Source organism: Actinobacillus delphinicola (assembly GCF_900638385.1).
In the GTDB taxonomy this organism is placed as follows: domain Bacteria; phylum Pseudomonadota; class Gammaproteobacteria; order Enterobacterales; family Pasteurellaceae; genus Actinobacillus_C; species Actinobacillus_C delphinicola.
In genome coordinates this window covers 1384117-1499459 of record NZ_LR134510.1, presented here as the reverse complement: position 1 = coordinate 1499459, position 115343 = coordinate 1384117, and the positions used below count along the sequence as shown (strand labels likewise).

The following is a 115343-nucleotide window of genomic DNA, read 5'->3' as shown; positions in this document are numbered from 1 at the left end:
GGTATGATCGCCATTTTGTAAAGCAGAAACGCTATTAGACACGATTTCTTGTTTTACATTTTTAGCTTGATCTGGTGTTAATGCAGTTCCTGATGGTTCGCCCTTATCATTTGGATGATACCATTTATCAGCTTGAGTACCGTTAGTACCATTGCCTTTAACAACAACTTTACCATCACCATCTTTCGCTACAATTTTTGTAGTTTTACCGTCAACTCCAACATTAAAGGTAACATTTACTTTACCATTTTCTTGTTCCGTTACTTGGGCGATAGTGCCTGCACCATTTACAAAATTAACACTATCATAAGCTTTGATAAAACCTTTTTGATTACCATTATTTTGTACATTCCACCCTGCATTGAGAACATCACCTACTGTCGCAGCTTGATGTTCTTTTACATCAGCAGGTTTAGTTTGAACCTGTAATGGTTGGTTTGTATTTGGTGCTGTTAAATGATCTTTTAATCCATCAATAGAACCATAAACTTTAGTGCCATCTTTTCCTGGTTTGCTTAAATCAAGGTGTTGATTTAAATCAAAGTGAACAGTGGTATTACCTTGTTTATCCGTTGTTTGGTTAACTACAATATTACCGTTTTTAGCCGGGGTTGTTCCTTGTGCAGGTGTACTATTGCCTGTTAAGTTTACAGTGCTACCCGGTTTCACTAAATTACCGCCAGTACCATTCGCTTGGAGTGTAAAGCCAGAATTATTAATCGCTTTAGCGACGCTTTGTACTGTTGCAACTTTATCTAAGCCTTTGTCTTGATAAGCTTTTTGGGCTGTATCCAATCCGTTTTGAGCATTAGATAACTCTTGTTCAGCTTTGGTTACATCTGCTTTAGCTTGTTTAATAGTTTCTGGATTTTTTCCTTTTTCAGCCGTATCTAACTTAGCTTTTACATCAGCCAATGCTTGACGATTATTCGCTACAGCTTTTTCTGCATTATCCAATGCAGTTTGTAGTTTTTTCGCCTCATCTTCAGTCACACCCGTTGGCAAGCCATCAGCTTTACCCGTGGTGCTATTTACTGTTACATCTCCAGTTTGTACATTGACACGATAAGGATCCGCTTTGGTTCCATTACCTGTAACAATGGTATTGTCCCCATTTTTAAGTTGGGTAGCATTTGCATTAATTTCATCAATTAATTGTTTTACATTTACTGCATCTGTTGGTGCAGTACCTGTCGCAACGCCATGTAATTGAACGTCATGATCGCCAGTGCCTGATTGACCGTTGCTCAATGTAATGCCTTTACCATTATCACCCAAGGTAATTTTGCTACCGTTATTATCACCTTGTAGGCTATTAATACCGTGTAGATCTTTCGCAAGCTTAATTACTAAGCCATGAGCATCGGTAGCTGGATCTTTAACTACGCCAATATTTCCAGTCGTAAATGTTGCTAAATCAGCAGATTTCGCATCACCTTTGATAGTCAAGGTTTGATTTAATTTACGAGTAACCGCTTTGCCATCATCACCTTTGAAAATTAAACCATCATCAAGTGTAGCCACTTCATGTTTTGGTCCAGTACCATTTTGGTATTCAATACGTGTCATACCATTATGACCGTTACCCGCAGTGCGTGTGTCATCACCACTCACGCCATCAACGCCGTTGGTACCATTCGCAACTGTAATTTTCGCTTGTGGTGCAGTTGTCGTGGTTGTACCCGCAGTATTTTTCGCACCATGTAATGTAATGCTGCTGCCGTTATTACCGTCACCCGCTACATCCACGTTACCTTTTAAAGAAACTTGGAGTGCTTTATATTCTGGCGTATTACCTTGTTTATTCACTGTGATAACTTTCGCATCGACACCATCTTTACCGATAACTTCAACCGTTTGATTTAAGCCAGCTGTTGCTGTATTACCAGTGCTATCCCTTAAACCAAAGGTACCATTTGTGGTAAGGACTTGTTTCACATCTTTAGCTTGTACCTCTTTACCTGCTTCAGGTTTACCTTCCGCATTTGCTTGATACCATTTATCTTTTGATGTTCCATTATTACCATCACCTTTCACTACCTTCACATCTTGATGTGTAGTTGGATCTTTATACATCGGTTCGGTGGTTAAGGTTTTACCATCTACATTGATATCCACTTTAACCGTATTAACTTTATGCGCACTATCTGCAGTTACGGTTATTTGTGTACCATTACCATTTGCAAAGTTCACTGTGTCATACGGTTTAACGAAATCGATCGGGGTTGTATTATTTTGTAAATTCCAACCTGCGTTCAATACATCATTAATCGTTGCTGCTTGGTGACCTTTTGTTTCATCAACAGTTGGTGCATTTTCAGACTTAGTAGTATTCGCTGGTGTCGGTAAATGATCCGCTAAACCACCAATAGAACCTTGTTCAGTCTTACCGTTTACAGTTTTACTCAAATCTAAATTTTTATTTAGATCAAAATGAACTGTCGTTTTACCATTTTCTGTTGACTGAGTAATAACGATATTACCCGCATCAGACTTATCAGTTGAACCTACTTTTGTAGTAGGTTTACCTGTTAAGTTCACCGTATGTCCAGGATTAATTAATGCAGTATGCGCCCCCTCTGCCTCAAGATTAAAGCCAGATTGGTTAATCGCATCAACGACATTTTGCACCGTTGCTACTTTACCAAAGCCCGCATTTTGATAATTCTCTTGTGCTTTCGTAAGATTATCTTGAGCAGTTGTTAATGCTTTTTCAGATTCCTGAACTTTTGTTTTTGCAGCACTATCATCTGGTTTAGCTTTTAAAGCCTCTTGTGCAGTTTTCAACTCATTTTCTTGAGTTTGAACCGCTTTTTTCGCTTGATTTAATGCATTCGTTAACTCTTTTTGTTTTTCTGGTGTAGAGCCAGCAGGCAAGTTGCCGACATAAAGTTTACCTTGTGGTTTATTTGCGTCTTTACCGTCATAAACTTTAATATCACCACTTGTCACGTTAATACGATACGGATCAGCAATGGTACCTGTACCGCTTACAGTTGTGCTATCACCCAATTTCACTGAGCCAGAACCATCTTTACCGTCCTTACCATTTTTACCGTCTTTACCCGCAGGACCTTGCGGACCACGTGGTCCAGTTTCACCTTTAGGACCTGCCGGTCCTTGTTCTCCTCTTGGACCTACTGGACCTGCTGGACCACGTTCACCTGCTGGTCCACGTGGACCAGTGTCACCTTTAGGTCCTTTTTCACCTGCTGGGCCTTGTTCTCCGCGGTCACCTTTTGGACCTTGTGGACCTGTTGCACCAGTTTCTCCCTTCGGTCCCATTGGACCTACTGGACCTTGAAGACCTGTTTCACCACGTTCGCCTCTTGGTCCTTGTGCACCGTCTTTTCCTGCTGGACCTTGCTCGCCTTTAGGACCAATCGGACCTTGTGGACCGGTTTCGCCACGCGGACCTACTGGACCGCGTTCGCCTGCTGGTCCTTGCGGTCCAGTTTTACCCTCTGGACCTGCTGGGCCTTGTTCTCCTCTTGGACCTACTGGACCTGCTGGACCACGTTCACCTGCTGGTCCACGCGGACCAGTGTCACCTTTAGGTCCTTTTTCACCTGCTGGGCCTTGTTCCCCACGGTCACCTTTTGGACCGCGTGGTCCTGTGTCGCCTTTTTCACCTTGAGGACCTTCTGGACCTATTTCTCCACGATCACCTTTTGGACCTTGTGGACCTGTAGCACCAGTTTCGCCTTTCGCTCCCATTGGACCTACTGGACCTTGAGGACCTGTTTCACCACGTTCGCCTCTTGGTCCTTGTGCACCGTCTTTTCCTGCTGGACCTTGCGGACCAACTGGACCACGTTCCCCTGGTTTACCTGCTGGACCCTGTGGACCTATTTCTCCACGATCGCCTTTTTGACCTTGTGCACCGGTTTCCCCACGAGGTCCCTGTGGACCAGTAGCACCAGTTTCTCCCTTAGGTCCCATTGGACCTACTGGGCCAACTGGACCTTGAGGACCTGTTTCGCCACGTTCGCCTTTTGGTCCTTGTGCACCATCTTTTCCTGCTGGACCTTGCGGACCAACCGGACCACGATCACCTTTAGGACCAACTGGACCGGTATCACCTTTAGGACCACGTTCACCAGCTGGTCCTCGTTCTCCTGGAGCACCTTTAGGACCAACCGGACCTTGTTTACCTGGTTTGCCCTCTGGGCCCTGTGGACCTATGTCACCCTGTTTACCCTGAGGACCTTCTGGACCAATTGGGCCTTGTTCGCCTTTAGGACCGGTATCACCTTTAGGACCACGTTCACCTTGCGGACCAACTGGACCGCGTTCACCGGCTGGTCCCTGCGGTCCAGTTTTACCCTCTGGACCTGCTGGGCCTTGTAAACCTTGCTCTCCTCGTGGTCCCTGTGGTCCTATTGGACCCACTGGACCTCGTTCTCCAGGTTCACCCTGTTTACCTTGTGGACCCATTTCCCCTTGGTCGCCTTTTGGACCGGTTGCGCCACGAGGCCCTGCTGGCCCCTCTTTGCCTTGTTTACCTGCTGGACCTTGCGGGCCAACTGGACCAGGTATGCCTTGTGGGCCCATTGGACCTGCTGGGCCAGTTTCTCCACGATCACCTTTTGGTCCTTTGAAGCGATCATCTTTCGCTAAAGTATCTTTATCTAGGGTAATTTTGATTTCACGGACACCATCACTATTTGTTTGTCCATCTACGATGATGCCATCACTACCGACGAAGTGGACTTCGTTGGCATTTTTTACAACGTCTTTATAAGTTGAACTACTATCAGTTTTCCCTGCACTTACAATCCAGCCGAGATTCATTAAATCGCCAACGGTAGCAACGCTGTGTTGTACAGTATCACTTGGTGCAGGATTGTTAAATTGTAATAATGGAGCATTCTTATCAGTTACTCCCTCCCCTGTTAAACCTTGTGGGGTAAAGGTAGTGGCTGAGCTAGTTACGCCTGATAATTGTTTGTCACCAAAACTTAATCCTTTTTCGGTTGGAGTTAAGGTTACACTGTTATTTCCGCCTTTATTTCCATTAGTTAACGTAATGGTTTTGAAGGTTGGAGTATCTTTCATGCCAATTTGGATACCATCAGCCGTCGTGTACGTTTCTAAATTGTCACCAGTATAGTGAGCGCCATCTTTTCCAGTCCAATCTTTAGTTGTTTTAACTCCTAATGTTTGTTCTGACGTACGAGTTAAAACTTTATTGTCGCTATCTCCCATATCTCCTTGATAACGGGTTACGCCACCAGTGTGAGCAGCAACAGCTTTAAGTTGAGCGACGTTGACTGCGTCGTCATCTGCGGTACCAGCGGCAACGTGGGTGATTTGACGAGTTGCGGTATCATTACCGACAGAAATTGCACCAAGGTTACCTTTTACTGTACTAATAATAGCTTGACCAAATTGATCATCGGCTTTTGTGCTTACAGGTGCGTAAACTTGATGAGCATTTACAGTTGGTTTTTCATTAATAGTTACTTGAGTACCATTTGAAACTAGGCTCACACGATCCGCATGCGAAGCAGAACCTAGAGCAACGCCACTTAAGCTATTCGCAATAGCACTTGCCCCTAGTGCGATACCTTTTTCACTATTTGAAGTTGCTAAATTACCAATTGCCACACTACCTTTTTGAGAAACATAACTGCCTGTTCCCACAGCAACAGCATTAGCCGCATTAGCATCAACGTAAGTTGCAGTACCGATACCGAGAGAATCATTTCCACCAACATAAGCACTGTTACCAATTACAGTTGATCGATCACCATCCGCTAATACAAGATGACCGATACTTATTGCATGATCTCCAAATTTCGCTGTTTTCTTAACATTTACTGTTTCTTTTCCGTCTTCAGTTTTCATTGTTAAATATGGAGTACCAGTTTCTTTATATTTAAATTCGAAATCTTTTAACGTAGGGCTAATAGTCTCAGAACTATTAATTTTCATAGCGTTATGTTGTGCTTTTACCGCTGCTGTAAAACTAGATTTATTGCTTACTTCTGCATTAGCAGCAGCATTATCTCCCAGTGCTAAAGAACTGTTACCAACTGCATGGGCACCATTCCCAAAAGCGGAAGCATTGGCATTAGTTGACTCTGCTTGATGCCCAACAGCAGTTCCATTTATACCAAAAACATGTGAAGCTTCACCAAAAGCAGTACCCCCAATTGATTTTTTACTCACGAAAGAACGAAAACCAAAAGCAGAAGAATGATCTCCTAATGCAAAAGATAATGTACCAACCGTAGTAGCTACTTCTCCATCAGCAATAGCCCTTGGTCCAATGGCTACTGCCCCAATTCCTCCAGCAAAAGTTGGTGAATAAATAGCATGATTTGTCCATTCAAGTTTACAACTATTGCCAGTGCAATTAGGATCTGCTAACCCAACTGATAAATAATATTTCGATAAAAAGTTACTTAATGACATATTTCCTGCATACTTTAACTTTTCTAAAAATTCTTTATCTGATTGAGAAAGTTTCTCAAATGCACTTCCACTACCTGTACCTAATTCTAAACTTGCACCATTCTTTTTAACTGTTAATTTTTTTACTATTTGTTCAAAGTAATCTTGATCCGATTGCGTTTTAAGCCCCGCTTTGTTAACGAAGTTCTCCATCATGCGTTGTAAAGAAAATTCATCTCTAAAACGAACAGCAACATCATCTGACCCTAATGCAACAGATGAATACCCTCCTGCTACCGTATCATTACCTAATGCAGTGGATTGATTACCACTTGCAATTGTGCGGGAACCAACGGAAACAGCCTGAATATCAGAGGCTACAGTTTGTAAACCAACTGCAACACCACTCTGATCATTTGCCGTGGCTCCCCACCCCACAGCTGTACTACGCTCACCTGCATTAGCATAGATACCAATTTGTACTGCCTGACTACTATTAGGTAAATTAGATAAATTCACAGTCTGAAAGTGGACAGGATCATTAGTCCATTGTTGTAATCCAATATTATTGGCATACACATTTCCATATTTTAATGAATAAGTTTTTTCCACAGAATCAACCCATCCCTTACGCAATTCACATCCTTTAGGAAGTTGTCCTAGTTGAAGTTTATTATTAATTATATTAAGACTCGGAACACATTGATCGGCTGCTGATTTATCTGCCGCAAATACACTCGTTGGTGTCATGAGGGCGGCACCAATTGATAGGGCAAGTAAAGATTTAATAAAGGTGAAAGGACGAATTAAGTTAATTGTCTTATCAGTTGTGCTTGCTTTCGTATGACCTTTTGCTAATTCAGAGGTAACAACGAATCGTTGTAAATTCTTAGAAAATACAACCTTAAAAATTTTGTTCATATATCAATCCTAGTAAAATCCACAAGTAGTTTTTTTGAATTTCGTTATATTTATAACGCTATAATAACTACTTATAAGCATTTGTTTGCAAATGGAAATTTTTCGCTCTATTATTATGTATAAAATAAACTTTTTGGACAAAAAGCTTTCACCTATCATTAGTTTAGCTAATACCTATCATAAATTAAAATAATAACTATAAAGATATATACAGATTAATAAGTCGGATATTTTTTGATAAAAAACAGAATATAAAGACATCAATTTGCTATTTTTTGAAAATTGATCTTTTTGTGAATTTGATGATAAAAATGCCGTTCGCCCCGATTTTTACAAAAATTTTGACGAAAATCGGGGCGTGGTTTTATGAAATGTAAAAATTTATGCTGAAATTTTATTTAAAATGGCAATAGCGTGTTGTTCGCCTTGTTGAGCCGCTTGAGTTAAGTAATTTTTTGCTTTTTCTACAGAGTGTGGGACGCCCATTCCATTGAGGTAAAGGATGCCGAGGCTATATGCACTGCGAGCATTACCCAGTTTTGCTCCTTCACGAAAATAATCCGCTGCTTTTTGGTAAGATTGGGGAACACCTTGTCCATTCGCATATAATGTTCCGAGATTATCATACGCTAAACCATTGTGTTCTTTGGCTGCCTGTAAATAATAATGGCGTGCTTTAGCATAATCTTGTTTTACTCCGTGTCCAAGATGATACATATTGCCAAGATGTAATTGTGCGATCACTAATCCCTTTGCTGCAGCCTTTTGATAATATACGATAGCCTTACTTTCTGATTTTGCGACACCCTGTCCATTTGCATAAAGATAGCCGAGGTTATCTAATGCATCTGCATTGCCCTGATTTGCGACTTTTTGGTATAAAACGAGTGCTTTAGCATAAGACTGACTCACGCCTTCACCTGCGTAATACAGATCAGCTAAGCGATTTTGTGCGACCGCATTATTTTGATCTGCAGCTTTTTGGTAATACATAAAGGCTTTAGCATAAGAGCGCATGCCTGCATGACCTAAATAATACATATTTCCCAAGTGCAATTGCGCTAGAGCATAGCCTTTATCAGCGGCTTGTTGATAGTAATATCGTGCTTTTGCGTAATCTTGTTTAACTCCTTGTCCATGTGCATACATCACGCCGAGATTATCCAAAGCTTCAGCATTGCCTTGTTGAGCAGCTTTTTGAAAATGTGCAAATGCTTTTGCGTAAGATTGATGTACACCAAGACCAAAATAGTGTAAATCGCCAAGACGATTGTGTGCGTCGAGATTACCTTGCCGAGCGGCTTTTTGAAAATGCGTTATTGCGTGATGATAGGATTTGGGAACATGAGAACCATGAAGATAAGATAAACCTTGTTGATATTCTGCATTACCTGAATTTAAATCGGGTAATACAGATGCATATAACGGTGCAATACAACTTGCAATAACGAAACTTGTACATGCCGCTTTTTTAGGATGAAAATGCATAATACGTCCTATATGACTAAAAATTGTGTCATATTCTATACTGAAATTTCAAAAACGTAACGTATTAATTTTAAAATATTTTTTATAAAAAATAACACGTCCAGTTTTGAATATTTTTTCTACAAATCGGGCGTGTTATATTTCTTAATATATTATGCTTCTATTTCATTGTTTGGCGCTGATTCAGTGAGATATTTCGTTGCTTTTGCCCCATTCTCACTCACGCCTAATCCTTGTTGATACATAATACCGAGATTATATTGTGCGTTTTTATTTCCTTGTGCAGCGGCTTTTTGAAAATAATCTTTGGCTTTTATGTAAGATTTTTTTACCCCTACGCCGTTATCATACAAAATACCTAATTTATCAACCGCCCAAGTCACGCCCAACTTGGCTGCCTTTTTGTAATAATCAATGGCCATTTTTTCAGATTTTTTCACGCCATGTCCTTCTGCATACAGATCACCAAGTAACGCATATCCCCACGGATCACCTTGCTTAGCCGCAGCCCGATAATATTTCACTGCTTCGGAATAAGATTGTTTTACACCTTGTCCATTTTCATAGGCAATGCCTAGGTTATCAAGCGCTAATGCAAATTTTTGTTGTGCTGCAAGCTTGAAATATTTAATGGCTTGTGGATAGGATCGATCCACCCCATTCCCATAAAAATAATCACTACCAAGACGATATTGGGCTTTAGCACTACCAGCTTGCGCTTGTGTGATTAAAGTTTGCAAAGCATCATGCGAAGTGAGAGAAGTAGAATAAGCAGGAAGGGATAACGATAAACAGAAAAGACTCGCTAATAGCGTTTTTTGATAAATTTTCATTTACAGCTCCTTTTTTATCTAAAAAGCACGTTTCCATTCTACGCTTATTCTTTTAAAAAAGTAGTTTTTTTATACAGATTTATATTGTTTTTAACAGTGCAAGTGCTCGAGGATTGCCATAAGTCGCTGCCTTTTGAAAATAGTGGGCTCCTCGTTTAAAAGATACTTTCGTCCCCTGTCCAAGCCAATACATTCGCCCAAGATTAAATTGTGCTAAAGCATCCCCTTTGTCGGCGGCTTGTTTAAAATAATGGAATGCCCGTATGTAGTTACGTTTCACTCCTCGTCCCTCATAAAACAATACGCCAAGATCAAAGGCAGCATTTGCATTTCCTTGCATTTGAGATTTCTTTAAATAATGAAATGCGCGTGCATACGATTGCGTAACACCTTGCCCCTGTAAGTACGCTACGCCAAGATTTTCTTGTGCCCATTGATTTCCTTGCAAGGCGGCTTGTTTATAGTATTTTACGGCATTACGATAAGATTGTGGGACGCCTTGCCCTAGCGCATAAGCAACGCCTAGATTATATTCGCCCTCATCAAAGCCTTGCCGAGCCGCTGCTTTGAAATAATTCACCGCAGTAGAATAAGATTGTGGTACACCTAACCCTTTCACATATAAGGCGCCCAGATTAGATTCAGCAGGTGCAAAATGTTGCCGTGCTGATTTTTGATAATATGCAATGGCTTTTGCATAAGATTGTGGCACATTCCAACCACGCTCATAAAGTACCCCTAAGTTATACTGCGCAACGGGATTTCCTTGTGTTGCATGATAAATTAATCCCACCAAACTGACGGGTTTATCTTTCCCCAATACCCATGAAGGCAATAACAGCATTCCTGCTATAATGATGCATTTTTGATAATTAAATTCCATTTTTAATCTATTTATTTTAAAAACATAACTCATTGTAATTATTATCAAGAATAATGATAGCGATTTTTTGAAAAGATTTTCTAAGTGGACGGTTATTCGACAGAATTAAGATTGAACGTTATTTAACTTTATATATAATTAATTTTATTTAACCTTTGGAGCATAGTATGAATAAATCACACATCATTTTAGGGGTCGCCTTAGGGCTGGGAGCTATGACATTTGCTCACGCCGACGAACTTTACCTATACGCAGGTGCAGGATTAAAAAATCCAACACAAAAAATCATTACCCAATATGAAAAAGAAACGGGCAATAAAGTTATCGTAGAGTATGCGGGAATGGGACAATTACTCACCCGTTTTGAAACCACTAAAAAAGGTGATTTATTTCTCTCTGGCTCGGAAAATTATGTCCAAAAACTGCATGATGGTTATATTCAACAAGATATGCCTATTGTTTTACACGTTCCTGTTATGGCCGTTCGCCGTGATAAAGCTAAAAATATCAATTCGCTCAAGGAACTTGCCCATAGCGATTTGCGTATTGGAATTGGTGATAGTAAGGCTATGGCACTTGGTAAAGGTGCAGAAAAAATGATTGATGCATCAGGCTACGCCGATGAGTTAAATAAAAAAATTGTGACTAAAGCCGCAACAGTAAAACAACTCATGCTTTATTTACTCCATGGGCAAGTTGATGCTGCGGTCATCGGACGTGCTGGGGCTTATAGAGAACGTGATAAGCTTAAAATTTTACCAAGCCCTGTCGGTACACCAAAAGAAAAAGTGACGATTGCACTTTTAAAAACCACAACCCATCCACAAGCAGCTGAAAAACTTATGCAAATGTTTACTTCCCCTAACGGTATTGCCACATTTACCCATGAAGGTTTCTTACCGATTAAATAGAAGTATTAGCGTTTGTTTGGCGACATTGCCCTTAATTCTTTTTTTGAGTGTTGTGCTTGGGGCAATTGGGGCGTTGATATTACAAGTTAACCCGCAATTTTTCGCTTTAACACTCCAAAATGCGGAGCTCCATTTTGCTTTGGGGCTGTCACTCATCACGTCGCTTTGCTCACTTTTGCTCGCAAGTTGCATTGCAATTCCAATTGCGTGGCGAATGTCTATTCGCCCCATTTATGGACAAGTTTTGATTGATACGCTTTTTGATTTGCCTATGGTTTTGCCACCATTAGTCACGGGGCTAAGTTTACTGTTGTTACTGAATGGAGATAGTATTGTCAATCAACTTTTCCCACGCTTAGGCGAATCGATGTTTAGCCCGCTCGGTATCATTATTGCGCAAACTTACATCGCAACCGCTATTTTTCTACGAAGCGCGCGTGGTGCCTTTTCTGGGCTAGACATTGGCTATAGGCTAACGGCTTATAACCTAGGATTGTCCCCTTTTAAGACTTTACTAAAAGTAGAATTGCCACTTTGTAAAAAAGCACTCATTTGTGGAGGAATTTTAGCATGGTCACGGGCAATTGGTGAGTTTGGAGCAACCTTAATGCTTGCGGGAGCAACCCGCTTTAAAACGGAAACCCTACCAATGGCGGTTTATTTAAATATTGCCAGTGGCGATTTTGATATTGCTATCGCTGCTGCCTTATGGCTCTTATTTATCGCAGGGTTATTGCTTTTCCTATTGCGTTATTTTAATCGAGAAAAATATGCTAAAAGTGAATAATTTACAGGTCGGAATTTTACAAGATATACATTTTCACGTCGATAAAGGCGAATGTTTTGCCGTTGTCGGTGCCTCAGGAAGTGGTAAAAGTACCTTACTCAATGCCATTGCAGGCTATGTAAATTATCAGGGTGAAATTTGGCTAAACGGACAAAATTTACAAAAATGCCCGCCATGGCAACGAAATTGTCGCTATTTAAACCAATTTCTTTATTTATTTCCCCATAAAACTGTTTTAGGCAATTTGGATTTAGCTGCTCCACATATTTCCCTAAAAGAGAAAATGCAATTACTGGAGAAATTACATATCTCTCCCCTCGCTGAACGTTATCCTACTGCCCTTTCAGGCGGAGAAAAACAACGTGCAGCCTTGGCACGCGCGCTCATTAATCCACCCGATCTTTTACTTTTAGATGAACCTTTTTCCGCACTAGACTGGGATATTCGCCAGCAAATCTGGCTGACTTTACAAGCAATTTTACAAGAATCCCAAATTACCACCCTTTTAGTCAGCCATGAGCCTAAAGAAACCGCATTTTTAGCCCAGCGAACATTATTTTTACAACAAGGGCAACAAGTGAATTTAGAAAAAATTGAGGAGGAAAAATGATTTATTTTTCCGATGCAGAAATTGACGCACTCCTGTTAGAGGATGCTTATCGTGGCGATCTGACTACACACGTCTTAGGTTTATACGGCAAACAAGCGAAGATGATTTTCAAACGTAAAGATGCAGGAGTGGTTGCAGGTATTGACGTTGCCGCTGCTGTTTTGCGTAAACTTCATCTTAATCCACAAGTTTTAGTCGCCGAGGGGCAACAGGCACACGCAGGTGGAGTGATTATGCAAGTTTGTGGCGATGCAGTAGCGTTGCACCAAGGCTGGAAAGTCGCACAATGTATTTTGGAATGGTGTTGTGGTGTCGCTCAATATATGCACGAGATGCGCCAAAACGCCATTGCTGTTAACCCAAGTGCGGTGATCTTATGTACGCGCAAATCCATTCCTTATACCCGAAAATTGGCAACGCAAGCAATTTTAAGTGGTGGCGGTGGTATTCATCGTCAAGGGTTAAGTGAAACGGTTTTAGTTTTTAGCAATCATCGCCGATTGCTTAACGATCCCAATGATTTTAATGCGATCGTTAAACAATTTCGTCAACATGCACCAGAAAATAAAATGACGATCGAAGCGGATAATTGGGCGCAATTTTTACAAATTCTTCCAGCCAAGCCCGATATTATTCAACTGGATAAATTCAGTCTTGACGAAGTAAAACGTGCCTTAATATTACTAAAACAACAAAATTCTCCCTGTACGCTTTCGGTTGCAGGCGGAATTAATAAAGACAATATTGCCGAGTATGCTGCGCTCGGCATTAACCTATTCATTACCTCTGCCCCATACTATGCCCCCCCACAAGATATTAAAGTCGTAATTGAACCTTGCGATTAGCCTTTATCACGCCCCCATTTTCATAAAAATTTTTACGAAAAACGGGGTGTGAGATTTTTATTTATGTTGTTCTTTGATTGAGAAAATCAGGTTTTTCGGCTAGAATGGCGTGTTTTTTATTACCTATCACGAGCTTTAAAATGTCAGAAATTAAATTAATCGTGGGACTTTGCAATCCTGGTGAAAAATATGCTGATACTCGCCACAATGCGGGTGCCTGGTTTATTGAGGAAGTTGCCCGTCGTTATGGTTTTTCTTTAAAAGATGAGCCAAAGTTTTTCGGAAAAACAGCACGTGCAATGATTGATGGTCAAGAAGTTCGCTTTTTGTTACCCACTACTTTTATGAATTTAAGTGGTAAAGCGGTGGGTGCGATGGCAAATTTTTACCGCATCAAACCTGAAGAAATTCTCGTTGCGCACGATGAAATGGATTTACCAGCAGGCGTGGCGAAAATCAAACTAGGCGGTGGTCACGGTGGGCATAATGGCTTGAAAGATATCATTGCAGCCCTTGGCAATAATAAAAATTTCTACCGCTTGCGTATTGGGATTGGTCATCCAGGCGATCGTAATTTGGTCACCAGTTATGTTTTAGGCAAACCTGCACCAGCTGATCAAAAGAAAATTGATGAAGCCCTTGATGAAGCCGTGCGCTGTTTACCTATCCTATTCAAAGATGGGATAACCAAGGCGACAACACGCTTAAATAGTTTTAAAGCAGAATAAACGTATTTATCAAAACAAGGAAAAATTATGGGATTTAAATGTGGTATCGTTGGACTTCCAAACGTTGGGAAATCCACCCTTTTTAATGCATTAACCAAAGCGGGTATTGAAGCCGCTAACTATCCATTCTGTACAATCGAACCTAATACGGGTGTGGTTCCAATGCCAGATCCACGTTTAGATGCTCTCGCAGAAATCGTGAAACCAGAACGTGTTTTACCAACTACTATGGAATTTGTTGATATTGCAGGTTTAGTTGCTGGTGCGAGTAAAGGTGAAGGTCTTGGTAACAAATTCTTAGCCAATATCCGTGAAACTGATGCAATCGGTCACGTTGTACGTTGCTTTGAAAATGACGATATCGTACACGTTGCAGGTCAAATCAATCCATTAGATGATATCGAAACCATCAATACTGAATTAGCACTTGCGGACTTAGATAGCTGTGAACGTGCCATTCAACGTTTACAAAAACGTGCTAAAGGTGGCGATAAAGATGCGAAATTTGAATTATCTGTTATGGAAAAAATCTTACCTGTCCTTGAAGAAGCAGGCATGATTCGTTCTGTGGAGTTAGACGAAGACGAATTAAAAGCGATCAAAGGCTATAACTTCTTAACTCTTAAACCAACCATGTACATCGCAAACGTAAACGAAGATGGTTTTGAAAATAACCCATACTTAGACAAAGTACGTGAAATTGCGGAAAAAGAAGGTGCAGTGGTTGTGCCAGTTTGTGCGGCTATCGAAGCAGAAATCGCAGAATTAGACGATGAAGAACGTGATGAATTTTTAGCAGATCTTGGTATCGAAGAACCAGGTTTAAACCGTGTGATTCGTGCAGGCTATAAACTTCTTAATCTTCAAACTTACTTCACTGCTGGGGTAAAAGAAGTACGTGCTTGGACAGTTTCTGTAGGGGCAACTGCGCCAAAAGCAGCGGCAGTTATCCACACTGACTTTGAAAAAGGCTTTATCCGTGCGGAAGTTATCGCTTACCAAGACTTCATCGATTGTAAAGGTGAAGCTGGCGCGAAAGATGCGGGTAAATGGCGCTTAGAAGGAAAAGATTATATCGTTCAAGATGGCGATATCATGCATTTCCGTTTCAACGTTTAAGGTTATTTTATGCAAAAAATGACAGATGAGGCATTACTCGATCTCGCTTACGAGATTTTTCTTGAAATGGCAGGCGAAAATTTATCTGCCCAAGAAATTGCCTTATTTAATGAAAAATTTGCCGAATGTGGTGAAATCGCATTATTTGATACGGCAGAAAATTGGGAAGAAGAAATCGGTGTGCTGATTGATCCTGAACAATTCGCTGAAGTATGGATTGGTTTAACCGATGCGGAAGGACAAATGCGTCACGTTTTCGCAAAATGTTTGATCAATTACGATCAATCCGAACCTGATTTTCACATGATTTGGTAACGATTACGCCCCAATTTTCATAAAATTTTTTGAAAATTAGGGCGTGTTTTATATTATTTTTGTGGTGCCGCTGCGCAATCGTGTTGAATCGTGCCGAGGTATTTATCCACAAAGAAGTCTGCTTCGCCTGCATCGCCAAGAATGGCAAATTTATCTAAAATTGTGCTAAACAATTTTTCTTCTTCGTGTTGTTCCGCAACGTACCATTGCAAGAAATTAAACGCAGAATAATCTTTTTCAGCTAATGTTGTCCCCACCAACTCATTAATTGAACGAGTAATTAACTGTTCATGTTCATAAGTTAATTCCATCACTTGTTTTAAAGAGTCGAATTGATGTGGCGGTTCAGCAATTTTACCAATTACGGCAAGTGCACCCGTTTCTGTTAGATAAGTAAAAAGTTTATGCATGTGAAGCATTTCTTCTGCGGCGTGTTCTGATAAAAATTTTGCCGCACCTTCAAAGCCTTGTTGTTCACACCATGCACTCATTTGTAAATATAAATTTGATGAGTACATTTCTAAATTCATCTGTGCATTTAATAAGTTAATCACGTTTTGAGTTAACATAATCTTACCTCTTATAGTGTCGCTAAATCTTTATCAATAAAATATAGTGCTTGTCCGCTTTCACCGAGGAGATTAAATTTATCCAAAATCATATTGAATAATTTTAATTCTTCATGTTGTTCTGCGACATACCATTGTAAGAATTGGAATGTAGCGTGATCTTTTTGAATAGTCAGATCGACCAATTCATTAATTTTACGTGTTACCAATTTTTCATGCTCTAATGTCATTTCAAACACTTCTCTTAGAGTCGAAAAATCTGCTTTAGGTGCAGCAATTTCACCAAGCAATGGCATGCCACCTGTTTCGCTGATGTAACCAAATAATTTTTGCATATGCATCATTTCTTCATTAGCATGACGAAGTAAAAAGGCTGCTGCCCCTTCAAAGCCTTTTTGTGCACACCATGCACTCATTTGTAAATAAACATTGGATGAATAATACTCTAAATTAATTTGCTCATTTAATTTAGCCGTGACCGCTTGATCTAACATAATCTGTTCCTCTTTCTTCATTAAACGCCTTTATTTTAATCAGTATTTATTTTTTTGCAACTTAATAAATAAAATAACTCTTTAATTTTAAAGGAATTTTTAATAAAAACTGTTTTTATTTACGAATTGGATATAGGAATGATTTTTATCTTTTTTCTTTTTCCATCCGCATTTCTTTGCTTTCTCCTTTCGTAACACATTGCTTTTTTGCTATAATCGCTCCCCTTTAATATTTTAAGTAAAAAATAAGGAAAAATTATGCAAGATATGCCAAATTGCCCAAAATGCCATGGCGAATACGTTTACCACGATAGCATCCAATTTGTATGTCCAGATTGTGCTTATGAATGGAGTGGTGAAGAAGTTGCTGAACAAGACAGCAATGAATTCGTTGTAAAAGACAGTAATGGTAACATCTTACAAGATGGTGATTCCGTTATCCTTATTAAAGATTTAAAAGTGAAAGGTTCTTCAATCGTATTGAAAAAAGGAACTAAAGCAAAAAATATCCGTTTAATGGATGCCGATCATGATGTAGATTGTAAAATCGATGGTCAAAGCTTCTCGCTTAAATCTGAATTTTTGAAAAAAGCATAGGTCTAATCTCTTGAAAATACCGCCAATAGTGCGGTATTTTTCTATGAGATTTAATAAAATAAGCCAAATGACCGTATCGTGTTACATCACGATGTTTAGTATAATTAACACCCTATTTTATAAATGGAATATCGTATGCCGATAAATTTTACTGTAATCTTTCGTGATAGTTTAAATTTTGTGCGCAATAAGCCGAAATTTTTACTTAATTTTAGTCTTATTTTTTCTGTTGAAATTTTAGTTTTAAATTTCCTGTTTGGACAAATAAATCCAGCTTTTGCTTCGGGTATTAATATTCAACCAGGTGAATTTGTTTTTACACGTTCAATTTTAGGACTCGCTATTATTAGCTTGCTACTTAATGTTATTTTGTATGCTTTCACTATCTTACGTGTGCATCAAATTAGCTACCAAAAAACTACGAATTGGCAAGCCATTTTTTATATTTTTTCAAAAAAGATTTTAACCCTAATTCTTACTATGATAATCGTCACGTTACCAATACTTATGGGGGCGGTTAATCTTATTATTGCGAGTTTACAAGGCAGTGCTTCTGTTGCTTCTTTACTTATCAGTATTGTAGGTTTATTTATTTTTATCCGTTTAAACTTAACCTTTGTAGATTGTTTAATTACGGCGGATAGCTTTGTAAATAGCTTTAAACGTGTATGGCTTATTGGCGCACGTCAAAATAAAAATTTAATTGTTTTCTTTTTAATTAACTATTTAGTTTTCCCATTTATTTCTAATAATATTGCACATATTTTTGCAGATAATACCGTACTAGCTCCTATTTTTATTTGGTTAAGCTCGGTAGTTTATGTCTTTTCATTAGTCTTTACTTACCGTTTTTATACCTGTTTTATGCAAGTTAATTCTGTGTCTTCTGTTGAAAATAAATAAGAGGAAATAATGAAACAAATTCTGGATTTTATTCCACTACTTTTATTCTTCATCGTCTATAAGACAGTGGGACTTCGTGATGCGGCAATTACATTAGTTATCGCTACGGCCATTCAATTACTCTTGCTTAAATTAATTTACAAGAAAATTGATAAGCAAGCGCTTATTCTTGGTATTTCTGTGGTTGTCTTTGCATCTCTGACTGCATATTTTGATGAACTTAATTTCTTAAAATGGAAAGTAACGCTTATTTATGCATTATTCGCACTAGTTCTTCTTATCAGTCAATTGGGCTTTAAGAAAAATCTAATGCGAGAAATGCTTGGGAAAGAAATTGTTTTACCTGAAAGTGTTTGGAAGAAAATTAATATTGGCTGGGCAATTTTCTTTATTTTCTGTATGTTGCTTAATCTCTATATTAGCCAATATTTTTCCGATAATATTTGGGTCGATTTTAAAACCTTTGGTATTGCAGGATTAACATTTATTGCAACCATTGTAACCAGTATTTATATTTATCGTTATCTCCCTAAAGATAATTCTCAAGAAAACATCTCTAAAGGAAAGAAAAATGAGCCTATCTCAAAACAATAATCCTACGTTCTCGCATCCGTCTATGCCATTATTGCGTACGGTAGCAATGCCTGCTGATACTAATGCAAATGGTGACATTTTCGGGGGTTGGATTATGTCACAAATGGATCTCGGCGGTGCCATTTTGGCAAAAGAAATTGCTCACGGTCGTGTTGTTACCGTTTCCGTTGAAAATATTACTTTTTTACATCCTGTTGCAGTCGGCGACGTTATTTGTTGCTATGGGAAATGTTTACACGTTGGGCGTTCTTCTATTAAATTGCAACTTGATGTATGGGCGAAAAAAGTATCTGTCGAACCTATTGGTGAACGTTTTCATGTAACAACCGCTATTTTCACTTTTGTGGCGGTCGATAAAGAAGGTAAACCTCGTGAGGTGCCTCGTGAAAATAACCCTGAATTAGAACATGCACTAGCCCCTTAAATGGAGAATATTATGTATTATGTAATTTTTGCTGAAGATCACCCAAATAGTTTAGAAAAACGTTTAGCCGTACGCACGCAACATCTTGCTCGTTTACAAGCGCTAGATTCTGAAGGTCGTCTGCTAACTGCAGGACCTAATCCTGCGATTGACGATGAAAAACCTGGCGAGGCGGGATTCACAGGCTCAACAGTGATTGCTCAATTTGATAGCCTTGATGCGGCAAAAGCGTGGGCTGCTGCTGATCCTTATTTCGATGCAGGTGTTTACAAACAAGTTATTGTAAAACCTTTCCTAAAAGTATTTTAAATAAAAAAGGCGTAGTTTTACTACGCCACTTTTTTCATCAAAATTTATGCATTATGCACGCTCAATGTCAAATGCCATTACTTCACCAATGGTGGATGCGCCCAATGCAAGCATTAATAAACGATCTACCCCAAGTGCAACACCTGAACAATTTGGCATACCCGCTTTCAAGGCAGCTAAGAAACGCACATCAATTTCTTGCTCTGGCAGTCCTAGACGTGCACGCTCACGATTATCCTCCTCAAAACGATGACGTTGTTCACGATAATCTGTCAGTTCTGTAAAACCGTTGGCTAATTCTAAGCCCTTATAATAAAACTCAAAGCGTTCTGCAACACGTAAATCTTCTGAACTAAGCTGTGCCAATGCTGCTTGAGATGCAGGGAAATGATAAACAGCAATTGGCTGATTTTGTCCAATTTGTGGCTCTACTACTGTGCTAAATAAAAATTCTAACAAGGTATCTCGATCAGAACCCTCAGCATCCATAAAATTATGTTCTTTTGCTTTCGCCACAAGTTCCTCATCAGAACAAGAAAGCGGATCTAATCCAACACATTCTTGGAAAATAAATTGATAACTCACCATTTCAGCTGGTTCACAATCCAGCACTTCTTGCAATAAGTCATCCACTTCATTGATTAAACGATACATATCAAAAAATGGGCGATACCATTCAAGCATCGTGAATTCTGGATTATGCTTTTTCCCTGCTTCTTCATTACGAAATACTCGGCAAAGCTGAAAAATAGGGCCGCTTCCCGCCGTTAAAAGACGTTTCATATGATATTCGGGACTCGTCATCAAATACAGGGTTTCCGATTTTGATTGATAAGGAGAAAGATATTCCGTTTCAAACGTTACAAGATGAACATCAGTTACCCCATAGCCGCTTAAAACAGGCGTAGATACCTCCAACAATCCACGTGCACGAAAGAAAGTTCGGATTTGTTCAATAATTTTCGCTCGAGCAATTAAATTTTTAATAGGTGCGCTCGGTTTCCAAGTATTTTCTGCTTGTTTTAATTTTTCATCTAAAGAAATATCTTGAGTGTCTTTTCCTTCACTTACTAATGCATGATTATTATCTATCATAAGAATTTTACTCACCTTATCCGTTTCAAATTTACGCTATTTTAGCATTATTTATATATGCTATAAATTAAAATATCCAAAAACAAGAGGTTGATAATTATTATCAATATCCGACTAAATTCTCGTCTTTTTTCCGTCTAAAAATTTTGAAGTAGATCACATTTTTAGAATATTGCAGTTATCAGAAATTTATAAAAGTGGCAAAATATCCCTGCTTAAAAAAGGGATTTAAGCACTCTTTATTTTTTATTTTTTTATAATAATTTCTATATTTATTTCTGGGAGGAATACTGTGCAAATCGAAGAAACCATCAATGTCGATGTTGCGATTGTGGGTGCTGGCGGCGGCGGTTTACGTACTGCGATTGCTGCTGCAGAGGAAAATCCAAATCTAAAAATCGCACTGATTTCCAAAGTTTATCCAATGCGTAGTCACACTGTTGCCGCTGAAGGTGGCGCAGCTGCGGTAATAAAACCTGAAGACAGTTATGAAAAACACTTCCATGATACCGTAGCTGGGGGGGACTGGCTATGTGAACAAGATCTTGTTGAGTATTTTGTAAAACATTCTCCAGTAGAAATGACCCAACTTGAACGTTGGGGATGTCCTTGGAGTCGTAAACAAAATGGGGATGTAAACGTTCGCCGTTTTGGTGGAATGAAAATTGAACGTACTTGGTTCGCCGCTGATAAAACGGGTTTCCACCTTCTTCATACCCTTTTCCAAACTTCAATGCAATACCCTCAAATTCACCGTTTTGATGAGCATTTCGTCCTTGATATTCTCGTCGATGATGGTCGTGTACGCGGTGTCGTTGCCATTGATATGATGGAAGGCAAACTTATCCAAATTAATGCTAAATCTGTTGTTATTGCTACAGGTGGCGGTTGTCGTTCATTCCGCTTTAATACCAACGGCGGTATCGTAACTGGTGACGGTCTTTCTATGGCCTACCGTCACGGTGTACCACTTCGTGATATGGAATTTGTCCAATATCACCCTACTGGTTTACCAAATACAGGTATCCTCATTACCGAAGGATGTCGTGGTGAAGGTGGTATCTTAGTGAATAAAGATGGATACCGCTATTTACAAGATTACGGTCTTGGACCAGAAACACCTATCGGCAAACCAGAAAACAAATACATGGAGTTAGGTCCTCGTGACAAACTCTCCCAAGCTTTCTGGCAAGAATGGAAAAAAGGTAATACTTTAAAAACATCAAAAGGTGTTGATATCGTTCATCTTGACTTACGTCATTTAGGCGAAAAATATTTACACGAACGTTTGCCGTTTATCTGCGAACTTGCTCAAGCCTATGAAGGGGTTAATCCAGTTAATGCACCAATTCCAGTACGTCCTGTGGTTCACTATACAATGGGTGGTATTGAAGTTGATTTAAACTGTGAAACCCGTATTAAGGGGCTATACGCTGTCGGTGAATGTGCATCTTCTGGTCTTCATGGTGCAAACCGTTTAGGTTCAAATTCTCTAGCAGAACTTGTTGTTCTTGGTCGTGTTGCTGGTGAACAAGCCGCTCAAAATGCGATGGAAGCACCACTTGCTAACCAAACTGCTGTAGATAAACAAGCCAATGATGTTATTGCTCGTCTTGAAGCCCTCTACAAACAAGAAGGTAATGAAAATTGGTCAAGTATCCGTGATGAGATGGGTCAAGCCATGGAAGAAGGTTGTGGTATTTATCGTACTCAAGAAAGTATGCAACAAGCCGTGGATAAAATTGCGGAATTAAAAGAACGCTACAAAAAAGTCAAAATTGAAGATCACTCTCAAATCTTCAATACCAATGCACTTTATGCCATTGAATTAGGCTATATCCTTGACGTTGCCCAAGCTATTTCAAGTTCGGCTATTGAACGTAAAGAATCTCGTGGTGCCCATCAACGTTTAGACTATACCGAACGTGATGATGAAAACTACTTAAAACATACGCTTGCGTTCTATTCTCCAGATGGTACGCCACGCATTGATTATAGTAATGTAACTATTACTACATCAAAACCTGCGAAACGTGTTTACGGGGCAGAAGCTGAAAAAATCGAAGCTGCAGAAAAAGCAGCAGCGACTGAAAAAGCGTTAAATGCGCAAGCTAAGGAGAAAAATAATGGCTAATGATGCAATGATGAAAGTTGATATTCTCCGCTACGATCCAGAAGTGGATGAAAAACCTTATATTAAATCTTATCAAGTGCCTTATGATAATCAAACTTCTCTGCTTGATGCGTTAGGCTACATTAAAGATAAACTTGATCCTACTCTCTCTTACCGTTGGTCTTGCCGTATGGCAATTTGTGGTTCTTGCGGGATGATGGTCAATAATATTCCTAAATTAGCATGTAAAACTTTCCTACGTGATTACAGTGGTTATATGCGCATTGAACCACTTGGTAATTTCCCGATTGAACGTGATTTGATTGTGGACATGACCCACTTTATTGAAAGTTTAGAAAGCATTAAGCCGTACATCATTGGCAATGAAGCACCACCACTTGATGGTAAACCTCATCCTTCTGATGTATTGGCAAAAAGTCGCACCAAACAAACACCTGCGCAGTTAGAAAAATATCGTCAATTTTCGATGTGTATCAACTGTGGTTTATGTTATGCCGCTTGTCCACAATTTGGTTTAAACCCCGAATTTTTAGGACCAGCAGCAATCACACTTGCACGTCGTTATAATTTAGATAACCGTGATCATGGTCAAGCAGAACGTATGAAACTGCTTAATACCGATAATGGTGTTTGGAGTTGTACTTTCGTTGGTTATTGTTCTGAAGTGTGTCCAAAACATGTGGATCCTGCTGCCGCAATCAACCAAGGTAAAGTAGAAAGTGCAAAAGACTTTATCATTGCAATGCTAAAACCTGGAAAATAGGAGTGTTCTATGCCTACTACAAGCAAACGTAAAGAATATATTCGTCCAATGAATGCTGACTGGTGGAAAAAGAATAGTTTCTACAAACATTATATGTTACGTGAAGCCACTGCGATTTTTTCACTCTGGTTTAGCATTGTTCTACTCTATGGCACTATTTGCTTAGTGCGTGAAGGATTTGATTTTTTACAAGGCTATTATAGCTTTGTACATTTTTTACAAAATCCTCTCGTGGTTATCATTAATATCGTGGCATTAGGTGCGGCTATGTTAAATACCGTTACTTATTTCAATATGACACCAAAAGTGACTAATATTATTGTTGATAATCAAAAACTTAATCCAAAAATTATTACAGGAATCATGTGGGCGATTACCGCTATCGTGACATTCCTAGTATTATTTTTTCTTGTGATCTAAAACGGGGGAGGTAAAAATGCAAGATCCAAAACGTTCTAAAGAACCTTTAGTTTGGTTAATGTTCGGTGCTGGTACTACTGTTAGTGCGATTGTTTTCCCTGTATTAATCTTAGCAGTTGGTTTTCTTATCCCGTTTGGGCTAATCAGCGAACAAGGTCTTACTAATATTTATAACTTCATGCATTCATGGTGGGGTGAATTAATTATGCTTATCATATTAATTTTCCCTGTGTGGGGTGCGTTACACCGTATCCATCATGGTTTACACGATCTTAAAGTACACCTTCACGGTAGTGCAGCTATTTTCTACGGCTTAGCCGCGCTCTTTAGCATCATTGCAATTTTTGCAGTGCTATAAAACCATATCTAATAAAAAACCGAGTCACTAAGACTCGGTTTTCTTTTATTAATAAAATTTAATTATTCAGCATCCATTAAACGCTGTTCATTTAACGATGTAGCGTCGTTATCAATATCTTGAATCACAATATTTGTTTCTGGATTATCTTCCCAAATTTTAGGATCAACACCACGTTTAATAAGTTTTGGATGTTCATGGATATTAAATACTGGTTCACGAATGCCCGCACGTAATTGACCGCTATAATCTTTCAATAGATCCCATACTACTGGTGCTAATAATACAATTGCAATTAAGTTAATTAATGCCATAACAGCCATTACTGTATCCGCAAAGTTCCAAACGATATTTGCTGCATTTACCGCACCAAAATATACGAAGAACAATACGATTAAACGGAATGCGATTACAACAGAACGTTTATTTTTAATAAAACGAATATTGCTTTCTGCATAAGCGTAGTTACCAATGATTGATGAAAATGCGAATAACAATAAGATAAATGCTAAGAAATGCACACCAAATTCACCAACATGATATTTCAATGCTGCTTGTGTTAATGAAATATTTGTTAATCCTGAACCATAAGCATTTGATAATAAAATAATAAATGCAGTACAAGAACATACAACGATAGTATCCACAAATACACCTAGCATTTGGATTAAACCTTGGCTTGCTGGATGTTTTACAGAAGCGGATGCGGCTGCATTTGGTGCAGATCCCATACCTGCTTCATTTGAGAATAATCCACGTTTAATCCCCCAAAGCATTGCTTTTGAGAAGATTGCGCCGAACATACCACCTGCCATTGCATGGAAATCAAATGCACTTTCAACAATTTGTGCAATTAATCCAGGAATACGATCGATGTGCATAATCATAATGACCGCAGCCATAACTAAATACAATAATGCCATCAGCGGAACAAGACCAGCAGACACCTGACCGATACGTTTAACCCCACCAAAGATGATTAAACCAGATAATACTACCAATGAAATACCAACATATTGCGGATTCCAATGCCATGCATTGCGAGTTGCTTCAACAATCGCATTAGACTGCACTGCATTGAACGCAAAACCGAAGGTAAAAATAAGTGCAATCGCAAAAGCAATCGCCATCCAATGAGCTTTAAGCCCTTTAGTAATATAGTAAGCTGGACCACCACGGTAACTACCGTCTGGATTTCTTACTTTATAAAGCTGTGCCAATGAAGATTCTGCAAATGCACTAGACATTCCCACTAAGGCTGTTACCCACATCCAGAACACGGCCCCTTCACCACCAGTCGCAATTGCAATTGCAACACCACCGATGTTACCTACACCAACACGGCTTGCAAGACCAGTCGTAAAAGCTTGGAATGGTGTTAAGGCATCGCTATCAACAGAACGTCCGAACCACATTTCACGTAAGCTCTCAGGGAAAAGTCTAATCTGAACCAATCCTGTACTAATTGTGAAAAATAGCCCTACTCCAAGAAGTACAACAATCGTAATATCCCACAAGGGCGAACCTACATTGGCAACGATCCATGCAAGAATCCCTTGCATATGATTAATAATATCAGACAAAATTCACTCTCCCTTTTCAATTAAAATGCTAATGCAAAAAATAAAAGCCGACATTCTAGCGACTTTCTTTTTATTTTTAAATATAAAATAATTTTTTTTAATATTTTTTTCAAAAAAATAAAAAAAACCTTTCCAATATATAATAATCTTATTTTTTGAAAAGGTTTTTTAAAAAATTTCTAATTTTATTTCATCCAGAGAGCGGCAGCACCACGAGCACCGCCCGCATCTCCGAATTCAGCTTTTTGCAATCGAGGTATTTTTGCAGTCTGTAATAAATATGCAGACAATTTTTTAGGTATAGCTTGGTAAAGATAGTCAAAGTTTGAAAGTCCACCACCAAGTACAATGACTTTTGGATCAAGGGTAGTGATGATACTTGCAAATGACATCGCACAAAGTTCAATAAAGCAATCAACAAAAGCTACAGCCTTTACATCTCCTGCATAAAATTGCTCAATAATTGATTGTGCGGTTGCTACTTGCCCATACATATCTTGGTACAACCTCGCGAAACCACGTCCAGATAAGTAACTATCTAAGCAAGCTTTTTTGCCACATCCACATTGATAAATCGGCGCTTTATCCCAGCCAAGTAGCTGAATCGCAGGATAGCTTAAAGGCGTATGCCCAATTTCTCCTGCCATTCCATTTTCGCCAGCATAAAGTTTGCCATTAAAAACAAACCCTGCACCGAATCCTGTTCCTAAAATTAATCCTAAAACGCTTTTTTTCCCTTCAGGATCAATGGCCAATGCTTCTGATAAGGCAAAGCAATTTGCATCATTTTCACCTCGCACTTCTCTACCAAGTGCTTGCGTTAAATCACGTAAAATTGGACGATTATTTGCCACTGGAATATTACTGATTTCGGCAATACCCGTATTTTTACTAATAAATCCTGGTATCCCTACGCCTACCTGCCCTTTCGTACAAAAAATATCATCCATTCTCTGTACAAGCTCAACAATAGTTTGAATCCAATTTTCATAACTATCATGCGGTGTTGGTACACGTTCAGCATATAATTTTTCTAAGTTTTCACTAAATACAGCAATTTCTATTTTAGTGCCACCAATATCTATTCCATATAACATAAAAGCAATCGTCCCTACTACGTCATAACGCTTTAATATATTTTAAATTATTGTTGGATCCATTTTTTCTTTTGTACAAAGAAGAAAACAATAAGCATCCAAATCCATGTCATTACGATAGCACCCATTTCGTCCCATGGATAATGCATACCAAGTTGTACACGGCTAACTAAAACTAAAATAGCCCATACAGTCAAGAAGTTAGCAAAATAACGTAATGCCTTGCTATTACCAAGTAATAGGGAGAAACCAACTGCTAATAACACCCAACCAGTTACAAAAGTACTATGTCCTGATGGGAAAGAGAAACTGGTTTCATGGCTACGATGATTTACTAACCATTGAGGTACATTCGGTGCATATTGTTTGTAATATTCTTTTACTTCAACTGCACGCACAGATTTTTTCAATGAATAGAAAGTTTCTGGATTCGGCACACCTTTTAACACTTGGCTCATAAATGGACGAGTTTCTTGTACTGCTTTTTTCGCCTCAATTTTCATACCAAGTGCAACAATAAGGCTAATAGCCATAATCACGATGACTTTAATTGCTGTTTTTTTATCTTTAATTGCAAAAAAATAAAAGGCTGCAAATAAAATGGACGTAATAATAAAATAAGGCTTACTTGCTGTTTCCGTCACCCAATACAACAAGTGAGAGATCATTCCATAATCCTGTGTTTCATGCCAATGCCAGCCACTTACTAAAACTATTAACGGTACTAGAAAAAGTAAAGCTGCATACATTGATAATCTTTTTAACATATAAATTTCCTTTATTTTGGTTTATAATTGCAAAAAGCGGTGTATTCTAGCACCCCTCTAAAAAAAAACATAGGAACTTATAATTAATGTCAGATATTCAACTTATTAGCGAAGCAAAACTCCCTACTGAGTTTGGTATTTTTCGCATTGTAGGATTTGAAAGTCCAAGCACTAAAAAAGAACACGTCGCACTCGTTATGGGCGATATTAGCAATGGTGAACCTGTTCTGGCACGTATCCATTCTGAATGCCTTACAGGGGATGCCTTACATAGTTTAAAATGTGATTGTGGTTTCCAATTACAAACGGCATTGAAGCAGATTAATCAAGAAGGGCGTGGGGTGCTTATCTATCATCGTGAAGAAGGTCGTGGCATCGGCTTAATCAACAAGATTCGCGCATATGCCCTTCAAGATCAGGGAATGGATACGATTGAAGCGAATCTGGCATTAGGTTTTGCTGCAGATGAACGTGATTTTACCGTATGCGCAGATATTTTTAATCTCCTCGGTGTAAAAGAAGTGCGTTTGTTAACGAATAATCCACAAAAAATCGAAACCATGAAAGACGCAGGCATTAATGTAGTTGAGCGTGTTCCGCTTAATGTTGGAGAAAATCGCTACAATACCAAATACTTAGACACCAAAGCGAAAAAAATGGGGCACTTTATCGTACACAATGGTGAACAACACCAATTAGAATGTCCTTATTGTGCTGAAGAAGTCCCAACATCTAAAAATGCATAATTTAAATAAATCACGCCTCAATTTTCATAAATTTTTATGATTTTTAGGGCGTGATTTTTCTTCTTTCTCTCATTTTTCCACAACATTTTTCTACAAATGCCTACTTTAATCTAGGCGTTCATACCCTTCACGATATTTTATGATTTTTGTAAGTATGATTTTTATACAAAAAAATGCGCCCAAAACTCACATTTTTAAATAAAAATCATTCTTTTTTCTGTACTATTTTTTATTTATTTTAACATTTTATTAACAATAAGATTAATTTTTACTCTTGTTATTACTATTTTTTATCTAATTTATTACTATTTTTTCGCTATATACAAAATTACAATTTTTATGATTAAATTATTCACTTTTTAAATAAATCTGCCTCAAGAAAGTTACTGATAAAATCAGTGATTTTTATAAAAAATATTAAATTTCATACAATTACAAATACTTAATCATGATTAAATGATGTTTTTTTATATAGCTTAGTTGGGGTATTTTAATGGATTTTAATAATTATTATTAGGTATTTTATTTTATAGCCTATTGTCTATTAATAATGAGATCGCTATTCTACGCCTCCATTACAATTATTGGTATATTTATTAACCAATATGTAACAAAATATTAATAATTCTAAAATTTATAATTAACTCTTTTATGGAGATTTTATGTTTAATATCTTACGCAAAGCGATCCGTGCATTTAAAAAAGACCAATCTGGTGTAACGGCAATTGAATACGGTCTTATTGCGATCATCATGGCAGCTTTCATTATTTTTGCATTCTACAAAAATATCGTTCCGACAATGGAAGGTAAAATCGAATCATTGAACACTACCATCCAAAGTGTCAAGTTCGATCAAAAATTAGGTGATGCGACAAATACTGCTCAGGACGCACAAGGTAGTAAGACAGTTACCCATTAACCCCATATAATTTAATAATTTGAGATATATCAACTTAAAGCTCATCACTTGATGGGCTTTTTACATCAAATAATAGGATGAAGATAAATTCTTTTCTAAGCAATCGCCAAGGAGTGACGAGTATTGAATATGCAATGCTTGCGATTGTATTTACCATTTTTATTGCAATTTACCTTATCAATAAAGATGGACTTTCTGGGCTTATGCTTAGAAAAGGAAACGATGTTACTGATGTGGCAATCACACAGTTAGGTGGCAATGCGAACCAAGGGAAAAGCTACCAACCTATTGCAGAAAAAGAAATTTGTATAAAACACGTACCCGATGGATTTTCTGCAGATGATTTTCCTTGTATGACTAAAAACCCTTTTTTTGATAGCACAATCATCAAGCAAGAAGCAGAAAAAATTGAACATTTAAAAAAGGTAAAAAAACTTATTAACAATAAACAAGTAAAAGATTTATTGCTTCAATGTTGGAATAAACCCTCATTTCAAGAATTTTGGTCATGTGTGACAAGTCACATAAAAAAACAAATAAAAGATTTTAATGAGCGAACCAAAAATAAAATAAAAGATGCAGCTGATAAAGTTAAAGATTGGTTTCAAAATATTTTTATTATTCGCCCCAAATATGATTTACCGCATAAACCATAAATTTTTCCGAGAATCGGGGCGTGATTGTTTTGTTTAAAAAAATAAACACAACGTATAAACATTCGCAAAGTATAAAGAAAGCCTCTGATAGTAAGCTTTACTTCGTTAAGGAAAACAGTCGCTTTGTTCATAAGGTAATAATTTAAAGTAAATTTGTATATGTTAGATTTTGGCGTTTTTTTAGGTATTTGTGTGATTTTATTTCGCCTTTCTTGGACGGATCTTAAATATCGCATTATCAGTAATAAGCATGTGTTGTATTTATTACCCTGCACCCTGCTTTTTAGCTTTTCGCTTTGGCATCATATTTTCTGGTTTGGAGCATTAATCACGCTTCTAGCTGGATTTTGTTTATTCCATCTTGGAGTTATTGGTGCAGGTGATGTGAAATTATTATCCGTCTTGATGTTAGCGATTCCTCCAATTGGCATTATTAACTTCTTATTTTTTATCAGTTTATTTGGGTTGGGATTGGTCATCGTAGGGTGGATATTCTTCCGTCGGGCAATTAAAGAACAAGGTCTTCCGTACGGAATTGCAATTAGTTTAGGTTTTATCAGCTTTTTTTATCTGATTTTTCGTTCCTTTATGTAAACACTACATAATTGTATGAGGATATTATGAATTATCGTGTTTTATTCGTTTTTTCTATTTTAATCTTTGGGGTCGGTATCGCAGGATTAATTATGATGCCTCATGAAGAGGAAAGAGTCCAACCCGTTCAACAACCGCAATCTACGCTACCAAAGATTCCATTAGAACATATTGTGGTTCAAGTAGCACGCGCTAATAGAAATTTAGCTGCGGGGCATCTTATTAACCAAATGGATTATGATGTCGTAACAAAATATTATGATGTACCTGCTAATGAGGCTAATCCTCAAGATTTTCCTATCTTAAATTTTGATTTAACGCCTTTGTTAAGTCAGCATAAAGATATTACAGGCTGGTTTCTCCAACATAATATTTCAAAAGGTAGTTTAATCAACCCAAACGATTTGATTAATCCCAATAATGAAAATTTTATTCGCTATAACATTAATCCTGTAACACAAGTCGCTTTTAGTGTACCTGTTATGTTACGCGATAAATATTTGCTTTCTAACTTACGTGCGGGTGATTACGTCAATATTTACGCAGAATTAAATGGTGATCACTACGAAGCGTTAGCTGGTCATATTGTAAAATTAATTGATCATGCCTTGATATTAAAAATCAATCCTTATTTAAGTAACCGCCAAATTGATGGCGACCATAATCCAGATGATAACTATATGGACATTGCGGAAGTATTAGTGCGCTTGCAAAAATCACAATTAGAGCGAATTTATACTTCACCGCATGGTACAAGACTTTTAATCCTCCCATCTACTAAACCTGAGGGCGTAGATTCGCGAGGCATTATGATTCGTGAATTACAAGGTTAATTTAACAATGCGTAAACTGATTTATTTAATAGGTTTCATTATGGCTGGGCATGCAAGTGCGCATACGCTATATTTAAAACCTGGTAAAAGCACAACAATTACGACCAAACAAGATATTGATACTATTTTCTTATCGGATCCTGCTGTAGCAAGCTATCAAGTGATTTCGGATAGAAGCTTTATTGTTACAGGTAAAAGCAATGGCAATGCAACCCTAAACGTTTTAGCTAAAAACGATAAGCTTTTAGTGGACGACACTATTTTTGTTAATGGTGCCTATAACGATTTAATTCATACAAATAATCAAATCAAAATGCAATTCCCTAATACTGATTTACGCCTTGTTCATGTAGGGCAAACTTATGTATTAGAGGGTAAAGCAAAATCGGATAGCGAAGTAGAAGCTATTACACGTCTTGCTGGTGAGGCAATGGGTATGCCCGTACAGGTTCATACCACCACCGTAGGCGATATTCAAAACCTACAATTTTTAAATCATTACGATTATCCCAATATTATTAATGATGCAAAAGTTGAGCAGACGACACAAATTAACGTGAAGCTTACTGTTGTTGAAGTTGACAAGAGTTTGACCCAAAGCCTTGGTATTAACTGGTCACAAGCTGGCACAAATTTACTCAAAGGTTTTAATGGTTTTCATGTTAGCAATACGGCTTTTGATGCAACGGGTACATCAACTATCGGTTTTATCAGCGCTGAAGGGTTAAGTGGTTTTATCCATGCGATTGATAACGAAAATGAAGGCAAAGTACTCGCAGAACCGAACATTTCTATGCTAAATGGTGGTACCGCTAAAATTAATCTTGGTGGCGAAATTGCAATTCCGACGCGAGGAACGGATAATACACCGAATGTTTCATATAAAAACTACGGTATTCGTTTAACTGTCGGTGCACGCATACAACCTAACCATCGTATTCGCATTGCATTAGATCAGGAAGTTTCTGATATCGTTCCAGGAGGGGGCGATTATCCGTTAATTTCAACGAAAAGTACCGATTCTGTCTTCGAGGTAGCTAATGGAGAAAGCTTTATTATCGGAGGTCTCTATCAATCTCGCAAATCACAAGGCGTAGATAAAGTACCTTTCTTAGGTGATCTACCAATCATCGGTAGTTTTTTCCGTCAAGCAACCCACAAACAAGAAGATAAAGAGCTTATTGTTGTTGCAACGGTGAACCTTGTTCACCCTGTGGCAACCGATAAAGTTGTCTATCCCGCGTTTGAAGATAAAAACATTATGGAACTGTTTTTTAACACCAATGCTTTAAATAGCGCAATGGAGCGCAAACAGGCAAGTGATTTTTTACAGCAGGGAGGCTACATTCAATGACCAAACAAATCGTTTTTAATTTGCTTCTTTTAACCTATCCATGGACAGGTAATGCGATGCTTTCAACAACGCAACCTAATGAGAGAAGTTATACTCCAAGTACAGCAATCGTCATTCAACATCAAGATTTTGCGCTACGAGATAAATCTACATTAGCGATGGCAAACCTCATTGCCCAATTACGTTTAGCCATTGGCAGTGTGGTCAATCAAAACTTTCTTATTAGCTACATTGCAGGTTATCAAAAATCTGCAAATAAAGTTCGCAATACATTGCTAGAACTGGGAGTAGATGAAAAACATATCATACTTCGCAAGGTAAAAGTCGGCGTTTACCCATTATTCGTTGAGTCACAATCAACGAGCAATTCAACACCACAGTGCACGGATATCCCTTACACGTTCCCTTGTGCAACCGAAATTAACTATAGCCGTCAAACAACAATTTAAAATATTTAAACGGCGCATTTATTAATACTTAATAAATTTAAAAAGGATAATGGATTCATGTTATTGCTAGATGATGAACAATCCCCTATTGAAAGTGCTAATCACGTAGTCATTATTTCTAGAGATAAAAAATTACAAACACAACTTACAGAATTATTACGTGTAAATAGCTTTGAAAACACTGAGGTTATTGATGCTGATTGTAAGCATTGCGATATTGCGTTAGATAATAAATACACCACGGGTGTAATCATTGATATCGCAGACAAAACAGATATAGATAAAATCGTAGAACAAATTAAAGCTATTGTCCCTCAAAATATCTGGTGCTGTGTTGTGGGAACAAGTGACTCTATTACTCTAGCACAACGCTTAGCAGAAGTTGATATTCTCTATTTCAATAGCCATTCACAATTAAATGTGATGATGGAACGTATTTTGGCGGGAACAATTACTATCCCGTGTAACCGCAATACGATCCGCCTTAATGTTTATTCTTGTAAAGGAGGTATTGGCGCAAGCTTTATTAGCGCCATGCTTGCATATAACATTAGCCAATATAAACGTGTCCCTACTCTACTTGCGCAGAGTCAAGAAGGATCTCACGATCTGGATTTAATGTTTGATAGAAAACTACAAGGGGAAGTCCTCGAATTTTTACCTAATTTAGACCTTTATGCAGGTCATTTTGGCGAATTATCAGAGGCTCAGCGTGCTAAATATAATTATATTGTGAATGATCGCCCTATTTTCCATATGGATTATGTGAGATATCAGGATTTTATTCATCAATGCCGTACCTTTATTTTAATCGTAGAGCGCCATGTTAGTTCATTGCGTAATGCAAAACGCTTTTTAAATTATTGCGAACAAATTCATCGTGCACACGGTAAGCCATTGCGTACATTTATTGTGGTATCAGATATTCATCCTGCTCATGCAAGATCTATGTCAAATATGGATGTTGCCACTCTTTTAGGGCATGAAATTGATGCCGTTATTCCCTATATTCCGAATAACAATGCAAAATCAGTACTTGCCATCAAGTTAACAACACGTCAGAAAACAATTTTCCGTCAGTTAGCGATGAAAATTATTGGGGTTACTTCACGTCAAGTAAAACCTAAAAATAACCTTTCTTTCAGCAGTATTATTAGTAAGGTACTTGGTCGATAATGTTAACCCAAGAACAACAGATCCTTTTACGTCAACGTGTATTAAGTAATTTAAAAATTGAAAACACCCTCAAGCTCAAAGATGACCGTGATAAATTAATTGAATTATTACTTCCTGTTATCTATGAGTGCCTGCAAGGATTACGCATAGCAACTACGCCAAGTGACTCTACTTTTATGGCGGAGTTATTAGCAGATGAATTAATGGGGTACGGTCCATTGCGTGAGTTAATGGAAGATGAAACCATTAATGATATTCTCGTAAACGGACCTGAAAATATCTGGGTGGAGCGTCAAGGTATTTTGGAAAAAACAGATAAACATTTTTTATCTGAAAACCAATTAAACGATATCGCTCGTCGCCTTGTTTCCAAAATGGGACGACGCATTGATGATAGCTCACCATTAGTTGATAGCCGTTTACCTGATGGTAGTCGCTTAAATGTGGTAATTCCTCCTATTGCTTTAGATGGGACAACAATTTCTATCCGTAAATTCAGTAAGACCAAAAAAACGTTACAAGAACTACGCCGTCTTGGCACGCTGTCTTTAGAAATGGCTAATTTCCTCATTATTGCAGCTCGTGCACAAGTCAATATTATCGTTGCTGGCGGTACAGGCTCAGGTAAAACAACCTTATTAAATGCTTTATCACAATATATTGCCCCAACAGAACGTGTAATCACACTTGAAGATACGGCAGAATTAAAGCTTAATCAGCCTCATGTTGTACGCTTAGAAACTCGCCCACCCAGTGTTGAACATACAGGTGAAGTGAGTATGCAAGATCTCGTTATCAATGCCTTACGAATGCGTCCTGAACGGATTATTATCGGAGAATGTCGTGGTGCTGAAGCGTTCCAAATGCTCCAAGCTATGAATACAGGGCATGATGGTTCAATGTCAACACTGCATGCCAATAGTCCTCGTGATGCACTATCTCGCCTTGAAAGTATGGTGATGATGTCTAACGCAAAACTCCCTTTAGAGGCGATTCGCCGCCATGTGAGTTCTGCGGTGCATATTCTTGTTCAAGCCTCACGCCTCAATGATGGCTCACGTAAAATTACTAACATTACCGAAGTTATGGGAATGGAATCTGGCAATATCGTTTTGCAAGATATCTTTAGCTATGAAATTGCAAGTCACCGTGACAGTAACGGTAAAATTGTGGGAACTTTTAAGAATCACGGATTGTTATCATCTTCAACTGTTGCGAAACAGGCACGTATTTTTAATCTCCTACCTGAGCTTAATAGTATCTTCGGGGGCAATTTACAATGATTTGGATCTTTTACTATGCCCTTTTATTTTTCGGTTCTATTTTATTCTTATTCACCTTTAAGGAATTTAACTATAAGAAAAATAGAATCGATCCTAATCAATATGAAGAAACAAAATTTAATGCGCAATTTATCAAATTGCGTTTAAAGGAAATGTGGCAACAATGGAAATTCTATTTTACCGATAGAAATCCTAAAAACATGCGCAAAAACATTTTCTATGTCGTTTTCATTTTTGCACTATCCCTTATAGTCAACCATCTTTACTTAAACATTGACGAAAGTTTTTTCATTCCTTTATTTTTTTTCGTCACTGTGTTTGGAGTTTGGCAATGGGGTGAGCGTCGGACTCGGAAAATTTTTGAGGCAAGTTTTCCTGAAATCATTCAAGTACTTAACAGTGCGACTTCTGCTGGTGCTGGTTTATTACAAGCACTAGAGCGCTGTAGCTTGGATGTACAAGGTCCACTCGGTGATGAATTTAAAATTATTCATCGCCGCCTCGCTTTTGGTGAAAATGTTACAACCGTTTTTCAAGAGAGTTATGACAGTTGGCCATTCCGTGAGTTTTACTATTTTGCCACTATCATTCGTTTGAATATGGAAAAAGGCGGACAAATGCGCGATATCATCACACGCTTAGGTCGCATTATCACCGATAGTCAAAAAATGGAGCAAAAAAAGCAAACAATGACCGCTGAAGCACGAGTGTCTTCTATCATTGTGGCAAGTTTCCCTCTAGTTTTCTTTATTTTTATGAAATTCGTCTTACCAGAAAATTTTGAATTTATCACGCACAATCCAACGGGTTTGTGGGTTCTCTACTATGTGATCGCTTCGGAAACATTCGGTATGGGTATTATTTACTGGTTAATGAAAAAATAGGCATTTTATGGTTCAAATTTATTGGTATCTACTCTGTTTATTGCTTTTTACTACGGCAACTGCACTCCTTATCATGGGATTGGTGCAACGTAGTAAAATTATTCATACTGAACTCGCTATCAATGGTATGCCCTTTCCTAAAGAGAAGAAAGCACGTAATAAAAAATCGAAAAAAACGAAAGAGCAAATGGAACTTGAATTATTGCTCATTCGTCATAGCCCTACGCTCGTATTCTTAGCAAAATTAGATAAGAATATTCGTATAAAACTTGCATTAACCGTTGCCATTTTCTTAATGATTTTTATTGTGCTACCGCCATTAGATTTTTATTTCACAAGTCTAACGTTTTTTATCGTCTATATGGCCGTGGTGATTTTGCCAAATATCCTCATTTCGCAAATTCTTAATAAAAAAATTAAATTACTTTTAGAAGAGTTACCAGGTTTTATTGATCTAGTCGCTGTGTGTGTCCAAACAGGGATGACGATTAACCAATCATTAGTCCGTGTAGGTGAAGATTTCAAAGGGCTTAATTCAGATTTAAGCTTTATTATGCTGCGTGTGATGCAACGAGCAGAAATCACTAGTTTAACCCAAGCCCTATCCGAGTTATCACTCGCTCTGCCATCTAAAGAGATCCGATTGTTTTGTACAGTTTTACAGCAAAGTTTACATTTCGGTTCTTCTGTTTATGAACAACTTATTCATCTCTCTGCAGATATCCGAGAAATGCAACTTCTTCGCTTAGAAGAAAAAATGGGAATGTTATCAGCAAAAATGTCATTGCCACTCATTGTTTTTATTATGTTCCCAATTGTTATCCTTATTCTCGCACCAGGCGCAATGCGCATTTTGCCTGAATTTATGTAGCCCCACTGATTTCGATAGGTTATTTCCATGTTAAATAAAAAACATCTTAAACCGTTATTCCTTGCAGGCCTTATCACACTTGTAAGTGCATGCTCCAGTCATTCTAGCTATAATGATGCAACCCAAAGTAATTTAAATATTAATAACCCTACGGTTTTCGCTGATCGAGAAAAATTCTACCAATCCACGAAAAATTACCAAGCGCTAATAGAGCTTTATCGTGCCCGTTTATCAGAAGAAGATCAACGTGATGAAACCAATCCTGCGTTAACGTATAGACTTGCGCAAACCTATTTTGCAGCAAAAGACTACAACTCAGCACTCACTTACCTTGCTCCACTTCTAAACAATAAAAATTATATGGAACAGGCACTACTTTTAGAAACAAAGGCATTGATTAAATTACAACGCCCTGCACAGGCATTAACAGTCGCAAGTCAGTTAATTAATCTCTATCCTAAAAATGCAGATGCCTATAATAATCGTGCTATCGCTTATAGCCAATTAGGTAAACCTGCGAAAGCATATATTGATTTTATTAGTGCGCGTGGGCATTACCTTAACGATCTTGTCGCCATTAATAATTTAGGAATGCTAAGCCTTGTACAAGGGGATTATCAAAATGCGGTACGTTTGCTCATGCCAGAATATCTCAATGGTGTGCGTGATAAAGTGCTTATGCATAATCTTGTTTTTGCATTAGTTAAGGCAGGAAAAATTGAAGATGCGAAAAATATCATTCAAAACAATCAACTTAGCTCATTCCCAGACTCGCTTATTTCAGCTTTAAAAGCCACGCCCCGATTTTCGGTAAAAAATATGCGTTCTGCTCAAAATTAAGCAAATTAGAATAAGGGACTGGGAACATGAATAAATTCAAGCAATTCCTTAACCAACAACGAGGAATTTCTTCTATTGAATTTACCCTCACGATTGGCTTTTTTATTGGCGTGCTTTTTCTCATCTTTGAAGTCGGGCGCATTACGCTTGCGTCCGCTTATTGGGATCTTGCAGTCGCTGAGTCTATCCGTGAAACCAAGAATGACTTCACCATTCAATCTACACAATCACCATATAGTTATCAGCATAGTTTACAATTACGTTTACAACAACGCTATGAAAGCATTGCTCATCAAGGCTGGCTCTCTTTTATCCCTATCCATATCACGCCGAATGATATTTTAGTAAATATTTATTTTATTCATTCTTATCAACAACTTGCCAAAGATGTTACCACCAACTTCAATCATATTGGCAATGAAACTTGCAATGCGACAAATAGCAAAACACCATGCTATAAAAATGCGGCGATCGCTTATTATGAAGTAAGCTTACATTTTTCTTATTTAAATGCACAAATGCCTTTTGCATCTTATATTAATCGCTTTTTAAAACAGATTTTTCAGCGTCAATTTTTCGTTGTACAAGAACATGAACGTAGCCAATTTCAAGAGAGTCCAAACCTATGATTTCATCTTCTCGTTTTGTTAAAAATCAACAAGGTTCGGTGACCATTGAATTTGTCTTTGCCATCATTGTTATGTGCCTATTATTAATTTTTATGTTTGACCTCAGTATGTTCCGCTTACAGATGGGGAAATTGGATAATGTTTCCTATTCACTCGTCAACATTCTGCGTGAGCGCCGTCAATTATTTAATACCGCCGATGGCAAAGAATATTCATCTGCCATTCAAGCGAGTTCAGAAAATATGTGCGAGGCACCTAATTCCAGTATCACTAGCCATGATTGTGCCAGCCTCATTCAAACATTTGAAGGTCTAGCAAATAAAATGTTTTATGGTACTACAATGCCCAAAGGAAATCGCCGCATTTATATCCGCCTCGATGATCTTGAATTTAAACCCTTAGAAAAAGGGTCATTTGCCATTGAGAATCATTGGGTCGTCACCAATTTCAAAGATAATGAATTGATGAATAGAGATTGTGTTCCCACCACAAATATCCTGACATTACGCAAACTCGCGCCTATCTCTGAAATTAACAATCATCGAAAACTTCCGTTGTATCAAGTCACACTTTGTATTCCAAGCTACAGCCTTTTTGCTGCAATTACGCACTCAGGGGGTGATAGAAAAATTCTCAGATCAAGTTCAATCGCAGTGGGTCGATGATATTTTTGAGGAAAAATTAAAATGGACTTACTTTTAGGGTTAAAGAAAAAACTAAACACTTTTATAACACAAGAGAATGGTGCTTATGCCATAATGATGGTACTACTCACTTTTTTTCTAATTGGTTTTATTGCCATTATTGTTGATGGCACAGGTTGGTTACAAGATAAAGTCCGTTTTACCGAAGGGCTTGAACAGGCTGGGCTTTTTATTACCGCAGAAGATGATCAATTCCGCAAAGATAAGAACCATACTGAATTGAATGCGCAAAATTACAATGAACAATACAAAATTGCTGAACGTAACCAAGCACTATTAAGAGGCATCACTCGAACATATTATTTACCTGAAAATGCACAGCGCATTGCCAATAAAGATATCTTTTCTCCGACACTTAAAACCCATGATGGCAAGGTACTAGATCGTTACCATTATGATTGCAAATATTCGGTCGAGCAAAGTGGAATAAATTGTAAGATCGGTGGCTATTTTGAGCGCACTTCATGGCTCTACTACGGTAAAGATTATCAACGTCACATAGGTTTAACCTTTAATACAACAGAACCTGTTGGTAATGAATTAGATTTTGCAAAACCGATAGAGAATGAGGAAATAAAACCACAACCTAAAAAAATGGATTTAGACGTTGTTGTGGTTGTGGATGGCTCTGCAAGTATGTATGAACCATTAAATGGAGATTATCATTCGCCACGATGTTTTGAATATTTTAAGAGTAGAATTGCTTTTTATAAGTCAACTTCATTAAATCCTAGTATTTGTACATCTGATGATAATGAACAACGTTATTTACTCGGACGTAATATGTTTTGCACTAACTGTAAAGTAGATCTATTAGATAGAGCGCTTTATCAACTCAGTCAAGTCCTTTTAAAAGATAACACCAATAACAGGCTAGGTATTACCGTATTTCAGAATGGCGCATTTGAACGAGGTACATCAAAGTTAGTTATTCCCTTTATTATTCAACAAAAGTATTTTGAATTAATTCAAAAACGAATTGATGATACTTATAAATCAGATCCAGAAGATTGGTATAAAATTGATCCACTAAATTACCCTTTAGGTATAGATGCGGCTCATTACTTAGACGTCGAGCAAACTAAAGATTTAATTCATCGCCTTGATGGTTCACTAATTACTAATATATGTAAAACTTGTGATAGTTATACACAACAGTTACCTTATCCCTCAAACAATCCAGCAACCTTGTATAATAAATTTTGGTTTAATTCCAATGCTACCGATCGAGATTTACTTATAAAGTATATTAATTTCCAATATCCAGGATACAGTACTATGAGTTCAGCGGGTATTATGGTTGGTGCTAACCAAATGCTCTATAATTTTAAACATCGATCGAATAAAAAGAATGTCCAGCGGATTATGATTATCATGTCAGATGGCACAGATACTGGGCTTGGGGTGAATATTACGGCTCAACTTTTTGACAATGGCTTTTGTAAGGAAATCCGTAAGCGTTTAGATCGTGGTATGAATACAAAAACTAAAATGTATTTTATCCAATTTGGTAATTATCAATATACACAAAATAAAACACTTTGGAAAAAGTGCATAGGCGATAACTTTATCACGGCACTAAAAGCCCAAGATCTTATTAATGCATTTGAAACAGCAAGCCAAGTTTCCCCTCGCAAAGGTAGCCCAACGCAAGAAGTCGGCTACAGCAAAAATCTAAATTAATTCATCACGCCCCCATTTTCACAAAAAATTATGGGGGTAACTCAACACGATTAAAAATAAAACAAATCTTAATATATATCAAAAGAGGTATGATATCTCTATAATTGAGCAATATTTATTAACCAATACTACTCAAAATAGGTTATCATACTCCGATATTCAATATCGCTGCTCTGTATGGAAAATATTATGATAGATAAAAGGGAAAATTTTAGCATTCGAAGTCTTATAATCACTTGGTTTGATTTTGCAACCAGTCCTCGTGGCGCGTATGGTATCATTACGACTTTGCTAATTGTTTTTCTACTTAGTTCTATCGTCATGTTTCTTGACACTTGTGCACTTGCCCATGGTGGATGTCATCTCAAAAATCCTATTGAAAACAAAACACTTATTCTGCTTGAAAAAAATCCTAATCCTCACGCCAATATTCTTATCCCATCGCTAAATACTCCATTAATCATCCGTAAAAATTACCTCTCACACTCCCTTAACCCTTTTCCTTTATGGTAAAAACAAAATTTTCACTCATTAAGGTTAATTAATTATTGTTAAAAGTAAGTTATAGTACGCGGCTTTTTAATTACGCCTCAATTTTCTCAAAATTTTATGCAAAAATACTCAAGTTATTTTTATCTGCTTAGTCGTGCTATCACTCGTTTTAGACGTAATACTCAAGGTGTGTACGGTATTTTAATGGTTTTATTAACCGTCATTATTATTGGCTTTATTGCAATTATTGTGGATGGCAGTGGAATAATGGAAGATAAAACACGTTTCACTCAAGGCTTAGAAGAGGCGGGGCTCTTTGTGATGGCTGAAAATAATAGCTATCGCAAAGACAAAGACCATGCTGATCTCAATTCTCATCTCAATCAGGCAGAGCGAATCAAGCAACGTAACCAAGCGATGTTAAGCCAAATTACACGCAGCTATTATTTACCTGATACCGCAGAGATTAATCATAGAATTACCGATCATTATCAATATCATTGTCATGAAACTACAAATGATAAAGCGACAAAATGCCAGATAAAAGGATATTTTGATCGTAATTCATGGCTCTACTACGGGAAAGGTTATCAAAAAAATATTGGACTTTCCTTTAATCAAACTGAACCTGTTGGTGGCACAATTACTGTTGAAAAAACAAAATCAACTTCAACGACCACAACAACTAAACAATCACCGCTTGCCGTGGATATGATCTTGGTTCTAGATTTATCGACTTCAATGACAAATCCACCAGCAGGTGAAAGCTATCAAGATCCTAAGTGGGAATGCTACTACCCTTACGATCCTATTAGCAAAACATTTAGTGCAGACCAAAGTTGTGGTTGGAGTGATTCTGTTTCCTCAAAAATTTATGATGTAAAACAAATTATTCGCCAATTATCCAAACAGTTTTTTGCCAACCCTAATGCCCAACATCGCCTCGCATTGGTAGGATTCAGCGGTGCTACTAAACAAATCGGGGATGATAATTACATCTTCCCATACGTTTACAATTCACCTTATTATGGTTCTGATTACGATTACATGGATACACCGCATGTAAATTTTGGTAAGACTTTTTCAATGATCGAGCATTTTACTGGAGATCCGCTCACAGGTATCCCAAGCGAACCCGAAACCAGTAATGCTTTTTTTAAATTACCTAATTATCCAAATTTCTGGTACACGGCAAAAGATATAAAAATTCTCGATGCGAACTTACATCAAGTTCAAGCTGGCGGAAATACGCTTGCATCTTCAGGATTAATTATTGCGACTAACGAGATGTTTTACCATCCGCAAAAGAACAAAAATGTAAAACGCATTATTGCAATTTTATCGGACGGTGTGGACGCACAGTCTTCTCTCACGGCAGATTTAAATAATGCGGGACTTTGTGATCATATTCGTAAGCGTCTGGATGAAGGAACTACGCAAAAAGCGGATATTTATTTTATCGCCTTTAGTTATACCGATGATCCACAACTTGTCGAACGAGATAGGAATGGCTGGTATAAATGCGTTGGTAAAAAGAATTACTTTATGGCGAGTAATGCGAGTAAAATTTTACAAGATTTACAAAATATCGTGACTAAATCTAGCTCCACTCAGCAAAATGTGGAAGAAGTGGGAGATAGTATTAATAACGACTAATAAAAAATGGGTGAATTGTCACCCATTTTCTTTTTTATTACTCACCTTACGCAGTTTCAAGAGGTGCAAAGTTTTTCACGAGATCATCTATCGCTTTCATTTGTGCAATGAAAGGTTCGAGTTTATCAAGTGCTAATGCGGATGGACCATCGCAACGTGCATTGTTTGGATCTGGATGCGCTTCTAAGAATAACCCTGCAATTCCGACTGCCATACCTGCACGAGCTAATTCAGCCACTTGCGCACGACGACCACTTGATGCTGCCCCAAATGGGTCACGGCATTGTAGTGAATGCGTTACATCAAAGATAATTGGGCAACCGTTAGATACATTGCGCATAACATTAAAGCCTAGCATATCTACTACAAGGTTATCGTATCCAAAGTTCGTACCACGATCACAAAGCATGACTTTGTTATTACCGCATTCTTCAAATTTTTCAACGATATTTCCCATTTGACCTGGGCTTAAAAATTGTGGTTTTTTTACGTTGATAACAGCGCCAGTTTCTGCCATTGCTTTCACTAAGTCTGTTTGGCGTGCAAGGAATGCAGGTAATTGTAAAACATCTACCACTTCTGCTACAGGTTGGCATTGGTAAACTTCATGAACATCGGTAATGATTTTTACGCCAAATTGATCTTTAAGTTCTTGGAAGATTTTTAAGCCTTCTTCCATACCCGGTCCACGATAAGAATGGACAGATGAACGGTTTGCTTTATCAAAAGATGCTTTAAAAACGTAAGGTACGCCTAATTTTTGCGTGACTTCTACGTATTTTTCACAAACTTTCATTGCCATATCACGGCTTTCCAACACATTCATCCCACCAAATAACACAAATGGTTTTTGGTTATTGATTTCAATGTCAGCTAAAAAAATACTTTTATCTTTCATCTCAATATCCTTGTTTTATCAAATAATCTGGGCCAATGTTACACGATCCAAACCTGCATAATCACGGATCGTTTCGATCTGTTGCCATGATCGTTGTGCAAAATATTCTTGTACTTTGCGTGCCTGTTCAAAGCCATGCTCCATCAATAACCACCCTTCCGCTTTTAAAAATTTCGGGGAATGATCAATTAAATGGAATAAATCTGCATAACCTTCATTCGCTGCGACTAATGCCGTTTTGGGTTCAAAGCGTACATCACCTTGGGTTAAATGCGGATCTCGTTCATCAATATAAGGTGGATTGCTGACAATAATATCAAACTGCCCCTCCACTGCTTTAAACCAATCACTTCGCTTAAATTCTACATAATCCGCTAAGCCATTTCGCTCGGCATTCCCTTTTGCCAGATCAACCGCATCTGCTTGAAAATCTACACCCATTACCGAAAGGTGGATGCCTTTTTTCTGGCATTGCGGATAAAGCTCTTTCGCTAAAGCTAGGGCAATCGCACCCGTGCCTGTTCCAAGATCTAAAATTGCTAGGCTTAATTGCCCTTGTGCTATTTTTTGCTCGGCAAGCGCTAATGCTTTTTCAACCAACACTTCTGTATCGGCTCGAGGAATAAGGGTTGACGGAGCAACTGCTAAATCAAGCGACCAAAAGGCACGTTCTCCTAAAATATAAGCTAATGGCTCACCTGTTAAGCGGCGTGCTAACAAGTTATCTAATTGCGTGACTTCTAAGTCAGTTAATTCTCTTTCACCAAACGCAACAAGACTGGCACGATTTTTACCTGTCACAAAAGAAAGTAGGCAAAAAGCATCAATTTTTGCCTCACTATCTCCACTTTGGCTCAATGCAGCGATTGCCGTATCAAGCCAAGTTTGATATGTATTTTTCGTCATCCGTTATGCCATTTCTGACAAAGCAGCTAATTGATCCGCTTGATATTCAGTAATAATCGGTTGGATCAATTCATCAATTTTACCATTCATAATTTCATCTAAACGGTAAAGGGTTAAGTTGATACGGTGATCGGTAACACGACCTTGCGGATAGTTATAAGTACGGATTTTATCACTACGGTCACCTGATCCGAGTAAGTTACGGCGAGTATCCGCTTGTTCTTGCGCTTGTTTTTCTTGTTCTGCTTGGACGATACGAGAAGCTAACACAGACATCGCTTTCGCTTTGTTTTTGTGTTGTGAACGTTCGTCTTGACACTCTACCACGATACCCGTTGGAATATGGGTAATACGTACTGCAGAATCAGTGGTATTAACGTGCTGACCACCCGCACCTGAAGAACGATAAGTATCAATACGTAAATCAGACGGATTAATTTCTGGTAATTCGCTTTCTGGTAACTCTGGCATCACCGCAACGGTACACGCAGAAGTGTGAATACGTCCTTGAGATTCAGTTTTTGGTACACGTTGTACACGGTGACCACCTGATTCGAATTTAAGCTGTCCGTAAACGTTTTCACCGCTAATTTTTACGATAACTTCTTTAAATCCGCCTTGTTCACTTTCATTTGCGCTAAGCATTTCTACGCGCCAACGTTTACTTTCTGCATAACGGCTGTACATACGGAAGAGGTCACCTGCGAAGATACCCGCTTCATCACCACCCGTTCCTGCACGGATTTCTAAATATGCATTGTATTCATCATTCGGATCTTTTGGTAAAAGTAGGATTTGTAATTGTTGTTCGATTTCAACTAATTCTTCTTCACATGCGGTAATTTCTTCTTCCGCCATTTCTTTCATTGATGGATCTTCAAGCAACATTTTTGCGCCTTCAAGATCATCTTGTAATTGTGTCCAGCGCCCAAAACATTTCACAACGTCTTCAAGCTGTGCGTATTCTTTAGAGTATGCACGGAATTTATCTTGATCACTGATAATAGACGCATCACCAAGCAGCGCTTCAAGCTCTTCATGACGCTCTTTTAAACTCTCTAATTTGCTAATAATGGAAGGTTTCATCGTTATCCTTTTGAATTTAACGTTTATAACTGCAAAATTGCACTACTTTAACAGAATTTGATTTTAAGGCATAGCTAACGCCCGCATTTTCGGAAAAAATTATGTTAATTATTCAACATTGCAAGTATGTTTTCCTAAAATAACAAACGCCAATCAGATGGCGTTTGTTGTGAGTGATTAAGGTAATTTGGCAATCACGGCATTACTGGTTTGATTTGCTCGTAGCGTATAAGCACTATCGGTACAAATAAATACTGACTGTCCTTGCGATAAACAGTAGTTTTCGGTTTCTCCTTGGATTTCCAGTTCACCAGTCATGACTAATAGGATTTCGGCACTCTCACTGATACATTTTATATGTTCATTCTGGACTAAATTCACTTCAGTAAGCGTAAAATCATCCACAAAATTTTCAAAAGTATGATATTGAGTCTGTGCTATCGGCAAAATATTTGGCGTAATTTCCTGCGTATCGACAATTTCTAAAAGTGCAGGAATATTGACATACTTAGGCGTTAAGCCACCTCGAATAACATTATCTGAGGTTGCCATCAGCTCAATATTTTGTCCACGCAAATACGCATGCGGAATACCAGCAGCCTGGAAAATCCCTTCACCTTTTTGCAAATGCACTAAATTAAAAATATAAAAACACAATAAGCCTGCATCTAATTTATCTTCTGCGATATCCATCGCTTGCATTGTATAAAGCACCCAATAATCTGGGTTTTCTAATGAAAGTTTACCCTCAATGAAAGCTTGTTTCTGTCCATGGATAATCGGTAATAGCCAGTCTGCAAGTTGCGCTTGATCGGCTTGCATGATATCAGCATAAAAATCATGTAAATTTTGTGTTTCTAATTTTTCTGCCAGTCCTCGTAATGAGGTGTGTCGTTTTAATTCAGCAATAATATCGGCTTTATGACGAAAACCATGTAACAGCCAAAAATCAGAAAGCGCCACCATCATTTCAGGTTTATGGTTGGCATCTTTATAAGTACGATTACTTGCTTTTGGATCGATGCCTTGCTGATTTTCTAAAATAAAACCTTGCTCTGCTTGAGTTTTCGTTGGATGAAGTTGAATGGAAAGCGGTTTTGCTACGTCAAGTATTTTTAGTAAAAAAGGCAATTCATCGCCGAATTTCGCACGGCTTTTTTTGCCTAAAACCTGCGGGTTTTCTGCAATAAATTCGGCTAAAGGTTGTGCTTTACCATTCACCATAACAGTGGATGGCAAAGCAGAATGCGTCCCCAACCACCATTCTGCATAGGTCATATCGGGTTGTGAAACTTGCTTTAAGAGTGCAGGTAGATACTCCGCTCCGCCCCACGCGTAATGTTGCATGCCACCTTGTAGTAAATAAATTTTTTGCATATTTTCGTTTTCCATCGGTTTTATCCTTTTCTAAGCTTTTCCACCCAATAATTGGAAAATTTTATTTTTATCTTCTGGATCATTAAGCGGTGCTAAAAATTGTTTGCCATTCGTTAAATCAATGACCACAATATTATTTTCGCTTAAATTCACTTGTTTGATTTTCTTATAATCTATAAAAATATTATCTAAATAGCATCCTGTTTTTTTGAAAAGTAACTGTGGATAGCGTAAAAAAGCAACATAGAAACTCAATAACACCATGAATAAGAGTAAGAATATGGTGGTAGTTGAAATTTGAAGACGTTGTTGATAAAGAATGACACCAATAATAATAACGAAAATAATGCTATCTAGTCGGGTGCGACGTTTAAGACGTACGCTTAAAACCGTTTTTCCTTTTAACTTATTGGTACCGAATTGATCATAAATCGCGTAAAGAAAGAAAATACTAATCCCGAGTATTAACAAAAAATTTACCATATAACCCCTTTTCTAAAATAAATGAGCCCCCAATCCAGGGGGCTTTTCTTGTTATTTATAATTATGCGAGTGTGCCTGTCGCCGCACCGATAATACCGATAACAAAGATACCGATAATAATCCAAAGTGCATTGACACGGTGGCGTAATAACCACATACATGCAAAAGTACAAACTAATGCTAAAAGACCTGGCATTAAGCTATCTAGTACGTTTTGCACTGTTGTTACTTGTACGGTACCGTCTTGGCGGGTGATGGTGGATACTACCACTGGAACATTAATTGAGGTCCATTTTTGAACTAATGCCCCCATGATAAATAACCCCAAGATAGATGCCCCTTCAGTTAATTTTTGTAATAAACCGCCTGACATATCTTGTACAACGTTTAACCCTTTGTGATAACCGTAAGTTACACCATAATAACGAGTTGCTAAACGCAATGCGTTAAATAAGATGAAGAAAAGAAGTGGTCCAAGAATACTACCCGTGATCGCAAGCCCTGCGCCAAGCGCTGCAAATACTGGACGTGCTGTCCCCCAGAAAATCGGGTCACCCACACCAGCTAATGGCCCCATAAGACCGACTTTGATACCATTAATTGCTGCATCATCGATTTCTTTACCGTTAGCACGTTCTTCTTCCATCGCAATGGTTACACCAAGTACTGGTGCTGCCATAAATGGTTGAGTATTAAAAAATTCTAAGTGACGTTTAATCGCATCCTTACGTTCTTGTGAATTTGGATCTGGATACAAACGTTTAATTACAGGAACCATTGAGAATGCCCAACCTAACGCTTGCATACGTTCAAAGTTCCAAGAACCTTGGAAAAGGTTTGAGCGAATTACCACTTTATTAAGGTCACTTTGTGTTACTTTTTTCATTTCAGTAGTCATAGCTTATATCCTTTAATCTAATCGGTTATCAAGATCGTTAGTTGGTGAAACAACTTGAACGGTTTGTTGAGATTTGTTGTATTTTGGGCTGAGTTGGATATAAAGATATGCCATTACCGCACCAAGTACACCAAGTGCTACAAGGTTGAAGTTTGTGAATGCTGCAATCACAAAGCCAGCATAGAAGAATGGCATTAAGTGACCTGCACGCATCATGTTGATAACCATTGCATAACCTACTACCGCAATGATACCACCACCGATTTTAAGACCATTTGTCACAACTGGTGGGATAGCTGCAAGCATTTGGTGAACAGTATCTGTTCCTGCTGTCATTGCGACTAAAAGTGCTGGGATTGCGATACGCATTGCTTGTAGTAATAATGCGGTACAGTGAACCCAGCTTAACCAAGATAAATTACCATCACGGATTGAACGGTCAGCTGCGTGTTGGAAACCAACGGTAATTGCACGAACAACATAAGTTAATACTTGACCTGCTGCAGCTAGTGGAATCGCCAACGCGATACCTGTTGCGATATCTTGTTTACCTACGATAACAAGGATTGTTGAGATAACAGATGCTAACGCTGCGTCTGGTGCAAGCGCTGCCCCGATATTCATCCAACCGAGAGCGAGAAGTTCTAATGACCCCCCAACGATAATCCCGGTTTTCATATCACCAAGAACAAGACCAATTAAGGTACATGCGATTAATGGACGGTGAAACTGCCATTCATCTAAGATAGATCCCATACCTGCTAAACAGGAAACTAGGAATACCAGTATGATTTGTAGAGTTGAAATTTCCATAGTTTATTCCTTCAGTAGTTATGCAATAAGATTATTTTTCTTAAGAAGATCCATCATATATTGACGACTATCATTTGATACTTTCCGAACATCAAGTTCTACGCCCATATCATTAATGGCTTCGAAAGCCGCAATATCTTTATCATCAACAGATACTGCACTTGTAATCATCTTCTTACCTTCACGGTACGCCATACCACCAATGTTAATAGATGGCATTTTTACTCCCGCTTCTAATAAAGTTAGTACATCAGTTGGGTTTGTGAATAACAACATCATACGTTCACCCGCATACTCTGGATTGTTCCAAACACGGATCATCTTTTCAACGCCCACGACATGAGCGGTTACACCTGGAGGCGCTACACTTTTTAACATGGTAGAACGCACTTGATCTTTTGCAACATCATCATTTACAACAACGATACGTTTAACTTGGCTTTCTTTTGTCCAACGTGTTGCAACCTGACCATGAATTAAGCGATCATCAATACGCGCTAAACCGACAACAAGATGACCCTCTTTATTTGTTGGCACTGCATTTACTTGAACAGGTTCAACTGGTTTCGCTGCTGGTTGTACTTCTTCTTTTTCAGCTTCTACTTCAACATGCTTCAATGCTCGTACGCCCATTCGACCCGTTTCTAGTGCAACTTCAACTAATTCATCTAAACTTGGACCATCATCACGAGCCATAAAAGTTTCAACTAGCATTGGCACATTTACGCCAGTCACGACATCCATATTATCTTTGCCTTCTGCAACACGATTTGCTGCATTAAATGGACTGCCGCCCCAGGTATCAACGAGGAAAAGAAAATGATCACAATGCGATAAATCGCCTTGAATTTTTTCTTGATATTTCGTCATGATGGTTTCAGCATTCTCACCAGGCACGAAATCAATTGTTGCCACATCATCTTGCTCCCCGATTAGCATTTCGGTAGTTTTCAATAATTGTTCTGCGGCTCTACCATGAGTGGCAATTAAAATACCTATACTCATTTCGTCTCCTTACATATTTAATCAATCGAAAGCGACGTCTTATAAAATCTACACCCTAAAAGTACGTGCTATAAAAGTAGGTAAATGACTCTTTTGAACTGAACTTTCTACAAAACATATTCAAAAAAGTGGCTACATTATATGAAAAAGTGTGTAAAGCATGTAATTTTCAGGCGTGATGAAGATCACAGAATAGAAAAATTTTTTATAGACAAAGCTCTGAGTGAGTATTTTTTAATCTTTTTAAACTGTTTTGATTAGTTTTATTCTATTTTTTGGAGTAATACTCGAATAAAATATAAAAAATATTACGTTTAGATATAAAAAAAACGCACTTTCGTGCGCTTTTCGTTTTATGTAATGATTATTCTGCAAGAATTGTTTGCTCATGCCCCATAAGCTCTTGCCCAACATCATTTAAAAGATTTAAATAACGATCGTACTGTTTCAAAATATCGGCAATAATTTCTTTACGTGTCATATACTGCACATCATACCCTGTACGCCCATCTGAAAAATAAGTCATTGGCAAATATGTCAACGTATGTTGGATATATGGGAGATGTTCATCATTGATCAATTGTTCAGATACTTCATGACTAATTGATTTAATTCCGTAAGTAAAATCACGAACAGACTCTTTTTTGATCGTAATTTCAACGTAGTTATCTTCATCATCTTCATAATTAATGTGTTGTGCAATCTCCACATTTAAATTATGGACATCCACCAATTCCTTACTTAATTCGCGCATGGCAGGTAAAGCAACATATTTCAAGAATTTTAAGATATCTTTTTCTTGGGTTTGGTTAAGCATTTGATCTAAACGTTCGCGCCAGTTATCACCTGTCCAGAATGCGGTAGTTGGGGTTAATTTTGTACTAAAATATTTTTGATCAACCGCAATTGCTTTCCATAAACTAAAACACATAATTAGCATGATAACCGCAAATGGTAATGCCATAATTAAGGTCATTGTTTGTAATGCACTTAACCCACCAGCTCCAAGTAATGTAATGGAAATAATACAAATAATAATTCCCCACATTACCGCTTGCCATGCTGGTGAATTTAACGATTTATCACGAGCAGCAATATTGTTTAACACATAAATTCCTGAATCAGCAGAAGTGATGAAGAATAAGCAAATGACAACTAATGCAATACATCCTGTTACCATTGGTAATGGTAAATAGTGGAAAAATTTAAACAATAATTGTTCTGGCACATTTACAATTTGCTGTAATGCACCATGTGCGCTGTGTAAGTCAACATAAATCGCACTATTCCCAAAGACAGTAAACCATAAAATACAGAATAAACTTGGAATAGCAAGTACACCAAAAATAAATTCACGGATAGTACGCCCTTTAGAAATACGTGCAATAAATAATCCTACAAATGGCGCCCATGAACACCACCATGCCCAATAAAGCACGGTCCAGCTCGTAAACCATGAAGTATTTTCAGTTTCATAAACAAAGGTTTTAAAACTTAAGCTCACAACATGACTTAAATACGTGCCTAAATTATCGCTGAAAGAAGAAAGTAAATAGAGTGTTGGTCCAGTTACAAGTACAAACAATAATAGGCTAAAAGCTAGCATCAGGTTCATTTCGCTTAGGATTTTTACGCCTTTACCAATACCTGACGTAGCAGATAAAATTGCGACTACCATCACCGCAAGAATAATGACTACCTGAACACCATAGCTATTTTCAGATAAAAAACCTAATGTTTTCAACCCTGCGCCTAATTGTGCTGCGCCAAGCCCTAAAGTAGTGATAATCCCAAATAATGTCGTAGTTAAAGCAACAATATCAATTATATCCCCCATTTTCCCATTTATTTTCTCTTTTAATAATGGGTAAAAACAAGAACGTAGAGATAACGGAAGTTTATAACGGAAACCAAAATACGCTAACGCTAATGCAATCACTGCGTATACACCCCAAGCGTGGATACCCCAGTGGAAAATAGTATAAAGTAACGCCTCTTGTTCTTTGTTTTCTGTTGATCCCGTTGTAATTGATGATGCAAAATGGGAAAGCGGTTCAGCAACACCATAAAACATCAAGCCAACCCCCATGCCAGCAGCAAATAGCATTGCCATCCATGAAAGAAAGCTAAATTCAGGTTCTTCTTCATCGGTACCAAGTTTGATATTTCCCACACTACTCATGGATAAAATAAGTAGGAAAGCGATAAAAATCGAAAAAGCTAAAATGTAAAACCAACTAAAGTCAGCGAAAATGCCCTGTTTAATTTGATTTAATAATGATTAAATTTGTGTTGGAAAAAGTAATGTCGTTGCAATTAATGCGATCAGCAACAATAAAGTAATACTGATAACGAAAGGATTGAACGACGAGCGCTTATAAATAAAGCTCGTAAAGTTTGTCAATTTTTTCTCCTCAAATATACTCGTTGTATAAGTAACATTAGAATGCCACTTTATAAGAATCAATAAAAGGAATATTGAATAAGAGATGCAAAAATAAGGGTGAATGTATGTTCGTGAGAGGATTATAGCAAAAAAATCAATTTTCTTCAAAAGAAGTAGCATAATCCTTTTTAAATCATAATGTTACCAACAAATTATGCTACTTTTATAAATATAAAATACGCTTTTAATGGCCTGCAATAAAATGCCCAGATTTACCACCCGTCTTTTCTAAAAGACGAACATTACTGATTACCATATCTTTTTGGACAGCTTTACACATATCGTAAATTGTAAGTGCTGCAACACTTGCTGCAGTTAATGCTTCCATTTCAACCCCTGTTTTACCCGTTAATTTACAAAGGCTCTCAATACGGACTTGATTTGTTTCTGGAAGTGCTTCTAAATTCACTTCAACTTTAGAAAGTAAAAGTGGATGACAAAGTGGGATAAGTTCCCAAGTTCTCTTAGCTGCTTGGATGCCTGCAATACGTGCTGTCGCAAATACATCACCTTTATGATGTTGCCCTGAAATAATCATTTCTAGTGTTTGTGCTGACATCGTTACATAAGCTTCTGCACGTGCTTCACGTACGGTTTCTTGTTTACCAGAAACATCAACCATATTGGCTTCGCCATTGGCATTGATATGAGTAAATTGTGTCATAATGCTATCTTCCATTTTTAAGACGTTTTTAAAACACGCCCCAATTTTCATAAAAATTTATGCGTTTAACCACCGATACTCGCTAAATTCGCACGAATACCACTATCGCCTTGATGTAAAAAATGGTGTTCACGTTTACATTGTAATGCTTCCGTAATGCGTGCTTTTAACGCTTCTTCTTGATTATCCGCCTGTAAAAGATCACGTAAATCAATACCCGCCTCACCAAATAAGCAAAGATGTAATTGCCCTTTCGCCGATACACGTAAGCGGTTACAACTGTTACAGAAATTTTTCTCATATGGCATAATTAAACCAATTTCACCTTTGTAATCAGGATGAGAGAAAATCTTGGCTGGTCCATCTAAATGAGAGCGACTTTGTAATGTCCACCCCTCTCTTATTAATTTATCAGCAAGTAATTGACCTGGTAGATGATGTTGCGCAAAGAAATGATCCATTTCTCCCGTCTGCATCAATTCAATAAAACGCATTTGAATCGGATTATCTTTAACCCATGCTAAAAATGCATCAAACTCATGGCTATTAAGATCTTTCATTAGCACAGAATTGACTTTAATCTTGTCATATCCCACATCAAATGCACGGTAAATGCCACGCATCACATCATCAAATTTATCTACGCCAGTAATACGATGGAACATTCTCGGATCAAGGCTATCCACACTCACATTAATAGAAGTAATTCCTGCCTCACGCCATTTAGCCACATCTTTTTCCATGCGATAACCATTGGTTGTCAGCGCAAGTTGCTTAATTCCTTGTACATCACGAATACTTTGAGCAATTTCAATAAAATCTTTACGCAATGTCGGTTCTCCGCCCGTCAAGCGAATTTTTTCCGCTCCAAGGTGCGCAAAACCTTTTACAAGGCGCTGAATTTCATTTAGCGTTAAGAATTGTGGTCTTTCAGGCTCTGGTTGATAGCCGTTAGGCAGACAATAGGTGCAACGGAAATTACAGACATCCGTGATCGAAAGTCGTAAGTAATAGTATTGACGATGAAAACGATCGACCAAACCGTTTACATCTTTTATAGGAATAGTTTGCATTGAACACCTTTTTAAATAACGAAAGGAAAAGTCGTTTCCAACTGTTCCCTGAGTAACCTCAGTTACTGGCTTGCCACCATATTTATCTATGCGAAATCAAAACTTAGGTTAACAAGCTCGGCGTAGTTAAGCGTAGTAATTAATCGTAATAATAATTCGTTATTGTAAAAGATTTATTGACATTTTTCTAGGAAAAACTCTTTTCTTTAGTTATCTGTTTAAAAATTAAAAAATTTGTGTTTTATTTATCATTTTTTGCGACAATAACACTGACTTTCTTATTTTTTATAAAGGATTTACATTATGTCACGACCGCTTTCCCCTCCCCATTCAGAACTTAATCGGCTCACACATATTGTCGCATTAGGTGGCGGGCACGGTTTAGGTCGTGTCATGTCAGCCCTTAATTTCTTAGGGTCACGCTTAACTGGCATCGTTACTACAACTGATAATGGAGGCTCAACTGGGCGCATCCGTTCGCAACAAGGTGGTATTGCGTGGGGTGATTTGCGTAATTGCCTAAATCAAATCATCACTCAACCCAGCACGGCTTCTGCACTCTTTGAATATCGTTTTGAAGGAGAAGGTGAATTAGCGGGACATAATTTAGGAAATCTTATGCTTAAAGCATTGGAGAATATGCAAATTCGCCCAACGGATGCAGTAAACTTGATTCGTGAGCTTTTAAAAGTAGAATCCTTCATTATTCCAATGTCAGAAAAACCCGTTCATTTAGCAGCCTATCTCGCGTCAGGGAAAAGTCTAGTCGGCGAAGTTAGCATTGATGAGCTAACTGAAGTGCCACAAATGATGTTTGTATTACCACTTGTTCCCGCTACACCTGAAGCCATTAAAGCTATTCAAAAAGCAGATCTTATTCTTATCGGTCCAGGTAGCTTTCTAACCAGTATTCTTCCACCATTTTTATTGCCTGAAATTAGTCGTGCCATTGCCGACAGCTCAGCATTAAAAATTTTTATCGATAATCTTGGCGTTGAGCAAGGTCCCGCCGCTCAATTATCTCTAAAAGATAGAATCAATTATTTACATCATCATATTGGTAGTAAAGTCATTGATGCAGTTATCACGGAATCACAATTTGATTTAGAAGATAGCCTCATTTTTACAAAAAAATTAAAAGCTGATGATGTTAGTTACCGTCATGACAGACAACTGCTATGTGCCGCAATTGATGACGTTTTAAAAACACTCTCACGCCCCGATTTTCTAGAAATTTTATAATAAAAAACGCCATCTTCTTAGATGGCGTTTTTAAATTCGTGAATTTATAGGATACCAAAGTTTTTCAATGCGGTAACAATCATTTCAATACCGAGTGAAAGCAAGATAAGCCCCATAATTCGAGTAACAACGTTTGCTCCCGTTTTTCCTAGTCTCATCATCACTGGTTTAGAATAACGTAGTAAGAAGTAACAGCAGATACAAAAAGCAATAATCGTTACAGATGACATACCATATTCAACGAGCGTATGAGAATTTACCCCAAATACGATCGCCGCACTAATAGAACCTGGTCCCGCCATAAGTGGAATAGCTAATGGAACGATTGCAAGGTTTGTATAGTTGGATATATCGTCACCTTTTTCTTCTTTATTCATTTTATTTTCACCGATTTTACCGTTGATCATGGTCATCGCAATACTGCCTAACACAATCCCGCCAGCAATTCGGAATGAATCAATCGAAATATTAAACGCATGTAAAATGGCGTTTCCAAAGAAAAAACTAATTAATAGCATAATCGTTAATGTCAAACAGGTAATAAAGATCATGCGCTCTTGTTCTTCTTTTGGAAAATCTGACGTCATTGAGTAAAAAATTGGAATAACGCCGATCGGATTTACCAATGCAATTAAACTTACAAAGAATTGTAAACAAGTTCCGATATCCATCACATTAAGCCCTATAAATTGGAAAAATCATACTCTCATTATATGGAGGTTATTTTTATTCGCAATAAAAATGTGCGACTGTTTTCACAATCGCACACTAATTTATTTTAATTAAAAATAATTATTTAAGTGTAAGGGGGAAATTACATCATTCCGCCCATACCACCCATGCCGCCCATCGCAGCGCTCATGTCTGGCGCATCGGCTTTTGGTAATTCAGTTACCATACATTCAGTAGTAATCATTAAACCAGCGATAGATGCAGCAAATTGTAATGCACTACGGGTTACTTTAGTTGGATCTAAGATACCCATTTCGATCATGTCGCCATATTGGTCAGTTGAGGCATTGTAACCGTAGCTACCTTTACCTGATTTAACCGCATTCGCAACCACAGAAGCTTCTGCACCCGCATTAGCAACGATTTGACGAAGTGGAGCTTCCATTGCACGTAGTGCAAGTTTGATACCAACATTTTGATCTTCGTTATCACCAGTTAAACCTGCTACTTTGCTTGCTGCACGAACTAATGCAACACCACCACCTGCAACGATACCTTCTTCAACCGCTGCACGGGTTGCGTGTAATGCGTCTTCTACGCGGTCTTTTTTCTCTTTCATTTCAACTTCAGTCGCTGCACCTACTTTTAATACAGCTACACCGCCAGCAAGTTTCGCTACACGTTCTTGCATTTTTTCTTTATCGTATTCAGACGTTGTATCTTCTAATTGTTTACGAATTTGTGCAACACGTGCTTTGATTTGTGCTTCATCGCCAAGACCATCAATGATTGTGGTGTTATCTTTTGATACTACAACGCGTTTTGCTTGACCAAGATCTTCTAAGGTTGCTTTTTCAAGCTCCATGCCTACTTCAGTAGAAATCACAGTACCGCCAGTTAAGATTGCGATATCTTGTAACATTGCTTTACGGCGATCACCAAAGCCTGGTGCTTTCACAGCTGCAACTTTTACAATACCACGCATAGTGTTCACAACTAAGGTTGCAAGTGCTTCACCTTCCACATCTTCAGCAATGATAAGTAATGGTTTACCCGCTTTTGCTACGCCTTCTAATACTGGTAATAATTCGCGGATATTGCTAATTTTTTTATCAACAAGAAGAATGTACGGTTGATCAAATTCAACGGTTGCATTTTCTGGTTTATTGATGAAATATGGAGATAAATAACCACGGTCGAATTGCATACCTTCAACTACGTCAAGTTCATCTTCTAAACCTGTACCATCTTCAACGGTAATTACCCCTTCTTTACCTACTTTTTCCATTGCTTGCGCAATTAATTTACCCACAACTTCATCAGAGTTAGCAGAAATTGTACCAACTTGTTCAATTTCTTTTGAAGTTTCACAAGGTTTAGAAAGTGCTTTTAATTCAGTAACAACTGCTGCTACCGCTTTATCGATACCACGTTTTAAATCCATTGGATTCATTCCAGCAGCTACTGCTTTCACGCCTTCGTTAACGATCGCTTGTGCTAATACAGTTGCTGTAGTTGTACCGTCACCAGCTACATCATTTGCCTTAGACGCAACTTCTTTTACCATTTGTGCGCCCATGTTTTCGAATTTATCTTCTAATTCAATTTCACGTGCTACAGACACACCGTCTTTAGTAATGGTTGGCGCACCATACGCTTTATCTAAAACAACGTTACGACCTTTTGGACCTAAAGTTACTTTCACTGCGTCTGCAAGTACGTTTACACCCGCTAACATTTTTGAGCGAGCGTCGTTACCAAATTTCACATCTTTTACTGTCATTTTAAAATTCCTTGTTTGCTTCTTATCTATTTAGATTTAACTGATTGCTATAAATTACTCTTCTACAATAGCAAGAATGTCATGTTCGGCAATAATTAATACTTCTTCGCCATCAATTTTTTCAACTTTTGTACCGTAGCCTTCATTGAAAATCACGGTATCGCCAACATTCACATCTAACGGACGTACTTTTCCATCTTCAAGTAAACGACCTGCACCTACAGCTAATACAGTTGCACGAGAAGATTTTTCTGCAGCTGCGCCCGGTAACACGATACCTGCTGGAGTTTTGGTTTCTACTTCTTTACGTTTAATAATTACGCGATCATGTAATGGACGAATTTTCATCTTAATTTCCTTATAGTTAAACTAACTCGTTGCGTACTAATGTGAGGGTTATTCCTTAATTTTCAAGCCAAAAAATAAAATATTTTTATTTCTTAAAATAAGAAATTTTGCATAAAAAAAACTTATAAATAAAATTAATTAATTCCTTATAAGACAAGGTTAAAAAGGTGATCATGATCACGTTTTTTGGCCCTCTTATTTTCTATAATGGCAATCAAACTTAAGGGCTAAAAAATAACCCGATACACAATTACAATTTTACTTTTAGGGTATATCGACATTTAACAATGTCAACATTATAGGAGATACTGACAATGAGTATGCGTATTGAAGAAGACCTACTTGGTAAACGCGAAGTTCCTGCTGAGGCTTACTGGGGTATTCACACTTTAAGAGCAAAAGAAAATTTTAATATTTCTCATAATAAAATTTCTGATATCCCAGCTTTTGTACGTGGAATGGTAATGGAAAAAAAAGCTGCTGCTTTGGCTAATGGCGAGCTTGGCGCAATTCCACAAAACGTTGCTGATGCAATTGTAAAAGCATGCGATATCATGCTCAAAACAGGTAAATGTTTTGACCAATTCCCAAGTGATGTATATCAAGGTGGGGCGGGTACTTCTGTGAATATGAATACCAATGAAGTTATTGCAAATCTTGCATTAGAAATTCTTGGCCATCAAAAAGGAGAATATCAATACGTTAATCCTTGCGATCATGTGAATGCAAGCCAATCTACTAATGATGCTTACCCTACTGGTTTCCATTTAGGTTTATATATTAGTGTTCAAGAACTTCTTGAAAAAATTAAATATTTGCAAAAAGGCTTTGAGGCAAAAGCACAACAATTCGCTAAAGTATTAAAAATGGGACGTACCCAATTACAAGATGCTGTTCCAATGACACTTGGTCAAGAATTTAAAGGCTTTGCAGTTCTCCTTGAAGATGAAGCTCATAATATTGCTGAAGTGGCTAAACAATTACTTGAAGTAAATCTTGGCGCTACCGCAATTGGTACTGGTGTAAATACACCTAAAGGTTACTCAGAACTTGCAGTGAAATATCTAAGTGAAGTGACTGGTTTTGAATGCTCTTTAGCTCGTGATTTAATTGCAGCAACATCAGATTGTGGTGCTTATGTTGCCGTTCAAAGTGCATTAAAACGCATGGCGATTAAACTTTCTAAAGTATGTAACGACCTACGTTTACTTTCTTCTGGTCCACGTGCTGGTTTAAATGAAATTAACCTTCCTGAACTTCAAGCGGGTTCTTCTATTATGCCAGCTAAAGTAAATCCTGTTATTCCAGAAGTAGTTAACCAAGTTTGTTTCAAAGTTATCGGTAATGACACTACTGTAACCATGGCTGCTGAAGCAGGTCAATTACAATTAAATGTAATGGAACCTGTTATTGCACAAGCAATGTTTGAAAGCATCAGCTTACTAACCAATGCCTGCGTTAATCTTCGTGAAAAATGCATTGATGGTATCACTGCTAATGAAGACGTTTGTAAAAACTACGTACTTAACTCAATCGGTATCGTAACCTACTTAAATCCATTTATTGGTCACCATAATGGCGACATCATTGGTAAAACTTGTGCGAAAACCGGTAAAAGCGTACGTGAAGTGGTATTAGAAATGGGGCTTTTATCAGAAAAAGAATTAGATGACATTCTTTCTGTTGAAAACTTAATGAATCCTACTTATAAAGCAAAATTAAATAAATAATTTCTTTTTTGGAATATCGATTAATATTTTACGGAAATGCCTTATGCATTTCCGTTTTTTTATGCTTACCTTTCTATACTGCGCTAAATATCGACAATCACAGACTCCAGACTTTCTATTCATTTTATATTTTTCATATATTACCTTATCCATAAGGTTATACTTCATAAAATTTGTCGAATAATCAGGCGTAATCTTTCTAAAAAATAGAAGTTATCCTTGTTATGATTAAAAAATATACTTACATTTTAAATTCAACCTAAGTTATTCACAATGTTTTTTTAAAACAAGATAACAAATTGATTTTAAACATATTTTTATAAATATATTCTGAGTAAATATAAAATAATTAACTTATTCATCAGTTATAATAAAATCTATCACAATTTTATCCACAGAAAACTTGGATAACTTATTTGTAATAAAAAATAGCTATAAAAAAGTACTAAATAAATTAAGCCACCTTCTATTTCATTTAAAATGCTTATTAAAAAAACATTTTAGGCATAAAAGCAAATATAAAAAATAACACTTATCCACAACCTTATTAACAACTAGGTGTTTTGTAATGTGTCGTGAATTATCTCCGCTAAAGCACGAGATATCCCTGGTACTGCAGCAATATCCTCCAGGCTTGCATTTTTTATCCCCTGCATTCCGCCTAAATATTTCAACAATGCTTGTCGGCGTTTTGGTCCAACACCCGCTATGCCTTCTAATCCACTTTGTGTAAAAGCTTTTTGACGTTTTTTACGATGCCCTGTAATTGCGTGGTTATGACTTTCATCACGGATATATTGAATCAGGTGCAAAGCGAGATCATCGCTAGGTAGATGAATTTCCTCGCCAGAATCCCCCATAATTAAAGTTTCTAAACCCGCCTTACGATCAACCCCTTTGGCGACCCCAACTAATTTCACTTTCTTTTTATCCCAAGGCACATCTAAACTTTCAAAAACGCTTAACGCACGATTAAGCTGTCCTTTTCCCCCATCAATAAATAAAATATCTGGGATTTTTTCTTCTTCTAAAGGTCGATCGTAGCGCTTACGTAATGCCTGTTCCATTGCGGCGTAATCATCACCGCCAGTGATACCTGAAATATTAAAACGTCGATAATCCGCTTTAAATGGTCCATTTTCATTAAAAACTACACAAGATGCGATTGTCTGTTCGCCCATCGTATGGCTAATATCGAAACATTCCATACGCTTAATTTTTGGTACGTTGAGTAATTTTTCTAATTCTTGGTAACGTTCGCTAATTAATTGACTTTGTTTCAATTTATTTTTCAATGCTGCTTGTGCATTCATTTCTGCAAGTTGTAAATAACGCATTTTCTCCCCTTTAATATGGGATTGAATTTGCACTTTACGCCCCGCTTTCTCACTTAAAATCGTTGCCAATTCCTGGGCATTTTCTAAGTGTCTATTGACAATAATTCCATGCGGCAAGCTTCGCCCTTCGTGTGCCTCTAAATAGAATTGCCCTAAAAATGTTTCAATGATCTCATCTAAATCAGTGTTACTCGGCACTTTTGGGAAGTAACAACGATTCCCTAATACCTTCCCTTGGCGAATAAATAGTACTTGTACACAAGCGATACCTTGTTGATAGGCAATAGCGATAATATCTAAATCATCTTGTCGTTCTTTACTAATAAATTGTTTTTCAATCACTGATCGTACTGCTTGAATCTGATCACGATAACGCGCAGCATCCTCAAAATTCAATGCCATACTCGCTTCTTCCATTTTCTTAATTAGATGTTCACGAACCTGTTCATCTTTTCCTTGTAAAAATAAACGCACAAGGTTGACTTGATTATTATATTCTTCATCCGTAACATGCCCTGGCACACAAGGTGCAGAACACCGTCCAATCTGATATTGCAAACAAGGTCGTGAGCGACTTCGATACATTGCATTTTCGCATTGACGTACAGGAAAAAGTTTTTGAATAAGATAAAGCGTTTCACGAACACTACTCGCTTGTGGATAGGGACCGAAATATTCGCCCGCAATTTTTTTCGGTCCTCGATGTGAGGTTAATCTCGGATGCCTTTCTTTGGTGAGAAGAATATAGGGATAAGCCTTATCATCACGCAGTAAAACGTTATAACGTGGCTGAAACGTTTTAATATAGTTATGCTCAAGCAGTAATGCTTCGGTTTCGCTACGGGTAATCGTGGTTTCAATATGATCGATTTGTTTAACCAACGCCTCTGTTTTACGATTATCTAATCGACTTCGAAAATAACTACTTAGGCGTTTTTTTAAATCTTTTGCTTTGCCTACATAAATAACCACATTATGCTCATCAAACATCCGATAAACACCTGGCAAATGCGGTACAGTCGCTAGAAATTTTTTCGCATCAAAGTTAGCTGTTGGCATAAAAAATACCTCTTAAAATCAATCAAGGTTACAGCATAATTTTCTCTATCTTTAATGTCAAAATGAAGTTATTTTTTATGAATTTATAAAAATGCCACCATCTATATTTTCTAAATGGTGGCATAACATCTTATTGATTAGTTAGTGGTGGTAAGGCTTGTAAAATTCGGTCTGCTTGTTGTTTATCTAATGGGTAGTCAAAAAATCGTTGATAAAATTGTCGAGTAATTTGATTAATATCCTCATTTGCAAAAAGCGTAGGATGGAGTATTTTTGCCGCCCATTGAATTTGTAACGCACTCTCTGGTCCATAACGATCCCATAAGAACACGCCAAATGGATTACGATATACCTGTCCTTTCTGCACAGCTGTTAGTTGTGAAAGTACTGCATAATTAGGGCTATCGGCTAACTTACCTGCATTTCCTTGTAAAATGATAACATCGGGCTGCCATGCTAGAATTTGCTCCGCAGTAACAGGTTGCATATTGCCCTTCACAGTCGCTGCATTACGTCCGCCCGCAATATGGATCCAGTCATCTATTAACGAGTTTGTTCCATCAACTTTAAGTGGATTTAAGGAAGAAATATGTAAAACTTTAGGGGGTTGAAAATGGCCTAAAGTTGCTAATTTAGTTTGAATACGAGCAATTTGTATATCAAGATATTGATTATAATCCTTTGCTCGTTGGAGTGCGGATGAAGTCCCCATTGCTTTTGCCGTAATGAGCATTGTTTTTTTCATGCCTTCTAAGGTATGGAAAAAAACTTCAACCGTTGGAATCCCCTCCGCTTGCATTGCAGCAATTTGCGGATCCCCTTTCGGTACAAAAGCAAGCTGCACTTTTCGATTCAGTAATGATTCTATGTTAAAAAGTTTCCCCTGGCCTAATAATGCATGATTTAAGGAAGGTTGAACTTTAAACATCCAAGGACGACTTTCAGGATGGTTGAGAGTAGCGACAATTTTATTGCCTTCGCCCAGCACTATTAATTCTGCCGTATGCGCAAACCACGCATCCGCAACTCGCTCTATTGGTTGGTCGGGTAACACTACTTGATTCCCCGAAACATCTGTAATTTCTTGAGCGTGTGCTTGGATTGGTAACGCAACACAACCTAATAATAAATAAATCATAGACTTAAATTTAAACATCATGTTTCCTCATATTCTCATATCAAAGTCATGCTAAAGAACGGAACGTAAAAAAACGTCCCTCGGGTAAATCCAGTTGGCGAGTCGATAAATGAAATAATTTTGCGATAAGATCAGCGGTAATAACATGGCTTGGATAAGCATCTGCCAGAATTTTACCGTCGTGCAAAACAATAACCCGATCACAAAACATCAAAGCATGTTCGGGATTGTGGGTAATGGTTAGGACCGCTCGTCCCGTTTTACTAATGTCTTTAAGTAAAGCGAGCAATCGTATTTGGCTACCATAATCCAGGCCATTAGTAGGCTCATCCAATAAAATTAATGGTGTTTGTTGGACTAACGCACGTGCTAACAACACTCGCTGACGTTCACCACCTGAAAGGGTCGTATAGGCTCGCTGGCGCAGATGCAAAATATCCATTTGTTGCAATGCCAACTCAATACTCTGTTGCTGACTATCAGTAGGCTTTTGAAAAAAATGTAGATAAGGCAACATGCCTTGTGCCACCACTTCTTCAACCTTATAAGGAAAGTGTGGCGTGTGTTGTTGAGGGACATAGGCAATTTCTTGCGCTAATGCTTTTCGCGACCACTGTGCTAACGATTTCTTTTGAATAAAAATATCACCTTGTGTCTTTTTTAAAATGCCTAAAAGTAACTTCAATAATGTGCTTTTCCCCGCTCCATTCGTACCAAGTAAAGCAATATTTTCACCCTGTTTTATATCAAAAGAAATATCATTTAAAATCAATTTATTGTCAGTTTGATAACATAAATTTTGGCAAGATAATAACATCAAACACCTCGCCAATTACGCAATAATAAAAAGAAAAATAACATTGCGCCTAATAATTCCGTCACTACTCCCAATGGAATTTCACTGACGCTTAATAAGCGGGCTAAATCATCAGAAAGAATTAAAAAAATCGCCCCCAAAATGGCACTCAATGGCAAAACAAAACGGTGACTTGCTCCCCAAATAAGGCGTGTTAAATGTGGAATTAACAAGCCAACCCAACCAACTACACCTGCAATACACACGGTAATTGCTGAGATAATCGTTGCCAACAAAATAATAAAATACCGCATTTTCACAACAGGAATACCAAGGCTTAATGCTTCTTCATCACCTAAAGACATCGCATCTAATTGGCGTCCCAAGCAGAGTAAAATAAACATAGCGAGAAATAAGATAGGACATAAAATCGCGACTAGCGGTAAAGATATACTGCTTAAACTTCCTAATAGCCAGTAAACAATACTTGGTAACTGATCTTCTGGATCGGCAATGTACTTCACTAACGACAGTAATCCAGCAAAAAATGCATTGCTGATAATCCCGCCTAAGATGAGTAATAAGATCGAATCTCCTCCGATACGTTTCGCAATAAGCACACCGACTAACACGGCAATACAACCAAATAGACAGGCTAATAAAGGTACGAGGAAATGACCTCCATTTAAAATAAGTCCCAACGCAGCCCCAAATGCACAACCATTTAAAACTCCAAGAAGCGCAGGAGAGACCAATGGATTTCGGAAAACAGCTTGAAATGCCGTACCCGCTAATGCTAATCCTGCTCCAATAATAATTGCTGTTAAAATTCGTGGGAAACGCCCATGCCAAATTACTGCATTAATAAGGTGCTCCTGTGAAATGGGTAAGAAGTGTGAAACACCTATTTTATCAGCCAAAGCCTCCATAAAGTGGAGAACTGAAATAGGATAACGCCCTAACAAAAGTGATATTGCTGCCACGCAGAATAAAATAAGGCACATGATTAAAATCGAACAACCCAGTCGTGAAAACAGAGATGTGGGATGAGAATGAGAGGGTGATAACATAAATAATTGTAAATAATAGATGATATAAAACATTATATAATGTTTTTTATTTTTACTATATGTTTTTTAAAAATTTTTCCGAAAATTGGGGCGTGATAAAAATTGAAAAGCGCTCCGAAGAGCGCTTTTAGCTTAATCCTTATGCAAGAATTTGTCTGACTTTCTCTAAATCTTCTGCCGTATCAACACCCACGGCAGGCACTTCTTTGGCTAAAGCAATATGGATTTTTTCACCATGCCAAAGTACACGCAACTGCTCAAGGCTTTCAATTTGCTCTAAAGGACTCGCATCCCATGCTACATATTGCTTAATAAAACCTGCACGATACGCATATAATCCAATATGGCGTAAATATTGTGCTTGCCATTTAGGATCAAGAACCTTAGGCTCTTGCGCAAAATTATCACGTTGCCAAGGAATCGGCGCACGAGAAAAGTATAAGGCATTGCCATTTTTATCTTTTACCGCCTTCACCACATTGGGATTAAATAACTCATCTAATTCATCAATTTGAACGCCAAGTGTCGCCATTCTCGCAGATTGTGTAGCGAGATTTTCAGCAACTTGGTGAATAATTACAGGTGGAATAAGCGGTTCATCGCCTTGGACATTGACCACGATTTCGTCATCAGCTAACCCCAATTTTTCAACCACTTCCATCAAACGTTCCGTGCCTGAAGAATGCGTTGTTTTTGTCATACAAACTTCGCCACCGAATGCGGTAACAGCATCCGCAATACGCACATCATCAGTTGCCACAATTACACGACTTGCGCCCGCTTGTTGGGCTTGTTTCCAAGTGTGATAAATCATTGGTTTCCCAGCAATATCTAAAAGCGGTTTACCTGGTAAACGGCTTGATGCATAGCGTGCAGGGATTACGACAGTAAAAGAAAGCGACTGCATAGTATCTCCTTACTTTTTATTTTTTTGTTTTTGAGACCACGCCTCAATTTTCGATAAAATATTTCCTGTAATTTGCGCATCAACAGGGACATACCACCAATTTGATTTCGCAAAAGTGTGGCATTTTACGGCATCTTTTTCTGTCATAAAAACTGGTATATCGTCTGGTAAATTGACTAATAAACTTTGATCAAAGGCTTGATGATCCGCAAATGCAAAGGTGTCTTGCAAAATGATATCCATATCCATCAACATATCGAAGAAACGTTGTGGATTACCAATTCCCGCCAAAGCGATAGCATTTTGATGTTGAAAATCATCTAGCGATTTACGCTCTCCTGTTTGTACATTAATTGCGCAAGACGGAACAAGTTGCATAATATTTTGAGAATATGGCGTTAATCCACCATTATTAATAATAAAATCAACGGATTGTAATCGTTTTTCAGATTCACGCAATGGACCTGCTGGCATCAATAAACCATTCCCTAACCCACGTTTTGCCTCAATCACAACGATTTCGAGATCCCGAGCCAAGGCATAATGTTGCAAGCCATCATCACTTAAAATCACATCTAATGGATAATGTTGTTGCAAAAGCTCAATCGCTTGCTGACGATTTGCCCCGATACACACAGGTACTCCACTTCGCTTAGCTAGCAATAAAGGTTCATCGCCTACTTCAACGGCGGGCTCATCAATTTTCACAATGCGTGGATAATAAGGAGATTTACTGCCATAACCTCGTGAGATAATGCCGACCTTTAAGCCATTTTTCTGTAATAGTTCGGCAAGCCATAACGTGACAGGGGTTTTTCCATTCCCACCAACAGAAAGATTACCAATGATAATCACAGGAACCGTCGGACGATATGACTTAAGAATATGCGCACGATAAAGCGTCTTACGGATCCATGCAATAAAACCAAATAACCAAGCTAATGGCAGCAAAACTGCTGCCATTAAACGTGCTTTAAATGACTTTTGATACCAGAAATCCATCGTGTACCCTACTACGCACTGAATTGCATTTCATGCAATTGTTTGTAACGACCGTTCATTTTAAGCAATGCGGCATGCGTACCACGTTCAACAATTCGACCGTGTTCAAGAACGAGAATTTCATCCGCATTTTCAATGGTAGATAGACGGTGTGCAATAACAAGTACAGTACGATCTTTTTGGATTTCTTCAAGCGCTGATTGAATAGCACGTTCTGATTGAGTATCCAACGCAGAGGTTGCTTCATCCAAAATAAGCACTGGTGAATCACGCAATAATGCTCGAGCAATCGCCAAACGTTGACGTTGACCGCCAGAAAGGCTCATGCCGTTTTCACCAATCATCGTATCTAATCCATTTTCAAGATTATCGATAAATTCCATCGCATGTGCAGCTTTAGCAGCTGCAATAATTTGTTCACGAGAGTATTTATCCGCTGCAGCGTAAGCAATATTATTTGCGATAGTATCATCAAATAAATGGACTTGTTGGGATACCATTGCACAGTTTTGACGCAGATTATGCAGACGATAATCCATAATATCCACACCGTCTAAAGTAATTTGACCTTGTTCTAAATCGTAAAAACGTGTCACCAAGTTTGCAATAGTTGATTTACCTGAGCCTGAATGCCCAACCAATGCCACTGTTTTACCATGTGGTACTGAGAAACAAATATCATGTAATGCAGGTAATTCTTTACCATCATAGGTAAAAGTCACATGTTTAAATTCAAGATCACCTTTCGCACGCTCTACTTCATATTTACCATCATCACGTTCTGTATCAAGATCCATTAATGCAAATAAAGTTTGACAAGCTGCCATACCACGTTGGAAAGACGCATTTACATTAGTGAGTGATTTGAGCGGACGCATCATTGCAAGCATAGATGAGAATACAACCGTAAAATCCCCTGCTGTAAGGTGAGTTGACATAATTTGTGGAATTGTTGCTAAATACAACACAGCAGCTAACGCAAAAGATGCAATGATTTGAACCACAGGATCTGAGATTGCTTCAGCGGTCATCACTTTCATTCCTTTACGGCGCATATCATTACTTACATGGTTAAAGCGTTTCTCTTCCACTTCTTGACCGCCAAAAGATAACACCACACGGTGACCTTTTAACATCTGTTCGGCCGTCGCTGTAAGTTGTCCCATTGAGTTTTGCATATTTTTACCTAAACGACGGAACGTTTTAGATACTACGCTAATTACAACCGCAATGACTGGAGCAATCAAAATAAGCACTAATGAAAGATGCCAACTTGTATAGAACATTACCGTAAGTAATGACCCAACATACACTGTTTCACGCACAATCGTGGTGAGTGCGCCAGACGCAGAATGTGCAACTTGTTCGCTATCATAGGTAATACGAGATAACAATTTACCTGTCGAATTTTGATCGAAAAAGCGTACTGGTAGATACATTAAATGGCGGAAGAGATTACGGCGCATTTGCATCACTACTTTTCCAGATACCCAAGCTAAGCAATAGGTAGAAACAAAGTTAGAACACCCACGGAAAAAGATAAGAATAACGACAACAAGTGCCATCATGCGTAAAAAATGTGAATCCGCTTTACCAAAACCATCATCAAGCAATGGTTTTAACATTTGAATTAAACTTGCATCAGCCAATGCATTAATAATTAACGCAATACCCGCTGCAACTAAACCCCATTTATACGGCTCAATTGTTGGCCAAAGTCTTTTAAAAGTACGGAATGTTGAGAGATCTTTATCTTGCATAAAATATATTCATATAATTAAAAAAAACGTGCTATTGTACCTTGATTTACTCATTGACGCCAATAAATGCCTGATACCAAGGCTGCCATGCATAACGTGCTGTTTGTAATTCTATGTTTTCTTTAGAAAAAATGACACGTATAGCACCATCTTCAGCGGTGCTAAAGATGGCTATTCTATCGTTTTTAAGCCGATTTAACACTTTTTTATTGGGGAGATGCCATGGATTCCACCGACCTACTGAAATAAGCGCCACTTTAGGCTGAGTTTTTGCAAGCAATGTCATCGTTGTAGATGTTTTGCTACCGTGATGTCCAACTTGAATGACATCAACTGGGAGCAGCTGCATTGCTATAGTACGCTCTATACTTGCAGGTGCATCCCCCATAAGCAACAATCGTGGTTTTGAGTCGCTAATCAAAATCACACACGATTGTGCATTTTTTGCTTGTGCTAACCGATAGGAAGGAGAAAGCACACTAAACGTTAAACCTTGCCACTGCCACTTTTCTCCTGCCACACATTGTTGACTATGTTTTATCGCTGCAGAACGCCAAACTGGAATATGCGGGTATCGTGTTAAAATCGCATTCAATCCTCCCGTATGATCACGATCATCATGACTTATAATAATACCATCGAGTTTTCCCCCTGTTCGTTGTAAATAAGGCAGAATCTCCAGCTTTGCCATACTAATCTCTGTGGCACCGTGTCCCCACGCATTACCAGTATCATACAAGATGACATGCCCATGCCTTTCAATCGCCACGGATAAACCTTGCCCAACATCTAACATCGTGGCTTGCCAATCGGACTTATGCATATACTTATAAACCAAATCTATTGTTAATTTACCTCCCGTCATTAATACAACAATCCCCAACAAAAAATACAGCCACAGAAACGATGCTGATGCAGGTAAAACAGTAACATTCATGTTTAATGGGAAATGCCATTTCCTCCTATATTGCATAAATTCTTGCGATTTTTGAGGCGTGTTTTTTAAAAATTGGCGTTGCAAGAAATAAATAAACATCAAAAATAGGGATGAAAGACAGAACGTAACAAACAAACTTGTCGAAATTGTAACCGAACACCAGTTATGTGCCTCTTCACTGAGATGTGAGTAAACAAAATCAGCAATTCGATTAGCTAACTGCCATAGAAAAGGCGTTTGAAATAATGTGGCAAGAAAAATAATTGGAATCAGGACAAAACTAAAAAGTGGGACTACCCATAAATTTGCCCAGAAACTGCTCAATGAAATTCCATTAAAAAAGAAAAGTTGCCAAGGGGTTAAAAGCCATAACAAACCTATTTGCAAATGGATTAGACCAATAAACCATTTTAATTTTGTTTGTGTAAGCGGTTTCCCTCGCCATTCCCATAAAAAAAGCGGTATAAACTGATACCAAATCAATAAGCTCAGCACAGCAGCGAATGATAACCAAAAACTTTCAGATAAAACCGTTTTAGGATCGCAGCAGAGTAATATTACCACCACCAACCAAAAATATTGCCATTTGGTCAAGCATAGCCTTTGCGAACGAATAAAAATGACGGCAAAAAGTGCAAGCAATGCTCTCAATGTTGGAATAGAAAAACCTGCTAAATAGGCATAAATTATGGCGAAAAATAAACCTATCCAGTCCGCTAATCCGATTCTTAGAATGACAGGGAAGACATACTGAACAAGCCGAGTTAAGTAAAATCCTAATAAAAAAACAAGACCGACATGCAGACCAGAAATTGCTATGAGATGTGCCGTATTAGTTTGTTGATAAACTTGAGTAACTTGAGAGCTCAACCATGCTCGCTCACCAAATGCTAGGGCAAGCAAAAGTCCCTGTTGTGCCATTTCCTGTGTATGTTGCCATGTTTTTGCCAGCCATTGTGTACGTAATGTAGGATGTGCCCCCAATTTCTTTAATTTTGTTACATAGCCATAAGCCGTTATCCCTTGTGAGAAAAACCATTTTTGTTTATCAAAGCTCCGAAAATTTAAACGGCTAGTCAAAGGGTGCAAATGCAATTCGCCTTGCCAAACATCATCAAGCTGAGGAATGCTACTTCCTTTCCATACAAGATAAATCCGCTGTTTACTCGGATTTGTCGGTAATCTAAGGGAAGCAATAATAGAGCAATATTCTCCTTGTTTTAGTAACCTGTTGATTTGAAAGGATGTCGTAATTTTAGTAGGTAAATATTGATTGGCAGTAGCTAATTGTTGATAGTGCAGAAAATTGAGCTGAAAATACCCCACTATCGCAATAATACTTATAACGATAAGAGAACTTTTAAAAGAAAATTTGAATAATTTTAGTACGAGAATCAAAAAGCATAGAACAAAAATCGTCCCTTGCCAAATTTTTAAAAAATTTAGCGGTAAAAGTAAAAATAATGTCGCAATTATAAAAATAATTTTTCCAATAAGAATTAAAAAATAATTTTGAATTTTCATCACAGAACTCCATCTAATACTATTGGGTTATTTAATGAAATCTGCTTTTTATTATTTTTCTTCTTTCGATCAAGTTCACAAATATTCAATTTGTTACGAAAAAACAGTTATTTTTATTTGCTTATTTAAAAAACTTCTGTTATTTATATCGACCCTTAGATTCCCCCATTAAGTTTATTTTTGGAATAATTATTTTTTTGTTAGGAGTAGAGATGATGAAGAAATCATCCTTAAGTTTGCTTTCTTTAGCTGGAGTCGAACCTTACAGCATGAAAAAAGGCGAAGAATACATGAGTGAAGAACAGCTTCAACACTTTAAAAAAATTCTACAAGCGTGGCATACACAGATTTGTACCGAAAGCAATCGTACTATGGACCGTATGCAGGATGACGCCGCAAACTTTGCTGATCCATCAGATCGTGCAACTCAGGAAGAAGAATTCAGCCTAGAGTTACGTACTCGTGATCGTGAACGCAAGTTACTGAAAAAAATTGAACGCACGCTACAAAAATTAGATCGTGATGAAGATTTCGGTTACTGCGATTCATGCGGGGAAGAAATTGGCTTACGCCGTTTAGAAGCACGCCCGACAGCTGATCTATGCATTGATTGCAAAACATTAGCTGAAATCCGTGAAAAACAAATGATGGCATAATCACCCAGTAAAGATGAAAAAGTGGGACGTGAAAAACGTCCCTTTTGTTATTTTTAGCGAGTAGTTGGGAGCAAATTATTTTCACTTTTATAAAAAAATTCTGGACTAAAAAATCAGATGCGACTCACGCCCAAAAAGATGAGGTAAATATCTCTGTTTCACCAAATGAAATGGAACAAAAACCTCGCCATAATCAGCGTTCTAAATCTGCACATATCCATGATGCAAGACAGTACGGCATCTATCCAGATAAGATTCATAAACATGCCTTACAAATTGTCGATAAACTTCAAGCAAATGGCTTTGAAGCTTACATCGTTGGGGGATGTTTACGTGATATTTTACAAAATAAAAAACCAAAAGATTTTGATGTTGCAACAAACGCACGTCCAGAACAAATTCGTCATATTTTCCAACGTCAATGTCGTCTCGTCGGAAAACGTTTCCGCTTAGCACACATTATGTTTGGACGTGATTTCATTGAAGTCGCAACCTTCCGTGCCGATCACCAGCCAAAACATAATGATAACCAGTCACGCCAAAGCGCCTCTGGTATGCTTCTACGTGATAATGTTTACGGTAACATGTCACAAGATGCTGCACGTCGAGATTTTACGGTTAATTCTTTCTATTACGATCCGAATAAACACAAACTTTACGATTTTTTCAATGGCTTAGAAGATTTACGTAATGGTAAATTACGCCTTATCGGTAATCCAGAAATTCGCTACCAAGAAGATCCTGTACGTATGCTACGGGCAATTCGTTTTATGGCAAAATTGGACATGTTCCTTGATTCACCTAGTGAAACACCAATAAGACGACTTGCCCATCTATTGCAAGATATCCCCCCTGCCCGTCTTTATGATGAAAGTCTTAAACTTTTACAATCTGGACATGGCGTAAAATCTTATCGTCTTATGCGAAAATATGGATTATTTGAGCAACTTTTCCCGTCGCTCATGCCTTTTTTCACAGAACGTGGGGATAATGATACACAACATATGATAGAGCGTGCCTTATCATCTACGGATGAGCGTATCGCTGATAATTTAGCAATCAATCCTGCTTTCCTGTTTGCTACTTTTTTCTGGTATCCATTACGTGAAAAAGTAGAAATACTTAAAAATGAAGGTGGATTAAATAATCATGATGCCTATAACCTTGCGAGTAATGATATTTTAGATACATTTTGTAAGCGTCTTGCTGCGCCACGTCGCCATACTTCAGTAATTCGTGATATTTGGATCTTGCAATTACAACTTATGAAGCGCCAAGGAAAAGCACCGACACGAACTTTTGAACATCCAAAATTCCGAGCCGCTTATGACTTATTAGCAATGCGTGCTGAAATTGAAGGTGGCGAAAGCATTGAGTTAGCAACGTGGTGGTATGAGTATCAACAAAGTAATGAGTCTCAACGCACTCAACTTTTACAACGCCAACAACGAAGCAAAGGAAAAGCGCATTCTGGTGAGAAAAAACCGTTCCGTCGTCGTCGCCATTCTCAACGTAGAAAATCGGCTACCAATAAACCGAATAAGCAGGTAAATTAATGCATCAAGTTTATATTGCACTTGGTAGTAATTTACAATCACCTGTTGCGCAACTCGAAAAAGCACTCTCTACGCTTGCCGAGTTGCCACAGGTTACAGTAAAAAAAACCAGCCCATTTTATCAAAGCTCGCCACTCGGACCACAAGATCAGCCTGACTTCATCAATGCCGTTGCATTGTTAGAAACTCCCTTATCGGCTGTAGAGCTTTTAGATATATTACAATCTATCGAAAATCAACAAGGGCGTATCCGTCTTCGTCATTGGGGAGAACGTACATTAGACCTAGACATCCTACTTTTTGATAACGATATCATAAAAACACCACGCCTTACTGTTCCACACTATGCAATGTGTGAGCGTGAGTTCGTGATTATTCCCCTTTTTGATATTGCCCCTGCACTTGTATTACCTACAGGTGAAAGCGTGGGCGAATTACGAAAAAAGTTTATAAACCATACGATGAAGGCTATCCAATAGAATAAAGTCGTCTTTGACCATTAGATTCAATGAGAAGATTGCCCGTTTATAAATATTTTGTGCTAAAATGTAATCCTTTTTATATTATTTGTTTTGTCGTCGGAGGAAAAGATGACCAGTGCTGCTAACAAAAGATCAGTGATGACCTTATTTTCAAACAATGATGACATTTATTGTCACCAAGTTCGTTTTGTACTCGCCGAAAAAGGTGCAGCTTACGAAATTGAAACGATTGTACCTGGTACAATCAATGAGCATTTAATGGAAGTCAATTCAAAAGGGACCGTTCCTACATTAATGGATCGTAACCTTGTTATCCGTACACCACACATTATTTTAGAATATTTAGACGAACGTTTTCCACACCCACCACTTATGCCGGTATTCCCTGTGGAACGTGCGCAAAAACGCCAACTTATGCATGATATCCAAGAAAGTTGGTATCAATATATTAAAGTTGCAGAATTTGGAAAAACTGAAACCGAACGTGCCCGTGCATTAAAATTCTTAAAAGAACAATTCCTTGCGATTTCAGCTCATTTCACTCCTTATTTCATGAGTGAAGAATTTAGCCTAGTAGATTGCTACATTGCTCCATTATTGTGGAAAATGCAAAATCTTGGCGTAGAATTTACGGGCGCTGGAAGTAAAGCCGTAAAAGCCTATATGGATCGTGTATTCAGTCGTGAATCATTCCAAGAATCCATTAATTGCGTTACGCCTAAAAACTTTATGGAAGAAAAATAGGTTTCCCTATGAGTAAAAAATTATCTGCAAAACGCTCTTATCTATTAAGAGCTTATTATGATTGGATTTCGGATAATGATCTTACCCCATACCTTGTGGTTGATGCGAATTATTACGGTACAGAAGTCCCTGAAGAATACGTTCAAGATGGGCAAATTATCCTAAATATTTCTATGCAAGCAACGGGAGATCTCCTAATTAACGATGATGCGGTTTCCTTTAATGCTCGCTTCCAAGGGGTAACTCGCCACGTCCATGTCCCAATGGGGGCAGCCGTTGCGATTTATGCTCGTGAAAATGGTGAAGGTGTGATGTTCGAACCCGAAGATATTTACGCTGAACTCAATCGTGAACCAGAAAATCAACCACAATCTTTTGAAGAAGCCGTAGATAAGCCAAAAGCGAAAAAAGCTAAAGATAATAGTTTCTTACGTATCGTGAAATAAGCTCACAATACGCTCTAATCTATATTTTCACGCCTCAATTCTCATAAATTTTTATGATTATTGGGGCGTGATTTTTATTAAAAGATAGAAAAAATTTAACATTAACTGCCTAATTTATAACATTATTTTTAAATAATGTGTCTTGACTTTATTTTTTGACTTGCCTAGAATGTCGCTCATCCGTCGGGGTGCCTTAATTGGCTGAGAGAGTCCCGTGAACCTGAAACAGTTAGTACTGGCGTAGGAAACGAGAATGCAAACATTTAATCTATCTTTTTCTAATCTTACTCCATTGTATTTTCCATTAAATACAACGGGGTGTACATGTCTTTAATTCAAATCCAAAATTTGGCGATTGCTTTTAAAGAGCAATACCTTTTCCAAAATCTCAATTTAACTTTAGAATCTGGTAAGAATACCGTCTTACTTGGGCGATCTGGCGTAGGTAAATCCTCATTGTTACGTGCTATTGCGGGCTTTCGCACGAATGAACGTATCACGGGTGAAATTTCCTATCCATCACACCTTCGTTTTGCTTATTTACCGCAAAATTATTCCCTCTATCCGTGGTTATCCGTCCTTGATAATGTTCAATTAGCGGCACATTTACGTCACCAAAAAACATATCAAACCACACAAAAAGCCAAGCAACTTTTAAATTCTGTTGGTCTTGAGGAACATATTCATAAAAAAGTTTTTCGTTTATCTGGAGGGCAACGTCAACGTGTCGCCCTAGCACGTATTCTTATGCAAGATGCCGATGTTGTTCTAATGGATGAGCCTTTTTCTGCCCTTGATGAAGTGACTAAGATTCAACTTTTACAATTGAGCCAATCTCTCTTAATAAATAAAACCGTTTTGATGATTACCCACAGCCCGAGTGAGGCACTTTCTTTCGCCGATCAAATTTATATTTTGCGTAGTGGAAAGCAACCGCTTGAACATTTCCCTCATAAGGACAATACCGAAAATCCCTATGCCTCTTTAATTAAAAAACTTGCCGAGTAATTATGCATAAAATTTTACATAGCTTATTTTTAATCCTGATTTTAGGTTTAATCTGGGAAAGTACAATTTTGCTATTTGACTTACCGCCTTACATTTTCCCTAGCCCTAAACAAGTCATTAATGCGCTTATTCAATACCATAGCGTATTGTTTGAACACGGAACACAAACGCTTTTAGAAATTTTAGCAGGGCTCTTTGTCGGCACAATACTTGGAATCGTAACGGCAATCTTCCTTTTCTACAACAAAGTGCTTTCTCGCCTTTTGCTACCAATTTTATTGATTAGCCAAGCGATTCCGATCTTTGCGATTGCCCCGATTTTAGTGCTTTGGTTCGGTTTTGGTTTTTTCTCTAAACTGGTGATGACCACGATCATCATTTTCTTCCCGATCACCAGTAATGTATTTGATGCACTCAAAAACACGCCTCAAGAAATGATCTTTATCGCAAAAAGTTGTGGTGCCACACCGCTGCAAATTTTAACTCGTGTGCGCCTCCCCGCTGCGCTACCTGCCGTAGGATCAGGTATCCGTATTGCCGCCACCATTGCGCCTATTGGTGCCGTGGTTGGCGAATGGGTCGGCGCTTCGCACGGTTTGGGATATCTCATGCTAATAAGCAATGCCCGCATGCAATCCGATATGCTTTTTGCTGCCCTATCGGTTTTAATTTTTATGACTTTAACCCTTTATTTCATGATTGATAAATCTTTAAAAAAATTCATTTTTTGGAATGGTAACTAATTGGAGAAAACAATGAAAAAAAGACTATTCATCTTGCTTATTGCCTGCCTTGCTAAAACCGCTTTTGCCAACGGAGCAGACAGAATCAATTTAGTGCTAGATTGGTTTATTAATCCAGATCATGCCGCCATTATCGTTGCGCAGCAACAAGGCTTTTTCAAAAAATATCATCTCGATGTGCATATTATTGAACCGACCGATCCATCGCTACCACCGAAATTGATAGCCACTCATCAAGCTGATATTGCGATAGATTATTTAACTCAATTACAAATGGCGGTCGCACAGGGATTACCATTAGTACGCATTGCCTCGCTATTCAATCAGCCATTGAGTAGCCTAGTCGTCCTAGACGATGGTCATATCAAAACACTTGCCGATCTCAAAGGTAAAAAAATTGGACATGCTATCTCGGGATTTGAAAGTGTCGTACTCAAAACTATGCTTAATCATGCGGGCTTAACCCTTAATGACGTAAAAATGGTGAATGTCAATTATGAGCTCTCGCCTGCACTTTTAAGTAAGCGTGTAGATGCCATTAATGGTGCGTTTCGTAATTTTGAAGTCAACCAACTTAAACTTGCGGGTGTAAAAGCCAAAGCCTTTTTCCCTGAACAAAATGGTGTGCCAAATTATGAAGAACTTGTCGTAATTTGCCATAAAGACCAAGTCAATGCTCCTAAATTTCAGCGCTTCGTAGCAGCGCTCAATGATGCAACCGATTATATCAAAGCCCACCCACAAAAAGCGTGGCAAGCCTTTATCAGTTACAATCCCGCACTTTTAAATACCCCATTAAACCAACTCGCTTGGCAAGATACTATTCCTTATATCAGTCCCAAACCGAGCAAACTTAACCGTGCGGATTATCAAAATTTTTCCGTTTTCCTCTATAAAAATCATGTGATTTCACACGATTTAAACCTTTCTAACTACACCAAAGACTATGCGCTTTAAGGAGAATTATGAACATTACGTACCTCATTCAAAACTGCCCATACTGGCAAGATTATACTGAGCATAAATTTGTCCGAGAATTGGGGCGTGGCACTTTACCGCTTGCCTCTTTTAAACATTATCTCATTCAAGATTATCTGTTTTTATTGCAATTCGCCCGTGCCTGGGGACTTGCCGTTTACAAAGCAGAAAATGTAGAACTAATGAAATATGCTCAACAAGGTATTCAAGCGATTTTGGAAGTGGAACAATCCATGCACTTAGATTTTTGCGAAAGTTGGGGGCTTTCTGCACAGGAAATACAAAAACATCCAGAAAGCCCCAATAATATAGGTTACACCCGCTATGTGCTTGATATTGGAATGAAATATGGGCTGGCTGAATTATTTGTCGCGATGGCCCCCTGCGCTTTGGGTTATAGTCAAATTGCAGAAAAACTGGCGAAAAACCATACCCCAAACAATCCTTACCAAAAATGGATCGATATGTATGATAGCGATACTTCACAAGAAAGCGTCCAGCGCTTCATGCGCCAAGCTGATCAATTAATTCAACACAGTGGCATTCAAGATCCTGAGCATTGGCAACGTATTTTTAATACTGCAACTCGTATGGAAATTGGCTTTTGGCAAATGGGTTTAGATTTAAGTTAAAGGGGGCGTTATGCTTGATATCACCTTAATCAATCAACTCCGTACACATAACCCGCTTATCCATTGTATCACCAATATCGTGGCGGCAAACTTTGTAGCTAATGGACTACTCGCTATTGGCGCTTCGCCACTGATGTCCGATTGTGCAGAAGAAATGGCAGATCTTGCCACGCTCACGCAAGGACTTTCTGTCAATATCGGTACACTCTGCGAGGATAAATGGCAAGCAGTTTGCCTCGCCTGCTCTCATTATAATCAGCACCAAAAACCTATTCTGCTCGACCCTGTGGGCGTGGGAGCAACACAATTTCGTCAACAAAAAATTAATTATCTTTTAGAACACTACCACTTTACTGCCATCCGAGGGAATGCAGCGGAGCTTGCTTATCTTGCAGGGATAAATTGGCAGCCGAAAGGCGTAGATGTTGGAGAAGGGCAACAAGATCCTATTCTAATTGCACAAAAGGTTGCAACTAAATACCACACCACTGTTTTATTAAGCGGAGCAACGGATATCATCACCGATGGTAGTCAAACTATTACCGTTACAGGTGGCAGTCCTTTTTTACCTAAAATTACTGCAACGGGTTGCTTACAAGGTGCCGTACTCACGGCTTTTTTAGCTTGTTGCAATCACCCTCTCCGCGCACTTACTACTGCAAGTGCCTTCTACAAAATCGCCGCCGAAAAAGCCGAGCAACGTACTTTACTTCAAGCTGGAAGTAACGGAACTTTTTTAATGGCTTTTCTAGATGCGTTAGCACAACCCCATTTAGATTACATAAAAAATCACGTTCAAATTAAGGAGATAAAATGAGCCATTTTCCACAAGCACTGACTATTGCTGGGTCTGATAGCGGTGGCGGTGCGGGTATTCAAACCGATTTAAAAACATTTCAAATGCGAGGCGTATTCGGCACCTCTGTATTAACTGCGGTGACTGCACAAAATACATTGGGCGTGCATCATATTCATCGCCTCCCTTTAGAAAACATTTCAGCGCAATTAACGGCTGTTTGCGATGATTTTTCAATTGATGCGGTTAAAATCGGCATGTTAGGCGATGCGGAAATCATTCAACTTGTAGCACAGAAATTACAGCAATATGCTTTAAAAAATATTGTGCTTGATCCCGTCATGATTGCCAAGGGTGGTGCAAAACTCTTACAAGATTCGGCTATTTTACAGTTAAAAGAAAATCTTATTCCCCTTTGTACACTCATTACCCCGAATCTTCCTGAGTGCGAAGTCCTTACGGGTATTTCGGTTTATGACGATCACTCTGCCCTAAAAGCCGCCCAATATTTACAAGCGTTAGGCGCTAAAAACGTGATGATTAAAGGTGGGCATACAGCAGATTTTACAGGCGAAACCTCTAATGATTGGATTCTGCTCGGTAATACATTTTTCACTCTCCCTGCCAAACGTTTCCATACTCCACACACGCACGGCACAGGTTGCACGTTATCTTCTTGCATTACTGCAGAATTAGCAAAAGGTGAATCGGTAAAAAATGCCATTATCCGTGCCAAAAGGTTTATCACTGACGCAATTACACATCCGCTGAATATCGGTCATGGGCATGGTCCTGTCAATTTATGGGCAGGAAATGAGGCATTAAATGGAGAAATAAACGATGCATAAACTTCCTTTTCTAAAACGCTATTTCGTGGCGGGTTCTCAAGATTGTCAACATTTAAATGGCAATAATGCAAATAATTTATTACACATTCTTGAAAATGCTTTAAATGCGGGCATTACTTGCTTTCAATTTCGTGAAAAAGGCAAAAACTCGCTCAGAGATCCAGACACGATCAGCGCCTTAGCTCAAGATTGCCAAAAACTTTGTGCGAAAGCGAAAGTACCCTTTATTATTAATAATGATGTCGCTCTCGCATTAAAGCTTAATGCCGATGGGATCCATGTGGGACAATCCGATACGCCTGTTGTGGATATCATCCCCCTGTTTAAAAATAAAATTATTGGATTGTCTTGCCAAACATTGGCACAAGCTCAATTAGCAGATAGATACCCTGAGATTAGTTATCTAGGTGTTGGTCCAATTTTTTCAACAAATTCTAAAGAAGATGCAGGTAATGCTTTACACCCTGATATTATTCGGCAATTAAAATCAGCGCATATCCGTAAACCACTAGTCGCCATTGGTGGGATTTCATTGCAAAATATTCATGCGCTTAAAGCAACTAATCCTGATGGTATTGCCGTCATTTCTATGATAACCAAAGCCCATGATTTATCGCGAATTATCCCCTATTGGTAATCTTTAGCTTAAAGGATAAGGCATTATCCGATGCCTTATTTGCACAACATTTTCTTATAAAAAAACTACGGTTATCTATAAACCCCATAAATTTTCTCGAAAATCTTGGCGTGATTTTTATCAAAAACTAAAATCACGCCCCAAAATCCATAAAATTTTATGAAATTCAAGCCGTGATTTAATCCAAAAATAAAAAACTCAAAAGCTGCGCCAACGGTCCCCTTATAAATCGCCTGAGCGACTGAAATTTTTAGTTTTTTGTCCTGTTTGAGCTAAGCGAGTTACAAAAAAAAACGTTAAGAAAATTTCCACAAACTGAGAAAAAGCGATTTATCAGGGTGTGTTCTTTGATTACTTTTACTCGCCTCGCCCGCCTTTCGGGTCGTTGCTTCGCAACGTTCAAACCTACGGTTTGTCTTGCAAAAGCAAAGAAATGAAAATGAACGAAGTTCATATACGCAAAAAAGCGACAATTACATAAATTAAAAAACAAAAAACTACGCCCCAAAAATCATAATTTTTTACGAATTTTAAACCGTGATTTAATTAAAAAAATAAAAACTCAAAAACTGCGCCAACGGTCCCCTTATAAATCGCCTGAGCGACTGGAAATTTCTAGTTTTTTGTCCTGTTTGAGCGAAACGAGTTACAAAAAAACCGTTAAGAAAATTTCCACAAACTGAGAAAAAGCGATTTATCAGGGGTGTGTTCTTTGGTTACTTGTACTCGCTTCGCTCGCCTACAGGTCGTTACTTCGCAACATTCAAGCCTACGGTTTGTCTTGCACAAGCAAGTAAAGTAACATCACTCCCCATAACAAAAAAGGGAGCCGAAGCTCCCTTTTTTTAAGCGTAAATCGCTAATTATTTGATGATGTTTGCAACAACACCAGCACCAACGGTACGGCCACCTTCACGGATAGCGAAACGTAAACCTTGGTCCATTGCGATTGGGTGAATTAGGCTAACAGTCATTTTGATGTTGTCGCCTGGCATTACCATTTCTACGCCTTCTGGTAATTCGATTGTACCAGTTACGTCAGTTGTACGGAAGTAGAACTGTGGACGGTAACCTTTGAAGAATGGAGTATGACGACCACCTTCATCTTTTGAAAGTACGTATACTTCAGCTTCGAAGTCTGTGTGTGGAGTGATTGAACCTGGTTTCGCTAATACTTGACCACGTTCGATTTCTTCACGTTTTGTACCACGTAATAATGCACCGATGTTTTCACCTGCACGACCTTCGTCAAGTAATTTACGGAACATTTCAACACCAGTTACAGTTGTTTTCGCAGTTGGTTTGATACCTACGATTTCAACTTCGTCACCAGTACGGATGATACCACGTTCTACACGACCAGTTACTACTGTACCACGACCAGAGATTGAGAACACATCTTCGATTGGAAGAAGGAATGGTTGGTCGATTGCACGTTCTGGTTCTGGGATGTAGCTGTCTAGTGCTTCAGCTAATTCAAGGATTTTACCTTCCCATTCTGCGTCGCCTTCTAATGCTTTTAATGCAGAACCACGGATGATAGGAATATCATCACCTGGGAAGTCGTATTGAGATAGAAGTTCACGAACTTCCATTTCTACTAATTCTAATAATTCTTCATCATCCACCATATCGCATTTGTTTAAGAATACGATGATGTAAGGTACACCTACTTGGCGACCTAAAAGGATGTGTTCACGAGTTTGTGGCATTGGACCATCAGTCGCTGCTACTACTAAGATAGCACCGTCCATTTGCGCAGCACCAGTGATCATGTTTTTAACATAGTCAGCGTGTCCCGGGCAGTCAACGTGTGCGTAGTGGCGAGTTGGAGTATCGTATTCAACGTGTGAAGTGTTGATGGTGATACCACGTGCTTTTTCTTCTGGTGCGTTATCGATTTGATCGAATGCGCGAGCAGCACCGCCGTAGTGTTTAGCTAATACGTTAGTGATAGCTGCAGTTAAAGTTGTTTTACCATGGTCAACGTGGCCGATTGTACCCACGTTAACGTGCGGTTTTGTACGTTCAAATTTTTCTTTAGACATTCTAATGTTTCCTTAATGATTAAGACTGTGGCATATACTATGCCACAGTTTTTAAAAACAAGTAATTATTTTTTACGTGCTTCGATAACTGCTTCAGCAACATTTTTCGGAGCTTCAGCGTATTTAAACGGTTCCATAGAGTAAGAAGCACGACCTTGAGTTTGTGAACGAAGGTCAGTTGCGTAACCAAACATTTCTGAAAGTGGAACTTCAGCATCGATTTTAACGATGTGTTCGTTAGCTTCTTGTCCATTTACCATAGCACGACGACGGCTTAAGTCACCAATTACGTCACCAACATATTCTGGTGGAGTTTCAACTTCAACTTTCATAATTGGTTCTAATAATACTGGGTTAGCTTTTGCGAATGCTGCTTTAAATGCTAAAGATGCAGCAAGTTTAAACGCTAATTCAGATGAGTCCACATCGTGGTATGAACCGAAGTGTAAGCGTACACCAACATCAACTACTGGGTAACCTGCTAAAGGACCAGATTTAAGTTGTTCTTGGATACCTTTGTCAACTGCAGGGATGTATTCAGTTGGAATTACACCACCTTTGATTTCGTTAACAAATTCGTAGCCTTTTTCGCTTTCTGGATCTAATGGGTACAAGTCAAGAACAACGTGACCGTATTGACCGCGACCACCAGATTGTTTTGCGTGTTTACCTTCAACGTCGTTAACACGTGTGCGGATAGTTTCACGGTAAGATACTTGTGGTTTACCGATGTTAGCTTCCACTTTGAATTCACGTTTCATACGGTCAACGATGATGTCTAAGTGTAATTCACCCATACCAGAGATAATGGTTTCGCCAGATTCTTCATCAGTGTGAACACGGAATGAAGGGTCTTCTTGTGCTAAACGACCTAATGCAAGACCCATTTTTTCTTGGTCAGCTTTAGTTTTAGGTTCAACAGCAACAGAAATTACTGGTTCTGGGAATTCCATACGTTCTAGGATGATTGGTGCATCTTGTGCACATAAAGTATCACCAGTTGCTACGTCTTTAAGACCGATAGCTGCTGCGATATCACCCGCACGAACTTCTTTAATTTCTTCACGTTTGTTTGAGTGCATTTGTACGATACGACCAAAACGTTCACGTTTTTGTTTAACAGAGTTAAGTACTGTATCGCCTGAGTTAATAACACCAGAGTATACACGGAAGAATGTTAAGTTACCCACAAATGGGTCAGTTGCGATTTTGAATGCAAGAGATGAGAATGGTTCATCATCAGTTGCGTGACGTTCGTCTGGTTCGTCAGTTAAAGTTACACCTTGGATTGGTGGAACGTCTGTAGGTGCTGGTAAGTAATCGATTACCGCATCAAGCATTGCTTGAACACCTTTGTTTTTGAACGCAGAACCGCAAGTTACAAGGATGATTTCAGTGTCTAATACACGTTTACGTAAACCACCTTTGATTTCTTCTTCAGTTAATTCATCACCGTTTAGGTATTTTTCCATTAATTCTTCAGAAGATTCAGCTGCTGCTTCAACAAGGTTTTGATGCCATTCTTCACATGCTTCAACCATATCTGCTGGGATGTCTTCGTAAGTGAAAGTCATACCTTGGTCAGCTTCATTCCAGTTGATTGCTTGCATTTTAACAAGGTCAACAACACCTTTAAAGTTGTCTTCAGCACCGATTGGTAATTGAAGAGGAACTGCGATACCGCCTAAACGAGATTTGATTTGTTCAACTACGCGTAGGAAGTTTGCACCAGTACGGTCCATTTTGTTAACGAACGCGATACGTGGAACATGATATTTGTTAGCTTGACGCCATACAGTTTCTGATTGAGGTTGTACACCACCTACCGCACAGTAAACCATTACCGCACCATCAAGTACACGCATAGAACGTTCTACTTCAACTGTGAAGTCAACGTGTCCCGGAGTATCGATGATGTTGATACGGTGTTGTGGGTATTGTTGTGACATACCGCTCCAGAAAGCAGTTGTTGCCGCAGAAGTGATAGTGATACCACGTTCTTGTTCTTGTTCCATCCAGTCCATAGTCGCTGCACCGTCGTGAACTTCACCGATTTTGTGACTTACACCAGTATAGAATAAGATACGTTCTGAAGTGGTTGTTTTACCTGCGTCGATATGAGCACTGATACCGATGTTACGGTAACGCTCAATAGGGGTTTTACGAGCCATTCGTTCTTCCTTTCTTTGGGATTTAGTCTTATAAAATAAAACTAAAATTTTATATATGGATAAGGCTTCATCACAGATGCTGAGATGAAGCCTAAAAGCTTAATCGCTAACTGATTACCAACGGTAATGAGCAAATGCTTTGTTAGCTTCTGCCATGCGGTGAACGTCTTCACGTTTTTTAACCGCTGCACCTTTGTTTTCAGACGCATCTGATAATTCGTTAGCTAAACGTAAAGCCATTGATTTATCACCACGTTTGCGTGCTGCATCCACAATCCAACGCATACCTAGTGCGTTACGACGTACTGGACGTACTTCTACTGGCACTTGGTAGGTAGAACCACCAACACGGCGGGATTTAACTTCTACTGTTGGGCGAACATTTTCTAATGCGATTTCAAAAGCTTCTAAAGGTTCTTTACCTGTACGTTGAGCTAATGTATCTAGCGCATTGTAAACGATTTTTTCAGCGATAGATTTTTTACCATCTACCATTAAAACATTGATAAATTTAGCAAGTAATTCTGAACCGAATTTCGGATCTGGAAGGATCTTGCGTTGTCCAATAACACGACGACGTGGCATTGTAAATTCTCCGTATTTATATTTCAGGATTGTCCAAAACTCAATATGAGAAATTTCTCAAAACTGGAGTTTAGGGTTTATATAGTTAATAAGCGTTTGGCCTTACTTAACGGAGAACCATTAAGCTTTAGGACGTTTAACGCCGTATTTAGAACGTGCTTGTTTACGATCTTTAACGCCTGCACAGTCAAGTGCACCACGTACAGTGTGATAACGCACACCCGGTAAATCTTTAACACGACCACCACGGATAAGCACAACACTGTGCTCTTGAAGGTTGTGACCTTCACCGCCGATATATGAAGTTACTTCGTAACCGTTAGTTAAACGAACACGACATACTTTACGTAACGCTGAGTTCGGTTTTTTAGGTGTAGTAGTGTATACACGAGTACACACGCCACGTTTCTGTGGACAAGCTTCCAAAGCAGGAACGAGGTTTTTTGCAACCTTTTTAACACGCGGGTTGCGTACTAGCTGGTTGATAGTTGCCATTAAAAAGCTCCAGTTTAATTGTTATTCATAAAAGAATGTATATTTATTAAGCCTATCTAAAAAAGATAGACGGGGAATTCTATTATTCTCATTTTGTAATGTCAAGAAATATACCAAATTTCTATGACCAGACAGCCCTAAATTAGTGGACGGTGCCTTTCATTTTGGTTAATTTTTCTTTATCAAAAGTGTAATGTTTACCACAACATTCACACTGCATATCGATTGCACCATTACGTTCAGCTAAGATTTTATCAATTTCATCATCACCTAACATAAGAAGTGCATTGCCAGAACGTTCTTCCGAGCAACCGCAGAAGAAAGTCACTTCTTCAGCTGGGTAGATTTCTACAGTTTCTTCGTGGAACAATCGATAAAGTAATTCTTCAGCCGTTAGGGTAAAGAATTCTTCTTTTGTTGCCGTAGCAGCAAGGGTACTTAAATGTTCAAAATCATTTTCTGTTCCCGTACCGTCTGGCATCACCTGTAGCAATAAGCCTGCTGCAGTCGGTTTTCCATTTTCTTCACCTGTAACAATCACAAGCTGAGTTTCCAGCTGTTCAGAACGTTTAAAGTACTCTTCTAAACATCCAGTTAACGTTGGGCGACTTAATTCAACAATACCTTGATAACGCTCCCCTTCTTGTGGTGCGATAGTAATAACTAATACACCTTTGCCAATCATTTCAGCTAAAGACACATCATTTTTAATATCGCCTTGTAAGCGAGCAACCGCACGCAGTTGTTGCTGGTCATTACCATTTACTACTGCTAGGCTTAATGGACCATCACCTTGTAATTGTAAAGTGATATTTCCTTTAAATTTCAAAGTTGCTGTTAATAAAGCCGTTGCAACCATCATTTCACCCAATAAATCTTGGACAGGTTGTGGATATTGATGAGTATTTAATGTTTCATCAAATGTTTTATTTAAGCGAACCCATTCCCCACGAACGCCACGGTCTTTAAATAGGTAACGGTATAATTTGTCGTTATCTTTCATATAATCTGTCATAATTATTTTCTCTCACATCTAATAAAGGTTACTGATGAGACTTAAACTCAATAAGTTCTCGTCTTTCTTTTTTGGTTGGGCGACGCTCTGGATTAGGCATACTCAATGCCCCATATTTCCGAGCCTCGGCAATTTGTTCTCGTTTGGCAATACTGGTTTCTGTTTCCTGATATAACTTTTGTGCCTCGGGTGCAGGTCCTCGTTTTTCAGTTATTCCCAGTATAATGATCTCTTTTTGGATATTGCCTTGTGATAATCGAATACAATCTCCAATTTTAACCTCTTTATTCGGTTTTACCCTTTGTTGATTATAATGGACTTTCCCACCATCTATCATTGTCTTCGCAATACTACGTGTTTTATAAAAACGCACAGCCCATAGCCATTTATCTAAACGGACTGATCCTTGCACGCCGTTATTTTCAAATTTTTTTTCACTTTTCTGCATATTTCCCATAATAATTTATTCACCAAACTATACTAAATCGTAATTTTTCTAATTTATTTCCAAATTTTTTATTAAATTTAGATTTATTTTAATTTTAATTTAAAAAAATAGGCAATATATTTGACATTATCTTAATTTCATTATAATACTTTCCTAATAGCGATAAATAAAACTTAGGAGTTTTCCGTGCAAACCGCAACACAAGCAACACTACAAGCCCCCAGTACCAGGGAACTGACCCTGCGTGGTATCATTCTTGGGGCACTGATTACGGTAATTTTTACCGCTTCGAATGTTTACCTTGGACTAAAAGTGGGGTTAACTTTTGCATCTTCAATCCCTGCTGCTGTAATTTCTATGGCAGTATTAAAAATGTTTAATGATTCCAGTATCTTAGAAAATAATATGGTACAAACTCAGGCCTCATCAGCTGGTACCCTTTCTTCCGTTATTTTCGTGCTACCTGGTTTACTTATGATGGGATATTGGCAAGGTTTTCCATTCTTACAAACCTTACTAATTTGTACCGCTGGCGGGATTTTAGGGGTAATTTTTACTGTTCCATTACGACATGTTATGGTGGTTAAATCAGACTTACCTTATCCTGAAGGTGTAGCTGCAGCTGAAATTTTACGTGCAGGTAATCCAAAAGAAGGTGAAGGTGACAGTGGTATTAAAGAAATTGTTGCGGGTGGTTTATTAGCGGCGATAGTTAGCTTTTGTACAAATGGCTTACGCCTTATTTCTGACAGTGCGGGCTACTGGTTTAAAAGCGGAAATGCCGTATTCCAAGTTCCAATGGGATTCTCTCTTGCCTTATTAGGGGCAGGCTATCTCGTGGGTATTGTCGGCGGTTTAGCGATTTTATTCGGTATCTTTCTAACTTGGGGAGTTGCAGTTCCTTATTTTACTTCTCTACATGGTATTCCTGAAGGATTAAGCTATATTGATTTTGCACATGATTTGTGGAAAAACAAAGTTCGCTTTATTGGTGTAGGGACCATTGGTATCGCAGCAATTTGGACATTGCTTGTTCTTATGAAACCAATGATTCAAGGTATGATTCAATCTTTCCGTGCATTAAAACATAGCGATGTAAAATCAACAGATGAAACAGAAAAAGATTTATCACCTAAATCAATGGTTGGCATTATTTTAGCTGCCATTGTACTGATTGTTTTAGCGCTATTCGATTTCATTCGCCAAGCACCAATTCCAGTTGAAGAATCCATTATCCTCATCGTTGCATGTACTGCACTTGCTGTATTGATCGGGTTCTTCGTTGCCGCTGCATGTGGTTACATGGCAGGTCTTGTAGGTTCATCTTCTTCTCCAATTTCAGGGATTGGGATTATCTCGGTTGTTATCATCGCATTAACCTTAATGCTTATTGGTGAATTTACTGGTTTAATGGGAAATCCTGCAGGGGAAAAATTCCTCACCGCATTAACTATTTTTACAGGCTCAGTAGTCGTAAGTACGGCGGCAATTTCTAACGATAACCTTCAAGATTTAAAAACAGGTTTACTCGTTAAAGCAACACCGTGGAAACAACAAGTTGCGCTAATCATTGGTTGTATCGTTGGGGCTTTAGTTATCGCTCCCGTATTGAGTATCCTCTACCATGCTTATGGTTTTACAGGTGCGTTACCACGTATTGACATGGATCCAGCGGAAGCGCTTTCTGCACCGCAAGCAACCTTAATGACCATTATTGCTAAAGGGATTTTCTCAAGTAATCTTGAATGGACTTATATCTATCTTGGTATTGGTTTAGGTGTCATTCTCATTATTGTTGATTCATTAATGAAACGTGTCTCTAAAAACCGCTTTGCATTACCTGCATTGGCGGTAGGTATGGGTATTTACCTTTCTCCAGATGTAAACATGCCAATCGTTATTGGGGCAATTCTTGCATGGTTTATCAATCGCCACTTAACGGCTCATGCGAAACGTAAACAAATTGATGCAGGAAAATTACACTCAAAAGCAGAACGTTTAGGTACCCTCTTTGCAGCAGGTCTTATCGTTGGCGAAAGCTTAGTAGGAGTATTGATGGCATTTGTCATCGCCGCTTCTGTAAGTGCAGGTGGCTCTGAATCACCATTAGCGCTTGAGCTTTCCGACTGGCAAACAACAGGTGAATTACTCGGATTAGGCGTCTTTATTATTGGCGTACTCATCTTTGCACAACGCATCTTACGTGCGAAAAAAATGATTCGCTAAATCAATAATATCAAGTAAAACACCGCATTTATTAAGTGCGGTGTTTTTTTATAACTTTTATGAAAAATTAGGAATATGGTATAATCTACGCCAGATTAATTAATCATGATCACAAGTCAGGGAGTAATTTGTGCAGCTTACACAAAATTTAATATCAGACATTATTGATATCACAGAAAAAGCCGGTCAGTTACTTTTAACGTTTTATTCTAAATCGTTACATATTCAAAAAAAGCAAGATCATACTCCTGTTACGGATGCCGATCTTTGTGTGAATCAATTTTTAACTGCTCAAATTGCAGCATTAACACCTAATATTCCCATTCTTTCTGAAGAATCTTGTGATATTCCCCTCAATGTACGCCAACATTGGTCACATTATTGGCTTATCGATCCCCTTGATGGTACCCAACAATTTATCGATCACACAGGGCATTTTGGTATTTTGATTGCATTGCTAGAAAAAACAGAACAAGGATTTCGTCCAATTTTAGGCGTAATTCACGCCCCACTTTTCGGCAAATTTTATTATGCAATGAAAGGGCAAGGTGCTTTTAAGAAAACTGCCCAAGGTATTGAACGACTTAAACCTAAAACACTAAATCCCAATGCTGTCATAAAAATTACAGCTGGCTCAATTTCGACCTGGAAAAAACTCCTCCCTCATCTTAGCCCAGATTTTCGTTATGAATTTATTCCATACGGATCAAGTGGCTTAAAAGCAACTTTGGTGGCAGACAATGTCGCCGATTGTTATGTAAGAATTGGACAAACGGGCGAATGGGATACTGCTGCTGCCGATATTATTCTCCAAGAAAAAGGGGGCGTGATATTAGATTTTCATAAAAATACGCCCCTTACCTACAATCAACGTAATAGCTTGATTAATCCTGATTTCATCATGTTAAACAGTCAAGATGAAGTATGGAAACAAATATTTAACATTTCTATAAAAGACTCTTAAATCAATATATATTAACTATTATCATTTTTTTGCAAACCAACATATTATACAGGGACTAATACCTAAGAAAGGAATAAACAGGATGAAAACAGAACCTACTTGTATCGTTATCTTCGGTGCTTCTGGAGATTTAACGCATCGCAAATTAATTCCAGCACTTTTTAACCTTTATCGTCTAGGACGTTTAGACGAACACTTTTCGGTACTTGGTGTCGCTAGAACCAAATTAGAACACGAAAGTTTTCGAGCTAAAATGCGTGATGTGCTAATCACCACAGAACAAGCAGATGGGGCAATTTTAGAGAATTTCTGTCAACATCTTTACTATCAGGCCATCGACACTGCTGACAGTCAGGATTATGCAAAATTAGTTCCCGTATTAGACGAACTCCATAAAAAATATGAAACTAAAGGAAATACCCTTTATTACCTCTCTACACCACCAAGTCTATACGGCATTATTCCAGAATGTCTGGCTGCTCATAATCTAAATTCTGAAGCTCATGGCTGGAAACGCATCATCGTAGAAAAACCTTTCGGCTACGATATGGAAAGTGCTAAAGCACTGGATATCCAAATCCACCGTTTCTTTGAAGAACATCAAATCTACCGTATCGATCATTATCTCGGTAAAGAAACAGTGCAAAACCTTTTAGTTTTACGTTTCTCAAATGGATTATTTGAACCACTTTGGAACCGTAACTTTATTGACTATGTAGAAATTACTGGTGCTGAAACTCTCGGTGTGGAAGAACGTGGCGGATATTATGACGGTTCAGGTGCTGTGCGTGATATGTTCCAAAACCATTTACTCCAAGTACTCGCTTTAGTGGCGATGGAACCGCCTGCAATCATTAATGCCGATTCAATGCGTGATGAAGTCGCAAAAGTTTTACACTGCCTCCACCCGCTTAATGAAGACGATTTACAAGATAACATGGCGCTAGGTCAATATACTGAAGGCAAAATTGATGGACATGAAGTCAAAGGTTACTTACAAGAAAAAGGCGTACCAGCTGATTCAACCACAGAAACCTACATGGCGCTACAAGTCCAAATCGATAACTGGCGTTGGTCTGGTGTGCCTTTCTATGTGCGCACAGGTAAACGTCTTCCTGCCCGTGTTACAGAAGTGGTTATTCACTTTAAGAAAACTCCTCACCCTGTCTTTAGCCAAAATGCACCTGAAAATAAACTCATCATTCGCATCCAACCAGATGAAGGCATTTCTATGCATTTCGGTTTGAAAAAACCTGGTGCTGGCTTTGATGCCAAAGAGGTTTCTATGGATTTCCGTTATGCGGATTTAGCCCAACCAAGCTTATTAACCTCTTACGATCGTTTATTGCTTGATGCAATTCGTGGTGATGCAACCCTCTTTGCACGTACTGATGCTGTACATGCTTGTTGGAAATACGTTCAACCTATTTTAAATTATAAAGCTAAAGGTGGTCGTATTTATGACTACGAAGCAGGCACATGGGGTCCAGAAGCAGCAGATAAACTTATGGCTCGTTCTGGTCGAGTTTGGGGACGCCCAAGTGGCAGAATGCTTAAAAAATACTAAGGAATAAACTATGCTCGAAAATGTCGTTATTTTTCCTACCGCACAAGATGCAGTAGAAACAATTGCGAACGATCTCTTGACTTATAGTTTACAAAATCGCCCGATCCATATTTCGCTATCGGGCGGTAGCACACCAAAATTGCTATTTAAAACGTTAGCCGCAGCGCCGTTTAATACAACCATTAATTGGAAAAATTTACATTTTTGGTGGGGCGATGAACGAATGGTCAATCCGAATGATCCTGAAAGTAACTATGGCGAAGTTCAACATTTACTTTTTGATCATATTGAGATCCCTGCACAAAATATTCACCGTATCCGAGGTGAGGCTGATCTTCATCAAGAACGTGATCGTTTTGAAAAAGAAATCCATGATACAGTGCCGAATTGTCGCTTTGATTGGATTATTTTAGGCATGGGCGATGATGGACATACTGCTTCTCTTTTCCCTCATCAAACGAATTTTGAAGATAATGCCCTTGCTTGCCTCGCACAACATCCTCAAACAGGACAATGGCGTATTTCTAAAACAGCAAAATTATTGGCATTAGCAAAACGAATTACGTTCTTAGTCACGGGCGAGAAGAAAAGCAAAATTCTAACAGAAATTGCGGCAAATAATCCTCATGCCAACGACTATCCAGCTGCCCAAATTCGTAGTATTGAAGGTAAAACAGAATGGTATCTGGATAAATCCGCTGCTATGGGATTAGAAAGTTATCTAGCTCAAGACGAATAAATATTATACGCATTATTAATCAATTATCTTGTCACACTTAACGAGATAAAAGGACATACTAAAGAAAATTTAGTCATCAATCTAGGAGAACATCATGAACACAAAAAAAGGTGATATCGGCGTTATCGGTCTTGCGGTAATGGGTCAAAACCTTATTTTAAATATGGCAGATCACGGTTTTACCGTCGTTGCTTATAACCGTACCACCAGTAAAGTGGACGAATTTTTAGAAGGTCCAGCAAAAGGCAATGATCACATCATCGGTGCCTACTCTTTAGAAGACCTTGTAAATAAACTTAGTGCGCCACGTAAAATTATGTTAATGGTGCGTGCAGGTGAAGTCGTTGATAAATTTATCGATGCCCTTGTTCCACTTTTAGATAAAGGTGACATTATCATTGATGGTGGTAACTCAAACTATCCTGACACAAACCGTCGTGTAAAAGAATTAGCTGAAAAAGGTATCCGTTTTGTGGGTGCAGGTGTTTCTGGCGGTGAAGAAGGTGCACGCCGTGGTCCATCAATTATGCCTGGTGGTAACCCTGAAGCATGGCAATATGTAAAACCTATTCTTCAAGGCATTTCTGCAAAAACTGAAGCTGGTGAACCTTGCTGTGATTGGGTGGGTAACGAAGGTGCTGGTCATTTCGTTAAAATGGTACACAATGGTATCGAATACGGCGATATGCAACTTATCTGTGAAGCTTACCAATTCATGAAAGAAGGTCTTGGTTTAAGCCACGAAGAAATGCAAGCCATTTTCCAAGATTGGAAAAAAACTGAATTAGACAGTTATCTCATTGATATTACTGCTGATATTCTCGGTCATAAAGATGAAGATGGTGCGCCACTTGTAGAAAAAATTCTTGATACTGCAGGTCAAAAAGGGACTGGTAAATGGACAGGTATCAATGCATTAGACTTCGGTGTTCCACTTACTCTTATCACTGAAGCAGTATTTGCTCGTTGCGTATCTGCGTTAAAAGATCAACGTGTAGCAATGTCAAAACTCTTTGATAAACAAATTACCCCAGTTGAAGGCGATAAAGCACAATGGATTGAAGCATTACGTAAAGCATTACTTGCTTCAAAAATTATCTCTTATGCTCAAGGTTTTATGCTTATCCGTGAAGCGTCTGAAACATTCGGTTGGAACATCAACTATGGTGCAACTGCCCTATTATGGCGCGAAGGTTGTATCATCCGTTCTGCATTCTTAGGTAATATCCGTGATGCGTATGCCCTTGATCCCGAATTGATTTTCTTAGGTGCTGATCCATATTTCCGTGCTATTTTAGAAAATGCCATGAAAGATTGGCGTAAAGTGGTCGCAAAATCTATTGAAACTGGTTTACCGATGCCTTGCATGGCATCTGCGCTTACTTTCTTAGATGGCTACACCAGCGCACAACTTCCTGCAAATCTACTTCAAGCACAACGTGACTACTTTGGTGCGCATACTTATGAACGTACTGATAAAGCACGTGGCGAATTTTTCCACACTAACTGGACTGGTCGTGGTGGCAATACCGCATCTACGAAGTATGATGTATAGGGATATCACTTTTCTTGCTTGAGCAAATAAAGTCCCCAAAAATGCACTCTGAGCAATCATTAACCTTCGATTGCTCAGAGGACCAAAGGTAGTTATTTTAACTTTGGGATAAAAAACTAAAATCACGCCTTAATTTTCATAAAATTTTATGATTTTTGAGGCGTGATTTTTATTTTTGGGATTTCCTTTGCTAAGAAACAAAGAAAAGAAAGGGTTTAATTGGGTTCTTTTTTAAAAAGACTTAAGATAAATAACACAGCCGCGCCAATAACGACTGATGGACCTGCTGGGGTGTCGTAGAAAGCGGAAAGCAGTAAACCTAAACAAACGGCAAGCATGCTAAAAATCACGCCGATAAAAACCATTTGTTCTGGAGTACGGGCAAAACGGCGAGCGCAGGCAGCTGGGATGATCAATAATGATGTAATGATCAAAGCACCGACAAATTTCATACTTAATGCAATCGTGAATGCCGTTAATAACATTAAGATTAATTTCATTTTTTGGACTTTTACGCCTTCCACTTGTGCAAGTTCTGGGCTAACCGTCATAGAAAGCATCGGTTTCCAAAAATAGATTAAGGTTGCCAAAACAATCGCTACCCCACCACCAACAAGGTAAACATCTTGGTAATCCATTGCCAATAAATCACCAAAGAGATAAGCCATCAAATCAACTCGAACATTATGCAACAATGCAACAGTTACCACGCCGAGCGATAAACAACTATGTGCAATAATCCCCAATAACGTGTCAACGGAGAAAGTGGTTTTATGTTCTAACCACACCATAACTACCGCCAAGACAAGTGTCAAAATTAAGATTGCGAGATAAGGATTAACATTGAAAAAGATCCCCAATGCTACGCCAAAAATTGCTGAATGGGATAAAGTATCACCAAAGTAGGCCATTTTCCGCCAAACCACAAAGGCACCTAAGGGGGCAGTAATAAGTGATAATAAAAGCCCTGTTAACAGAGCGGGTAATAGAATTTGTAACATCTTTTATCCTATTCTTGTACATCTACTTATCATGGTCAGTATGGTCATGATGAGTGCTACAACAAGTATCTTTTTGATTTGGCATTCCTTTTTCATCACGACAAATATCACCATGCATATTATGATGATGATTATGATGGTGCGTATAGAGTGCAACATTACGTGCAAATGAATCACCAAAGAAGTGTTTGAATTTAGGATCGCTTGATACGGCTTCAGGTGTACCTTGACAGCATATGTGTTGGTTGACACATAATACTTCGTTTGTGTCAGCCATAACGATATGTAAATCGTGAGAAACCATTAATACTGCACAATTTAATTTACGTTGCATTGTATTTATTAGTTGATAAAGTTCCACTTGTCCGCTAATATCCACGCCTTGCGTTGGTTCATCTAATACAAGCAAATTAGGCTTGTTTAGAATGGCACGTGCGATTAAAACACGTTGCATTTCTCCGCCAGAAAGTTTCTGTAAGCTGTTGTGTTTAAGGTGAGAGATGGAAAGCAACTCTACAACTTCGCAAATATCTTTTTTAGTTGCTTGGCGACTTAACGCTAAAAATCTTGCAACGGTTAAAGGTAGGGTGTGATCAAGATAGATTTTTTGAGGCACATATCCAATACGAAGATCTTTACTGTAAATAACTTCTCCCGATGTTGGCGGAAGCAATTTAAGTAAAACTTTAAGCAAAGTTGATTTACCGCCACCATTCGGACCGACGATCGTAATAATTGATTGCGGATAAAGGCAAAAATTGATATTTTGTAACGCCTTCTTATGAGCAAAAGTAACATTCACATTCTTTAGCTCAACTAAAGGCTTTTGCTTTGTTTTATCAGACATTTTTTTATTTGTATAACTCTTTTAGAATGGCAGTCAAAATAGCTTATTTTGTTAGATTTAGCAAGTTAGAAACAAAGTTCAAAACGAATTTCCTAGCCTTTATAAGAAGTTAGTGATATTTTTATTATTTTACTTAGGTTTGACATTATGGGTTCTCCCTCAAAAAAAACACAACGCATAGTCTGGAGCTCTATTGCCGTTATCGTTTCATTGGTAGCGGGAACAGCACTTCATAATACTTACGGTACGCATACAACCGCAAGTAGCATGCCCCCACATACGCTTTCAGCAAAAAACAGTATGCTCACCCCAATTTCAGAAAACGATCAGAAAGATGCGACGGCTGCTAAATCAGATCAGAATACGGCTGATGATAATACTCCGGATAGTGACGATCTTTCTGTCGATGATATTAACGGTAAGGATGATGAAGTTGAACAGGTAGAAGACGTTAGTGATGTTGCTGATGAAGCTTCTTTACCTGAAAATGCTAAAACAGCAATTGATAACTTATTAGATGCCACCGAACAAGCACGCCAGATTACTGAACAATTTACTCACACTGTTCAAAAAGGCGATACCCTTTCAAAAATTTTAAGCGATTCAGGATTAGAAGATCATATCGGTCATCAATTAGTAAAACAATTCCCTGAATTTGAAACTCAATTACGTCCAGGTCAAAAAATCTATTGGACCTTAAATAATGATGGTAAATTAATGTACTTAAACTGGTTACCATCTAATCGCGAAGAACGTATTTATATTCGTACGCCACAAAATACCTTTACATCAAAAATTATCAAACAACAAAGTGAATGGAAAACCCAAATCCTTCACGGCAATATCGATCATTCTTTTGTAAAAAGTTTCCAAGATCTCGGTTTAAATAGTATTGCTGCAAACCAAGCATCAAGTGCATTGCAATGGCAAACAAACATGCGTCATTTACAAAAAGGCGATAAATTTACCATTGAGGTTTCACGAGAATTTATCAATAACAAACCGACTGGTCGTGCGGATGTTAAAGCCATTCATTTACGCACAGGTAAAACAGATTTCTATGCAATCCAAGCGGCAAATGGTCGTTTCTATGATGAGTATGGTAATTCAACAGGTAAAGGTTTCAACCGTTATCCATTTAATTTTGTACCTCGTATTTCATCACCATTTAATTTACATCGTCGCCACCCTATCACTGGCGTTATCCGTCCACATAAAGGGGTTGACTTTGCTGTTCCAATGGGAACAAGAGTATTGGCAACCGCCGATGGTGTAATTCAAAAAGTGGCATTCCAAGCACATGGTGCAGGACGTTATATCGTTATTCGTCATAGCCGTAAATATCAAACGGTTTATATGCACTTGCATCGTATTTTGGTCCGTGCTGGTCAAAAAGTAAAACGTGGTCAAGAAATTGCGCTTTCTGGTAACTCAGGTTTGTCAACAGGTCCACACTTGCACTATGAATTCCGTATCAATGGTCAGCCATGGAATCCAATGAGTGTGAAATTACCAAATGTAGTCAACCTCATGACAGATAAACAACGTGCGCAATTCCTCGCTTTAGCGAAGAAAGTCAAGAAAGAATTGACAATCAGCACTAACACTACTAAATAAAATAGACATTATTTTTATTTAATATAAAGGGCGAGTTATTCGCCCTTTTTTCATGTTTATTTCTAGGCAATGAACACCTAAATATGAATTGCTGATGCAGTCAATTTCAACCTTGATAGCACACTATACTAATCAAATAAAAATTAGATGATTAACGATGCTCTAAATAAAAAATGCGACATTTCTGTCGCATTTTCTTTTACATTTTACTTACCATTGATAACCAAGGCTTGCCCCGTAATTGAGTGCCGAGCGAGTATTCACACTTGCACCAACTTTGAAGGTTAATTTATTGTTATCTGAGGTTCTAGCATAACCAATTGCAATAGCTTGTTGATTTTTATAACCCCCAATTGCTGCAGAAACTCGACTTGCACCACCTTGGTTTGGTTGTTGTAAGAAACCAATCGCTGTTGCGCCTGCAATACCAGCACGAAGATCTTTGTTGTAATGTTCAACTTTATCATTCAACTGATTTACACGGTTATTAACATTATTAATGCCTGCAGCTGCCCCACGAAGTTGGTCATGGAGATAACCCACATTTACAACGGCTTTTGGATTATTACCGTCAACATTATCCACACTGATACCACCATTTTGAATGGTCACTGTTGGAACGTTGCCTTTTGCATCCGCTTTACCTTTCACAACGACTTTACCGCCCGTTACTTGGGTTGAGCCTGCATTATTTTGGGTATTTACACCGTTGCGATCAACCGTGGTTGTGCCATTACCATCACCTTTATCAAAGGTGGCTTTTTCCATGTGATCCAGTTTTTGATTCACATTCACTTTAACAACCCCATTTGGTGCAACTTCAGCTGTAGTATTATCGCCATTTGTGAAGTCTAATCCCTCTGACAATTTTACAGGTTTTACACCAGCTGGAACTTTACCATTTGCTTTGTAAGTAATGGTTTGATGGCTTAATGCGTTATCAATATCTTTGTGAATGTTTGCATTATGATTATCAAGCTGATTATCTACATACTGTTTTACCGCTTTTGCCTGAACTAGTTTTGAACTGTCAGCGTTCGCACCAGACATATTATCGATACCCACATTTTTACCAAAGGTTGATTTATCACTGACATTATCACCATTCGTATTAAGTTTCTTATCTAAGGCTTTTTGAACATCAGCGCCTGTTACAGCTTTATCCGTGTTGTTTTCACTTACCTTACCAAAATGAACCTTAATATCATAAGTTGTTTGCCCATCCTTCGTCGTTGGCGTTACTTCAATGCTACCATCTTTATTTTCGACAACAGAATGCTTACCAGCTAAGGCTTCGACTTCTTTTAACTGTCCAACATTAACAGCATCATGATCGTCTTTCCCTGCTGCAACATTGCCGAGTTTAATCGGTTTATTATCTGGACTTACTAAACCAATTTTAGATGGTTTAACAGCATCAGCAGGTTTACCATTGTTGTACACTTTACCGTTAGAATCGACAACCGATCCTGCTGGGTAATATTTACCGTCATGTTCAACTAACGGCTGACCTTTAGCATCCACATAATGCATTAAGCTATTAATTTGGATAGTACTGGTTTTTCCATTTGTGGTAGTCACAACAGTCGTGCCTGTACCGTTTATAAAATTGACTGTGTCATACGGTTTAACAAAATCAACCGCTTTGCCGTTACCTTGTAAATTCCAACCTGCATTTAAAACATCGCTAACAGTTGCAGCTTGATGGGCCACTTTTGCTGGTTCAAAACCTTCTGGCAATGCGCCACTCGTTGCTGGTTTAGCCGTTGGATTGCCATCATTTGCTACCAAATGATTACTCAAACCATCAACAGAGCCATAAGTTGGTTTTCCATCTTTTTGACCTGATAAATCAAGGTGTTTATTTAAATCAAAGTGAACTATGGTATTTCCCTTATCATCAGTGGTTTGTGTCACGGTAATGTTACCGTCTTTTGCTACTTTACCCTCTGCTGCTGGTTCTTTGCCTGTTAATTTCACTTTGTCGCCTGGATGAACCACGGTTGTTCCCGTATCCGAAGATAAGCCGAATCCAGATTGATTAATCGCTTTCGCTACCCCTTGTACCGTCGCCACTTTATCAAGACCTTTATCATGATAAGCTTGCTGTGCGTTATCCAATGCATTTTGTGCTTTCGCTAATGCATCTTTCGCTGCATTGACTGCTGCTACTTTGGCTGGTTTATCCTGTTCCGTTGCGTTAGCTAATGCTTTTTCAGCATCTGACAATGCTGCTTGTTTCGCTTTCACATCATTTACTGCATTTGACAATTTATCCGCTAAGTCTTTCGCTTCAGCTTGCGGTACAACTTCTGCTTTACCTGTCGCTTGATCAACCGTGACATCACCTGTTACTACATTTACACGGTATGGATTATCTTGAGTTCCCGTGCCTGTCACTGTCGTACTATGACCATCTTTAAGTACAGTTGCATTAGCTTTGATCGTTTCATTCAACTGTTTCACATTTACTGCATCATGAGGATCTTTACCCTCCGCAATATTGCCAAGTTTTACTGGATCATGCGAACCATTAGGGCTTGCAATCGTCGCTTTTGCAGGAGCTACAGGTTGTAACGGTTGTGTATTTTTATCTGTTGGAACACCATCTTTTAGCGGAGTATCTTTCGGATAAACCTTACCATCTTTACCTACAACAGAACCCGCTGGATAATATTTACCATCATGTTCTACTAACGGTTGACCTTTATCATCCACATAATGCACTAAGCTATTAATTTGGATCGTGCTAGTTGTACCATTTGTAGTAGTCACAACAGTTGTACCTGTACCATTTACAAAGTTGACCGTATCGTATGGTTTAACAAAATCAACTGCTTTGCCGTTACCTTGTAAATTCCAACCTGCGTTTAGCACATCGCCAACAGTTGCAGCTTGATGAGAATCCGTCACTTTCGGCAATTGGTGTGCAGACGTTTGATTATTTACCTCAGGTAAATGATTTGCCAAGCCACCAAGAGAACCATCATTAGCTACGCTACCATCTTTATTAACCGTACCAAGAACAAGATCTTTATTTAATGTAAAGGTTACCGTACCGTTATTATTAGTTACTGTAATATTACGTTGTTCCTTACCATTAACAGTTGAAGTTTTACCTTGTAAATTAACAGTTGAACCAGGTTTAACTAATGAATCGTTTGCGCCATCACCTTGTAATGTAAAACCAGATTTATTAATTGCATCTGCTACATTTTGTACCGTTGCAACTTTATTTAAACCTGCTCCATCTGCTGCTTTTTCAGCATCTGCTAAGGCTTTTTCAGCTTTCGCAATCGCATCTTTATCTGCTGGGTTTGCTTGCTTAATTTTATCTAAAGCTTTTTGGGCATTCTCAATGTTATCTTTAAGCATTTTTGCTTGTTCAGGCGAAACTTCCCCTGTCACTGCCCCCTTATCATTCACATTAATATCGCCTGTCACCACATTTACACGATACGGATTATCTTGAGTTCCCGTGCCTGTTACTGTCGTGCTATGACCGTCTTTAAGTACGGTTGCATTGGCTTTAATAGTTTCTCCAAGTTGTTTTACATTTACTGCATCTGTCGGTGCTGTACCTGTAGCAATACCATGTAATTGAACATTATGATCACCCGTTGCATCTGTTTTACCATTGCTAAAGGTAATGCCGTTCTTACTGTCGCCTAACGTAATCTTGCTACCGTTATTGCTACCTTGAAGACTATCAATGTCGTGTAAATTTTTCGCTAACTTAATCACTAAACCGTGTGCATTTTGTGCTGGATCTTTAATCACGCCAATATTTCCAGTCGTAAATTTGTTAAGATCTGCAGTAGTCGCATCACCTTTGATAGTCAAGGTTTGATTTAATTTACGCACAACAGGTTGATTATCATCACCTTTGAAAATTAAACCATCACCAAGCGTCGCAACTTCATGTTTTGTGCCGTTACCATCTTGATATTCAATACGGGTCATACCATTTTGTCCCGCTTTACCTTGACAACCATCTTCGCCATTAACACCATTTACCCCATTGGTACCATTCACTACAGTAATTTTCGCTTGAGGTCCTGTCGTGCCAGCTGGAGTATTTGGTTCTTTCGCACCATGAACTGTAATGCTACTACCTTTTCCACCTTTATCAGCTACATCTACATTGCCATTAAGTGAAACTTGTAATGCTTTATGTTCTGGTTTATCACCTTGTTTTGGAACAGTAACAACCTGAGCATCTACGCCATCTTTACCGATAACTTCTACGGTTTGGTTTAATCCTGCTGTGACTGTCTCACCTTTATTGTCACTTAAACCAAAAGTGCCATTAGTAGTGAGAACTTGTTTCACATCTTTCGCAGGAACTTCCTTCGCTTTATCTGGCGTACCGTTAGCATTTGGTTGATACCATTTATCTGGTGAAGTACCATCTTTGCCATCACCTTTCACAACCTTCACATCTTTACCCGTATTAGGATCATGATAAATTGGTTGTGTAGTTAAGGTTTTACCGTCCGTATTAATATCTACATTGATTGTATTTACTTTCTGATCGTCATCCGATTTAACAGTGACTTGTGTGCCATTACCATTAACGAAATTAACGGTGTCATACGGTTTAACAAAATCAACCGCATTACCATTGCCTTGTAGATACCATCCTGCATTCAAGACATCACCAACCGTCGCTGCTTGGTGACTCTGTTTCGCCTGTGCTGGATCAAAATCTTTTGGTAATTCACTTGCAGATGATTTATCGCCTACCGCAGGTAAATGATTTGCCAAACCATCAATAGATCCATCATTGGTTGCTTTACCGTTAGTCGTTGTACCAAGGGTTAAATCTTTCGCCAAATCAAAGGTGACTGTACCGTTATCATTGGTGACCGTAATATTACGTTGTGTTTTACCACCAACAATCGTCTCTTTACCTTGCAAATTAACTGTCGTTCCAGGTTTAACTAATGAACCATTTTGTCCATCACCCTGTAAAGTAAAGCCTGCATTATTAATGGCTTTCGCTACATTTCCAACTGTCGCAATTTGATGATCCGCATTTTGTAATGCATGTTCTGCATCAGTGACTTTTGCCTGAGCATTTTGTATAGCTTGCGTATCTTGTGGGGTTTGTGCTTTTACGTTTTCTAACGCTTTTTTCGCTTTATCTAACGCATTTTGTAAAGCGGTTTTATCCACAATCACTTTACCAGGTTTGCTTGAAACCGTAGTTGATGTCGCATTGCCAAGCGTACCTGTAACCACATTAACTTTGTATGGCGTATCGGCTGTACCATTGCCTGTTACTGTAGTATGTTCACCATCTTTGAGAATGGTTGCATTTGATTTAATAATGTTATCAAGTTGCTCAACATTTACCGCATCATGTGGTTCTGTTCCTTTAGCCACACCATGAATTTGGATTGGTGCATTATCCGCTCCACCATTACTTAAGGTAATGCCTTTATCACCTAGTGTAATTTTCGCACCGTTGCCTGCTACAGAATTAATCCCTGTTAATGCAGATTTAATGTCATAAGTAACATCACCATTTTCACCTACAGTCGCTGTAGTATTTGTACCATCTTTAAAGTTAAGTCCAGTACTAAGTTTTACGGTATGTTGTGCTTTTGCATCCGCTTTTTTGTTCGCAGAATAACCCAAAGTTTGAGCCGATAACGCATCTGTTACTGATTTACCACTTACCGCTTTCGTTGTGTTGCTTTCATCTACATTGCCGAGTGCTACACTCACTTTGTAGTCCACGCCACCACTAGAATTACGAGTCGTATTATCTACTGTTACGCTATCATTGCCCGCTGTTACTGAGCTATGTTTACCCGCTTCCGCTTTAGTATCATTAATGGTTTTCACTATCGCTGGAGCCAAACTTACTTGATAGTTATGACCTTGTGCATTACCGTTATCTTTTACGATCACTTGATCTGGAGTGCCAGTAACTTTTGTCAATTGTCCTACATTCGCTGCATCCGTCTTATCGTGACCATTTGCTACGCCATGTAGTTGAACATTATCACCTGCTTGATCGTTACTTAAAGTAATTCCGTTATCGCCTAAGGTAATTTTCGCACCATTACCTGCAATAGACTTCATGCCTGTTAATACAGATTTGATGTCATAAGTCACCACGCCATCTTTAGCAACAGTTGCAGTAGTATTAGTACCATTAGTAAAGTTCAAACCTTGGCTTAATTTAACGGTTTGTTGCGGTTGATTTTGATCTGCAGCTTTATTCGCAGAATAACCTATTGTTTGATTATCCAATGCCTTTTTCACCGTTCCACCTGTCACGATGCCTTTATTATCATTTGCCACTTGACCGTTAGTTACAACATTGACCGCATAAGTCTTGACATTTCCATCAGTACCAACTGTTACTGTCGTGTTTTCACCATTAATAACTTTTACTGACTGTTGAGCAACATCTCGTACTACGCTTTTATCTAACGATACTTTAACTTGATCACCGCTAGCAGTTGTAGTCACCCCATTTTCACCAACAATATTGAATTTCAATCCACCTTCTTTAGAAAGGGTTTGTTTATTCGTACTAGTATTGCCGTCAGCACCTAGCTGAATTGTATTATTCTGCAAGCTACTAATGGTTTGTTTATTGGACTCTGCCTGTGTTTTTATTGGGTTCACAATACGATTTACGTCATTGATATTGGCACCATTCGTGCCTGTATCACCACCACTTTTTACATTGGTAATTTGTTTATCGCCCGCATCGATACCTTTATCACTAATAACCACTGGTTTATCGGCTGGATTTTTATCCGTTTTGCCACCAACAGTCACTTTGTCAAAGTTTGGCGTTTTGCTTGTTGCGAAAGTAAATGTAGTACCATTACGAGTCACATTCATGTTATCGCCAGCTTTGAAAGTAATTTCACCACCTGAGTGGATCATTTGACCATCGTCATTAGTCTTTGTCGCATTCTCAACTTTTGCTTTAAAGCCCATACTACTTAAGGTAGTCGTTAATGACTGTGCATCAACAAATTTATTTGCGTCAGTTGATTGAGTAATCACACCTGTATCATTATTAACAGAGATAGTTGTTTTATTAACATTGACTTGCCATTTACCTTTGTTTTCGCCGTCAGTCACTTGATTTACAGTTGTCGTATCACTTGCGGTTAATTGCGTATGTTTTTGTCCTTCAGCAATCGCATTTTTCGTTGCTTGCGTTAAACCGATTGTTAAAGCACCATTTTGCGTTGCGGTTTCAATACCAATACCCGCCTGACCATTTTCAGTGGTATGTACGCCTGTAACTTTAATTGCTCCATCCAATTTATGGGAAACAGTTTTTCCATCATCTGCGGTTAAGCCAAAGGTTCTATCATTTAAATAACCTTTATTTACAGCATCACCATCTGCGGTTGGCGCGCCCACATTTTTAATCGGTTTATTACCTGCATCGATACCTTTATCACTAATAACCACTGGTTTATCGGCTGGATTTTTATCCGTTTTGCCACCAACAGTCACTTTGTCAAAGTTTGGCGTTTTGCTCGTTGCGAAAGTAAATGTAGAACCATCACGAGTCACATTCATGTTATCGCCAGCTTTGAAGGTGATTTCACCACCTGAGTGAATCATTTGACCTTCGTCATTAGGCGTTGTCGTGTTTTTAACTTTTGCTTTAAAGCCCATACGGTTTAAGGCAGTCGTTAATGACTGTGCATCAACAAATTTATTTGTGTCATTTGATTGAGTAATCGCACCTGTATCATTATTAACAGAGATAGTTGCTTTATTAACTTCAACTTTCCATTTGCCTTTATTTTCTCCATCAGCGGTAATCTGAGTGGCTGTTGTAGTATCGCCATTCGTTAATTGCGTATGTTTTTGTCCTTCAGCAATCGCATTTTTTACCTTTTGACTAAGATCGATCGTTAAAGCTTTTGAATTACCTGGTTCAGTTGTAACTTTTGTGATGATATCGCCATCTTTAGCACCTTTTACCGCAATCGTTGTACCAAGTTTTTGACTTAGTGTAGTACCGTCATTATCAGATAGTCCAAACTCTTTACTATCAATTGTTTGATCAACGTAAGTTTTATTCGCTGCATCACTACCATTTGTTGGAGCACCAACATTGGTAATTTTGTGATCGCCCGCATCAATACCATTTTTGTTAATAGTGATAGGTTTTTGCCCCTGATCACCATTCACTGTTACGCCCCCATTATTGATAGTCGTGTTTCCTGCTTGAACAGAGTCTAATCCAGTTAAATTCTTCGCAAGTTGGATATGAATCTTACCGCCTTCAACATTAACACCGATATTGTTATCGGTAAGGTTACCTGTAGCGCCACCTACAAACTCAAGCATCTGTCCAAGATTTTTATGAACTTTGGTTTGTTCATTTTGGGCATTATAGTTATCACCCGCAAAGTTTAAACCTTTAGCAGTAACTTCATTATTTACGTTGGTAATCGAAGTATGTAAGGTATCGCCATTTACTAAACCTTTATTACCCGCCGTGTTTGTGCCGTCGCCTAAGCCATCTTGAAGTTCTTTCTTAGCCTCTGGTGTAGTAACAAGATTTTTCGCAACAGTTTTGCTATTTAATGTAATAGTCACATCACCTTTTTTCAGCTCTGTATTACCATTAATTTCCAATCCGCCATTGCCTGCGACTTTAACCGTTCCGATTTTATCTAACGCTTCTTTATTTTGGGTAATATTGCCTTTATTGGTATTAATATCACCCGCATTTTTCTCAGTACTTGCTTTATTCTTCGCAATATCGCCTTTATTTTGGGTAATATTTTCTGTATTTCCTGCTACCTTGTCTTGGATAGGTTTAATAGCCTTTTTCACATCACCAATATTTGCACCATTGGTTTCTGTATCACCACCACTTTTAACATTTGTGATTTGTTTACCGCCCGCATTAATTCCATCACTACCAATAGAAACAGATGCAGTGTTATCGCCTGGTTTTTGTGGTTCACCAAAGGTGATTTTAGTCATGCCATTAAGTGTTTTAGCTACTTCAAAACGAATAGAGCCATCTGAATTGCCGATGGTTTTAATGCTGTTCTCTACGCCCTCAGTTGCACCGCCTGTTAACGATAAGACTTGATTTGGCGTACGAGTAATCGTTTCATTATTATCGCCTTTATATTGTGATTGAGGAGCAACAACATTGATACGATATGGATCTTTTTCAGTCCCTTGCCCATCAACTGTTGTATTTTCACCATTACCTAATTTAATAGTATTCTTCGCCGATGAAATCACAACATCAAAATTACCCTTACCGTTAGTAGCTTGTTTAACTTCAACAGTTGTGCCGTCTTTACCAATAAAATTCACTTGATGTTTCGTTGTAACAGTGCCGACTTTCGCTTCAGATTCACCCTGTCCAATATCCCAACTACCATTATTAAGGCTAATAACTTGTTTTAACTGGGCAACGTTTACCGCATCCGTATCATCTACCCCTGCTGCGAGGTGTTTAATACGACGGGTATATTCTGGATGCGCAGGAATCGTATAAGGAACATCATGTTGCAAGCCATCTGGACCTAATTCTGGTCGAGTTCCATGTACTTCCGCTTGCGCAGGCGAACCCAATGACAATTCACCCAATGTAGGTTGCCATACTGCCGAAGTATTTGTGCTTGAAGTTTTAGTTGCTGGATCATATCCACTTTTACCAATTAAACCTGTCGCAACCGCATGTGAACCCAATGCAATTGGTCCATTCAATTTTTCACTATCAGGACTGTTACTTCCCGCTAATGCGTGAGTACCAATCGCAATGGCGTCTTTCGTTGTAAAGGCTTGACTTGCCTCACTACCGATTACAATCCCATTCGGTGCGCCCATAACTTGCACATTATCACCAATCGCAATGGCACTTTTTGAAATACCAAAACCTGGACGAGGATATTGTCTGCCGTCAGAAGTTGTCGTTAAAGACTCAACATGTGCTTTATGCCCAATCGCAATGGCACCTATTGCTGAATTTGAGTAAACATTTGCCTGTGAACCAATTGCTAAACTATCGTTTGCATAGCTTGCAGTGCCAGTCCCCATCGCAATAGAATTTTTATGGCTGGCAACGGTATCACGTCCAATTGCGATAGCATTGGATAAATCGCCACCCTCTTTATCTGTCGGTGAATCACCCGTAATTTGTCCACCACCCGCAGAAGTTTTGCCACTACCAATAGCGATACTATTATTTGATTGAGAACCTTCTCCCTGATCAAGGAATAAGCCTAATGAAATCGTATCGTTTCCTTTGGTATGCGCAAAATGTCCAATTGCAATTGATTGTTTATTTTCAGTCGTTGCATTATGCCCAATCGCAATTGAATTGCCTTCTTCACCATTCGTAGTCGGCATAGTATGAGTATTTACCCCAACGGCAATATCAAATGCACTTTGCGCCCCTGCACTCGCATTACTTGAACCAAGGTTGGTATTTAAATTACCTTTAGGTTGATTTGAATCGCCACTATTTACGTGTAAATAATTAGTTGTCCCTGTTGCCTCTAATTGCCCCGCAGAATTTACCTTAATCGTTGAACCATCAACTTTGGCATTATATTTAACCGCAACTGTACCATTATCTTCTTTCGTTACAGAGGCAGTCGTTCCGTTGCCATCAGTGAAACTTACCGTACTGTACGGCTTAACCATGCCAATGGTGGTTGTGCCTTGTGCAATATTCCAGCCTGAGTGGAGAATATCACCCACGGTCGCTGCATTGTGTGTATCAAGGCTGGTTGGTAGTGGATGCGTAGCATCTTGTACATTACCTTCTGGTAAATTATCTTTAAGCCCTGTAATAGAACCATTATTATTAGCAAAGCTAATTTTCTTCATGCTATTAAGCGTATCAGACACTTGGAATTGTACTTCGCCATTTGCATTACTTGTGGTTTTAATACTATTTGCTACGCCATTTGTCGCCCCACCCGCTAATGTTAGAACATCACTCGGTTTACGACTTACTACCGTATCATTATCGCCCTTATATTGTGTTTGTACTTTTTTAAGCTGAGCAACGTTGACGGCATCAGTATCTTGTGTCCCTGCAGCAACACCTGTGATTTGGCGAGTGACTACTGTCCCTTCAGTATTATCACCAATTGACACTGCCGCATGCGTAGCTTTCCAAGTAGGAGATGTATCTGTTGAAATACCTTTATCATTTACTTGGGAGATATCATAACCAGACAGCCCCTTATCGCGATTCGCAAAACTTCCTGAACCAAGCGCAATACCGTCTTTAGTTCTTACTTCAGTATTTGTCCCTATCGCAATGCTATCTATATTTTTTGCTTTCGCAAATGCCCCGATTGCCAATGCACCATCTTGTGATGTAAATGCTTTTGTACCAATAGCAGTAGAACTTTGACCAGTTGCAACAGTACCTGGACCCATTGCGATACCCCAGTTATCGGTGGTTTTTGCATGGCTACCAATAGCAATAGATTGCACACCGTTCACATCTTGCCCATTTTTATTTTGTAGGGGAAGACTTTGTCCTGTTGTCGCACCTGTACCAATCGCAATACTATCAGCAACATTGGCATGTGCCGTATCGCCAATTGCTAAAGCCTGTCCATTTAAAGTCGGATTATTTACATCATGAGTACCGTCTTTATCATACGTTGGACCTGTATAAAGATCGCCAGCGGCAATCGCATTACTACCAATTGAAATAGATTTATTACCTAATGCTTGTACATCATGACCAATAGAAATTGCACTATTTTTCTGATTGTTTGATGTTACATTACCTGTAATGGCATTAACCCCAATCGCAACATCATAAGAATTTTTTGCCCCTGCTTTTGCATTTCCCACACCGTAGTTAGTAGTAGAATTACCCGCAGGCTGATTAGTTGAATTATCATTCACATGCACGTAGGTTGGTAAAAGATCTAATACCCCTCGTAACTGTGCAACGTTCACGGCATCACTATCTTCAGAACCTGCTGCAACATTAGTGATTTGACGAGTAAAAGTAGCTTTTGCACCATGAGGAGTACCAAACCATTGTGGTGCAGCCCCATTCATTTGTTCTGTGGTATGTGCTTCACCTTCACCACCGACAGAAACAGCGCCACGAGTATATTCAGCCGTTTTTGCAATCGCATCTAAACTTGCTTGAGAACCAGCACCGAAAACTTGCCCTTGGGTTGGATCAATATTTTTTGAATGTTCTACCTGAACCGCACTCACTTGTGCCATGCCTTTTATATTACCATTATTAACAGGTAATGCTGATCGATCGGCTGTTGAGAAAGAACCTAAAGCTACCCCGCCAATAGGATCCACACGAGTCCCCGCCCCTAACGCCATACCAAAACTTGCTGTTTTATTAGCAAAAGCACCTGTCCCCAAAGCGATAGATGATAGATGCCCCACAGAAAATGCGTATGAACCAATAGCAATACTATCTACACCATAAATATAGTTATAGCCATTACCGCCGTTGACAACACCAATGCTATTCCCTAAAAACCCTGTCTGTGCTTTCGTCCCTAGTGCAATCCCACGGGTACCATTTGCCATTGCCTCATGTCCGATCGCCGTTCTATTACCATAGTCCACAACATAGGTAGTTTCTTGTTTTAAATCTTGCCCTAAATTATTCATTGTCCAATGTTGGAAAGTATAGGATGCAGGATTAGAATTTCCTGGATGGAATGGCGTTTGCGCTTCAGAACCTAATGTAATATCCCAACGATTACCAGAATTTGCTGCATTACCAATTGCTACACTATGCCAGCCGTTATTGACATAGCCATTAGGTGGCATATCAGTAAAAGGAGGTGTCGTAGCTAAAGGTACTAAGTTATTCGGTTGAGCAATATTAGATAAATAGGTGTACGGATATTGTTTACTTACCTGTGTAGGACCATAATTTGCGTAACCTGGTGATTGCTGACCATTCCCTGTCTGTGCATTTTGTCCAATCGCCACAGATCCATCTCCATAAGCATTTGCAGTACCAGGTTGAGCAACAGTCACTGGCGTACAATATCTGTTGCCATTATTGTAATAACAGTTTGTATTAATTGAAGAATTACTGCCAACTGCTACGCCATTCGCTAAGGCACTATGCACATTAAGTGCAATTAGGCTTAATGCAAAAGTTTGTAGAATAGATGAAACAGATGAGTGAGATGCGTTTTTGGATTTATCTTGCGATTTGTTCTTGCCTAATTCCGAAACAACAACAAATCGTTGAGTAGTTTTATTAAAAATCACTTTAAAAATTCGGTTCATAGTCATTTCCTAATTGATGTAGATTAAGTTAAATAGATTCTTTTTATGTATTTATTTATACAAGTTTGCTTATATAGTTTTATTAATATTTGTTTAAATTAAGAACTTGTTTAATACATTTACTCACATAAATTAGAAAAAAAACCATAATACAATACCTATCAAATCAATTGATAAAAACTATATATAAAATTAATTTATTGATATAAATAGTTTTTTTTAAAAAAATTTATAAATCTAATTCTTAAAAATACATCTTATTAGTTATTAACTAAATAGTATTATAATTTTACATATATACCTCATAATAATTATACTATGTTTTAATTTTGTAAAAAATATATTAAAAATAATCAGTTTTTGTAATTTTTTAGAAAAAAATTCTCTCTCATTTCGTAAATTTTTTTACATAATTTATGAATAGATAGCTAACAAAAATAAAAAAAGCACATTTCTGTGCTTTTTTTTATAAAATTTTTAAGATAACTGTACAAAAAATAATATTTATTTGTATATAAGTTATTTCTTATGAAGAATACCTAAAACTTCATAGTGAGAAGTATGGGGGAACATGTCGAAAAGTTGGACTTTTTTGAGTTGGTAGCTACCAAGATGGGCAAAATCTTTTGCCATACTTTGTGCATTACAGCTGGAATACAAAATGACTTTAGGTTGTAATTTTTCTAAAAATGTTGCGACTTTCTCCCCAATTCCACGGCGTGGTGGGTTGACGATAACCACATCGGGAATCGGATGATTTTCAAAATCAAAATGATCGACATCTAACGCCTGAAAATGCACATCCGTTAGCCCTAACTGTTCCGCACTGCGTTTTGCACATTCAATTGCAGATGCAGAAATTTCGATTCCTGTCAGTTTCACGGCATTTTTTGCCTGTAACGCTTTCGCAACATGCAATCCAAAACCACCTGAACCGCAGAATAAATCCCACACTTCTTGGCAAGCGTGCGTTTCTGCCCAATCGCTTAGCCATGCCGCTGCTGTGGCATAAAGCTCACTGGCAACTTGCGGATTCGTTTGAAAAAAGCCTTGTGGACGGATGAATAACGGCACCTGATTAAAATCTTCCGCTAAAAAATGCGTTGGGGTCAGGAAAATCTCCTGCTCGCCTTCTAAGATCGCCGCATTTTTCGGTTGAATATTTAAACTTACCACTTCCAATTGCGGTAACCGTTGCAATAATCCTGGTAATTCACGCTCTATCAAGGCACGCTTTGCCTCGGAACGTAACACAAAACGCAACATCAATTTATGCGTTTTTTGCGATTCAGTAAGCAAAATATATTTCAATTCGCCTTTATTTTTTGCCACGTTATATGGCACCAAGCCCGCACGAGCGATAAAATCTTTTAACTCACTAAAAATCGCTTGAAATTCAGTAGGATATAAAGGGCAATCGCATAAATCGACCGCACTTTGTGGCTCAAAAGGTTTAGGCAAAATGCCGAGAATTGGACGCTCAACACTGCCACTTACCACCATTTTGGCTTTATTCCGAAAATGTGCGAGTGCGGAAACGCAAGGCGCTTGCCAATCGCATTCTCCTAAAAAAGGATCAAGTAACGCACGCAATGCCTGTTCTTTTTGCGCGACTTGCTGAGCGTAAGGAAGGGTTAATTCCGTGCAAGAACGACAGCTTCCGTCCTGGTAATGCTTGCATGGGATAACAAGAGAAGTCATTATAATTTTTCCGTTGGGTCGATTAACGTTTTGGCTTTTTGTTGTTGCCAACGTCGTTGAAGTTCGCCTAAAAATTGCTTATTTTGCTGATAACGTGCTGAATTTTCTAATTCCTTAAACGTCACTGAATGGCGTTTATAAAGGGCATTTAAACGTTGTTGACGTAATGCACTTTGAGTGGGATCTTCTTCCACATGAAACGCCTCAAACACGCTTTCAACCGCAGGGCGATTATTACAAAGCAATAATAAATCGCAACCTGCCTTAAACGAGGCTTGGCAACGCTCCGCATAATTTCCCAAATACGCTGCCCCTTGCATGCCGAGATCGTCTGAAAAAATCGCCCCATTAAATTGCAATTCTGATCGCAAGATCGTTTGCAACCAGTACGGCGATCCACTCGCTGGCAAACTATCGCAAGCAGGATAAATCACATGCGCGGGCATAATCGCTTGCAACGCATTCTTGCGGATAAGATCGGCGAAAGGTTGGATATCTTCGGCGAAGATCCGTTGTTTTGACCGATCATCAATTGGGGTTTCTTTATGCGAATCCGCAATCACGGCACCATGCCCTGGGAAATGTTTTCCCGTTGCAGCCATACCCGCCTCACGCATCCCCGCAATAAAACTTTCACCGAGCGCAATCACTTTTTGGCGATCACAGGAAAAACTGCGATCCCCAATCGCCAAACAATCATGCCCGAGATCTAGTACAGGAGCAAAACTGAGATCTATGTCTAATGCCAAGATCTCCATCGCCATTTGCCAGCCAGCCTCTTTCGCCCAATATTGTTGTTCATTCTCAGGCAACAGACTAAAGGCTTGCATTGCGGGTAATTGTGTAAAGCCCTCACGGAAACGTTGTACCCGACCGCCCTCTTGATCGACCGTAATTAA

The 115343-nt window shown here is 38.5% G+C and carries 95 protein-coding genes, 1 pseudogene and 2 riboswitches (2 of these 98 only partly in view); of the genes and pseudogenes, 53 read left to right on the top strand and 43 right to left on the bottom strand.

What is annotated here, in order from left to right:
- The 4 genes from EL259_RS08690 to EL259_RS07020 all read right to left on the bottom strand — a co-directional run.
- On the bottom strand, positions 1-7320 hold the 5' portion of the coding sequence (locus EL259_RS08690; protein WP_126600274.1) for a YadA-like family protein. The gene continues 3645 nt to the left of window position 1, outside the view; 7320 of the gene's 10965 nt are visible here — the first part of the coding sequence; the start codon lies at positions 7318-7320; its stop codon lies off the left edge, out of view.
- A gap of 381 nt (positions 7321-7701) precedes the next feature.
- Positions 7702-8808, bottom strand: coding sequence for a tetratricopeptide repeat protein (locus EL259_RS07030; protein ID WP_126600272.1), 1107 nt, complete (start codon positions 8806-8808; stop codon positions 7702-7704).
- Between the two features lie 152 nt (positions 8809-8960).
- The gene (locus EL259_RS07025) at positions 8961-9641 is read right to left on the bottom strand and encodes a tetratricopeptide repeat protein (protein WP_126600270.1); all 681 of its coding nucleotides are present in this window, start codon (positions 9639-9641) and stop codon (positions 8961-8963) included.
- 79 nt (positions 9642-9720) lie between these two features.
- The gene (locus EL259_RS07020; protein ID WP_172594233.1) at positions 9721-10524 is read right to left on the bottom strand and encodes a tetratricopeptide repeat protein; all 804 of its coding nucleotides are present in this window, start codon (positions 10522-10524) and stop codon (positions 9721-9723) included.
- 215 nt (positions 10525-10739) lie between these two features.
- Here EL259_RS07020 and modA point away from each other — a divergent pair, with 215 nt between their 5' ends.
- The 7 genes from modA (at position 10740) to EL259_RS06985 (ending at position 15839) form a co-directional block, all read left to right on the top strand.
- Entirely contained in the window at positions 10740-11435 is a 696-nt protein-coding gene (gene modA, locus EL259_RS07015; protein ID WP_408608239.1) for a molybdate ABC transporter substrate-binding protein, read from the top strand.
- Positions 11410-12222, top strand: a complete 813-nt coding sequence (locus EL259_RS07010; RefSeq protein WP_126600264.1) for an ABC transporter permease — start codon at positions 11410-11412, stop codon at positions 12220-12222. The genes modA and EL259_RS07010 overlap by 26 nt, the downstream gene beginning before the upstream one ends.
- Positions 12206-12832: an ATP-binding cassette domain-containing protein gene (locus EL259_RS07005; protein ID WP_126600262.1), complete on the top strand. Its 627-nt coding sequence runs from the start codon at positions 12206-12208 to the stop codon at positions 12830-12832. Before EL259_RS07010 ends, EL259_RS07005 begins: the two co-directional genes overlap by 17 nt.
- Entirely contained in the window at positions 12829-13677 is an 849-nt protein-coding gene (gene modD, locus EL259_RS07000; protein ID WP_126600260.1) for a ModD protein, read from the top strand. Before EL259_RS07005 ends, modD begins: the two co-directional genes overlap by 4 nt.
- A 140-nt stretch (positions 13678-13817) precedes the next feature.
- Positions 13818-14405, top strand: coding sequence for an aminoacyl-tRNA hydrolase (gene pth / locus EL259_RS06995; protein ID WP_126600258.1), 588 nt, complete (start codon positions 13818-13820; stop codon positions 14403-14405).
- Between the two features lie 27 nt (positions 14406-14432).
- Positions 14433-15524 (top strand): redox-regulated ATPase YchF, encoded by a 1092-nt coding sequence (gene ychF, locus EL259_RS06990; protein ID WP_126600257.1) that lies wholly within the window; start codon positions 14433-14435, stop codon positions 15522-15524.
- A 9-nt stretch (positions 15525-15533) separates the two neighbouring features.
- Positions 15534-15839 (top strand): HI1450 family dsDNA-mimic protein, encoded by a 306-nt coding sequence (locus EL259_RS06985; RefSeq protein ID WP_126600255.1) that lies wholly within the window; start codon positions 15534-15536, stop codon positions 15837-15839.
- 53 nt (positions 15840-15892) lie between these two features.
- On the opposite strand, the gene ftnA (EL259_RS06980) is transcribed toward EL259_RS06985, so the two are convergent.
- Entirely contained in the window at positions 15893-16408 is a 516-nt protein-coding gene (gene ftnA / locus EL259_RS06980) for a non-heme ferritin (protein ID WP_126600253.1), read from the bottom strand.
- Positions 16409-16419: 11 nt separating this feature from the next.
- Positions 16420-16902 (bottom strand): non-heme ferritin, encoded by a 483-nt coding sequence (gene ftnA / locus EL259_RS06975; RefSeq protein ID WP_126600251.1) that lies wholly within the window; start codon positions 16900-16902, stop codon positions 16420-16422.
- Positions 16903-17160: 258 nt separating this feature from the next.
- On the opposite strand from ftnA (EL259_RS06975), the gene EL259_RS06970 reads away from it, so the two are divergent.
- The 5 genes from EL259_RS06970 (at position 17161) to EL259_RS06950 (ending at position 19729) form a co-directional block, all read left to right on the top strand.
- Entirely contained in the window at positions 17161-17499 is a 339-nt protein-coding gene (locus EL259_RS06970; RefSeq protein ID WP_126600249.1) for a zinc ribbon domain-containing protein YjdM, read from the top strand.
- Between the two features lie 135 nt (positions 17500-17634).
- The gene (locus EL259_RS06965) at positions 17635-18402 is read left to right on the top strand and encodes a hypothetical protein (RefSeq protein WP_126600247.1); all 768 of its coding nucleotides are present in this window, start codon (positions 17635-17637) and stop codon (positions 18400-18402) included.
- Positions 18403-18411: 9 nt separating this feature from the next.
- Complete coding sequence (locus EL259_RS06960; RefSeq protein ID WP_126600245.1) at positions 18412-18996, top strand: septation protein A; 585 nt, start codon at positions 18412-18414, stop codon at positions 18994-18996.
- Positions 18974-19420, top strand: a complete 447-nt coding sequence (yciA, locus tag EL259_RS06955) for an acyl-CoA thioester hydrolase YciA (protein ID WP_126600243.1) — start codon at positions 18974-18976, stop codon at positions 19418-19420. Before EL259_RS06960 ends, yciA begins: the two co-directional genes overlap by 23 nt.
- 12 nt (positions 19421-19432) lie before the next feature.
- Positions 19433-19729: a YciI family protein gene (locus EL259_RS06950; protein WP_126600241.1), complete on the top strand. Its 297-nt coding sequence runs from the start codon at positions 19433-19435 to the stop codon at positions 19727-19729.
- Between the two features lie 51 nt (positions 19730-19780).
- On the opposite strand, the gene epmA is transcribed toward EL259_RS06950, so the two are convergent.
- Positions 19781-20824 (bottom strand): elongation factor P--(R)-beta-lysine ligase, encoded by a 1044-nt coding sequence (epmA, locus tag EL259_RS06945; RefSeq protein ID WP_126600239.1) that lies wholly within the window; start codon positions 20822-20824, stop codon positions 19781-19783.
- A gap of 292 nt (positions 20825-21116) precedes the next feature.
- Between epmA and frdA the strand changes: the two genes are divergently transcribed.
- Genes frdA through frdD form a run of 4 tightly spaced genes read left to right on the top strand, consistent with a single transcriptional unit; the run spans position 21117 to position 24499 of the window.
- The gene (frdA, locus tag EL259_RS06940) at positions 21117-22958 is read left to right on the top strand and encodes a fumarate reductase (quinol) flavoprotein subunit (RefSeq protein ID WP_232019031.1); all 1842 of its coding nucleotides are present in this window, start codon (positions 21117-21119) and stop codon (positions 22956-22958) included.
- Entirely contained in the window at positions 22951-23721 is a 771-nt protein-coding gene (locus EL259_RS06935) for a succinate dehydrogenase/fumarate reductase iron-sulfur subunit (RefSeq protein WP_126600237.1), read from the top strand. The genes frdA and EL259_RS06935 overlap by 8 nt, the downstream gene beginning before the upstream one ends.
- Positions 23722-23730: 9 nt before the next feature.
- On the top strand, positions 23731-24141 hold the full coding sequence (gene frdC / locus EL259_RS06930; RefSeq protein ID WP_126600235.1) for a fumarate reductase subunit FrdC: 411 nt from the start codon (positions 23731-23733) through the stop codon (positions 24139-24141).
- 16 nt (positions 24142-24157) lie between these two features.
- Complete coding sequence (gene frdD / locus EL259_RS06925) at positions 24158-24499, top strand: fumarate reductase subunit FrdD (protein WP_126600233.1); 342 nt, start codon at positions 24158-24160, stop codon at positions 24497-24499.
- Positions 24500-24648: 149 nt separating this feature from the next.
- On the opposite strand, the pseudogene EL259_RS06920 reads toward frdD, so the two are convergent.
- From EL259_RS06920 to EL259_RS06910, 3 genes and pseudogenes are all read right to left on the bottom strand, one after another.
- Positions 24649-26061, bottom strand: a pseudogene (locus EL259_RS06920) (alanine/glycine:cation symporter family protein); the annotation flags it as partial.
- A gap of 206 nt (positions 26062-26267) precedes the next feature.
- A complete protein-coding gene (gene nagK, locus EL259_RS06915; RefSeq protein WP_126600231.1) occupies positions 26268-27179 on the bottom strand; it encodes an N-acetylglucosamine kinase in 912 nt (303 codons plus the stop codon).
- A gap of 47 nt (positions 27180-27226) precedes the next feature.
- Positions 27227-27946 (bottom strand): phosphatase PAP2 family protein, encoded by a 720-nt coding sequence (locus tag EL259_RS06910; RefSeq protein WP_126600229.1) that lies wholly within the window; start codon positions 27944-27946, stop codon positions 27227-27229.
- 86 nt (positions 27947-28032) lie between these two features.
- Here EL259_RS06910 and ribA point away from each other — a divergent pair, with 86 nt between their 5' ends.
- From ribA to EL259_RS06825, 17 genes are all read left to right on the top strand, one after another.
- Positions 28033-28692 carry a GTP cyclohydrolase II gene (gene ribA / locus EL259_RS06905; protein WP_126600227.1) on the top strand — a complete coding sequence of 220 codons (660 nt, stop codon included), beginning with the start codon at positions 28033-28035 and terminating at the stop codon, positions 28690-28692.
- 662 nt (positions 28693-29354) lie between these two features.
- Positions 29355-29612 (top strand): Flp family type IVb pilin, encoded by a 258-nt coding sequence (locus tag EL259_RS06900; RefSeq protein WP_126600225.1) that lies wholly within the window; start codon positions 29355-29357, stop codon positions 29610-29612.
- 113 nt (positions 29613-29725) lie between these two features.
- Complete coding sequence (locus EL259_RS06895; protein ID WP_126600223.1) at positions 29726-30268, top strand: hypothetical protein; 543 nt, start codon at positions 29726-29728, stop codon at positions 30266-30268.
- A gap of 159 nt (positions 30269-30427) precedes the next feature.
- Entirely contained in the window at positions 30428-30862 is a 435-nt protein-coding gene (locus EL259_RS06890; RefSeq protein ID WP_126600221.1) for an A24 family peptidase, read from the top strand.
- Between the two features lie 26 nt (positions 30863-30888).
- The gene (locus tag EL259_RS06885) at positions 30889-31695 is read left to right on the top strand and encodes a hypothetical protein (protein WP_126600219.1); all 807 of its coding nucleotides are present in this window, start codon (positions 30889-30891) and stop codon (positions 31693-31695) included.
- A 7-nt stretch (positions 31696-31702) separates the two neighbouring features.
- On the top strand, positions 31703-33049 hold the full coding sequence (locus EL259_RS06880) for a type II and III secretion system protein family protein (protein ID WP_126600217.1): 1347 nt from the start codon (positions 31703-31705) through the stop codon (positions 33047-33049).
- On the top strand, positions 33046-33498 hold the full coding sequence (locus EL259_RS06875; protein WP_126600215.1) for a hypothetical protein: 453 nt from the start codon (positions 33046-33048) through the stop codon (positions 33496-33498). The genes EL259_RS06880 and EL259_RS06875 overlap by 4 nt, the downstream gene beginning before the upstream one ends.
- A gap of 57 nt (positions 33499-33555) precedes the next feature.
- Positions 33556-34674, top strand: coding sequence for a pilus assembly protein (locus EL259_RS06870; RefSeq protein WP_126600213.1), 1119 nt, complete (start codon positions 33556-33558; stop codon positions 34672-34674).
- Complete coding sequence (locus EL259_RS06865) at positions 34674-35957, top strand: CpaF family protein (RefSeq protein ID WP_126600211.1); 1284 nt, start codon at positions 34674-34676, stop codon at positions 35955-35957. The genes EL259_RS06870 and EL259_RS06865 overlap by 1 nt, the downstream gene beginning before the upstream one ends.
- Positions 35954-36841, top strand: coding sequence for a type II secretion system F family protein (locus EL259_RS06860; protein ID WP_232019030.1), 888 nt, complete (start codon positions 35954-35956; stop codon positions 36839-36841). The genes EL259_RS06865 and EL259_RS06860 overlap by 4 nt, the downstream gene beginning before the upstream one ends.
- Before the next feature lie 7 nt (positions 36842-36848).
- A complete protein-coding gene (locus EL259_RS06855; RefSeq protein WP_232019029.1) occupies positions 36849-37712 on the top strand; it encodes a type II secretion system F family protein in 864 nt (287 codons plus the stop codon).
- A 27-nt stretch (positions 37713-37739) separates the two neighbouring features.
- Positions 37740-38552, top strand: a complete 813-nt coding sequence (locus EL259_RS06850) for a tetratricopeptide repeat protein (protein WP_126600209.1) — start codon at positions 37740-37742, stop codon at positions 38550-38552.
- Positions 38553-38578: 26 nt separating this feature from the next.
- The gene (locus EL259_RS06845) at positions 38579-39181 is read left to right on the top strand and encodes a TadE/TadG family type IV pilus assembly protein (protein WP_126600207.1); all 603 of its coding nucleotides are present in this window, start codon (positions 38579-38581) and stop codon (positions 39179-39181) included.
- On the top strand, positions 39178-39846 hold the full coding sequence (tadF, locus tag EL259_RS06840; RefSeq protein ID WP_126600205.1) for a tight adherence pilus pseudopilin TadF: 669 nt from the start codon (positions 39178-39180) through the stop codon (positions 39844-39846). The genes EL259_RS06845 and tadF overlap by 4 nt, the downstream gene beginning before the upstream one ends.
- A 21-nt stretch (positions 39847-39867) precedes the next feature.
- Complete coding sequence (locus tag EL259_RS06835; RefSeq protein WP_126600202.1) at positions 39868-41568, top strand: TadE/TadG family type IV pilus assembly protein; 1701 nt, start codon at positions 39868-39870, stop codon at positions 41566-41568.
- Between the two features lie 177 nt (positions 41569-41745).
- On the top strand, positions 41746-42081 hold the full coding sequence (locus EL259_RS06830) for a hypothetical protein (protein ID WP_126600200.1): 336 nt from the start codon (positions 41746-41748) through the stop codon (positions 42079-42081).
- A gap of 96 nt (positions 42082-42177) precedes the next feature.
- The gene (locus tag EL259_RS06825; protein ID WP_126600198.1) at positions 42178-43716 is read left to right on the top strand and encodes a hypothetical protein; all 1539 of its coding nucleotides are present in this window, start codon (positions 42178-42180) and stop codon (positions 43714-43716) included.
- 46 nt (positions 43717-43762) lie between these two features.
- Here the strand turns inward: EL259_RS06825 and kdsA are convergent, their stop codons facing one another.
- The 11 genes from kdsA to moaA all read right to left on the bottom strand — a co-directional run bounded on the left by kdsA (position 43763) and on the right by moaA (position 55365).
- Positions 43763-44614, bottom strand: coding sequence for a 3-deoxy-8-phosphooctulonate synthase (gene kdsA, locus EL259_RS06820; RefSeq protein WP_126600196.1), 852 nt, complete (start codon positions 44612-44614; stop codon positions 43763-43765).
- Positions 44615-44632: 18 nt separating this feature from the next.
- The gene (gene prmC, locus EL259_RS06815; protein WP_126600194.1) at positions 44633-45520 is read right to left on the bottom strand and encodes a peptide chain release factor N(5)-glutamine methyltransferase; all 888 of its coding nucleotides are present in this window, start codon (positions 45518-45520) and stop codon (positions 44633-44635) included.
- 3 nt (positions 45521-45523) lie between these two features.
- Positions 45524-46606 carry a peptide chain release factor 1 gene (prfA, locus tag EL259_RS06810; RefSeq protein ID WP_126600192.1) on the bottom strand — a complete coding sequence of 361 codons (1083 nt, stop codon included), beginning with the start codon at positions 46604-46606 and terminating at the stop codon, positions 45524-45526.
- Positions 46607-46783: 177 nt separating this feature from the next.
- Complete coding sequence (gene manA, locus EL259_RS06805) at positions 46784-47983, bottom strand: mannose-6-phosphate isomerase, class I (RefSeq protein WP_126600905.1); 1200 nt, start codon at positions 47981-47983, stop codon at positions 46784-46786.
- Between the two features lie 30 nt (positions 47984-48013).
- Positions 48014-48466, bottom strand: coding sequence for a DUF986 family protein (locus EL259_RS06800; protein WP_126600190.1), 453 nt, complete (start codon positions 48464-48466; stop codon positions 48014-48016).
- Positions 48467-48527: 61 nt separating this feature from the next.
- Complete coding sequence (locus EL259_RS06795; RefSeq protein ID WP_126600188.1) at positions 48528-49364, bottom strand: PTS mannose transporter subunit IID; 837 nt, start codon at positions 49362-49364, stop codon at positions 48528-48530.
- A 12-nt stretch (positions 49365-49376) separates the two neighbouring features.
- Positions 49377-50177: a PTS mannose/fructose/sorbose transporter subunit IIC gene (locus EL259_RS06790; protein ID WP_126600186.1), complete on the bottom strand. Its 801-nt coding sequence runs from the start codon at positions 50175-50177 to the stop codon at positions 49377-49379.
- A gap of 18 nt (positions 50178-50195) precedes the next feature.
- A complete protein-coding gene (manX, locus tag EL259_RS06785; protein ID WP_126600185.1) occupies positions 50196-51182 on the bottom strand; it encodes a PTS mannose transporter subunit IIAB in 987 nt (328 codons plus the stop codon).
- A 364-nt stretch (positions 51183-51546) separates the two neighbouring features.
- Complete coding sequence (locus EL259_RS06780; protein ID WP_232019103.1) at positions 51547-53448, bottom strand: BCCT family transporter; 1902 nt, start codon at positions 53446-53448, stop codon at positions 51547-51549.
- Between the two features lie 364 nt (positions 53449-53812).
- Entirely contained in the window at positions 53813-54292 is a 480-nt protein-coding gene (gene moaC, locus EL259_RS06775) for a cyclic pyranopterin monophosphate synthase MoaC (RefSeq protein WP_126600183.1), read from the bottom strand.
- Positions 54293-54357: 65 nt separating this feature from the next.
- Complete coding sequence (moaA, locus tag EL259_RS06770; protein ID WP_126600181.1) at positions 54358-55365, bottom strand: GTP 3',8-cyclase MoaA; 1008 nt, start codon at positions 55363-55365, stop codon at positions 54358-54360.
- A riboswitch (molybdenum cofactor riboswitch) is annotated at positions 55354-55500 on the bottom strand. Its footprint overlaps the gene before it by 12 nt.
- 168 nt (positions 55501-55668) lie before the next feature.
- Here moaA and EL259_RS06765 point away from each other — a divergent pair.
- Positions 55669-56607 carry a gluconeogenesis factor YvcK family protein gene (locus EL259_RS06765; RefSeq protein WP_126600179.1) on the top strand — a complete coding sequence of 313 codons (939 nt, stop codon included), beginning with the start codon at positions 55669-55671 and terminating at the stop codon, positions 56605-56607.
- A 44-nt stretch (positions 56608-56651) separates the two neighbouring features.
- Here EL259_RS06765 and EL259_RS06760 read toward each other — a convergent pair whose 3' ends face one another.
- The 3 genes from EL259_RS06760 to EL259_RS06750 form a co-directional block, all read right to left on the bottom strand.
- Positions 56652-57278, bottom strand: coding sequence for a YchE family NAAT transporter (locus EL259_RS06760; RefSeq protein ID WP_126600177.1), 627 nt, complete (start codon positions 57276-57278; stop codon positions 56652-56654).
- A gap of 143 nt (positions 57279-57421) precedes the next feature.
- A complete protein-coding gene (gene groL, locus EL259_RS06755; RefSeq protein ID WP_126600175.1) occupies positions 57422-59062 on the bottom strand; it encodes a chaperonin GroEL in 1641 nt (546 codons plus the stop codon).
- A 54-nt stretch (positions 59063-59116) separates the two neighbouring features.
- Positions 59117-59410: a co-chaperone GroES gene (locus tag EL259_RS06750; RefSeq protein ID WP_126600173.1), complete on the bottom strand. Its 294-nt coding sequence runs from the start codon at positions 59408-59410 to the stop codon at positions 59117-59119.
- A gap of 314 nt (positions 59411-59724) precedes the next feature.
- Between EL259_RS06750 and aspA the strand changes: the two genes are divergently transcribed.
- On the top strand, positions 59725-61140 hold the full coding sequence (aspA, locus tag EL259_RS06745) for an aspartate ammonia-lyase (RefSeq protein ID WP_126600171.1): 1416 nt from the start codon (positions 59725-59727) through the stop codon (positions 61138-61140).
- A gap of 554 nt (positions 61141-61694) precedes the next feature.
- On the opposite strand, the gene uvrC is transcribed toward aspA, so the two are convergent.
- The 8 genes from uvrC to EL259_RS06705 form a co-directional block, all read right to left on the bottom strand.
- Positions 61695-63536 carry an excinuclease ABC subunit UvrC gene (gene uvrC, locus EL259_RS06740; protein WP_126600169.1) on the bottom strand — a complete coding sequence of 614 codons (1842 nt, stop codon included), beginning with the start codon at positions 63534-63536 and terminating at the stop codon, positions 61695-61697.
- A 130-nt stretch (positions 63537-63666) separates the two neighbouring features.
- Positions 63667-64692: an ABC transporter substrate-binding protein gene (locus EL259_RS06735; RefSeq protein WP_197721284.1), complete on the bottom strand. Its 1026-nt coding sequence runs from the start codon at positions 64690-64692 to the stop codon at positions 63667-63669.
- A gap of 28 nt (positions 64693-64720) precedes the next feature.
- Positions 64721-65491 carry an ABC transporter ATP-binding protein gene (locus tag EL259_RS06730; RefSeq protein WP_126600165.1) on the bottom strand — a complete coding sequence of 257 codons (771 nt, stop codon included), beginning with the start codon at positions 65489-65491 and terminating at the stop codon, positions 64721-64723.
- On the bottom strand, positions 65491-66474 hold the full coding sequence (locus tag EL259_RS06725) for a FecCD family ABC transporter permease (protein WP_197721283.1): 984 nt from the start codon (positions 66472-66474) through the stop codon (positions 65491-65493). Before EL259_RS06725 ends, EL259_RS06730 begins: the two co-directional genes overlap by 1 nt.
- Positions 66475-66679: 205 nt before the next feature.
- Complete coding sequence (gene kdsB / locus EL259_RS06720) at positions 66680-67447, bottom strand: 3-deoxy-manno-octulosonate cytidylyltransferase (RefSeq protein WP_126600163.1); 768 nt, start codon at positions 67445-67447, stop codon at positions 66680-66682.
- Between the two features lie 9 nt (positions 67448-67456).
- Complete coding sequence (gene lpxK, locus EL259_RS06715) at positions 67457-68449, bottom strand: tetraacyldisaccharide 4'-kinase (protein ID WP_126600161.1); 993 nt, start codon at positions 68447-68449, stop codon at positions 67457-67459.
- Positions 68450-68460: 11 nt separating this feature from the next.
- On the bottom strand, positions 68461-70209 hold the full coding sequence (gene msbA / locus EL259_RS06710; protein WP_126600159.1) for a lipid A ABC transporter ATP-binding protein/permease MsbA: 1749 nt from the start codon (positions 70207-70209) through the stop codon (positions 68461-68463).
- A gap of 46 nt (positions 70210-70255) precedes the next feature.
- Complete coding sequence (locus EL259_RS06705; RefSeq protein WP_126600157.1) at positions 70256-72670, bottom strand: DNA internalization-related competence protein ComEC/Rec2; 2415 nt, start codon at positions 72668-72670, stop codon at positions 70256-70258.
- 215 nt (positions 72671-72885) lie between these two features.
- Between EL259_RS06705 and dksA the strand changes: the two genes are divergently transcribed.
- The 12 genes from dksA (at position 72886) to thiE (ending at position 82196) form a co-directional block, all read left to right on the top strand.
- Positions 72886-73326, top strand: coding sequence for an RNA polymerase-binding protein DksA (dksA, locus tag EL259_RS06700; protein ID WP_126600902.1), 441 nt, complete (start codon positions 72886-72888; stop codon positions 73324-73326).
- Positions 73327-73496: 170 nt separating this feature from the next.
- The gene (gene pcnB, locus EL259_RS06695; protein WP_126600156.1) at positions 73497-74882 is read left to right on the top strand and encodes a polynucleotide adenylyltransferase PcnB; all 1386 of its coding nucleotides are present in this window, start codon (positions 73497-73499) and stop codon (positions 74880-74882) included.
- Entirely contained in the window at positions 74882-75361 is a 480-nt protein-coding gene (folK, locus tag EL259_RS06690; protein ID WP_126600154.1) for a 2-amino-4-hydroxy-6-hydroxymethyldihydropteridine diphosphokinase, read from the top strand. Before pcnB ends, folK begins: the two co-directional genes overlap by 1 nt.
- Positions 75362-75472: 111 nt before the next feature.
- Positions 75473-76108: a glutathione S-transferase N-terminal domain-containing protein gene (locus EL259_RS06685; RefSeq protein ID WP_126600152.1), complete on the top strand. Its 636-nt coding sequence runs from the start codon at positions 75473-75475 to the stop codon at positions 76106-76108.
- 8 nt (positions 76109-76116) lie between these two features.
- Positions 76117-76554 carry a ClpXP protease specificity-enhancing factor gene (locus EL259_RS06680; RefSeq protein ID WP_126600150.1) on the top strand — a complete coding sequence of 146 codons (438 nt, stop codon included), beginning with the start codon at positions 76117-76119 and terminating at the stop codon, positions 76552-76554.
- 174 nt (positions 76555-76728) lie between these two features.
- A riboswitch (TPP riboswitch) is annotated at positions 76729-76818 on the top strand.
- A 60-nt stretch (positions 76819-76878) separates the two neighbouring features.
- Positions 76879-77562 carry an ABC transporter ATP-binding protein gene (locus EL259_RS06675; protein WP_126600148.1) on the top strand — a complete coding sequence of 228 codons (684 nt, stop codon included), beginning with the start codon at positions 76879-76881 and terminating at the stop codon, positions 77560-77562.
- A gap of 2 nt (positions 77563-77564) precedes the next feature.
- Complete coding sequence (locus tag EL259_RS06670) at positions 77565-78305, top strand: ABC transporter permease (RefSeq protein WP_126600146.1); 741 nt, start codon at positions 77565-77567, stop codon at positions 78303-78305.
- 12 nt (positions 78306-78317) lie between these two features.
- On the top strand, positions 78318-79262 hold the full coding sequence (locus EL259_RS06665; protein ID WP_126600144.1) for an ABC transporter substrate-binding protein: 945 nt from the start codon (positions 78318-78320) through the stop codon (positions 79260-79262).
- Between the two features lie 8 nt (positions 79263-79270).
- On the top strand, positions 79271-79915 hold the full coding sequence (gene tenA / locus EL259_RS06660; RefSeq protein WP_126600142.1) for a thiaminase II: 645 nt from the start codon (positions 79271-79273) through the stop codon (positions 79913-79915).
- A gap of 10 nt (positions 79916-79925) precedes the next feature.
- Positions 79926-80732, top strand: coding sequence for a hydroxyethylthiazole kinase (gene thiM, locus EL259_RS06655; protein WP_126600140.1), 807 nt, complete (start codon positions 79926-79928; stop codon positions 80730-80732).
- Positions 80729-81559: a bifunctional hydroxymethylpyrimidine kinase/phosphomethylpyrimidine kinase gene (gene thiD, locus EL259_RS06650; protein ID WP_126600138.1), complete on the top strand. Its 831-nt coding sequence runs from the start codon at positions 80729-80731 to the stop codon at positions 81557-81559. Before thiM ends, thiD begins: the two co-directional genes overlap by 4 nt.
- Entirely contained in the window at positions 81552-82196 is a 645-nt protein-coding gene (gene thiE / locus EL259_RS06645; protein ID WP_126600136.1) for a thiamine phosphate synthase, read from the top strand. Before thiD ends, thiE begins: the two co-directional genes overlap by 8 nt.
- An 863-nt stretch (positions 82197-83059) precedes the next feature.
- On the opposite strand, the gene tuf is transcribed toward thiE, so the two are convergent.
- From tuf to hslR, 6 genes are all read right to left on the bottom strand, one after another.
- Positions 83060-84244 (bottom strand): elongation factor Tu, encoded by a 1185-nt coding sequence (gene tuf / locus EL259_RS06640; protein ID WP_126599201.1) that lies wholly within the window; start codon positions 84242-84244, stop codon positions 83060-83062.
- Between the two features lie 65 nt (positions 84245-84309).
- The gene (gene fusA / locus EL259_RS06635; RefSeq protein WP_126600134.1) at positions 84310-86415 is read right to left on the bottom strand and encodes an elongation factor G; all 2106 of its coding nucleotides are present in this window, start codon (positions 86413-86415) and stop codon (positions 84310-84312) included.
- Between the two features lie 114 nt (positions 86416-86529).
- Entirely contained in the window at positions 86530-87000 is a 471-nt protein-coding gene (rpsG, locus tag EL259_RS06630; protein ID WP_126600132.1) for a 30S ribosomal protein S7, read from the bottom strand.
- Positions 87001-87120: 120 nt separating this feature from the next.
- Positions 87121-87495: a 30S ribosomal protein S12 gene (rpsL, locus tag EL259_RS06625; RefSeq protein WP_126600130.1), complete on the bottom strand. Its 375-nt coding sequence runs from the start codon at positions 87493-87495 to the stop codon at positions 87121-87123.
- 142 nt (positions 87496-87637) lie between these two features.
- Positions 87638-88510 carry an Hsp33 family molecular chaperone HslO gene (hslO, locus tag EL259_RS06620; protein ID WP_126600128.1) on the bottom strand — a complete coding sequence of 291 codons (873 nt, stop codon included), beginning with the start codon at positions 88508-88510 and terminating at the stop codon, positions 87638-87640.
- Between the two features lie 28 nt (positions 88511-88538).
- Positions 88539-88958: a ribosome-associated heat shock protein Hsp15 gene (gene hslR, locus EL259_RS06615; RefSeq protein ID WP_126600126.1), complete on the bottom strand. Its 420-nt coding sequence runs from the start codon at positions 88956-88958 to the stop codon at positions 88539-88541.
- Between the two features lie 186 nt (positions 88959-89144).
- Here hslR and EL259_RS06610 point away from each other — a divergent pair, with 186 nt between their 5' ends.
- The 5 genes from EL259_RS06610 to gnd all read left to right on the top strand — a co-directional run bounded on the left by EL259_RS06610 (position 89145) and on the right by gnd (position 96009).
- Positions 89145-91184 (top strand): OPT family oligopeptide transporter, encoded by a 2040-nt coding sequence (locus tag EL259_RS06610; protein ID WP_126600124.1) that lies wholly within the window; start codon positions 89145-89147, stop codon positions 91182-91184.
- 130 nt (positions 91185-91314) lie between these two features.
- Positions 91315-92148, top strand: a complete 834-nt coding sequence (gene cysQ, locus EL259_RS06605; protein WP_126600123.1) for a 3'(2'),5'-bisphosphate nucleotidase CysQ — start codon at positions 91315-91317, stop codon at positions 92146-92148.
- A gap of 82 nt (positions 92149-92230) precedes the next feature.
- On the top strand, positions 92231-93715 hold the full coding sequence (gene zwf, locus EL259_RS06600; protein WP_126600121.1) for a glucose-6-phosphate dehydrogenase: 1485 nt from the start codon (positions 92231-92233) through the stop codon (positions 93713-93715).
- A gap of 10 nt (positions 93716-93725) precedes the next feature.
- A complete protein-coding gene (gene pgl / locus EL259_RS06595) occupies positions 93726-94454 on the top strand; it encodes a 6-phosphogluconolactonase (RefSeq protein WP_126600119.1) in 729 nt (242 codons plus the stop codon).
- A 94-nt stretch (positions 94455-94548) separates the two neighbouring features.
- Positions 94549-96009, top strand: coding sequence for a decarboxylating NADP(+)-dependent phosphogluconate dehydrogenase (gnd, locus tag EL259_RS06590; protein ID WP_126600117.1), 1461 nt, complete (start codon positions 94549-94551; stop codon positions 96007-96009).
- Positions 96010-96224: 215 nt separating this feature from the next.
- On the opposite strand, the gene znuB is transcribed toward gnd, so the two are convergent.
- On the bottom strand, positions 96225-97010 hold the full coding sequence (znuB, locus tag EL259_RS06585) for a zinc ABC transporter permease subunit ZnuB (RefSeq protein WP_126600115.1): 786 nt from the start codon (positions 97008-97010) through the stop codon (positions 96225-96227).
- Positions 97011-97032: 22 nt separating this feature from the next.
- The gene (gene znuC / locus EL259_RS06580; RefSeq protein WP_126600113.1) at positions 97033-97857 is read right to left on the bottom strand and encodes a zinc ABC transporter ATP-binding protein ZnuC; all 825 of its coding nucleotides are present in this window, start codon (positions 97855-97857) and stop codon (positions 97033-97035) included.
- 147 nt (positions 97858-98004) lie between these two features.
- Here znuC and mepM point away from each other — a divergent pair, with 147 nt between their 5' ends.
- Entirely contained in the window at positions 98005-99474 is a 1470-nt protein-coding gene (gene mepM / locus EL259_RS06575; protein ID WP_126600111.1) for a murein DD-endopeptidase MepM, read from the top strand.
- Positions 99475-99684: 210 nt separating this feature from the next.
- Here the strand turns inward: mepM and EL259_RS06570 are convergent, their stop codons facing one another.
- From EL259_RS06570 to nagZ, 3 genes are all read right to left on the bottom strand, one after another.
- Positions 99685-112743, bottom strand: coding sequence for a YadA-like family protein (locus EL259_RS06570; protein WP_172594232.1), 13059 nt, complete (start codon positions 112741-112743; stop codon positions 99685-99687).
- Positions 112744-113262: 519 nt separating this feature from the next.
- A complete protein-coding gene (gene rlmC, locus EL259_RS06565) occupies positions 113263-114444 on the bottom strand; it encodes a 23S rRNA (uracil(747)-C(5))-methyltransferase RlmC (RefSeq protein ID WP_126600107.1) in 1182 nt (393 codons plus the stop codon).
- A protein-coding gene (gene nagZ, locus EL259_RS06560) for a beta-N-acetylhexosaminidase (RefSeq protein ID WP_126600105.1) crosses the window boundary here: on the bottom strand, positions 114444-115343 show its 3' portion. It continues 180 nt past the right edge of the window; 900 of the gene's 1080 nt are visible here — the last part of the coding sequence; the start codon falls outside the window, past its right edge; the stop codon is at positions 114444-114446. Before nagZ ends, rlmC begins: the two co-directional genes overlap by 1 nt.

Excerpts from the sequence above, each read along its gene's own strand:
- EL259_RS07030 (WP_126600272.1), bottom strand. The coding sequence starts at position 8,808 with ATGCATTTTCATCCTAAAAAAGCGGCATGTACAAGTTTCGTTATTGCA.
- EL259_RS07025 (WP_126600270.1), bottom strand. The coding sequence starts at position 9,641 with ATGAAAATTTATCAAAAAACGCTATTAGCGAGTCTTTTCTGTTTATCG.
- EL259_RS07020 (WP_172594233.1), bottom strand. The coding sequence starts at position 10,524 with ATGGAATTTAATTATCAAAAATGCATCATTATAGCAGGAATGCTGTTA.
- modA (WP_408608239.1), top strand. The coding sequence starts at position 10,740 with ATGACATTTGCTCACGCCGACGAACTTTACCTATACGCAGGTGCAGGA.
- EL259_RS07010 (WP_126600264.1), top strand. The coding sequence starts at position 11,410 with ATGAAGGTTTCTTACCGATTAAATAGAAGTATTAGCGTTTGTTTGGCG.
- EL259_RS07005 (WP_126600262.1), top strand. The coding sequence starts at position 12,206 with ATGCTAAAAGTGAATAATTTACAGGTCGGAATTTTACAAGATATACAT.
- modD (WP_126600260.1), top strand. The coding sequence starts at position 12,829 with ATGATTTATTTTTCCGATGCAGAAATTGACGCACTCCTGTTAGAGGAT.
- pth (WP_126600258.1), top strand. The coding sequence starts at position 13,818 with ATGTCAGAAATTAAATTAATCGTGGGACTTTGCAATCCTGGTGAAAAA.
- ychF (WP_126600257.1), top strand. The coding sequence starts at position 14,433 with ATGGGATTTAAATGTGGTATCGTTGGACTTCCAAACGTTGGGAAATCC.
- EL259_RS06985 (WP_126600255.1), top strand. The coding sequence starts at position 15,534 with ATGCAAAAAATGACAGATGAGGCATTACTCGATCTCGCTTACGAGATT.
- ftnA (WP_126600253.1), bottom strand. The coding sequence starts at position 16,408 with ATGTTAACTCAAAACGTGATTAACTTATTAAATGCACAGATGAATTTA.
- ftnA (WP_126600251.1), bottom strand. The coding sequence starts at position 16,902 with ATGTTAGATCAAGCGGTCACGGCTAAATTAAATGAGCAAATTAATTTA.
- EL259_RS06970 (WP_126600249.1), top strand. The coding sequence starts at position 17,161 with ATGCAAGATATGCCAAATTGCCCAAAATGCCATGGCGAATACGTTTAC.
- EL259_RS06965 (WP_126600247.1), top strand. The coding sequence starts at position 17,635 with ATGCCGATAAATTTTACTGTAATCTTTCGTGATAGTTTAAATTTTGTG.
- EL259_RS06960 (WP_126600245.1), top strand. The coding sequence starts at position 18,412 with ATGAAACAAATTCTGGATTTTATTCCACTACTTTTATTCTTCATCGTC.
- yciA (WP_126600243.1), top strand. The coding sequence starts at position 18,974 with ATGAGCCTATCTCAAAACAATAATCCTACGTTCTCGCATCCGTCTATG.
- EL259_RS06950 (WP_126600241.1), top strand. The coding sequence starts at position 19,433 with ATGTATTATGTAATTTTTGCTGAAGATCACCCAAATAGTTTAGAAAAA.
- epmA (WP_126600239.1), bottom strand. The coding sequence starts at position 20,824 with ATGATAGATAATAATCATGCATTAGTAAGTGAAGGAAAAGACACTCAA.
- EL259_RS06935 (WP_126600237.1), top strand. The coding sequence starts at position 22,951 with ATGGCTAATGATGCAATGATGAAAGTTGATATTCTCCGCTACGATCCA.
- frdC (WP_126600235.1), top strand. The coding sequence starts at position 23,731 with ATGCCTACTACAAGCAAACGTAAAGAATATATTCGTCCAATGAATGCT.
- frdD (WP_126600233.1), top strand. The coding sequence starts at position 24,158 with ATGCAAGATCCAAAACGTTCTAAAGAACCTTTAGTTTGGTTAATGTTC.
- nagK (WP_126600231.1), bottom strand. The coding sequence starts at position 27,179 with ATGTTATATGGAATAGATATTGGTGGCACTAAAATAGAAATTGCTGTA.
- EL259_RS06910 (WP_126600229.1), bottom strand. The coding sequence starts at position 27,946 with ATGTTAAAAAGATTATCAATGTATGCAGCTTTACTTTTTCTAGTACCG.
- ribA (WP_126600227.1), top strand. The coding sequence starts at position 28,033 with ATGTCAGATATTCAACTTATTAGCGAAGCAAAACTCCCTACTGAGTTT.
- EL259_RS06900 (WP_126600225.1), top strand. The coding sequence starts at position 29,355 with ATGTTTAATATCTTACGCAAAGCGATCCGTGCATTTAAAAAAGACCAA.
- EL259_RS06890 (WP_126600221.1), top strand. The coding sequence starts at position 30,428 with ATGTTAGATTTTGGCGTTTTTTTAGGTATTTGTGTGATTTTATTTCGC.
- EL259_RS06885 (WP_126600219.1), top strand. The coding sequence starts at position 30,889 with ATGAATTATCGTGTTTTATTCGTTTTTTCTATTTTAATCTTTGGGGTC.
- EL259_RS06880 (WP_126600217.1), top strand. The coding sequence starts at position 31,703 with ATGCGTAAACTGATTTATTTAATAGGTTTCATTATGGCTGGGCATGCA.
- EL259_RS06875 (WP_126600215.1), top strand. The coding sequence starts at position 33,046 with ATGACCAAACAAATCGTTTTTAATTTGCTTCTTTTAACCTATCCATGG.
- EL259_RS06870 (WP_126600213.1), top strand. The coding sequence starts at position 33,556 with ATGTTATTGCTAGATGATGAACAATCCCCTATTGAAAGTGCTAATCAC.
- EL259_RS06865 (WP_126600211.1), top strand. The coding sequence starts at position 34,674 with ATGTTAACCCAAGAACAACAGATCCTTTTACGTCAACGTGTATTAAGT.
- EL259_RS06860 (WP_232019030.1), top strand. The coding sequence starts at position 35,954 with ATGATTTGGATCTTTTACTATGCCCTTTTATTTTTCGGTTCTATTTTA.
- EL259_RS06855 (WP_232019029.1), top strand. The coding sequence starts at position 36,849 with ATGGTTCAAATTTATTGGTATCTACTCTGTTTATTGCTTTTTACTACG.
- EL259_RS06850 (WP_126600209.1), top strand. The coding sequence starts at position 37,740 with ATGTTAAATAAAAAACATCTTAAACCGTTATTCCTTGCAGGCCTTATC.
- EL259_RS06845 (WP_126600207.1), top strand. The coding sequence starts at position 38,579 with ATGAATAAATTCAAGCAATTCCTTAACCAACAACGAGGAATTTCTTCT.
- tadF (WP_126600205.1), top strand. The coding sequence starts at position 39,178 with ATGATTTCATCTTCTCGTTTTGTTAAAAATCAACAAGGTTCGGTGACC.
- EL259_RS06835 (WP_126600202.1), top strand. The coding sequence starts at position 39,868 with ATGGACTTACTTTTAGGGTTAAAGAAAAAACTAAACACTTTTATAACA.
- EL259_RS06830 (WP_126600200.1), top strand. The coding sequence starts at position 41,746 with ATGGAAAATATTATGATAGATAAAAGGGAAAATTTTAGCATTCGAAGT.
- EL259_RS06825 (WP_126600198.1), top strand. The coding sequence starts at position 42,178 with ATGCAAAAATACTCAAGTTATTTTTATCTGCTTAGTCGTGCTATCACT.
- kdsA (WP_126600196.1), bottom strand. The coding sequence starts at position 44,614 with ATGAAAGATAAAAGTATTTTTTTAGCTGACATTGAAATCAATAACCAA.
- prmC (WP_126600194.1), bottom strand. The coding sequence starts at position 45,520 with ATGACGAAAAATACATATCAAACTTGGCTTGATACGGCAATCGCTGCA.
- prfA (WP_126600192.1), bottom strand. The coding sequence starts at position 46,606 with ATGAAACCTTCCATTATTAGCAAATTAGAGAGTTTAAAAGAGCGTCAT.
- manA (WP_126600905.1), bottom strand. The coding sequence starts at position 47,983 with ATGCAAAAAATTTATTTACTACAAGGTGGCATGCAACATTACGCGTGG.
- EL259_RS06800 (WP_126600190.1), bottom strand. The coding sequence starts at position 48,466 with ATGGTAAATTTTTTGTTAATACTCGGGATTAGTATTTTCTTTCTTTAC.
- EL259_RS06795 (WP_126600188.1), bottom strand. The coding sequence starts at position 49,364 with ATGACTACTGAAATGAAAAAAGTAACACAAAGTGACCTTAATAAAGTG.
- EL259_RS06790 (WP_126600186.1), bottom strand. The coding sequence starts at position 50,177 with ATGGAAATTTCAACTCTACAAATCATACTGGTATTCCTAGTTTCCTGT.
- manX (WP_126600185.1), bottom strand. The coding sequence starts at position 51,182 with ATGAGTATAGGTATTTTAATTGCCACTCATGGTAGAGCCGCAGAACAA.
- moaC (WP_126600183.1), bottom strand. The coding sequence starts at position 54,292 with ATGACACAATTTACTCATATCAATGCCAATGGCGAAGCCAATATGGTT.
- moaA (WP_126600181.1), bottom strand. The coding sequence starts at position 55,365 with ATGCAAACTATTCCTATAAAAGATGTAAACGGTTTGGTCGATCGTTTT.
- EL259_RS06765 (WP_126600179.1), top strand. The coding sequence starts at position 55,669 with ATGTCACGACCGCTTTCCCCTCCCCATTCAGAACTTAATCGGCTCACA.
- EL259_RS06760 (WP_126600177.1), bottom strand. The coding sequence starts at position 57,278 with ATGGATATCGGAACTTGTTTACAATTCTTTGTAAGTTTAATTGCATTG.
- groL (WP_126600175.1), bottom strand. The coding sequence starts at position 59,062 with ATGACAGTAAAAGATGTGAAATTTGGTAACGACGCTCGCTCAAAAATG.
- EL259_RS06750 (WP_126600173.1), bottom strand. The coding sequence starts at position 59,410 with ATGAAAATTCGTCCATTACATGATCGCGTAATTATTAAACGTAAAGAA.
- aspA (WP_126600171.1), top strand. The coding sequence starts at position 59,725 with ATGAGTATGCGTATTGAAGAAGACCTACTTGGTAAACGCGAAGTTCCT.
- uvrC (WP_126600169.1), bottom strand. The coding sequence starts at position 63,536 with ATGCCAACAGCTAACTTTGATGCGAAAAAATTTCTAGCGACTGTACCG.
- EL259_RS06735 (WP_197721284.1), bottom strand. The coding sequence starts at position 64,692 with ATGTTTAAATTTAAGTCTATGATTTATTTATTATTAGGTTGTGTTGCG.
- EL259_RS06730 (WP_126600165.1), bottom strand. The coding sequence starts at position 65,491 with ATGTTATTATCTTGCCAAAATTTATGTTATCAAACTGACAATAAATTG.
- EL259_RS06725 (WP_197721283.1), bottom strand. The coding sequence starts at position 66,474 with ATGTGCCTTATTTTATTCTGCGTGGCAGCAATATCACTTTTGTTAGGG.
- kdsB (WP_126600163.1), bottom strand. The coding sequence starts at position 67,447 with ATGCAGTCGCTTTCTTTTACTGTCGTAATCCCTGCACGCTATGCATCA.
- lpxK (WP_126600161.1), bottom strand. The coding sequence starts at position 68,449 with ATGGATTTCTGGTATCAAAAGTCATTTAAAGCACGTTTAATGGCAGCA.
- msbA (WP_126600159.1), bottom strand. The coding sequence starts at position 70,209 with ATGCAAGATAAAGATCTCTCAACATTCCGTACTTTTAAAAGACTTTGG.
- EL259_RS06705 (WP_126600157.1), bottom strand. The coding sequence starts at position 72,670 with ATGAAAATTCAAAATTATTTTTTAATTCTTATTGGAAAAATTATTTTT.
- dksA (WP_126600902.1), top strand. The coding sequence starts at position 72,886 with ATGAAGAAATCATCCTTAAGTTTGCTTTCTTTAGCTGGAGTCGAACCT.
- pcnB (WP_126600156.1), top strand. The coding sequence starts at position 73,497 with ATGGAACAAAAACCTCGCCATAATCAGCGTTCTAAATCTGCACATATC.
- folK (WP_126600154.1), top strand. The coding sequence starts at position 74,882 with ATGCATCAAGTTTATATTGCACTTGGTAGTAATTTACAATCACCTGTT.
- EL259_RS06685 (WP_126600152.1), top strand. The coding sequence starts at position 75,473 with ATGACCAGTGCTGCTAACAAAAGATCAGTGATGACCTTATTTTCAAAC.
- EL259_RS06680 (WP_126600150.1), top strand. The coding sequence starts at position 76,117 with ATGAGTAAAAAATTATCTGCAAAACGCTCTTATCTATTAAGAGCTTAT.
- EL259_RS06675 (WP_126600148.1), top strand. The coding sequence starts at position 76,879 with ATGTCTTTAATTCAAATCCAAAATTTGGCGATTGCTTTTAAAGAGCAA.
- EL259_RS06670 (WP_126600146.1), top strand. The coding sequence starts at position 77,565 with ATGCATAAAATTTTACATAGCTTATTTTTAATCCTGATTTTAGGTTTA.
- EL259_RS06665 (WP_126600144.1), top strand. The coding sequence starts at position 78,318 with ATGAAAAAAAGACTATTCATCTTGCTTATTGCCTGCCTTGCTAAAACC.
- tenA (WP_126600142.1), top strand. The coding sequence starts at position 79,271 with ATGAACATTACGTACCTCATTCAAAACTGCCCATACTGGCAAGATTAT.
- thiM (WP_126600140.1), top strand. The coding sequence starts at position 79,926 with ATGCTTGATATCACCTTAATCAATCAACTCCGTACACATAACCCGCTT.
- thiD (WP_126600138.1), top strand. The coding sequence starts at position 80,729 with ATGAGCCATTTTCCACAAGCACTGACTATTGCTGGGTCTGATAGCGGT.
- thiE (WP_126600136.1), top strand. The coding sequence starts at position 81,552 with ATGCATAAACTTCCTTTTCTAAAACGCTATTTCGTGGCGGGTTCTCAA.
- tuf (WP_126599201.1), bottom strand. The coding sequence starts at position 84,244 with ATGTCTAAAGAAAAATTTGAACGTACAAAACCGCACGTTAACGTGGGT.
- fusA (WP_126600134.1), bottom strand. The coding sequence starts at position 86,415 with ATGGCTCGTAAAACCCCTATTGAGCGTTACCGTAACATCGGTATCAGT.
- rpsG (WP_126600132.1), bottom strand. The coding sequence starts at position 87,000 with ATGCCACGTCGTCGTGTTATTGGACAACGCAAGATCCTTCCAGATCCG.
- rpsL (WP_126600130.1), bottom strand. The coding sequence starts at position 87,495 with ATGGCAACTATCAACCAGCTAGTACGCAACCCGCGTGTTAAAAAGGTT.
- hslO (WP_126600128.1), bottom strand. The coding sequence starts at position 88,510 with ATGACAGATTATATGAAAGATAACGACAAATTATACCGTTACCTATTT.
- hslR (WP_126600126.1), bottom strand. The coding sequence starts at position 88,958 with ATGCAGAAAAGTGAAAAAAAATTTGAAAATAACGGCGTGCAAGGATCA.
- zwf (WP_126600121.1), top strand. The coding sequence starts at position 92,231 with ATGAAAACAGAACCTACTTGTATCGTTATCTTCGGTGCTTCTGGAGAT.
- pgl (WP_126600119.1), top strand. The coding sequence starts at position 93,726 with ATGCTCGAAAATGTCGTTATTTTTCCTACCGCACAAGATGCAGTAGAA.
- gnd (WP_126600117.1), top strand. The coding sequence starts at position 94,549 with ATGAACACAAAAAAAGGTGATATCGGCGTTATCGGTCTTGCGGTAATG.
- znuB (WP_126600115.1), bottom strand. The coding sequence starts at position 97,010 with ATGTTACAAATTCTATTACCCGCTCTGTTAACAGGGCTTTTATTATCA.
- znuC (WP_126600113.1), bottom strand. The coding sequence starts at position 97,857 with ATGTCTGATAAAACAAAGCAAAAGCCTTTAGTTGAGCTAAAGAATGTG.
- mepM (WP_126600111.1), top strand. The coding sequence starts at position 98,005 with ATGGGTTCTCCCTCAAAAAAAACACAACGCATAGTCTGGAGCTCTATT.
- EL259_RS06570 (WP_172594232.1), bottom strand. The coding sequence starts at position 112,743 with ATGAACCGAATTTTTAAAGTGATTTTTAATAAAACTACTCAACGATTT.
- rlmC (WP_126600107.1), bottom strand. The coding sequence starts at position 114,444 with ATGACTTCTCTTGTTATCCCATGCAAGCATTACCAGGACGGAAGCTGT.